General features: G+C 37.3%; 107 protein-coding genes, 1 tRNA gene, 4 pseudogenes and 1 other annotated feature (1 of these 113 running past the window's edge). Of the genes and pseudogenes, 90 read left to right on the forward strand and 22 right to left on the reverse strand.

Going from position 1 to position 115,343, the window contains the following annotated elements; genetic code table 11:
• Positions 1 to 272, forward strand: a pseudogene (locus QM857_RS06180) (TIGR00341 family protein); the annotation flags it as partial.
• A 288-nt stretch (positions 273 to 560) separates the two neighbouring features.
• Here QM857_RS06180 and QM857_RS06185 read toward each other — a convergent pair.
• The 6 genes and pseudogenes from QM857_RS06185 to QM857_RS06210 all read right to left on the reverse strand — a co-directional run bounded on the left by QM857_RS06185 (position 561) and on the right by QM857_RS06210 (position 5,271).
• Complete coding sequence (locus tag QM857_RS06185; protein ID WP_414275396.1) at positions 561 to 755, reverse strand: hypothetical protein; 195 nt, start codon at positions 753 to 755, stop codon at positions 561 to 563.
• A 158-nt stretch (positions 756 to 913) separates the two neighbouring features.
• Entirely contained in the window at positions 914 to 1,138 is a 225-nt protein-coding gene (locus QM857_RS06190) for a hypothetical protein (RefSeq protein ID WP_303407028.1), read from the reverse strand.
• Positions 1,139 to 1,486: 348 nt separating this feature from the next.
• The gene (locus tag QM857_RS06195; protein ID WP_414272107.1) at positions 1,487 to 2,032 is read right to left on the reverse strand and encodes a DUF6609 family protein; all 546 of its coding nucleotides are present in this window, start codon (positions 2,030 to 2,032) and stop codon (positions 1,487 to 1,489) included.
• An 88-nt stretch (positions 2,033 to 2,120) separates the two neighbouring features.
• A pseudogene (locus QM857_RS06200) lies at positions 2,121 to 2,630 on the reverse strand (DNA alkylation repair protein); the annotation flags it as partial.
• Between the two features lie 8 nt (positions 2,631 to 2,638).
• On the reverse strand, positions 2,639 to 4,582 hold the full coding sequence (gene thrS, locus QM857_RS06205) for a threonine--tRNA ligase (protein WP_414275397.1): 1,944 nt from the start codon (positions 4,580 to 4,582) through the stop codon (positions 2,639 to 2,641).
• Between the two features lie 317 nt (positions 4,583 to 4,899).
• Positions 4,900 to 5,271, reverse strand: coding sequence for a hypothetical protein (locus QM857_RS06210; RefSeq protein WP_414275398.1), 372 nt, complete (start codon positions 5,269 to 5,271; stop codon positions 4,900 to 4,902).
• Positions 5,272 to 5,476: 205 nt separating this feature from the next.
• On the opposite strand from QM857_RS06210, the gene rpsO reads away from it, so the two are divergent.
• The 13 genes from rpsO (at position 5,477) to QM857_RS06275 (ending at position 16,167) form a co-directional block, all read left to right on the forward strand.
• Positions 5,477 to 5,746 carry a 30S ribosomal protein S15 gene (gene rpsO, locus QM857_RS06215; RefSeq protein WP_001018251.1) on the forward strand — a complete coding sequence of 90 codons (270 nt, stop codon included), beginning with the start codon at positions 5,477 to 5,479 and terminating at the stop codon, positions 5,744 to 5,746.
• Between the two features lie 432 nt (positions 5,747 to 6,178).
• Complete coding sequence (locus QM857_RS06220) at positions 6,179 to 7,225, forward strand: FecCD family ABC transporter permease (RefSeq protein ID WP_414275399.1); 1,047 nt, start codon at positions 6,179 to 6,181, stop codon at positions 7,223 to 7,225.
• Between the two features lies 1 nt (position 7,226).
• On the forward strand, positions 7,227 to 7,982 hold the full coding sequence (locus tag QM857_RS06225; protein ID WP_414275400.1) for an ABC transporter ATP-binding protein: 756 nt from the start codon (positions 7,227 to 7,229) through the stop codon (positions 7,980 to 7,982).
• Positions 7,983 to 8,000: 18 nt separating this feature from the next.
• A complete protein-coding gene (locus QM857_RS06230; RefSeq protein ID WP_414275401.1) occupies positions 8,001 to 9,011 on the forward strand; it encodes an ABC transporter substrate-binding protein in 1,011 nt (336 codons plus the stop codon).
• Positions 8,992 to 9,687: an alpha/beta hydrolase-fold protein gene (locus QM857_RS06235; RefSeq protein WP_414275402.1), complete on the forward strand. Its 696-nt coding sequence runs from the start codon at positions 8,992 to 8,994 to the stop codon at positions 9,685 to 9,687. Before QM857_RS06230 ends, QM857_RS06235 begins: the two co-directional genes overlap by 20 nt.
• Before the next feature lie 152 nt (positions 9,688 to 9,839).
• Positions 9,840 to 11,183, forward strand: coding sequence for a DEAD/DEAH box helicase (locus QM857_RS06240; protein WP_414275403.1), 1,344 nt, complete (start codon positions 9,840 to 9,842; stop codon positions 11,181 to 11,183).
• 236 nt (positions 11,184 to 11,419) lie between these two features.
• Entirely contained in the window at positions 11,420 to 12,799 is a 1,380-nt protein-coding gene (locus QM857_RS06245) for a VWA domain-containing protein (protein WP_414275404.1), read from the forward strand.
• A 279-nt stretch (positions 12,800 to 13,078) separates the two neighbouring features.
• Positions 13,079 to 13,555, forward strand: a complete 477-nt coding sequence (gene pezA, locus QM857_RS06250) for a type II toxin-antitoxin system antitoxin PezA (RefSeq protein ID WP_414275405.1) — start codon at positions 13,079 to 13,081, stop codon at positions 13,553 to 13,555.
• A complete protein-coding gene (pezT, locus tag QM857_RS06255; protein ID WP_414275406.1) occupies positions 13,555 to 14,322 on the forward strand; it encodes a type II toxin-antitoxin system toxin PezT in 768 nt (255 codons plus the stop codon). The genes pezA and pezT overlap by 1 nt, the downstream gene beginning before the upstream one ends.
• A gap of 54 nt (positions 14,323 to 14,376) precedes the next feature.
• Entirely contained in the window at positions 14,377 to 14,583 is a 207-nt protein-coding gene (locus QM857_RS06260) for a hypothetical protein (RefSeq protein ID WP_049538195.1), read from the forward strand.
• A gap of 156 nt (positions 14,584 to 14,739) precedes the next feature.
• Entirely contained in the window at positions 14,740 to 15,153 is a 414-nt protein-coding gene (locus tag QM857_RS06265) for a hypothetical protein (RefSeq protein WP_314945907.1), read from the forward strand.
• A gap of 11 nt (positions 15,154 to 15,164) precedes the next feature.
• Positions 15,165 to 15,596: a hypothetical protein gene (locus tag QM857_RS06270; RefSeq protein ID WP_314945909.1), complete on the forward strand. Its 432-nt coding sequence runs from the start codon at positions 15,165 to 15,167 to the stop codon at positions 15,594 to 15,596.
• 250 nt (positions 15,597 to 15,846) lie between these two features.
• Positions 15,847 to 16,167 (forward strand): hypothetical protein, encoded by a 321-nt coding sequence (locus QM857_RS06275; protein ID WP_314945912.1) that lies wholly within the window; start codon positions 15,847 to 15,849, stop codon positions 16,165 to 16,167.
• 185 nt (positions 16,168 to 16,352) lie between these two features.
• Here the strand turns inward: QM857_RS06275 and QM857_RS06280 are convergent, their stop codons facing one another.
• The 4 genes from QM857_RS06280 to rpsT form a co-directional block, all read right to left on the reverse strand.
• The gene (locus tag QM857_RS06280) at positions 16,353 to 17,570 is read right to left on the reverse strand and encodes a tyrosine-type recombinase/integrase (protein ID WP_414275407.1); all 1,218 of its coding nucleotides are present in this window, start codon (positions 17,568 to 17,570) and stop codon (positions 16,353 to 16,355) included.
• 68 nt (positions 17,571 to 17,638) lie between these two features.
• Positions 17,639 to 17,899 carry a helix-turn-helix domain-containing protein gene (locus tag QM857_RS06285; RefSeq protein ID WP_045613528.1) on the reverse strand — a complete coding sequence of 87 codons (261 nt, stop codon included), beginning with the start codon at positions 17,897 to 17,899 and terminating at the stop codon, positions 17,639 to 17,641.
• A 392-nt stretch (positions 17,900 to 18,291) separates the two neighbouring features.
• Entirely contained in the window at positions 18,292 to 19,737 is a 1,446-nt protein-coding gene (locus tag QM857_RS06290) for a hypothetical protein (RefSeq protein WP_414275408.1), read from the reverse strand.
• Between the two features lie 444 nt (positions 19,738 to 20,181).
• Positions 20,182 to 20,424 carry a 30S ribosomal protein S20 gene (rpsT, locus tag QM857_RS06295; protein ID WP_414275409.1) on the reverse strand — a complete coding sequence of 81 codons (243 nt, stop codon included), beginning with the start codon at positions 20,422 to 20,424 and terminating at the stop codon, positions 20,182 to 20,184.
• Between the two features lie 265 nt (positions 20,425 to 20,689).
• On the opposite strand from rpsT, the gene QM857_RS06300 reads away from it, so the two are divergent.
• On the forward strand, positions 20,690 to 21,871 hold the full coding sequence (locus tag QM857_RS06300; RefSeq protein WP_414275410.1) for an exonuclease SbcCD subunit D: 1,182 nt from the start codon (positions 20,690 to 20,692) through the stop codon (positions 21,869 to 21,871).
• The gene (locus QM857_RS06305; RefSeq protein ID WP_414275411.1) at positions 21,868 to 25,002 is read left to right on the forward strand and encodes an SbcC/MukB-like Walker B domain-containing protein; all 3,135 of its coding nucleotides are present in this window, start codon (positions 21,868 to 21,870) and stop codon (positions 25,000 to 25,002) included. The genes QM857_RS06300 and QM857_RS06305 overlap by 4 nt, the downstream gene beginning before the upstream one ends.
• A 329-nt stretch (positions 25,003 to 25,331) precedes the next feature.
• Here the strand turns inward: QM857_RS06305 and QM857_RS06310 are convergent, their stop codons facing one another.
• Positions 25,332 to 26,342: a site-specific integrase gene (locus QM857_RS06310; RefSeq protein WP_414275412.1), complete on the reverse strand. Its 1,011-nt coding sequence runs from the start codon at positions 26,340 to 26,342 to the stop codon at positions 25,332 to 25,334.
• A 1,126-nt stretch (positions 26,343 to 27,468) separates the two neighbouring features.
• On the opposite strand from QM857_RS06310, the gene QM857_RS06315 reads away from it, so the two are divergent.
• The 41 genes and pseudogenes from QM857_RS06315 to QM857_RS06515 all read left to right on the forward strand — a co-directional run bounded on the left by QM857_RS06315 (position 27,469) and on the right by QM857_RS06515 (position 63,907).
• Complete coding sequence (locus QM857_RS06315; protein ID WP_303953366.1) at positions 27,469 to 27,693, forward strand: hypothetical protein; 225 nt, start codon at positions 27,469 to 27,471, stop codon at positions 27,691 to 27,693.
• Positions 27,694 to 27,866: 173 nt separating this feature from the next.
• On the forward strand, positions 27,867 to 28,490 hold the full coding sequence (locus QM857_RS06320) for a hypothetical protein (protein WP_414275413.1): 624 nt from the start codon (positions 27,867 to 27,869) through the stop codon (positions 28,488 to 28,490).
• A 265-nt stretch (positions 28,491 to 28,755) separates the two neighbouring features.
• Positions 28,756 to 29,157, forward strand: a complete 402-nt coding sequence (locus QM857_RS06325) for a hypothetical protein (protein ID WP_006149445.1) — start codon at positions 28,756 to 28,758, stop codon at positions 29,155 to 29,157.
• A 5-nt stretch (positions 29,158 to 29,162) separates the two neighbouring features.
• Positions 29,163 to 29,462: a WXG100 family type VII secretion target gene (locus tag QM857_RS06330; protein WP_006155532.1), complete on the forward strand. Its 300-nt coding sequence runs from the start codon at positions 29,163 to 29,165 to the stop codon at positions 29,460 to 29,462.
• 2 nt (positions 29,463 to 29,464) lie between these two features.
• Positions 29,465 to 30,163 (forward strand): DUF5081 family protein, encoded by a 699-nt coding sequence (locus QM857_RS06335; RefSeq protein ID WP_414275414.1) that lies wholly within the window; start codon positions 29,465 to 29,467, stop codon positions 30,161 to 30,163.
• Positions 30,150 to 30,545 carry a hypothetical protein gene (locus QM857_RS06340; protein WP_303407495.1) on the forward strand — a complete coding sequence of 132 codons (396 nt, stop codon included), beginning with the start codon at positions 30,150 to 30,152 and terminating at the stop codon, positions 30,543 to 30,545. The genes QM857_RS06335 and QM857_RS06340 overlap by 14 nt, the downstream gene beginning before the upstream one ends.
• On the forward strand, positions 30,542 to 32,392 hold the full coding sequence (locus QM857_RS06345) for an HNH endonuclease (RefSeq protein ID WP_414275415.1): 1,851 nt from the start codon (positions 30,542 to 30,544) through the stop codon (positions 32,390 to 32,392). The genes QM857_RS06340 and QM857_RS06345 overlap by 4 nt, the downstream gene beginning before the upstream one ends.
• An 8-nt stretch (positions 32,393 to 32,400) precedes the next feature.
• A complete protein-coding gene (locus QM857_RS06350) occupies positions 32,401 to 32,865 on the forward strand; it encodes an SMI1/KNR4 family protein (RefSeq protein ID WP_414275416.1) in 465 nt (154 codons plus the stop codon).
• A gap of 77 nt (positions 32,866 to 32,942) precedes the next feature.
• Positions 32,943 to 33,182 (forward strand): hypothetical protein, encoded by a 240-nt coding sequence (locus QM857_RS06355; RefSeq protein WP_414275417.1) that lies wholly within the window; start codon positions 32,943 to 32,945, stop codon positions 33,180 to 33,182.
• Positions 33,179 to 33,454: a hypothetical protein gene (locus tag QM857_RS06360; RefSeq protein WP_414275418.1), complete on the forward strand. Its 276-nt coding sequence runs from the start codon at positions 33,179 to 33,181 to the stop codon at positions 33,452 to 33,454. The genes QM857_RS06355 and QM857_RS06360 overlap by 4 nt, the downstream gene beginning before the upstream one ends.
• 143 nt (positions 33,455 to 33,597) lie before the next feature.
• Positions 33,598 to 33,894, forward strand: coding sequence for a WXG100 family type VII secretion target (locus QM857_RS06365; RefSeq protein WP_303407502.1), 297 nt, complete (start codon positions 33,598 to 33,600; stop codon positions 33,892 to 33,894).
• 61 nt (positions 33,895 to 33,955) lie between these two features.
• Positions 33,956 to 37,222: a type VII secretion protein EsaA gene (gene esaA / locus QM857_RS06370; RefSeq protein WP_414275419.1), complete on the forward strand. Its 3,267-nt coding sequence runs from the start codon at positions 33,956 to 33,958 to the stop codon at positions 37,220 to 37,222.
• 1 nt (position 37,223) lies between these two features.
• A complete protein-coding gene (gene essA / locus QM857_RS06375; protein WP_414275420.1) occupies positions 37,224 to 37,685 on the forward strand; it encodes a type VII secretion protein EssA in 462 nt (153 codons plus the stop codon).
• A gap of 129 nt (positions 37,686 to 37,814) precedes the next feature.
• Positions 37,815 to 38,057, forward strand: a complete 243-nt coding sequence (locus QM857_RS06380) for a type VII secretion protein (protein WP_303407506.1) — start codon at positions 37,815 to 37,817, stop codon at positions 38,055 to 38,057.
• A 14-nt stretch (positions 38,058 to 38,071) separates the two neighbouring features.
• Complete coding sequence (essB, locus tag QM857_RS06385) at positions 38,072 to 39,220, forward strand: type VII secretion protein EssB (protein WP_414275421.1); 1,149 nt, start codon at positions 38,072 to 38,074, stop codon at positions 39,218 to 39,220.
• A 9-nt stretch (positions 39,221 to 39,229) separates the two neighbouring features.
• Entirely contained in the window at positions 39,230 to 43,606 is a 4,377-nt protein-coding gene (essC, locus tag QM857_RS06390) for a type VII secretion protein EssC (protein ID WP_414275422.1), read from the forward strand.
• 11 nt (positions 43,607 to 43,617) lie between these two features.
• A complete protein-coding gene (locus QM857_RS06395) occupies positions 43,618 to 43,947 on the forward strand; it encodes a DUF4176 domain-containing protein (RefSeq protein WP_371501005.1) in 330 nt (109 codons plus the stop codon).
• 3 nt (positions 43,948 to 43,950) lie between these two features.
• A complete protein-coding gene (locus QM857_RS06400) occupies positions 43,951 to 44,385 on the forward strand; it encodes a DUF5082 family protein (protein WP_414275423.1) in 435 nt (144 codons plus the stop codon).
• Between the two features lie 58 nt (positions 44,386 to 44,443).
• Positions 44,444 to 44,674 (forward strand): TIGR04197 family type VII secretion effector, encoded by a 231-nt coding sequence (locus tag QM857_RS06405; protein ID WP_414275424.1) that lies wholly within the window; start codon positions 44,444 to 44,446, stop codon positions 44,672 to 44,674.
• Positions 44,675 to 44,683: 9 nt separating this feature from the next.
• Positions 44,684 to 46,402: a T7SS effector LXG polymorphic toxin gene (locus QM857_RS06410; protein ID WP_414275425.1), complete on the forward strand. Its 1,719-nt coding sequence runs from the start codon at positions 44,684 to 44,686 to the stop codon at positions 46,400 to 46,402.
• A complete protein-coding gene (locus QM857_RS06415) occupies positions 46,402 to 46,719 on the forward strand; it encodes a hypothetical protein (protein ID WP_414275426.1) in 318 nt (105 codons plus the stop codon). Before QM857_RS06410 ends, QM857_RS06415 begins: the two co-directional genes overlap by 1 nt.
• An 8-nt stretch (positions 46,720 to 46,727) precedes the next feature.
• Positions 46,728 to 47,411, forward strand: coding sequence for an enhanced serine sensitivity protein SseB C-terminal domain-containing protein (locus QM857_RS06420; RefSeq protein WP_414275427.1), 684 nt, complete (start codon positions 46,728 to 46,730; stop codon positions 47,409 to 47,411).
• A 26-nt stretch (positions 47,412 to 47,437) separates the two neighbouring features.
• Positions 47,438 to 47,611, forward strand: coding sequence for a DUF4176 domain-containing protein (locus QM857_RS06425; RefSeq protein ID WP_414275428.1), 174 nt, complete (start codon positions 47,438 to 47,440; stop codon positions 47,609 to 47,611).
• Positions 47,612 to 47,615: 4 nt separating this feature from the next.
• Positions 47,616 to 48,503 (forward strand): NAD glycohydrolase toxin immunity factor, encoded by an 888-nt coding sequence (gene ifs / locus QM857_RS06430; protein WP_414275429.1) that lies wholly within the window; start codon positions 47,616 to 47,618, stop codon positions 48,501 to 48,503.
• A gap of 90 nt (positions 48,504 to 48,593) precedes the next feature.
• The gene (locus tag QM857_RS06435) at positions 48,594 to 48,755 is read left to right on the forward strand and encodes a hypothetical protein (RefSeq protein ID WP_414275430.1); all 162 of its coding nucleotides are present in this window, start codon (positions 48,594 to 48,596) and stop codon (positions 48,753 to 48,755) included.
• 104 nt (positions 48,756 to 48,859) lie between these two features.
• Positions 48,860 to 49,639, forward strand: coding sequence for an NAD glycohydrolase toxin immunity factor (gene ifs, locus QM857_RS06440; RefSeq protein WP_414275512.1), 780 nt, complete (start codon positions 48,860 to 48,862; stop codon positions 49,637 to 49,639).
• 214 nt (positions 49,640 to 49,853) lie between these two features.
• Positions 49,854 to 50,012, forward strand: a complete 159-nt coding sequence (locus QM857_RS06445; RefSeq protein WP_414275431.1) for a hypothetical protein — start codon at positions 49,854 to 49,856, stop codon at positions 50,010 to 50,012.
• 195 nt (positions 50,013 to 50,207) lie between these two features.
• Complete coding sequence (locus tag QM857_RS06450; protein ID WP_414275432.1) at positions 50,208 to 50,486, forward strand: TIGR04197 family type VII secretion effector; 279 nt, start codon at positions 50,208 to 50,210, stop codon at positions 50,484 to 50,486.
• Entirely contained in the window at positions 50,483 to 50,842 is a 360-nt protein-coding gene (locus tag QM857_RS06455; RefSeq protein WP_414275433.1) for a hypothetical protein, read from the forward strand. The genes QM857_RS06450 and QM857_RS06455 overlap by 4 nt, the downstream gene beginning before the upstream one ends.
• Positions 50,832 to 52,484 (forward strand): hypothetical protein, encoded by a 1,653-nt coding sequence (locus QM857_RS06460; protein ID WP_414275434.1) that lies wholly within the window; start codon positions 50,832 to 50,834, stop codon positions 52,482 to 52,484. The genes QM857_RS06455 and QM857_RS06460 overlap by 11 nt, the downstream gene beginning before the upstream one ends.
• 10 nt (positions 52,485 to 52,494) lie before the next feature.
• The gene (locus QM857_RS06465) at positions 52,495 to 53,118 is read left to right on the forward strand and encodes a TipC family immunity protein (RefSeq protein WP_414275435.1); all 624 of its coding nucleotides are present in this window, start codon (positions 52,495 to 52,497) and stop codon (positions 53,116 to 53,118) included.
• Positions 53,119 to 53,488: 370 nt separating this feature from the next.
• Positions 53,489 to 54,709: a hypothetical protein gene (locus tag QM857_RS06470; RefSeq protein ID WP_414275436.1), complete on the forward strand. Its 1,221-nt coding sequence runs from the start codon at positions 53,489 to 53,491 to the stop codon at positions 54,707 to 54,709.
• Positions 54,710 to 54,845: 136 nt separating this feature from the next.
• Positions 54,846 to 54,977, forward strand: a pseudogene (locus tag QM857_RS06475) (TipC family immunity protein); the annotation flags it as partial.
• Positions 54,978 to 55,185: 208 nt separating this feature from the next.
• Positions 55,186 to 55,395: pseudogene (locus QM857_RS06480) on the forward strand (hypothetical protein); the annotation flags it as partial.
• 293 nt (positions 55,396 to 55,688) lie between these two features.
• The gene (locus tag QM857_RS06485) at positions 55,689 to 56,264 is read left to right on the forward strand and encodes a hypothetical protein (RefSeq protein ID WP_414275437.1); all 576 of its coding nucleotides are present in this window, start codon (positions 55,689 to 55,691) and stop codon (positions 56,262 to 56,264) included.
• Positions 56,265 to 56,499: 235 nt separating this feature from the next.
• Positions 56,500 to 58,533: an ATP-dependent nuclease gene (locus QM857_RS06490; protein ID WP_414275438.1), complete on the forward strand. Its 2,034-nt coding sequence runs from the start codon at positions 56,500 to 56,502 to the stop codon at positions 58,531 to 58,533.
• The gene (locus QM857_RS06495; protein WP_414275439.1) at positions 58,515 to 60,437 is read left to right on the forward strand and encodes a UvrD-helicase domain-containing protein; all 1,923 of its coding nucleotides are present in this window, start codon (positions 58,515 to 58,517) and stop codon (positions 60,435 to 60,437) included. The genes QM857_RS06490 and QM857_RS06495 overlap by 19 nt, the downstream gene beginning before the upstream one ends.
• A 43-nt stretch (positions 60,438 to 60,480) precedes the next feature.
• Positions 60,481 to 61,068: a hypothetical protein gene (locus QM857_RS06500; protein WP_414275440.1), complete on the forward strand. Its 588-nt coding sequence runs from the start codon at positions 60,481 to 60,483 to the stop codon at positions 61,066 to 61,068.
• Positions 61,069 to 61,504: 436 nt separating this feature from the next.
• A complete protein-coding gene (locus QM857_RS06505; RefSeq protein WP_314945915.1) occupies positions 61,505 to 62,269 on the forward strand; it encodes a DUF6414 family protein in 765 nt (254 codons plus the stop codon).
• Complete coding sequence (locus QM857_RS06510) at positions 62,269 to 63,393, forward strand: AAA family ATPase (RefSeq protein WP_414275441.1); 1,125 nt, start codon at positions 62,269 to 62,271, stop codon at positions 63,391 to 63,393. Before QM857_RS06505 ends, QM857_RS06510 begins: the two co-directional genes overlap by 1 nt.
• Positions 63,377 to 63,907, forward strand: coding sequence for a hypothetical protein (locus QM857_RS06515; protein WP_314945921.1), 531 nt, complete (start codon positions 63,377 to 63,379; stop codon positions 63,905 to 63,907). Before QM857_RS06510 ends, QM857_RS06515 begins: the two co-directional genes overlap by 17 nt.
• A gap of 692 nt (positions 63,908 to 64,599) precedes the next feature.
• Here QM857_RS06515 and QM857_RS06520 read toward each other — a convergent pair.
• Entirely contained in the window at positions 64,600 to 65,139 is a 540-nt protein-coding gene (locus tag QM857_RS06520) for a helix-turn-helix domain-containing protein (RefSeq protein ID WP_414275442.1), read from the reverse strand.
• Between the two features lie 656 nt (positions 65,140 to 65,795).
• Between QM857_RS06520 and QM857_RS06525 the strand changes: the two genes are divergently transcribed.
• The 5 genes from QM857_RS06525 to QM857_RS06545 are packed head-to-tail and all read left to right on the forward strand — an operon-like array spanning position 65,796 to position 68,893.
• A complete protein-coding gene (locus tag QM857_RS06525) occupies positions 65,796 to 66,218 on the forward strand; it encodes a hypothetical protein (RefSeq protein WP_414275443.1) in 423 nt (140 codons plus the stop codon).
• The gene (locus QM857_RS06530; protein ID WP_414275444.1) at positions 66,205 to 67,266 is read left to right on the forward strand and encodes a replication initiation factor domain-containing protein; all 1,062 of its coding nucleotides are present in this window, start codon (positions 66,205 to 66,207) and stop codon (positions 67,264 to 67,266) included. The genes QM857_RS06525 and QM857_RS06530 overlap by 14 nt, the downstream gene beginning before the upstream one ends.
• A 1-nt stretch (position 67,267) precedes the next feature.
• Positions 67,268 to 67,504: a hypothetical protein gene (locus tag QM857_RS06535; RefSeq protein ID WP_414275445.1), complete on the forward strand. Its 237-nt coding sequence runs from the start codon at positions 67,268 to 67,270 to the stop codon at positions 67,502 to 67,504.
• The gene (locus tag QM857_RS06540; protein ID WP_414275446.1) at positions 67,492 to 67,710 is read left to right on the forward strand and encodes a DUF3173 family protein; all 219 of its coding nucleotides are present in this window, start codon (positions 67,492 to 67,494) and stop codon (positions 67,708 to 67,710) included. Before QM857_RS06535 ends, QM857_RS06540 begins: the two co-directional genes overlap by 13 nt.
• Positions 67,703 to 68,893 carry a tyrosine-type recombinase/integrase gene (locus QM857_RS06545; protein WP_414275447.1) on the forward strand — a complete coding sequence of 397 codons (1,191 nt, stop codon included), beginning with the start codon at positions 67,703 to 67,705 and terminating at the stop codon, positions 68,891 to 68,893. Before QM857_RS06540 ends, QM857_RS06545 begins: the two co-directional genes overlap by 8 nt.
• Before the next feature lie 29 nt (positions 68,894 to 68,922).
• Here QM857_RS06545 and QM857_RS06550 read toward each other — a convergent pair whose 3' ends face one another.
• Positions 68,923 to 69,180, reverse strand: a complete 258-nt coding sequence (locus QM857_RS06550; protein ID WP_247932918.1) for a hypothetical protein — start codon at positions 69,178 to 69,180, stop codon at positions 68,923 to 68,925.
• Between the two features lie 104 nt (positions 69,181 to 69,284).
• Between QM857_RS06550 and QM857_RS06555 the strand changes: the two genes are divergently transcribed.
• Positions 69,285 to 69,491 (forward strand): hypothetical protein, encoded by a 207-nt coding sequence (locus tag QM857_RS06555; RefSeq protein ID WP_414275448.1) that lies wholly within the window; start codon positions 69,285 to 69,287, stop codon positions 69,489 to 69,491.
• Positions 69,492 to 69,583: 92 nt separating this feature from the next.
• Here QM857_RS06555 and guaA read toward each other — a convergent pair whose 3' ends face one another.
• Positions 69,584 to 71,146, reverse strand: a complete 1,563-nt coding sequence (gene guaA / locus QM857_RS06560; protein WP_414275449.1) for a glutamine-hydrolyzing GMP synthase — start codon at positions 71,144 to 71,146, stop codon at positions 69,584 to 69,586.
• Positions 71,147 to 71,286: 140 nt separating this feature from the next.
• Here guaA and QM857_RS06565 point away from each other — a divergent pair, with 140 nt between their 5' ends.
• Complete coding sequence (locus QM857_RS06565) at positions 71,287 to 71,985, forward strand: GntR family transcriptional regulator (RefSeq protein ID WP_024054207.1); 699 nt, start codon at positions 71,287 to 71,289, stop codon at positions 71,983 to 71,985.
• A 236-nt stretch (positions 71,986 to 72,221) separates the two neighbouring features.
• The gene (metK, locus tag QM857_RS06570) at positions 72,222 to 73,412 is read left to right on the forward strand and encodes a methionine adenosyltransferase (RefSeq protein ID WP_414275450.1); all 1,191 of its coding nucleotides are present in this window, start codon (positions 72,222 to 72,224) and stop codon (positions 73,410 to 73,412) included.
• Between the two features lie 46 nt (positions 73,413 to 73,458).
• Here metK and QM857_RS06575 read toward each other — a convergent pair whose 3' ends face one another.
• The 5 genes from QM857_RS06575 to QM857_RS06595 form a co-directional block, all read right to left on the reverse strand.
• Positions 73,459 to 74,091, reverse strand: a complete 633-nt coding sequence (locus QM857_RS06575; protein WP_247922170.1) for a GNAT family N-acetyltransferase — start codon at positions 74,089 to 74,091, stop codon at positions 73,459 to 73,461.
• 172 nt (positions 74,092 to 74,263) lie between these two features.
• Complete coding sequence (locus QM857_RS06580) at positions 74,264 to 74,563, reverse strand: DUF1827 family protein (protein ID WP_414275451.1); 300 nt, start codon at positions 74,561 to 74,563, stop codon at positions 74,264 to 74,266.
• Between the two features lie 63 nt (positions 74,564 to 74,626).
• Positions 74,627 to 75,076, reverse strand: a complete 450-nt coding sequence (locus tag QM857_RS06585; protein ID WP_414275452.1) for an NUDIX hydrolase — start codon at positions 75,074 to 75,076, stop codon at positions 74,627 to 74,629.
• Positions 75,077 to 75,165: 89 nt separating this feature from the next.
• The gene (locus tag QM857_RS06590) at positions 75,166 to 77,415 is read right to left on the reverse strand and encodes an AAA family ATPase (RefSeq protein WP_414275453.1); all 2,250 of its coding nucleotides are present in this window, start codon (positions 77,413 to 77,415) and stop codon (positions 75,166 to 75,168) included.
• A gap of 240 nt (positions 77,416 to 77,655) precedes the next feature.
• Positions 77,656 to 77,886 carry a DUF1797 family protein gene (locus QM857_RS06595; RefSeq protein ID WP_178894753.1) on the reverse strand — a complete coding sequence of 77 codons (231 nt, stop codon included), beginning with the start codon at positions 77,884 to 77,886 and terminating at the stop codon, positions 77,656 to 77,658.
• A 205-nt stretch (positions 77,887 to 78,091) separates the two neighbouring features.
• On the opposite strand from QM857_RS06595, the gene QM857_RS06600 reads away from it, so the two are divergent.
• The 5 genes from QM857_RS06600 (at position 78,092) to QM857_RS06620 (ending at position 89,034) form a co-directional block, all read left to right on the forward strand.
• Positions 78,092 to 78,775, forward strand: coding sequence for an amino acid ABC transporter permease (locus tag QM857_RS06600; protein WP_178894754.1), 684 nt, complete (start codon positions 78,092 to 78,094; stop codon positions 78,773 to 78,775).
• Entirely contained in the window at positions 78,775 to 79,509 is a 735-nt protein-coding gene (locus QM857_RS06605) for an amino acid ABC transporter ATP-binding protein (RefSeq protein WP_178894755.1), read from the forward strand. Before QM857_RS06600 ends, QM857_RS06605 begins: the two co-directional genes overlap by 1 nt.
• Before the next feature lie 132 nt (positions 79,510 to 79,641).
• Positions 79,642 to 80,499, forward strand: a complete 858-nt coding sequence (locus QM857_RS06610) for a bifunctional methylenetetrahydrofolate dehydrogenase/methenyltetrahydrofolate cyclohydrolase (protein WP_414275454.1) — start codon at positions 79,642 to 79,644, stop codon at positions 80,497 to 80,499.
• Positions 80,500 to 80,735: 236 nt separating this feature from the next.
• Positions 80,736 to 88,055: an SIALI-17 repeat-containing surface protein gene (locus QM857_RS06615; RefSeq protein WP_414275455.1), complete on the forward strand. Its 7,320-nt coding sequence runs from the start codon at positions 80,736 to 80,738 to the stop codon at positions 88,053 to 88,055.
• 130 nt (positions 88,056 to 88,185) lie between these two features.
• Positions 88,186 to 89,034: an NAD(P)H-hydrate dehydratase gene (locus QM857_RS06620; protein ID WP_414275456.1), complete on the forward strand. Its 849-nt coding sequence runs from the start codon at positions 88,186 to 88,188 to the stop codon at positions 89,032 to 89,034.
• 23 nt (positions 89,035 to 89,057) lie between these two features.
• On the opposite strand, the gene QM857_RS06625 is transcribed toward QM857_RS06620, so the two are convergent.
• Positions 89,058 to 89,243 (reverse strand): hypothetical protein, encoded by a 186-nt coding sequence (locus QM857_RS06625; RefSeq protein WP_414275457.1) that lies wholly within the window; start codon positions 89,241 to 89,243, stop codon positions 89,058 to 89,060.
• A 120-nt stretch (positions 89,244 to 89,363) separates the two neighbouring features.
• On the opposite strand from QM857_RS06625, the gene QM857_RS06630 reads away from it, so the two are divergent.
• From QM857_RS06630 to pyk, 15 genes are all read left to right on the forward strand, one after another.
• On the forward strand, positions 89,364 to 91,814 hold the full coding sequence (locus tag QM857_RS06630; protein WP_414275458.1) for a bifunctional DnaQ family exonuclease/ATP-dependent helicase: 2,451 nt from the start codon (positions 89,364 to 89,366) through the stop codon (positions 91,812 to 91,814).
• Between the two features lie 33 nt (positions 91,815 to 91,847).
• The gene (locus tag QM857_RS06635; RefSeq protein WP_049494890.1) at positions 91,848 to 93,071 is read left to right on the forward strand and encodes an FtsW/RodA/SpoVE family cell cycle protein; all 1,224 of its coding nucleotides are present in this window, start codon (positions 91,848 to 91,850) and stop codon (positions 93,069 to 93,071) included.
• 10 nt (positions 93,072 to 93,081) lie between these two features.
• On the forward strand, positions 93,082 to 93,630 hold the full coding sequence (locus tag QM857_RS06640) for a DJ-1 family glyoxalase III (protein WP_414275459.1): 549 nt from the start codon (positions 93,082 to 93,084) through the stop codon (positions 93,628 to 93,630).
• A 110-nt stretch (positions 93,631 to 93,740) separates the two neighbouring features.
• Positions 93,741 to 94,304 (forward strand): HAD family hydrolase, encoded by a 564-nt coding sequence (locus tag QM857_RS06645; protein WP_314945731.1) that lies wholly within the window; start codon positions 93,741 to 93,743, stop codon positions 94,302 to 94,304.
• A 14-nt stretch (positions 94,305 to 94,318) separates the two neighbouring features.
• Entirely contained in the window at positions 94,319 to 96,265 is a 1,947-nt protein-coding gene (gyrB, locus tag QM857_RS06650) for a DNA topoisomerase (ATP-hydrolyzing) subunit B (protein ID WP_414275460.1), read from the forward strand.
• 80 nt (positions 96,266 to 96,345) lie between these two features.
• A complete protein-coding gene (ezrA, locus tag QM857_RS06655; RefSeq protein WP_414275461.1) occupies positions 96,346 to 98,073 on the forward strand; it encodes a septation ring formation regulator EzrA in 1,728 nt (575 codons plus the stop codon).
• Positions 98,074 to 98,188: 115 nt separating this feature from the next.
• Complete coding sequence (gene pgdA / locus QM857_RS06660) at positions 98,189 to 99,583, forward strand: peptidoglycan-N-acetylglucosamine deacetylase PgdA (protein ID WP_414275462.1); 1,395 nt, start codon at positions 98,189 to 98,191, stop codon at positions 99,581 to 99,583.
• An 88-nt stretch (positions 99,584 to 99,671) separates the two neighbouring features.
• Positions 99,672 to 99,802, forward strand: a sequence feature (ribosomal protein L20 leader region).
• A 15-nt stretch (positions 99,803 to 99,817) separates the two neighbouring features.
• The gene (gene infC / locus QM857_RS06665) at positions 99,818 to 100,348 is read left to right on the forward strand and encodes a translation initiation factor IF-3 (protein ID WP_004253871.1); all 531 of its coding nucleotides are present in this window, start codon (positions 99,818 to 99,820) and stop codon (positions 100,346 to 100,348) included.
• A gap of 33 nt (positions 100,349 to 100,381) precedes the next feature.
• On the forward strand, positions 100,382 to 100,582 hold the full coding sequence (gene rpmI, locus QM857_RS06670) for a 50S ribosomal protein L35 (protein WP_001125942.1): 201 nt from the start codon (positions 100,382 to 100,384) through the stop codon (positions 100,580 to 100,582).
• A 49-nt stretch (positions 100,583 to 100,631) separates the two neighbouring features.
• A complete protein-coding gene (gene rplT / locus QM857_RS06675) occupies positions 100,632 to 100,991 on the forward strand; it encodes a 50S ribosomal protein L20 (RefSeq protein WP_000124834.1) in 360 nt (119 codons plus the stop codon).
• A 56-nt stretch (positions 100,992 to 101,047) separates the two neighbouring features.
• Positions 101,048 to 101,428 (forward strand): VOC family protein, encoded by a 381-nt coding sequence (locus QM857_RS06680; RefSeq protein WP_004253875.1) that lies wholly within the window; start codon positions 101,048 to 101,050, stop codon positions 101,426 to 101,428.
• A 209-nt stretch (positions 101,429 to 101,637) separates the two neighbouring features.
• A complete protein-coding gene (locus QM857_RS06685; RefSeq protein WP_414262080.1) occupies positions 101,638 to 102,072 on the forward strand; it encodes a hypothetical protein in 435 nt (144 codons plus the stop codon).
• Between the two features lie 158 nt (positions 102,073 to 102,230).
• Complete coding sequence (locus tag QM857_RS06690) at positions 102,231 to 105,332, forward strand: DNA polymerase III subunit alpha (protein ID WP_414275463.1); 3,102 nt, start codon at positions 102,231 to 102,233, stop codon at positions 105,330 to 105,332.
• 81 nt (positions 105,333 to 105,413) lie between these two features.
• Positions 105,414 to 106,421, forward strand: coding sequence for a 6-phosphofructokinase (gene pfkA, locus QM857_RS06695; protein ID WP_414275464.1), 1,008 nt, complete (start codon positions 105,414 to 105,416; stop codon positions 106,419 to 106,421).
• Between the two features lie 64 nt (positions 106,422 to 106,485).
• On the forward strand, positions 106,486 to 107,991 hold the full coding sequence (gene pyk / locus QM857_RS06700) for a pyruvate kinase (protein ID WP_414275465.1): 1,506 nt from the start codon (positions 106,486 to 106,488) through the stop codon (positions 107,989 to 107,991).
• 310 nt (positions 107,992 to 108,301) lie between these two features.
• On the opposite strand, the gene QM857_RS06705 is transcribed toward pyk, so the two are convergent.
• Both QM857_RS06705 and QM857_RS06710 read right to left on the reverse strand, forming a co-directional pair.
• Positions 108,302 to 108,374 (reverse strand) — tRNA-Thr (locus QM857_RS06705).
• Positions 108,375 to 108,479: 105 nt separating this feature from the next.
• Complete coding sequence (locus QM857_RS06710; protein ID WP_006152498.1) at positions 108,480 to 109,229, reverse strand: lysophospholipid acyltransferase family protein; 750 nt, start codon at positions 109,227 to 109,229, stop codon at positions 108,480 to 108,482.
• Between the two features lie 130 nt (positions 109,230 to 109,359).
• On the opposite strand from QM857_RS06710, the gene QM857_RS06715 reads away from it, so the two are divergent.
• From QM857_RS06715 to galE, 5 genes are all read left to right on the forward strand, one after another.
• Positions 109,360 to 111,696 carry a cation-translocating P-type ATPase gene (locus tag QM857_RS06715; protein ID WP_414275466.1) on the forward strand — a complete coding sequence of 779 codons (2,337 nt, stop codon included), beginning with the start codon at positions 109,360 to 109,362 and terminating at the stop codon, positions 111,694 to 111,696.
• 101 nt (positions 111,697 to 111,797) lie between these two features.
• A complete protein-coding gene (locus tag QM857_RS06720) occupies positions 111,798 to 112,475 on the forward strand; it encodes a tRNA (adenine(22)-N(1))-methyltransferase (RefSeq protein ID WP_414275467.1) in 678 nt (225 codons plus the stop codon).
• Positions 112,462 to 113,259: a Nif3-like dinuclear metal center hexameric protein gene (locus QM857_RS06725; protein ID WP_414275468.1), complete on the forward strand. Its 798-nt coding sequence runs from the start codon at positions 112,462 to 112,464 to the stop codon at positions 113,257 to 113,259. Before QM857_RS06720 ends, QM857_RS06725 begins: the two co-directional genes overlap by 14 nt.
• Before the next feature lie 16 nt (positions 113,260 to 113,275).
• Entirely contained in the window at positions 113,276 to 114,370 is a 1,095-nt protein-coding gene (locus QM857_RS06730; RefSeq protein ID WP_414275469.1) for an NAD(P)/FAD-dependent oxidoreductase, read from the forward strand.
• A 106-nt stretch (positions 114,371 to 114,476) separates the two neighbouring features.
• Positions 114,477 to 115,343 carry the 5' portion of a UDP-glucose 4-epimerase GalE gene (gene galE / locus QM857_RS06735; protein WP_303407143.1) on the forward strand. 153 nt of this gene lie beyond the right edge of the window, so the window shows 867 of its 1,020 coding nt (coding positions 1-867); it begins with the start codon at positions 114,477 to 114,479; its stop codon lies beyond the right edge, outside the window.

Here is a 115,343-nt window from a genome sequence, read left to right on the forward strand (position 1 = left end):
AAGTCTACAAGTCAAGTAGCAATGAATTAGTCTTGACAGTTGTTGGAGATCCGATTTCAGAAGAAGAATTAGAAACCATTAGCCAAAAGCAAGCCTCTTACGGTATTCAATCTGTTCAATTGAAAGTCAAGCAATTCAACAATTCGACAAAATTAGATAGTGAGACGATCAAGGAATTTTACGAAAACATTGACAAGTATATCGATCAAAAACTCTCTGAAAAAGATTCACAAGATGACATCGTAAAAGAAATTGAGGCAGACAAGGACTGAGAATATTGACCTTATCTAACTCATGGAAGCAAATCTTGGGAGGATATCCTATATCCAAAAGTTAATGGATAAAAGAATTGTTGATGAAGATTCCATTTGTGGTGGTTTGACCAATTACGATAGCATGTTGAAATATCAAAAAATTGGTGAAATGGATAGCAAATATCCTTTTTTATCTTGTTCTAAATCCGATTTTTGGATGGAATAACAGATGATAAAGCAAATCATTTCGAAAATACAACAAAAAGACAAACGCCAAAAATGACGTTTGTCTACGTTCTGACCACTCTATTCAGAGTGATTTTTGTATTTTAATTTTCTAAAAATAACTATCAAGATAGCTGAAGCCACAGCTACAAAAAAGAATACCGACAGTACATTCGGATAAACCGGATATAAATCAGGTGCAAAGAAATAAACAACAATTGACAAAAATAAACCTAAAATTAAACCTAAGAAAATCCCATAAGTTAATTTTGACATATCCTATTCCACCCCTTAAACAACGCTACAAAACCTACACTACTTACGACGTAATTGCTTCATCAACTTGCTAACGTGGTAAAATCTCATCATTTATTATTTATCTATACACCAATTATACTCCTAGAAATCATCTGTGAATAGTCCTTCTTAGCAATTTACCGGTTGTCCGATTCTTTATTTTTCTTAGCATCCTCTACTAGGTACATGATCGGGAGAAGGATAAAGATAAATTGGCTTGTGAGTACAGGGATTAATGCTTGGCCTGTAAAAACGTTTAAAACCAGGTGCATGACAAGGGCTAATGCATTGACGACGAGCGCTACAATCATTAGGTCTTTTGTAAGTTGGTTTGTGTCTTGTTTTTTGATGTTGATTTTCATGTGAATCGCTCCTTAACTGTATTCCTTGTCTTTATTAAACCACTTTAAGGAGTCGTGCAATAGGCACTTTGGTCATTGATTTGGATTACTAAAGTCATGGCTTGGTTGATTTCGAAGGAACTGCGGATTCTATAATAGCAGTAACGCGTTACGCATTAAATGTGAATTAGTAGGAGTAACCCGCTTTCGGGTGTACTCCTACTTTGAAGCTTTAAAGGTGCAAGACGAAGGCTTGCACCGGTGCAACGTTACAGCTATTATGTAGAAATCCGCAAAGTTCCGTAGAAATCAACCTTATCAAAAAAACAGCAAACCAAATTGATTTGCTGTTTGTAAATGGCAATGAATTTATGCTTTGGATGGTTTAGATAAGAAGAATAAGTAAACTCCAAAGGCTAATTTAATAAAGGCATCAATATAAGCGATGGTCACGAGGGATGTTTGCGGAGAAAGGTATCCGAATGCTGCGTTAATCACACATGCCAACCCTAGGAAGATCATTGATTTCCCATGAACGAAGTAGTACGGTAAGAAATGAATTCCTGTCGCAAGGAGTGCGCCTAGCCAGATAAGTCTCCAGTTCTCTGATTCAAAAAACGGACCTCCTAAAAGTACTAGCAAAATAAATAAGAGAATCACCGAGTATAACGACACTTTTCGTTGGAAAGGCGTTGAAGGGCCTTCTGAAAACTTATGAAGGACTTTTTTATTCAGATTAATGGAAAAGAAGCTCACCATATACCCGATACTGAAAACCTGCATATTAATGATTTGTTCGCCACCTACAACTGTCGCAAGTGCAATTACGAATGCGACTGCGATGAGCCATAAGCCACACGCCTTTTTGTAGTTAAATTCTAATGTTTCTCCTTTGTTATAACCTAAAAATGACATACGTATTCCTCCAGTTAACTTTGAAACTTTTAACGACATCCTCTATTTTACTCCTGTAAAAAACGGATGTCAATCCGTCGCACTTTTGTCATGGATTGCCATTACTAAAGTCATGCTCTTTTGATAAAAACTTGCTCGCCAATTGATACACTTGCTGAATTGCTTTAGAATCGAGAGTCCATGTTTCTAATTCAGCCTTTATGAACGCAGGGTACTTCTTGCTAATATCTCGAAGGGCATTGCCAACAGATTTTCGGACATACTCGCTTTCGTCTTCTTTGAGGGCGGCAATTCTTCGGATGGCTTCATGGGGATGTTCTTTAAAATACGGCCGGCTCGTCCAGATTCGTAAGCCTTCTGTGACCGCTCGTCTTGTATTGGAACGCGGATGGGTTAGCCACTCGTCGATGACGGGAAGTGCTTTTTCATAGCTGACTTTTTTACAGTACTCGTCGAACGCCTTCGCTAACACTTCTTGCACTCTCCAGTTATCGTCCTTGGAAACCTCTTCTCTCAAAAAGGTGAGAACTTCCTCTTTCTGTGATAAATAGCCAAAAAGGAAGACTCCGTACATTCGAACCTGATACACCCCAGACTGTAATCGTTTTATTTCTCAACACGAGATTTGTTAGCGATATCAGCTAGGATAGTTGCTACAAATTCATCTACTGATACAGTGTTCGTTTCTTTTTGTCCATAGCGACGAACGTTGACAGTTCCATCTTCCATTTCCTTGTCACCAACGATCAATTGGTAAGGAATCTTGCTAGTTTGTGAAGCACGGATCTTGAACTGCATTTTCTCATTACGTTCATCCACATCAGCACGGACACCACGGTCACGGAGTTTCTTCGCTACTTCCCAAGCGTAGTCAACGTGTTTTTCGTTAGAAACTGGGATAAGGGTTACTTGATGTGGTGCCAGCCATGTTGGGAAGGCACCCTTGTAGTTTTCAATCAAGATAGCTGTAAAGCGTTCCATCGTTGAGATAACACCACGGTGAATCATAACTGGACGGTGTTCTTCCCCGTCTGCTCCAATGTAATGAAGATCAAAGCGTTCTGGAAGCAAGAAGTCCAATTGGATAGTTGAAAGAGTTTCTTCTTTACCAAGAGCTGTTTTCACTTGGATATCCAATTTTGGTCCGTAGAAGGCTGCTTCCCCTTCAGCTTCATAGTACTCAACACCCATATCATCAACGGCTGCTTTCAACATGCGTTGAGCATTTTCCCACATTTCATCGTTGTCAAAGTATTTGTGTTTGTCTTCAGGATCACGGTAAGACAAGCGGAAACGATAATCTGTCAAGTTAAAGTCTTCATACACATCGATGATCAATTGAAGGATCTTCTTGAATTCTTCCTCGATTTGTTCTGGAGCCACAAAGGTATGGCCATCATTCAGAGACATTTCACGCACACGTTGAAGTCCTGTAAGGGCACCAGATTTTTCATAACGGTGCATCATACCGATTTCAGCGATACGGATTGGCAATTCGCGGTAAGAGTGCACATGGTGTTTGTAAACTTCGATGTGGTGAGGACAGTTCATTGGACGAAGAACAAACTCTTCTCCATCCCCCATATCCATTGGTGGAAACATATCTTCACGGTAGTGATCCCAGTGACCAGAAGTCTTGTAAAGTTCTACTGAGGCAATTGGTGGAGTGTAGACGTGTTGGTAACCAGCAGCGATTTCCTTGTCGACGATGTAGCGTTCCAATTCACGACGGATAGTGGCACCATTTGGCAACCAGAATGGAAGACCTTGACCAACTTCTTGAGAAATCATGAACAAATCAAGCTCTTTCCCAAGTTTACGGTGGTCACGCTCTTTAGCTTCTTTACGCATTTGAAGGTAGTTCTTCAAGTCTTTCTTGTCGAACCAAGCGGTACCGTAAATCCGTTGCATCATCGCATTGTCGCTATTTCCACGCCAGTAAGCACCTGCCACATTCAAAAGGTGGAAGATTTGGATACGACCAGTTGATGGGACGTGTGGGCCACGGCAAAGGTCTACATACTCACCTTGACGGTAGATAGTCAAACCACCTTCATCTTCTGAGTGCTCTTCGATCAATTCCAATTTGTATGGATCATTTTTGAAGATTTCACGCGCTTCATCTTTGGTCACTTCTTCACGAATAGATGGGAAGTTTTCTTTAACGATTTTTTGCATTTCTTCTTCGATACGAGGAAGATCTTCGTTAGAGATTTGACCCGTTTGGTTGTCTGTATCGTAGTAGAAACCATCTTCGATCGCTGGACCGACACCCAAGTGGATATCTGGGAAGAGGCGACGAGCTGCTTGAGCAAACAAGTGGGCGGCGGAGTGACGTAAGATTGGAAGAGCATCTTCGTGATCAGGTGTCACAATTTCGATGCTTCCGTCTTCGGTGATGGCACGAGTTGTGTCGATGAGTTTGCCGTTAAATTTACCAGCAAGAGCTTTTTTAGCTAGAGAATTGCTGATGGATTGGGCAATTTCAAAAGTAGTAACGCCGGATTCGAATTCACGAACAGCGCCATCTGGGAAAGTAATTTGAATCATGATTTTCTCCTTATATTGACTATCCATTATTTCTATAGCAGAAGTGTTTCCCTATTTTGCAGGCTTAAATCAAGAAAAATAAAAAGCGACATCCAAAAAGGACGTCGCAACGTGGTTCCACCTTCATTTATGTTCCTCAAAAAAGAGGGACACCTCTGATTGGCTCTAACGTGGCCACCGTTTTATGTTTGCATAAAAGTCAGTAGAGTAGTATCAGTATAGTCTTCCTATGCGTTCTCAGCAACCACGCACTCTCTTGTAGAAAGGTTCTAAGTGACTTGTCTCTATGCATTATTATAGCATGATTGTGAGATTTTTCAAGGATTTTGTGAAAGTTTTTTGTTTTTCAGTTCTTGCATTAGATACCTGATAACGGCACCAATAACTGTACCTAGTAGAATAAGAATTTCATAGGCTAGGAAATAAACAATGATAAATTCTCTGAAAGGAATGATAGTAAAGCCATAGAGTAAGCAACTACCTAAAAGCCAATGCAGTGAAAAACCAAAACGGTAGCTATAAAGAAGAGAGACTATAAAAACTACAACAGGCGAAATGATGAATATATTTAGAAGATAGAGGCCTGTTAAATCAGGATTCGATGATAGTAGTATAAATAATCCATAAAGTGGACAATAAAAGAAAAATACGACCAGATAGTAGGGGAGATATTTGAAGAATTTACGCATGATCAATCACCTCGTTATAAAACTATCAACTTAGATGTCCTTCCTATGAATATTATAGCACATTTGCGGTAAGATTAGTAAATCAGTTGACAAAGAAGTTAGTTATTGGTAGAATAAGAACTGTCGTAAAGACAAATAACTTCTTCTTGGTTACAGGCATGCCAACCTGTCACTCGGATGAAGCCAAATAAAAAGGAGAAACATCATGGCAATCTCAAAAGAGAAAAAAAATGAAATCATTGCACAATACGCACGTCACGAAGGTGACACTGGTTCAGTAGAGGTTCAAGTTGCTGTCCTTACTTGGGAAATCAACCACCTTAACGAACACATCAAACAACACAAAAAAGACCACGCTACTTACCGTGGTTTGATGAAGAAAATCGGTCGCCGTCGTAACTTGCTTGCATACTTGCGTAAAAACGACGTTAACCGTTACCGTGAGTTGATTAACTCTCTAGGACTTCGTCGTTAATCTGCTTTATTTTCCACTTACATTGCGTTGTCACCTTACCTCGATATACTCAAGTATAATCTTCGGTTACGGTTCCTAGCACTGTAAGGTAAAATAAACCAGAATGATCTCCCTTCGGGGAGATTTTTTGTTTCACTAACATTTTTGTACAATCTTTGGCTTGTCGCCTAGTCTATAAACGTTTTATCCAGCAAGAATCATGATGCTAAGGGCGTTAAAAATCCGTATGAAAATAGGGAAAGGACACAGTGTTCAATGAACACAAGGAGTTTTATCTTTTTCACTAGGATTTTAGCCCGAGCTCAAATAAGCTCTCTGACTTCAGATGGCTTTTTTGTGTGCATTTTTCTAGTCTTGTCCCTGATTTAGAAATGTGGTATACTAATTATGAAAATTGTCTAAATTTTTAATATTTGATTAAGGGAGGGTTTCATGCTTTCCAAATTTTCTGGAAGCCATCAAAACCTGCGATATTTTTTTCTGCTAGCTTTTTTGCTTGTAGCATTGGGAGTTTCTCTATTTTTTGCTGTTTCTATGGGTTCTGTTCAAATTAGTTTAAGTGATACCTATCGGATTATATTGAGTAAGATGGGAGCTCCGTTGGATATAGGAGACATTTCAAAATCTACACTTGCTATTGTTTGGAATATGAGGTTACCCCGGGTTTTTCTTGGTTTGATAGTTGGTGCAGGCCTTTCCATGTGTGGTAGCGTTATGCAGTCAACGGTCAATAATCCAATTGCAGAGCCATATGTGTTAGGTATTTCTGCCGGTGCAACTTTTGGTGCGACTTTGAGTATAATTCTTGGTTTTAAAGTCATGATTGGACTTGGTTCTTTCATTGGTGCGATTTTGGCGACAGTTGCAGTCCTTCTCATTGCATCCATGCAAGGTAGGATGACAACTTCCAGTCTCATTTTATCAGGGACGGTAGTTAATGCTCTCTTTTTGGCTTTTTCAAACTTTATTATCTCAATCGGTGCCAATGCTGATAGCGTTATGACCATCAAGTTTTGGACCATGGGTTCTTTAGCGGGGATCTCATGGGCTCACTTAACCTTGCCAACTATAATCGTGGGAATCGCTTTTTTATTTTTCTCTACACAATATCGTGTTTTCAATGCCATGATGATGGGAGATGAGGCGGCTTTGACTTTGGGAATTCCCTTGCGTTTTTATTGGTATCTCTATGTGACGATTGTAGCTGTAATGACAGCAGTCCTAGTTTCGACTTGTGGGATCATCGGTTTTGTCGGTTTGATTACACCACATTTGGCCCGAAGTTTGGTTGGTACAAATTATAGAAGACTTTTTCCGATAGCAACCTTACTAGGCGCCCTCTTTGTCGTTTGGGCAGATGTCTTTGCTCGCATTTTGTTTCAAAATGCTGAACTACCGATTGGAATTTTCACGGCCCTAGTAGGTGCACCTTTCTTTATTTACATGGTTGCAAGTAGACGAAGGGAGGTGAGAGTCTGATATGGACTTAATGTGCCAGGATATTCACTTTGGAATCGGAGAAAAAAAGATTCTCAAAGGAGTCTCACTTAAACTTGAGGGAAACCAATTTCATACTATTTTGGGACCAAATGGAAGTGGAAAGACCAGCTTGCTGAAACTCTTCTATCGACAGGAAAAGCCGAATCAGGGATTGATTTCTTTAGATGGGAAGCCCCTAGACCAAATGAGCGTCAAAGAAACGGCAAAGCAGATGGCAGTCATCACGCAGTTTAATCAACTTCAGTTTGATTGTACGGTTGAGGAGATTGTCATGCTGGGCAGAACTCCCCATCTCTCTTTCTTGCAAAAGGAAAAAGACAAAGACTTTGCTTTGGTTGAGGATGCTTTGGTCAAGGTAGATATGCTCGAAAAGAGAAATCGACTCTACTCTTCTTTATCAGGAGGAGAGAAGCAGCGGGTTCTGTTAGCACGCGCCTTGGCCCAAGAGCCGACCCTCTTGCTCTTAGATGAGCCGACCAATCATTTGGATATCAAGTATCAGCTAGACTTATTGACCATTGTCAAAAATCTCCAGATCAATGTGCTAGCTGTCTTGCATGATATTCAGCTGGCTTGTCGCTATTCAGACTATCTCTATCTAATGAAAGAAGGGGAGATTGTTTACCAAGGTACTCCAAAAGAGACCATCACACCCGAGTCATTGCAGGCTGTTTATGGCGTTCAAAGTAAGGTAACTTGGACAGAAGATCAGCAAGCCATGATTCACTATTTATAAGATTTAAAGGAAATTAACATGAAAAAATCACTCAGTATTTTGCTCGTAACAGTAGCTACCTTATCTTTGGCAGCTTGTGGCAACACATCTAAAGAAACAGCATCTGCACCAACTACAACAGAAGCCAGTCAAAAAGCTAATACAGAAACCAGCTATCCTGTAACAATCAAGACTTATGATGCTAAAGGAAACGAAGTCGAACAAGTCTTTGAAAAGGCACCTGAAAAGGTCATCACCAACAACCTCTCAACAACTGAAATCCTACTTGAACTCGGTTTGCAGGATAAAATTGCCGGTATGCTCAATCCTGATAATGCGGTAACTGGTAAATACAAGGACGCTATTGAAGCCATCCCTCACATTGGCGATAAAAAATCTGTCTCACAAGAAACAGTTCTTTCTTATGAACCAGATGCCTTGATGGGACGCAACATGATGTTTTCTGAAAAGTCAATGGGAACCATTAGTGCTTGGAATGAAAACAAAATCCCTGTTTATACGCAAAAAGCTTCACTTTCAACTATCCAACAAGATTTAGGAAATATCGTAGAAGATGTGAAGAATCTTGGTACCATTTTCAATGTCCAAGACAAGGCGAATCAATACGCAGAACAATTACAAGCTAAAATCGATGCGGTTAAAAAAGCAAACCCAGAAACACAGGGTGAAAAGAAAAAAGCTCTGATTATGGTGGCCTACAATGATGAAACCTTTGGTGCCTACAAGTCAGCCCTACAAGAAAGTTTGCTTAACCAACTTGGTTATACCAATGTTGCAACAGGAACTTCTGGTTTGACTTTGGAAAATCTAGTATCAATGGATCCAGAGTTGATTATCTATGTAACCAGCGATCGTAATCAAAAGTTAGATGAAAAAGCAGTGGATTTGATGAAGGCAAATGCTGTTTTGGAAAATGTCCCAGCAATCAAAAATCAAAAAATCATGACTATCTCTTACGATGAGCTGATGGATTACGGTCCTGCAGTGATTGATTCCCTTGAGAAAATCAATGACTTTATCAAGAAATAAGGAGTTTAACTGGGAAGGGATTCGAGTTAGGGTCAGTCTTCCTTCAAACTATGATCCTCAACAAGCCTACCCAATGATTCTTTTAAATGATGGACAATTGGACTATTTGTCAGACCTATCCCAATCTGTGATTTTGGTGGGTTTGATTCCAGAAAATCGTCTGGATGACTTTACACCCTGGCAGTCTAATGCATTGAAAGAGGGGGTTCCAGATTTTGGTGGGAAGGTAGACCAATACCATCAAAAGCTATTTCAAGGAATTTTAAAAATTCTAAAGAAAGACTACTTGATTGATGAAAGTCGAATTGCTTATGGCGGCTATTCACTGGGTGGTCTTGCTGCCGTCTATAGTCTCTATAGTAGTTATCTTCCTGCGACCTGTATCTTTTCTATCTGTGGTTCCTTCTGGTATCCTGAATTTACAGAATATTGTGGGGAACATGACTTGATACAGAATCAAAGCCTGATTTATTTGCAAAATGGTCAGACAGAAGGTGCCAATCATTCCAATCGTCTGTCTCAGGCTCCTATTTATGCCAGAGATCTACATGATCTGATTTCAGAGAAAGTCCCTTCGACTTATTGCACATTTGATGCTTATGGGCATCATGAAGCTCTTAAGGAACGTTATCACTATTTTTGTGATTGGCTGAGAGACGAATGGAAGCTTAAGTAACCCTATAACACTCCTTGTTCCTTGTAACTAGGAGTGTTTCTTATGTATGCTTGGTTGTTAAAATGTTCATGGTATTATTCTTGACGGAAATCCATCCCCTGTAATAGACTAAATTATGGTATAATGAGTAGATAGATAGAATCGAGGAAATTATGTCATTTACACAATTTAAATTTAAAAAATATATAGAAGAAGCCTTGGAGGAGTTGAAATTTACGACTCCTACCGAGGTTCAGGAAAAGTTAATTCCTATTGTCCTAGCAGGTCGTGACTTGGTTGGTGAATCAAAAACAGGTTCAGGTAAGACTCATACTTTCTTGTTACCGATTTTCCAACAATTGGACGAAGAGAGTGACAGTGTGCAGGCGGTTATTACAGCTCCAAGTCGTGAGTTAGCAACACAGATTTACCAAGCGGCTCGTCAAATTGCAGCTCATTCAGATGTTGAGATTCGTGTTGTGAACTATGTTGGTGGAACAGATAAGGCGCGTCAGATTGACAAATTAGCAAGTAATCAACCACATATCGTTATTGGAACTCCAGGTCGTATTTATGATTTGGTCAAGTCTGGTGACCTTGCTATTCACAAGGCTAAGACCTTTGTAGTCGATGAAGCCGACATGACTTTGGATATGGGATTCTTGGAAACAGTTGATAAGATTGCAGGAAGTCTTCCGAAAGACTTGCAGTTCATGGTCTTTTCAGCTACTATCCCACAAAAACTACAACCATTTTTGAAGAAATACTTGTCCAATCCTGTCATGGAGAAAATCAAGACCAAGACAGTTATCTCTGATACCATTGACAACTGGTTGATTTCGACAAAGGGTAGAGACAAGAACGCTCAGATTTATGAGTTGACTCAAGTCATGCAGCCGTATCTCGCCATGATTTTTGTCAATACAAAAACTCGTGCGGATGAATTGCACAGCTACCTAACAGCTCAAGGCTTAAAGGTGGCTAAGATCCATGGAGATATTGCTCCTCGTGAACGTAAACGTATCATGAATCAGGTGAAAAACCTTGATTTTGAGTATATTGTTGCGACTGACCTGGCTGCGCGTGGGATTGATATTGAGGGTGTCAGCCACGTTATCAATGATGCCATTCCACAAGACTTGTCCTTCTTTGTTCACCGTGTTGGACGAACTGGACGTAATGGTCTACCAGGCACAGCCATCACCCTCTATCAGCCAAGCGATGACTCTGATATTCGTGAGTTAGAGAAATTAGGAATCAAGTTTGTACCTAAGGTGGTTAAAGATGGAGAGTTCCAAGACACTTATGACCGTGATCGTCGTGTCAATCGTGAGAAGAAACAGGAAAAACTGGATATCGAAATGATTGGCTTGGTTAAAAAGAAAAAGAAAAAAGTCAAACCAGGCTATAAGAAGAAAATCCAATGGGCTGTCGATGAAAAACGCCGTAAGACCAAGCGTGCTGAAAGTCGTGCCCGTGGACGTGCAGAACGTAAAGCTAAGCGTCAAACATTTTAAACATCAAACAGTAGAACCAAGTGGTTTTACTGTTTTTTAAAATCTCAATAAAATAAGAATTATAGGATATGATGCTTTGGAACTTGAAACAAAAATTATCTTTAAATGTTGATACTATTTTTTTTAGTTACAAAGTCTCTCCAGTAAACGCTTGTAAATTATAGTGATTTATGTTATCCTGAAAAAAAAAACAGATTTTAAAAAAATATTAAATCTGTTAAAGAAAAGAGGTCATTATGGCAAAAGGAATGTTTAAGCAAGAACGTTTTTCGTTTCGTAAAATGAAAGTTGGATTGGCATCTGTGGCTATCCTCTTTGCTTTTGCACAACTTGGACAAGTTTCGGCTGATGAAACTAGTAAAGTTTCGTCAAGTGAAATTACTAAGGTAACTGAGGCACCAAAAGTAGTTGAAGAAGTCAAATCGCCTATTGAGGAGGCTAAAGCAGAAATTGCAACTGAAAAATCAAGACCTACTGTCAAAGAAACTGAAGCAAAAGCTGGGGATTTGATTGATGTCTCAAAGAAAGAATCTGCTGTCGAAGTAAAAGAAAGTCAAGAAGGCAATCAGAAAGTCCATATTGAAACCTCTGTAGCTGAGGTAACTAAAACTGAAATTGCTCCAGAAAAAGTGGAAAAAATTCCAGAACCTGTAACTACGACAAAAGAGAATACTGTAGCTGCTAAGGATAAAGATGGAAATTCTTATACTCAGTATGAACGAGTAGACAAGACAACAACTGTGGAAATAACTAAAACACCACCAACTGTTAAAAAAGCAGGAGAAGCAGATATTGTTTTTGTTGTTGACCGTTCAGGATCTATGTCTTCAACGATTAATACTGTTCGTAAAAATGTCAATGAGTTTGCAAGAAATCTTGCCAAAGATGGAGTAGCGGCACGTTTTGGATTAGCTACATATAGTGATGAAGTATACGGACGTCGATTAGGAAAAACTGACGAAGATACAATTCTAACGAAATTTGGTGAGACTTATTTTACAACAGATCCAGTTGAACTCGAAAAAGCTTTAGAAAAAATTAAGATTGCACATGGGGGAGATTCTCCTGAAACAGCAACTCCTGCTCTTACAAAGATTGTTTCTGCTTACGACTGGTCTAAGTCACCAAAAAATAAAAAGTTTGTGGTGTTGTTAACAGATGCTAGGATGAAAGAAGATCCGTCAGTTCCATCTATCGCTGAGACATTAACAACTCTGAAAAAAGCTGGTATTGATAGAATCGTAGCGACAACCTTGTATAATCAACGAAACTTTAAAGATTTTGTGTCTGAGGGACGTTTAATGGATATTGATAGTAACTTGGCTGACTCTTTAACTAAGGACGCAGCTTCATGGATTGTGGAAACAGTCGGTGAGGGACGTCAGTACAAGGTAACAAAAGACAGCTACCAATTCTACTTGGAACGTCGTACAACTGTGCCAGTTTTGGAGCAGAAAGAAACTCCTAAACCAGCACCTACTGCTTACAAACCAGAACCAGCTAAACTTCCTGAAACAGGAAGCAATGATACAAGAAATCAAAGCCTCATGGGACTTGGCCTCTTGTTTGCTGGATTTGGATTAGCCCTAGGAAACAGAAAATCAAAAGAACAGTAAGATAAATTAATAAAAACAAAACACCTGAAGTAGAGCTTTATTGGCTTTTATCAGGTGTTTTTTGATGAAGTTATCCTAAAATGAAATAAACACACTGAGACAAGTATTTCAGTGTGTTTTTGTGGTAAATTTGTCTTTAAAATAGATAAGATAGATTATTTGATAAAGCCATTGTATTAGATGATTGGTTTGGCAACAATGCAACAGATAAAAACGCACCATTTTTGGTGCGTTTTTATTTTTTGTGCTATAATAGAAATAAATAAAAGGAGGAGTTACATGATTGGAGAAAATATAAAAACGTTACGTAAAGCACATAAATTAACGCAGCCTGAGTTTGCAAAGATTGTTGGTATCTCTAGAAATAGTCTGAGTCGTTATGAAAATGGGACAAGTTCAGTTTCGACAGAATTAATCGATCGTATCTGCAAAAAATTTAATGTTTCCTATGTCGATATTGTAGGGGAGGAAAAAATGCTCACACCAGTAGAAGATTATCAGTTAACTCTGAAAATTGAAGTGATTAAAGAACGAGGGGCGAATATCTTAGCGCAACTTTATCGTTTTCAAGATGAACAAGGAATTGCATTTGACGATGTTTCTAATCCTTGGGTTCTAATGAGCGATGATCTTTCTGATTTGATTAACACGAAGATTTATCTTGTTGCAACTTTTGAGGATGTGGAGCGATATAATGGCTATTTGGATGGCATTGAACGTATGCTAGAACAAGCTAGTCATCTAGTGGTGGCTTAATGAAACTAGAAGAATTTAGTCAAGATGATTTTGAACGAGCATCCAAACGACTCGTTCGTTCTTTAACTCGTGGAAAAACAACTTCGTCTCAGCCCAAGGCTATCTTGCTAGGTGGACAGAGTGGTGCTGGTAAGACAACGATTCATCGTGTGAAACAAAGGGAATTTCAAGGTAATATCATTATCATTGATGGGGATAGTTATCGATCTTTTCATCCGAACTACCTTGGCCTACAGGTAAAGTATGGCAAAGATAGTGTGGATTATACCAAAGTATTCGCGGGACAAATGGTTGAATATCTTGTAGATGAGTTGAGTAAAAAAGGATATCATTTATTAATCGAGGGCACCTTGAGAACAACAGAAGTTCCTAGAAAAACGGCACAATTATTGATAACTGAAGGATATCAAGTCTCACTTGCACTGATTGCGACCAAGCCAGAATTGTCCTATCTCAGTACTTTGATACGTTATGAGGAGCTCTACGCCATAGATCCTAGTCAAGCTAGAGCGACTCCCAAAGAGCACCATGATAGAATTGTAGAACACATAGTTGATAACATACGAGAGTTAGAAAATGATAAGATTTTTAATCAAATTCAAATTTATCAAAGAGATCAATCGTGTGTTTATGATTCGCAAGTAGACGAAACCTCAGCAGCAGAAGTTCTACAAGAATGCCTCTTTGGAAAATGGAGTAAGGTGGAGGAAGAGATGTTGAAAATGGGGCAGGAACGATTGAGAGAGCTGGGGAAAATTGATAAGTGACGAAGGGCTAATTTATGAGTACATTTAAAAAAGTAGATATTATAGGTGACTAATATGAATTATAATGATGTTAAAGAAAAATTATGTAATATTATTATTAAATACATTGATAATCCTGAAATACGTTTACAAATGTTAGAGCAAGCAGAGTCTGTTAATACTGTGAGAGGTGTACTCTATAGTTTAGATAAAGAAAAAAACGGAGATTTAACTCAAGAGGAGATTGATTTTTGTAAAGATTTATTTTTTTACTTTGGTTAAAAATAAAATTTTCTAGAGTTTTGGATAGATTCCTACGATAATTTCACTATAGCCTAAAAATTTTATAGAAATTGCGACTGTAGATAATGTTGTGGATGAAATCGTCAGATAGATGGGACACCAGCGAGTGATATAGAGAAAGCTATCGCTCCATATGTGCCGTGGATTGCACCGATTCAAGATGTAACGGCTGCGATTGCCGGTAGACAGGTTGCTAAGTACAATTCTAGTGTTCCGACTGGTAATGGTATGAAGTGGGGAGCAGAAAGTGGAAAAAATAATAGGAAGGGAATAGGAAACCCAGTTGATATCTTGGGAAGAGGAAGTACTGGTAGAACAGAACCTAAAAATTTACAAGAACAGTTGGCTATGCATGAAGTGATGTCTAATCCTTTAGAAAATGCAGTTGAACTTAAACTAAAAATGGGTGATACGCGATGGCATTCTTCAGAGGGTTGGGTAAAGATGGAAAAGAAAGTCTCAACATCAAGTGGGAAAAATATCAATATTCATTATGTTTATAATAAAACAACGGGAGAATTCGATGACTTCAAATTCAAAAGTGAATAGGAGGAACTGGAATGGATAATATAGTACTACAAACTGAGTGGTTCGATGAAACAGAAAAATTTTGTGAAGTCAGACTTAGCTGTGAAACAAAGTTTTTAACAATTTATCAATTATGCTATCTATTTGAAGATGATATGAGCAATACATATATTGCCATAGATGAATATATAAAAAATCCTCATACACCAAGGAAAATTCTCTTTGGGGATGATAGAGAAGGAGGAAGTGGCTATTTTATTTTCTTGTTAACTCCTATTAATTTTAAAGAAGAGTTAAAAATTGAGGTAGACATGGAAGTAGCTGATAATGATGAGGGCATACACCGATGTCAATTCTATATAAATACTCAGTTGGAAAATTTTAAGTATTTCAGAAATAATTTACCTAAATTATTTTCGAAAAATTTAAAGAGAGAAATTAAATTACATGATTATTTTAACTAGAATCGTACTAATTATTTAAGTTAACCTCTTCTTTTGTAATACAAACATGCAAAAACTCTCGAGGATGGATTTCTTCGAGAGTTTTATTTTACACCTATGATCTACAGGTAGAGGCAAGTCAGGCCGTAAGTCACCATACACAGCCCCAAGTGGGGAAGAAAACTCCCTCTTCTGGTATCAGAATGTCCTCCAAGCTCTATCCACATTACCGCAAACGATAGGAAGCATCTGGCACAGCATCTTTGACGATGTGTCGACAGCCTACCACCAGAAAGTGGCTAAGGACCGAGCGACCAAGGAGGGAATCGTCGTCAACCCACCAGAACTTGGGAATCTACCGGGTCAGGGAGAAGTGACCTATGCCAGTCAGGTTCAAGACGTCCTCATCCCTTATACTACACGAGAGGATACCTACAACTACTACGAGGAACGCAACTATGTCAATGATGTCAATCGTGAACATACAGAAGTCCTTGAAACCTATGATCATGATGGCAAGGCTCGTGAGACCTATAGCTATGGTCGAGGTCGAGCTAGCTACCTCAACAACCAAACAGATGACAGTTACTGAAACTTATTCAAATAAAAGTGTTTCCAACCAGGTCTTAAGAAAGCTCGTAAAGCATCACAATTTAGTAAACGTTAATCAATACGATTATATCAACGTTTCAAAGCACTTCATGGTTCACATCATGAAGTGTTTTTTTGATGATTTTTAGCAAAATTCACACCACTTTTCACACCAAATTCACACCATTATTTGTTTAGGGAACGATAAGCAATCTCTCCAACAGCCATTGGGATTACGTTTGAAGTGTTGACATAAGTCTTAGTTGTAATCATATCACTATGAGTGAGGGCCTCAGAAATAGCTTCCATAGAGGTTCCAGCTTGTTTAGCGAGTGTAGCTCCTGTATGTCGTAATTTATGAGGAGTTGCATGTGCAAGTTCTGGATGACGACGCTTAACAGATTTCATCTTGTTGTTAAGGTAATCAGCATGGAGACAACTGTTTACATTCCCCTTTGTATCAATATACGTAAATACATACTGATCAGGAGTTTGGATAATATTGAATTTAGCCAGTTCAATTTTTTGTTGTTTTTTCCATTCCTGAAGCAAGTCAGTTAACTCGTTAGGAATTCGAAAAGTTGTCTTCTTGTTTCCTTTGGTAGACTTTGGATTCTTGTATCTATCTAAAGCTTGTACTAACTGAATTTCCTGTTCTCTTGTATTGATATGCTTCCATTGCAAAGCGTAGCTTTCTGATTTTCTATCTCCTAAGAAGAAGGTAGTATAGAACAAAACATAGTCTTTGAATAGAATTTTTTCAGCCTCCAGATCTTTTTCAAAAGCTGTAAACCATGCTTGAAGTTCTTCTTGAGATAGATATAAATCTTCATCTTTTTTAGATTCCTGTAGCTCGATTTTCTTAGTGGCTTTGATACGGCTTATAGTTTTTGATAGGCGATTAGTTTCGATGTACTCTAATTCTTCAGCCCAGTCAAAGATAGAGTTAACGTAGCTCCTGATAACTTTAAAATTTGCATATTCTTCAGCCTTTTGAGTTAATAGGTTTAGCACAACTTGCTTATTTTGATTAAGAAAGTCTATTGAATAATTACCAAGTAACGGTAGGATGTGTTTTCTAAAAGCAATTTCTGTTCCAACTATAGTTGCTTGAGATGGTGGTTTAGCAGCAGAAGTAGTCTGACCTGCTTTGTAGGATTCCCACCAAACGTTTTGATAGAAATCTGAAAAGAGAATAGAACCGCTATTCTCTAATAAAGCAGATCCTCCACTATGAATTTTATCAATCTTGTTTTGAAGCTCTAGTTCGTATTTTTTTGCTTCACTCCTTGTCTTGAACCGTTTTTCAATCACTTTCTTATCAACACCTAGTGAAGACTTGACTTCCTCAGGAATGTAGATACGTAAGCGATAAGTTCCATTTTTAGTTTTTGAAATTGACATAGTATTCTCCTTTGTAATTGAGCTAGAAAAATACCGTGATTTCATTATAACAAACCACGGTAGAAATACTACTGATTTTGTAACCAGAGATTGATTTCAGATTTGCTAAAGCGAATAGTTTTACCAACCTTAATGCAAGGCAATCCTTGCTTAATCCACTTGTCTAAAGTATTGTTTGTTATATTCAAGTACTCACAAGTCTGCTTTTTATTTAAAAGTTGATTGGTATTTTCATTAATATCTAAAAAATTATCTAGTTCTTTCTTAACAGTATCTGATATTAGTAATTGAAATTGCCTAATCATTTCGTCTGGAATAAATAAATTCATAAAAAGTCCCGTTTATTTCTTTCTGTTAATTTTTATAGGAGCATTAGTAAGTAACTATTATCAAGTACTTTCTCTGTTTTCCATTTATAGAATGTATAGATTGCTTCCCTACCAGAAAATCTGGTATATAATCCTCTTGAAATTTCTCTATTTTATTGCGATAATAGAAGTAGGTAATAGATATTATTACTAGTATATTTTGAGTTTGTTTCTGACACCGACCAAAGTTTGGAAACAAGCTCTTTTTTATTTTTACTTAAAGTAACTTTCATATCCTTATCCTTTTGAAAATATTCGAATAGTAGTTGCGGTACAAATTTATATATGTTCCTTGGTATATCAACGTTTTTTGACACTGAAAAATATATTTGCTATTAAAATAACTGCTTTATTTATATTCCGTCTCTAAATCTTTTTAAGATCCGTTTTGACATTTTATCTTCAAGTTTTTCTTTTGTATTTTCTGTAATTGTTTTATTGAAGATTTCATTTCTTTCTTTTAAAGAGTATGTTTTTAGTGGAAAAGTTTTATAAGAAGTTGTGGAAGGGTTTATACGAGTGCCTAAACCATATTTTTTTGCTTCTTCTAGTGAATGGAACATTACCCTTATTATTTCTAGAACTTGCCAACTTGTCATTTTTCCTAATTCATGTTTTGTTCCAGTTTTTACTTCTTGGCATTGGAATCTTTCTAGGATTCTTCTTTTAGTTGTACCTCTATTTGTTTTTAAAAATCTTAATGGAAGAAATGTAATGATATCTTCATCAATTAAATCTGATACTGTGGTAGTTGATAACTGATCATTAATAGAGAATAAAAATTCCGTTGTATAAACTTGTGGTTGAATTTTCTTATAAATTCTCTTTAACATCTTTTCGCAATTTTCAGTTGCAGTTATGATTATCTCTATATATCGAAAGACACCATCAGATATTAGAATCTCTAAATATTGAATAATCTTTTCATCAGTTAATTGTGCTAAGTAATGGGAGTCTAATTGCTCAGCTATCTTACTGCCAGTTAATTCGACTTCATATCTAAAGATCTCTAAATTCTTTAACGATGAATTTGTTTTACGGATTTGTTTGTTCTTTTTTGCTTTCTCAATTTTGTTATATAAGACGTGCTTCTCTTTCTTATTAATCTCAATCGATACCATCGAAAAATTATCTGCATTTTTACTTGTTCTATGGTTTTTTAAATCTCTTTTCTTATCTTTTGCAAGTGACCTTATTAATAATTGACGAGTTTGTAAAGATGGCAATTTATCGAAAGCAATTGTGAATGCTAATTCAATTTTCTTAAACATAACAGAATTCGGATTATATTTGATTTTAATCTTATAATCTGTTTCTAACTTATGTAATACCTCTAGTAATCTTAATTTAATCCCCTCAATGCCTGTAGTTTGAAAATTGGGAGAAGGACCGTTAAGTTGGATTGCAGCAAATTTCTTTTTGTAATCTTCTTCTTTAAGACTAATTGTTACTTTTCCTAAATCTTCTGATTGAATAGTGATCTTATCTAATTCTCCTTCTGAATTATAATTTAGAGAAACTGTTTCTTTAGAGATTTGTTCATCAAAAACGTTAGGATCATAAGTTACTTCTGGGCTAAGAATTGAGACTGTACAGTTATCAATACCCCAATAAGCTGGGGTAACTGAGAAACAAGATTTTATATTATTTTCGTTTTTTTGCTGTAGTTCTAGTAATTTTTTCTGTCTGAGTTCTCTATTTTTCTTATGCTTTTCCTTTTTTCTCCTTTCCGCAGGGGATAAATGACGTTTCTTGGCTGCTTCTCTTTCTCGTTTACTTTTCTTATATCTTCTTACCATGTATATTCCTCCTTATTGTTAAATCTGTAATGAAGATGTACTTCTAAAATGTAACTTTCTTTAAAATTAACCCTCCTTATTTTTTTCATTAAACAGTATGCCACAAATGTTATCGAAAATGCCCATTTTTAGGAAAAACAAATTAAAAAATGAAAAAAATTTTTAAAAATAAAAAAACACTCAATTTTGAGTGCTTTGAAAAACGCGTCCTAACAGAGTTTTGAAGAAAAAAAGTAGGCTCTTATCTACTTTAATTTTTTTAGTTTAGAACAAGAATGTTAAGAAAGAAATCAATACTTTCAGTACGATCTTTTATTGATGTGACAAGGTTTTGAAGGAAAAAGTAAGTTTTTATCTACTTTATTTATTTTTTAAAAAAATTTTTTTTATTTTTCATTTAGACTTAAAATGCTGAGAAAAAGTTCAATACTTTCAGTACGGTTTTTATTTAGTTGCAAGACGTGATTTGTCACGGCCAGCTTTGTTTTTGTGAATCAAACCTTTAGTTTCTGCTTTGTCGATCGCAGCGCTTGTAGCGCGGAACAATTCTTCAGATGGGTTTGCTTCAAAAGCCTTGATAGCAGTACGCATAGCTGATTTTTGTGCTGAGTTTTTTTCGTTTTGTTTAACGTTCAATTCAGCGCGTTTGATAACTGATTTAATGTTTGCAAAAGTTCTCATCTCCATTTAATTCTAAATATCTCATTACGCTTGAAAATAACTCATTTGACAAGGGGAAAAACATCTTTTTGTGAAATAACTGCCTATCTGGGCTTTCTTGCCTTAGAAATCAGGCCTACAATTATTATTACAATCGTAATAGCAATCGTAATCGCCAAGGGAGAGGGTTGCAAGGGATTTTTGAAAAAATTTTTTTAGAAGGTTAGGGGGTGGACTTGACGTGACTAGGTCATCTGGTATGATAGAAACAGAAAGAGAGGAGAGGTCAAAAATGAAATTATTATTTACATCGGATTGGCATATTGGCCGGACCTTGAATGGCTATAGTCTGCTGGAAGAGCAGAAGTACGCTTTTGAGCAGATACTGTCGCTTGCTTTGGCAGAAAAGGTTGATGGGGTTATTATTGCGGGGGATCTCTATGATAGCTCGGTGCCCAAAGCGGACTTTGTGACCACCTTTGAGCAGATGCTGAGGGAGATGAATCTGGAGCACCAGCTACCTATCTATGCTATCTCGGGTAACCATGATAGTGCCAAGCGGCTTAATTTTAGCCGGGAATGGATGCAGCACCAACAGCTTTATCTCAATACCTTTATTGAAGAGGCCATGAGTCCAGTCGAGACGGAGGACTGTCAGCTTTTTCTCCTGCCTTATTTTGATCCCATGGATGCTCGGATCTACCTACAAGAAGAGCAGGGCTGGTCAGATGAGGAGGTCAAGAATGTTCGGACTCTGGCGGATGCCATGCAGGCCTTGCTGCCCCTCTTGGTGGCCCGGTTTGCTCCTGGTAAAAAGCGTATCCTTGTCACCCACTTTGCGGTCACTGCCTCAGGCCAGGATCCTCAAGACTTGACAAGTGAGACCAGCTCGACTGTAGGCGGTCTTGCGACTCTGAATGCAGCGATTTTTTCAGACTTTGACTATGTGGCCCTGGGGCATATCCATACCCATCATGCCTCCCCTAGTGAGACGGTGCAGTATTCGGGTAGTCCGGTCAAATTTAACGTCAAGGAGGCTGGAACTGATAAGGGAGTCTATATCCTTGAGTTTGATGAAAAGGGGGTAGAGAGTCGCTTTATCAAGCTGGAGCAGGAAACTGACCTGGTCGCTCTCAAGGAGGATTGGGAGACCCTGACAGATCCTGGCTTTTATCAGACCCAGCCTTGTCATCAGGCTTGGTTTGCCATCCAGGTGCAGGACTTTGATCGCAATGAACATGTGGGCAAGAACCTGCGGGCCCAGCTGGAGCAGATCTATGGGACAGTTGTAGAGCTAGACTATAGCTACAAGCAGGAGACCATTCGTAGGACTAGGGGGCGTAATGTAGAGGAGCTGGATGAGTCGACCATTATCGGGAATTTCTATCAGGAAAGCACTGGTCAGTCTCTGAGTTCGGCCCAGTTGGAGTTAGTAGAGGATATTTTGACGAAGATGAGTAAGGAGAAATCATGAGATCGATTGCTTTAAAACTATCTTATTTTGGCCCTTTTGAGTCAGCAGATATTGACTTTCGAAACTTTATAGAATCACCGATTTTTCTGATTTCTGGTGATACGGGAGCTGGGAAGTCAACGATTTTGGATGCCATGTCCTATGCTCTTTTTGGGGCAACAACAGGGAGTCGTGGTCCCAAAGAGGTTCGGAGTCAGTTTGCGACTGTTGAGGAAAAGACCCAGGTGACCTTTTACTTTGAGCAAGGGAGTCATATGTATAGAGTCGTGCGTTCGCCAGAGCAGAGGCTTATGAGCGCGCGTAAGGTGACAGATAAAGGGCATGAGGCCTCTCTGGCCATTGTTGATGGGGTTAATGGCAAGGAACTTCAGAGCCTGGCTAGCAAGCCCACGGATGTAGGGCATGAAATTGCAGGCATCCTTCGCCTGGACCATGAGCAGTTCAAGAAAATCATTCTCCTGCCGCAAAATGATTTTTCTCGTTTTCTCAAGGACTCGTCAGAGGAGAAAAAGAAGATCCTCAAAAAGATTTTTGGAACAGAGATTTTTGAGCACTTCCAAAATCGGCTTAAGGATCGTTTTAGTGTGGCCGAGTCAGCAAACAAGGAGGCGACAAGAGCGCTCCAGGCTCACTACCAGTCAGATACATGGACTCCAGAAGAGCAGGCTAAGATTAAGGCTGCTTTAGAGGCAGACCGGTTGGAGACAGTTCGTGGGCTCCTCCAGGTGCGTAAGGAAAGTCATGAGCTAGCTAAAAAAGCCCATCAGGAGGCAACAGCAGAGCGAGAACGGCTGGATGCGCTCTATCAGGAAGGTCAGAAACTGGCGCTGGACTTTAAGAGTTTAGAGGATTGGCAAGCGGACTACCAGGAGCAAATTCTGGATAAAGCTGATGAGCAGGCTGAAAAAGAAGATCGTCTGAAGCAACTGCGTTGGGCAAAGTCACTAGCTAGTGATGTTGATGAAATCGACCAGGCCAGGAATAATGAGCAGGCTAACCAAGACAAATTAAAGGAAGTCAAAGCGGCAAGCCAGGATAAGAAAAATGCCAGAAAAGACCTGGTTGAGCGGAAGAGCGAGCTTTTTGAAAAGGAAAAGGAAATCAATCGCTTACGAGAAGAACTCAAAAAGCTACCTACTCAGATCTTTAAAGCTAAGCAGGCCGAAGACAAGCAGGCCAAGATTGATCAAGCCCAGCTGGAACTAAACAAGATTAAGGCTCAACTTGAAAAAAATCAAGCTCAAAAAGAAGAGCAGAGTGAGAGTCTGGCTCAGCTAGAGGAAAATGTCCTAGATCCAGCTTTACTGGAGGAAGAAAAAGCTCAGCTTGATGCCATGTCTAGATTTATCGATGGGGAGCTGAAGCCCCAGGAAGCGAACTCCGACAGTGCTCAGAAAAAGGCCGATCAACTGAAGACAAAATGGCAGGACTCTATAAATAAACTGCCTCAGCTAGAAGAAGAATTTGAACAGGCTCAACTGGAAGTTCAGGCAAAGGAGCGAGATCGGCGCCAGCTGATGATTGCCCAGCTCCAGGAGGATCTAGTCGATGGGCAGGCCTGCCCAGTTTGTGGAGCGAAGGACCATCCCTTGGCTGAAAATGGTCATATGGTATCCAATAAAGAGTTGATCAATCTGATCCAAAGTGTCGACCGATCCCAAGCCCAGCGTGACCAGAAACGGTCAGAACTGGACGTTCTGCAGGAAGCGATTGCTAGACAAGAAGAGGCTTTTCAAATGCAGATGAAGGAATACCAAGAATACCAAGATCAGTTGAATGCTAGCTATAAGGAATTCCAAGCCAGATTTGGTGGGGAATTTCCAGACTACTTTAACCTAGCAGCTATTCAGAAGGTCCGGGACGAGCAGCTGGATAGCTTTAAGGATAAGTCCCAGCAAAACCAAGAACTGCAGGCTGAGGCTGGTCGGCTTAAGGCCAGTCTCCAAGAGCTAGACCAGGCTCTTAACTTAGGACAAAAGGACCTGGATGCGAAAAGTAAGACGATTGAGAACCTGCAAGCAGAAATCGCAGAGCTGGATGTCAAGGTTGGCAGTCAGGAACTAGAGGACCTGCAGAGCGATTTCCAAAAGCAGGTTCAAGGCTATGAGGAGCAAAAAGAGCAACTGGAAAGCCAGCTTAATAAAAATCAGGAGGAGCTTAGTGATTACCAAGGCCAGATCAAGGCTCTGGAGTCAGCTCTGGCAGATCTTGGTCAGGTCCTTAAGGAGACAGGCAGGAAATTAGCCGAAAAATTAGCAGCAGAGGATGCTCTGACCCATGAGGAAGCGGTCGCTAGAACCTGGCTAGTAGCCGACCAAGAGCTGGATGAGCTGAACAGGCAGATCACCCAGTACCAGACACATAAGGAGCGACTGGAAAAGGATATCAAGCAGCTCGAAGAGAGCTTGTCAGACCATGAGCGTCCTGATCTAGTCAGCCTTGAGGAAAGCAGACAGGCTGCGATTAAGGCGGCTGAAATTCAGGCAAGCCAGGTGACCAGGGCTGAGACAGATAAAGCCCTGGCATCAAAAGAGCTCAAGGCGATTGAGAAGATTTTGAGCCAGCAGGCTGACTCCCAAGCTGCCTTTCAGTCTCTCTCCCAGCTCTACGAAGCCATGGATGGAAAGACAGGGGGAGACAAGCTGGATCTAGAGACCTATGTCCTCCAAAGCTATCTGGAGCAGATCCTGAGCTATGCCAATGCCCACTTTATCAATCACTTGTCCAATAATCGCTATCAGTTTGAGCTGCCAGAAGAGGCGCGTGACCGCAGGAGTAATCGGGGTCTCGATATCAATGTCTATGACAATGAGACTGGCGAATCTCGCTCAACGGACACCCTTTCAGGCGGTGAGACCTTTATTGCAGCTCTGTCCATAGCCCTTTCCCTCAGTGAAGTCGTGCAAAACTCTTCGCGTGGGGTGCCAATCGATGCCCTCTTTATCGACGAGGGCTTTGGCTCGCTGGACCAGGAGACCCTGCAGAAGGCCATGCAGGTCCTGGAGGAAATCGGTGAGAATCGCCTGGTCGGAGTCATCAGCCACATCGAGGAGATGAAGGCCACTATCCGCCAGCAGCTGGTCATCAAGAAAACAGGCAATGGACGCAGTCAGGTCAAAGTGAGTATGTAGGAAATTAGATTAGACAATAGAGGTTCAGGAAATTTCTGAGCCTCTTTGTTCTGTCATAGGTGCTGGAAAAATAAGTCTAAAAATTGTTGGGGTTTTGATAAGGGATGTCGCTTTTTGACCTGGTTGACTCGAGTAGATTTCCAAGCTGTTTCAAGAGAAGTACGGAAAAATTCATCAATATCTTGCTTTTGGGTTAGGAAGTTAAGTAGTTCTGTGGTGAACTGAGTCATAGGAATAAATCTCTTTCTAGTAATGTTTCGCAACTCTACTAAAACGGATTTATTCCTTTTTGTGTTTACACAACGTATTTTACACTACCAAAAAATTGCTTAGTTCGCTTGTGAGATTAACTTATATGCATAGGATTTTTGAAATTCTTCTGGTCGATTGTGTCCGAGAGCACGTGATACAATTAAACAAGCCTTCCTATCAAGGACAACACCTTTTAATTCGCCTCGTAGATAAATCTTTTCTTTTTTATCTTTGATATCTTTGGGATCTCGCGCGACAAGAAGATAAAGACGTTTTGAGTATTCTGCACGATATTTATGAGGTTTTAAAGCAGTTGGAACTTGAAACACACGCTTTTTACCAGCTAGTTTAAATTCTTCAACAAGCCTCTCTAATTCTTCTTTGTCTCGCGTAATAATCGGAACCCAACGGTCTCGGGCTCCTTTTGTTTTATGTTTTTTACCAATAATTTTAAGATAATATTGGCCATCCTCACGTTGGTAGAGGGAGTCTCCAGTAATTGCTTTTAATTCATTTTTACGTAGACCTGTTGCTGATACGATTGAAAACCAACGATTATTTGTTTCTTCAGACATTCTGTCGTCATTAGACTTCAAGCGATTATTCTTCTTGTCGGCTCGATATCGAATATCTGTTGCAACAAAAGCAGTAGAAGATACACCCAAGACTTTGGCCAATGCTGCTTTATAGGTTGACTGAGTCGGAGCAGAAAGCCCTAATTTCTTACAATGTTCTAAGTATTGATTTACTAAGTTAATCCATCCATCTATAGAGTTAGATATCTCAAGAGCTTGTAACTCTTCGGCAGTAGTTGTTGCGGCAACAAAGGAAGCGAATCTGCTCCAAGATCCAGCGTAGTTATGAAGTGTTCGGTCTGTATGGATAAAATGAATGTCTTCTCCTGTTTTTTTGGATTCATTTCGTTTGATACCTTTTCCTTTTTTAAAGCGCGTGACTAGATTAGTTAGTCCTTTTGATTGGACGAATTGTTTACGACCTTCGAAAGTGGTTAGAGAATCCATCTGTTGCTTCTTAGCTTTCTCTTTAGCTTTTCGTCGTTCAGCACGACTACGTTTCTTCCTTGCCATAGTTCTTTCCTTTCTGATAATGTATTTTTAAAGAAGATCTTAAGAAAATTCTTAAGGTCTTTTTAATCCAAGTTGAAGTAGTGCAGTGACTTAAGCTTATATTCACTGATATAGTATCTTCCCTTTGCTTAGGGCGCTTCTTAATTGATGGCTAAGAAGATAACCAAGTCATTGTACAACATGACAAGTTGACTCAATTCAAATAAGATGTAGAGTTCCATCTTACAGATAAAAATCTGTTGTTCTTTCTTGTTAGTCTTTTTCAGGTTTAAATGCTCTGAATTTAGCGACTGAGTTAAGCTAGTTTTTGTATTTGATTTTTAGACTTTTGTTATTTACTTTCGTTTTTATACTTTTATTTTTTACTTTGTTATGATTAAAAATATTTTTTAAACTGCCATTGACATTTCTTTTATTATCTATACATTTATTTTTTAGTTAATGAAATACAAAAATTGGTTCCTGTTATTTACTTTCGTTTTTTACTTTTATTATTTACTTTGTTACGATCAAAAATTTTTTTAAAATGCTATTGACATCTCTTTTATTATCTATACATTTATTTTTTTTTAGTAAATGAAATACAAAACTGGTTCTTTCCTAACCCAGTTTAAACCTACTGTTTCCACGATAGCTACCTCCTTTCAAACATAAAAAAACGTAGCTATATTAGTTACGTCTCTATTCAATCAATTATTTATATACTATTAGTATGCCATAAATCATAAAATAAAAAAATCAGGATAAGATTTTTTTACGTTATTCACTTTTACCTAGTACTGTGTGTTTAGCGTGACTTACACATGCGTTTCTGTCAACGCTAAACACACAGAAAAATCAGAATCGCAAAAAAAATGAAAGATGAGAGAAAGAGGAAAAACTACAAAAAAATTTAGAAGTAAACAATACATTTATCAGTTTTTTTAATTTTTTATTTTTATAATTTGAAATTTGTGGCAGACTATATATAGAGAGAAAAACAAAGGAGGGAACAACTATGTTTCTAAAATATTATGCACTCATTAACTATATTCTCTATAAAAATCGCAGAGAATTCGAAAACTCATTTGATTGCTATCCCAAAAAGACAGTGTATGAGTTTTATATTAGGGAGTCTACAGGAGGAATGAAAATTAGACAAAAAGAACATAATGCAATTCATGTTAGCCTAGTTTCTAATAGAGGAAGTTATGTTACACTTTACTTAAGGAATTTTACGCCAGAAGATTTGGTGAAAGTGATGATTTCTTTAATCAAGCAAAAGAAAGAACTTGGATATGAAAGGTTGATTTGCTTGTTATCGGAGCTCAAAAATGATGAATCCATCAGTTTACTAATGAAGTTATCCTAAAATAAACACACTGGGACCAGTATCTCAGTGTGTTTTTGTGGTAAATTAAGAGATTATGAATAAAATTGAAATGTCTAGTTATTGAAAAAACGATAACTAGACGTTACAATAAAACATGTGAATTATTTTTTAAAGTATATGATAGTAAGAGAAAGTTCGAAAGAGATAATGAAATGAAAACTCCAAAGCTGTATAATGATTTGATCAATGAGAAAAAAATTACCAATGAAATTATTGCAGAATGTGTATATTCTGTGAATAAGCGAGCTAAAAATTATCGTGATAAAATTAAAGAATACAAAAATGGAAGGTTCCATCAGCATTTGGAGAGTAATATTGAAAAAGCGGAAGAGGAAATGGGGAAATACTATCAACTAAAAGAAGAATTTTTGAAAGTATTTACCCCGAATCTGATCCATAAACAATTCATTGGCGAAGAGAAAAAAAGAGTATATAGTTATGAAAAAAACTATGAGAAATTGTTGAAAGAAAAAACTAATGATATTTTTTGGGAAAATAGTTACTATGATTACGACAAAGATATGGAAATCGAGTTTTTTGATTATCATCTAGGAACAAAAAAATATCTATATTTCTTATATTACGAAATTGGGGAATATAGTTTTCATTCACCTATTACAGAGAAAATTGCTGAAAGGAAAACTAATCTAGAAATTCAAGAAATCGACGAAAATTTCAAAACTCATGGCTCTAAGATTGAAGGATTGCTGTCAATGCAATTTGTAAAAAAAGTATTAGAATTACTGCAAAGCGAAGATTATACAATCGTGGATTAAGAGTAAAACAATGAAATGTGCATTCTGTAAACAAATGGTCGAAGAATAAGATGATTAAACCAAAGGATTTAGTTGAATATTTTATAAGACTAAATCCTTTTTTGTTTGATTTTAATTAGCTAAGAATTATGATACAATAAAGTAAGTATATTTTTATAGTTATAATTCTGTTTTTGGGATTAATATTATCCCCTTGGATTCAATAGAATAGTAGTATTCTTTTATATATTTTAATTAATAAACTTTTATGAGGAGGCTATTTGTCATGTCTTTTTGGGATGCATGGTTTGGTACACCGACAGAAAAGAAAAGGGAACAATATAGAACCCTATATAATGATTTGAACAGTCAATTAAAAACTTTTAAGGCTAAATTAAAAACGATGGAAGGGAAAGTCGATAGCTATAATAATTCTCGGCCTTCAATGAGTACCAGTTATATTCCAGAGGATGTCTTTAGTGATAGCGAAGGTCGTGTAAAAGGGAAAGTTGATACTGTACGAACTAATCAATCTAGTGATGCAAAGAATTTATCGAGTGCAGTTGATGCAGCCTATGAACGATATAAATACTATGATCGCTTAGCAGAACAAGAGCGTAAAGAGAGAGAAGCTGAAGCGAGACGCCAGGCTGAAGAACGTAAAAATAGAAATAAGAGTTGGAGATGAGTTCTATGGCAGATTTAAAAATAAAATATAAAGATTTAGAAACAGCTATCCAATTATCAAAAGAAATTAATCAAGAATTGACAAGTTCATACCAGACAGTCACTCAATTAAAAACATATCTTCAGTCTGCTAAATGGTCTGGCAAAACTAAGGTTGCTTTTGAATCTTATTTAGACATTGTCCATAAATACCATAAAGATTTGAGATCTATTATGGAGGAACACGAAAAAGCAGTAACAAGTTTGAAAAAATCAATTGATAACTATAACAGTTCATCGGAAGTTGCGTCCATAAAGGGGTTGTAAGTATGGCTAACAAAGAAACGTTTTCTATTCACGAACTCCATTATCTAATTGGTGCCTTTGACGGAGAATTGATGCCTGGCTTACCCACTCTAGATGAGATTGTAACAGTTTCTGAGATGGTGTGGACGATGGCCAAAGAAGCTCTTGAAAAAAAGGGATTAGTTAAGGAGGATGGTTCTTTAACAGAATCAGGTTTTGTCATAGTTGAAACTCTACGAGAATATTGTATCGGAACAACATTGGTCATTGTGAATAATTTTTATTTTATGCAATGCCGTGACAGTAATTTCTCTATACTTATAGTAGATACTGGACAAGGATATCAACTTGCCAAGATAAGTCCCATGAGTCGTTTAATTTTACTTCAGGAAAAACTTGCCCTAGTAACAAGGAATCCTATGGAAGACGAAAAGTCTTTTCTAACTGAGGAAAAGAATATGAATTCCGCTATAGAGGCTGCTTTAGCATCCGAACAAGCACTAATGGTACAATATTTTCCTTTAGAGCAGATGAGTCAAACGAAACACGCAGAATTACTATTAGCTTCTTTTCTCTTTGTAGAGTGTAATGGAGAATTACTCGGATTTGATGTGAAGAAAGAAGAGCTATATAGATTCAGTCAGTATTATTTTCTTGAAAGACTGTATACTTGGTTGAAAATTCCATTTAGGGAGGAGGATTTTGAAAATGGTCTTGATTGATGTGGCTACGATGGATGGTGGAGGTTCTAAGGAAATCGTCATGAATCCTGATGAAATGCAAGCAATTATGCGTTATATCACAACAGTAGAAGTTTCCTTTCAGAATAACTTAGCTCCAAAATTAAAGAGCTTGTCTGAAACGAAATATTATGAAGGTGGGGAAGCCTCTAAAGCCATGGACCATTATGCGGATATGCTCAACAAAGTGAATGAAGTTGGTGATCTATATCGGCGTGCAAATGGTGAAATCTTAAACATGATGGGGCAATGGATTGCACAAGATGCTCAGCTACGAGATGATTTCCTCAATGGTCTTTCATCCAATCCTAAATTGGTGGAAAACCTAGATAGTCTCGGCATGTTAGGAGGAGGCGAGGAATGACAAAAGATGTAGAACTTCATTCGTCGACTTGGAAGAGTATGAAACAAGCTATAACGGGACTTACTGAAAACGTCACAGTCTCTAGTAGTGGGTATGGGAATTACACCAATGCCCAAGCAGGTCCCTATAGCACTGGAACATCTTCAACCGGATTTGCTAAACGAGTGGAAGACTTGGTCAAGATTTCAGAGAAAGTCCAGCAAATGATCAAGGAAAGGGACACGGATGGTGTTGTCTCTTATACTTACCATGATGAAACAAGTACCGCCCAAACGCTGCAATCCAAACTCTCTACCCTAGAACGCTATGTTGAGAATGTAAACAACTATATCAAGAATAAAATCGACCAGCCTTTCTATGAAGCTATGGACAAGGTTGGGGCTAAGCTAGAAACTCTCAGCATTCAACAATACAAAACAACAAACAAAGTTGGCTATAAGCGGACGGATGTTCTCAAAGATGAGTATGGTAATCCAATAGGGACCATGCAAGTGACACCAGATGAGATAGGGATTGATGAACTCTACAAGGTTGATAGCCCTTATAAGACAACCTTGCAGAAAAGCTATGAGGAATTTAAGAAAAGCAAGGATTATAAAGATCACAAGCTGACTCAGGATCAATATCTGATGGCTATGCATCATACTCGATCCTTTGAGTATGTCTCGATTGATGATGAGAAAGCCAATATAGAGATGTGGCGAGATATCGCTCTTGGAGTAGGAGTGGTTGTCTTGACAATTTTCTGTCCCCCGGCAGGTGCAGTTGCCGGTGTCGTTGTAGCTAGTGCAGATATGTATTCGGCAGTGTCAGGTAAGGACTGGGGGACAGGTCGTGAGTTGGACAATACCGAACGAGGTATGCGAGGAGCCTTTGCCTTGCTTGACTTGATTCCAGCCGCTAAATATCTAAGTAGTTTGGCCAAAACAGGAAAGACAGCAGGCCTCACCGCTGTCAAGACCAGCCTCAAAACAGCTATAAAAGAAGGAGTGGAGCAAGGAGTTAAGAACCTTGATAATTTCAAAGGTCTCTTGAAAAATGTCAAGGGCTTGGGAGATAATGTCCTTTCTTACATTAAAAACTATGGGAAACAGCTTGACAATCTTCGACCGAGTAAGATTTTATCAAATTCAGCAGAAGCTTTGAGTGACAGCTTACGCCATGCGGATAATGTAATCAGTGAAGCTGCTCAGAATTTCCGTATGAATATTGGTCTAGATCCTAAACTAGCAGATGGTGTCCTATCAAGTGGCGGAGGGCAGCTAACGCATCTAGCAGATAATCTCAGTGCCTTTGCGAAGAATCTAGACGGTAGTGTGGATGAGATCATGGAAGCTGGAGGTAGGACTGTTGATTTAACATTAGAACAACGTTTAAAAGATTTCGCGGAAGGAACTCTAGAGTTTCAAGATGTTCTAGATGATTATAGTGAAGTTTATGCTGAAATAATTAATGGTAACAAAAAATGGTCATGGGACGAAAGTATTATTAATGGTCAAAATCTTAGCTATGCTCAGAAAAAACAGATTAAAAATTTGGCTATTGAAAAAGGATTGATTCCCGATGTCAAAGTTATTCCATCTGAAGGCATGAGGTATGGTTTTGCGGATTTTCGTAGTGCTGGTCTTGTTGAAGAAACAGTCAATCTACCAGAAGAATTGTGGCTTAAAACAGATAAAGAACAATTTGAGTGGCTAAATAACAAAATTGGTGGCTTTAGAGAAGGTATGACTTGGCATCATACTGAAATTCCAGGACAAATGGAATTGGTTCCTTTTGGAATACATAATGTCATTCCACATAATGGAGGAAGAACAATAGGTATGTGGGCTTATGCGCCTAGATAGGAGATGAAATGGAATCTAAAATTATTTTACCTTTACCAACAGATACATTACTGAAAGAAAAAGAAAAAATATGGAGAGTGATTCTGCCTGAAGATTATAAAGATTTTATAAAAAAAGAAAACGGCTTAATTCCAACCAAACGATATTTTAATTTCGGTAGAAATGAGAAAGTGGTTGAGCGTTTCTTAGCAATACTGAATATTTCAGGCGATAGACTGGAAGATACTTATGATATTGGTGTTGTAAGCACTCAATTAGAAGGAAGAATTGTATTTGATGAGGACTATGTGGGTTTACAATTGATACCAATAGTAGCATTGTTTGGAGGCGATTTTATCTGCTTAGATTACACTAAAAGCAAAGAAAATCCTAGTATTTGTATCTGGTATCATGAAGACTCTTATGAATTAGATCCTGCTGTAGAATTTGTAGCTAATAACTTCACAGAGTTTTTAAATATGCTTCATGACTAAATATAAACTATTCTCAAATGAAGAAGCAAAAAAATCAGCAATGATATTTTTGATATTGGCACTTAACTGTACATTAAGTGCCTTTTCATAAATTGGAAGCTTCAAAAGCCATGAACCACTATGCGGATATGCTCAACAAAGTGAATGAAGTTGGTGATTTATATCGGCGTGCAAATGGTGAAATCTTAAACATGATGGGGCAATGGATTGCACAAGATGCTCAGCTACGAGATGATTTCCTCAATGGTCTTTCATCCAATCCTAAATTGGTGGAAAACCTAGATAGTCTCGGCATGTTAGGAGGAGGCGAGGAATGACAAAAGATGTAGAACTTCATTCGTCGACTTGGAAGAGTATGAAACAAGCTATAACGGGACTTACTGAAAACGTCACAGTCTCTAGTAGTGGGTATGGGAATTACACCAATGCCCAAGCAGGTCCCTATAGCACTGGAACATCTTCAACCGGATTTGCTAAACGAGTGGAGGAGCTAGTAAAGATTCCTGAAAAAGTTCAACGCTTGATAGCAGAAAAGTATGATAGAAGGCTTATTTATATCGTAGAATTTTTTCACTTAAATATGCGTTAAGTAGGTTTTAATAACTTATCTCGTCAAAACAATCATTGTTAAAAATACTTGTATCTATTATTTAATATAATACTTGCGTAAGTATTGGAATAATGTTAAAATAATAATGTAAAAAATAAAATAAAAACATAGGAGTAAACAATATGTCAGGACAAATCAGAGTATCCCCAGAAACGCTTCAATCACGTGCACGTGATTATGGAAAAGCAGCCAATGATATTAGAGTTATTTTGAGCAATCTTCAACGTTTACAAGATACTTTGCGTACAGAGTGGGAAGGTGCCGCATTCCAAGGATTTGATCAACAATTCCTCGAATTGAAACCAAAAGTTGAGAACTTTGCTGATTTGATGCAACAAATCAATACACAACTTGATAAGACTGCTCAAGCAATGCAACAAAATGACCAAGATTTATCTAAAAACTTTGGTCTTCAATAATTTAAGGCCGAGGTTGAGGAGTAATCCTCAACCTTTCTTACATTTTAGTTAAGGAGAAAATGTGAATAAAAAAGTTTTATTTAGTCTAGGGGCATTATTGTTATTTATTACAATAATAGTATCCTTCTTTGCCATTGTAAAACCAACACCTATCAGCCAGGCAAACTCAGAATCTTCGGTGCAACAAGCTCCTATTAAAGTTGCTGTTGTTAATGAAGATGCAGGAAAAGTATACAATGGACAACAGATTAACATTGCTAATACTTTAGTAAATTCATTTATTTCAAAAAATAATTACAAAGTGGAAGTGGTTTCCCGTTCAATTGCTGAAAGTGGTTTGAAGAATGATACTTATCAGTTGATGATAGTCTTGCCAAGTAAATTTTCAGAAGAAGCTTTAGCTATTGAGTCAACTTCACCTGTTCAGGCAACGTTTCAATATCAAATTCAATCAAGTGATCAACTAACTGTCAAACAGGCAGAACAAGCAGTAGTAGCTTTTAAAGAACTTTTTAATAAGGACTTAATTAATATTTATTTCACTAGTATTATTGGAAATTTGAAGACAGCGCAAGGACAGGTTGCTGATGTCGTTACAAATGAACAAGAATCACTATCAACTTTTAACAATAAGTTAGTAGGTCCACTTGCTCAATACAGTCAACAATTTAATGGATTAAGCTCATCACCGAATAATTTATTGTCAGCTTATTCATCTTTTAATAAAGATTTATTAAATACGAATGATGCTTTTAAATCAATTGTTTCTGTTGATAAAACATATGAGGGAACAATAGAACAAATCAAAGCGCAACAGGAAAAATGGCAACAGTCTTTGGATACTAGAGAGCAAACTTTGTCAAACTATGATAAAGACTTTTCTAAATTATCTGTTAAGGAACAATTATCTAAACTGGGCAGTATAAATACTCATATCAATGATAATTTATCTGAGCCTGCTATTTGGAAAGAAACTTCAGATACAGTTGCCTCCTATAATAAAGATATCGCTTCTCTTCTTGAGATTCTAAAGAATAATAATAAAGATATTGATGATACTTTGTCAAATTATGATACAAAAATTAAGGACGCTGTAGAATCTTCTTTGACCAAAAATTCTTCAACAGTAGATGAGGCTAGTAAAACACTCGGCAGTTATATCAAAACATTGAACACTAGTATGCAGGATCAAATCACAAGCAAATGGCCTAGTGTATATTATGATGACGCAGCTATTGATAATCTTTCTTTGTCTAGTTCTGATAAACAACATTTGAAAAATATTAGTGCTTTTATGCAGTGGTATAGTAAGAAGACGGGGAAAGAGTTGCCTACTTTGAAAGCTACAACTCTTGAAAATGAAGAATTTTCTCGCCTAAAGGATGACATTAAATCCAAGAGTACAACAAAACGAGAGATATCTTTACCATCATTTGAAGGAAAAATTTCAAAATTAACATTAACAGTACCAAGTGGTTACTACCTAAAAGAATCAAACTATGGATTTTCCGACCTTGGAGGTGGTAACTATCAGATAAATATAACCAGTGAAGCTTCTGCTGGTACAGTTGTTTCTTATACGTTGGCTATCAAGAATGAAAATGACATCAGTGTACTATCTCCTGTGTTTGTTAAGTATCAGTTAGATACGACAGAAGATGTAAAAGTCATAAAGGAAGATGCCCCTGATCTAGAAAAAGAGAGAACAGAGAAAACAGAGAAGGATACAGTTCCTTCTGCACCAGCTACTTCAGATACTCCTGTTACATCTACTACCGATACAGGTTCAAGTGCTGCTACACCTGAAGAGAAGAAGCCAAAAGATGTTCTCACTATAACGAAGACCATCACGATTACTAAGACGAATCAGACAGAAAAGAAGGTTTTGAATCGTCACTATGAAATGCAAGATGTTATTTCGAACTGGGAGTATAGTCCTACAAAATTAACTCAAGCTGTTTATAAAGATGTAGATGGTTATTTACAGTTGTCAGGTCTTGTTACTGCATATTATGGTTTAGATCTATCTAAAAATACGTATTCAGAACATATGTTTATCCCAGCAGAAGGTTCTCTTGCAGCGTTAGTAAATAATGATGATCTTAAAACAATTGTGACAAGCTTAATAAAAACTGCTACTGTGGAAGCATTGAAATCTGATTTAAAAGTTTCTGATGAAAAAATGAATGAGATTCAGTCTCGATTAGCAAATGCTGAGAAGTTGACATCAAATATTGAACAATTGAGAACAACAACAAGTGATTTAACGTCTCAGTTGAGTCAGTTAATTGGACAGGCTTCAGAGGTAGATAAAACTATTGAATCCAAACCAAACTTTGTTGAAACAGAAAAAGTAGACAATACAAATATGGTTACAGTTAGTATGGATATGAACAGTGACCTGGTTAAGTTAATGTCAGCTAGTCAAACTTTGATGACTAATACACAAGCAAATCAAGCTGTTTCTCAGACAATTGATTCGACAATTTCTCAATTGGTAAAAGATATCAATAATTTGGAAAAAGATGGAGAATCATTAAGTACTCGCGTTTCTGAGTTGAAAAATATTATGTCTAGTGAGTATGGATCAAATGAAGAATTCCTTAAAAACTTTTCTACTGTTTTGAGCAATACAAAAACAGGTAATACTAAAAATGATGCAGTATATGAATACTTATCTAATCCTGTAGATGCTTCAAAAATTGGCAATGTAGTATCAGCCGCAACTAAATCACAGTCACAGTCTAGTCGTCAAGATGAGAGATCAGGTCTTCTGATTATTTTGATTAGCTATCTGGTTAGTTTGGTTATTGCTTATCTTTTCCAACATGCAGACAAAGTGGAATTGCAAAGAATCATGAATTTGAAAGATCGTTTATCGTGGAGAAATTCTTCTGGACCGATGCTTTTCCTAAGCCTTATTTCTGTGATTGCTGGCTTTATAATTGCAATTATTGCTGGAGTTAAACTTGGTTTTTCTATTCCGCAATTGAGTGCATTTGTAGTACTTCTTTCCATAATAAGTCTGATGATGACATATGGTCTTAATATTCTTATTGATAGGCTTAGAAGTTTAGGATTTTTAATAAGCGTTAGTCTGATATTAATTTATATCATTACTGCAACCCAACTCTTTGATGAATATTATGTGAATTCAACTCCTATTTTGGGAACTCTTTCTCCTTTGACTTATCTTGAAGGTGTTGTGAAACTGTTTGTTAATCAGCAAAGTGGAATTGTTCCGTCAATGATTGTAATCGTTGTTTTAACGATTGCTTTGGGACTTTGGAATAGTTTCTTGTATCGACAAGTTAAGGACAATAACTAACATGAAAAAAACTATCGTCTTTATCTTTCTATTGTTTTCATTTTTTACGAGTGGAAGTGTAGCTTTTGCAAATGATGGTTCTTTGCAAATAGATACGTCTTTAGATAAAAATCCTAAGAAAACAGAAATACAATATTTTGAGCAGGAGAGTAATTTAACAAAGTTATTTCAACCTGACACATACAAAGCTATTGATGCTGCAAAGAAAAATGATAGAGAAAAGTATCAATCATTTCAAACAACTTTATTTATCACTAAAGTAGAAGTCAGAAATATTGTTGATGAGTATCAATCTGCCTTATTTTCTGGTCAAATCCAAATGAACCCTAGTGATAAGAAGAATGTGTCACTTAATAACGTAAAAGCTCCTATTTCTTGGACTACAATTTTATTGTTTATACTAGGAATGATTATCACAATTTATTCTCTTTTATATAAAAAATTACATAAACCTAAACAATAAAAATAGTAGAAAAATATTTTAAGGAGATACAATCGTATCTCCTTTTTTATAGGCGAAAAGTTCTTTTATAATCATGTTTCACATGATATAATAATTATAATGGCATAGGTTTAAGTTTAGGAGGTTTTTATGGAAGAGTACATTAATATTAGTCTTGATTGTAGTCCTTTTTTATCTAAAATTTTAGATTTAAGAGTTCCTGTCGAATTAACCGTAAAAGAATTAATACAAATTGTTTTAGAAACTTATGGCGCAGAGGTTAAGGTATTCAATCCAAGTGTAAGAAATCAGCAGTCTGGGGATATACTTGCTAGTACTAGTAGCTTAGCTTTAGTGAAAGACGGCGTATTATTAAAATTAGAGAGAATATAATTAGGGGAGTTAGTATGGAAGTGCAAAAACTTGAATTGGTAGTTGGCGATATCAAAGGTAATCGTGAAATAGCGTATGCTTTATTAGTAGCAGAACAACCTTATTTTGTTAATCAAAATGTAATCGAAGAAGAAGGTAAATTAACAATTGAAAGTCTATTGACAGATGAATATTATTCCTGGGATAAGCTGATTACCATGATTGACGAAGAAAAGTTACGTCATTTAATAAATATTGGTCAATTGTTTCATGCATTGCAAGATTCTATTTACACGTATAATTTATCTCCTAATAATTTAGTGTTTTCTCGAAATGGGAATCCTTTATTTGTTTTCCACGGTGTTAAAGGACAAGTGCCACCATATGATGTTGTAAGTTTAGATGAGTTTACTGTTAACTTCAAGGCTATGATCGTGTCTTTGCTTGATAAAAAAACAAGTTATGAGAAATTGATAGAGGGACAGTCACCATTTTATAAGGGAAAACTATTCTGTGAAACTATTATGAAAGCAGAAACCTTAGATGAAATTATATCTTTGTTAGAAGAAAAATACCTAGAAGAAAGGGAACAAAATAAGGAAAAATTTTCACGAGTTCCTAATAAACTAGTATCTAGATTAAAGTTAACTACCTTAATCACATCTCTTATTGGTTTTTTCTCATTGGTTGGAGTACTTTATTTTCTATTGTTTGCTATGCCTAGCCAACAAATGATATCAGATTTGCGTCTTGCTTTTGTTCACCAAGATTATTCAACGGTTGTATCGACCGTAAAAAATACAGATTCTAAATCGCTTAGCCAAGATGACTCCTATATGGTAGCTTATTCAGTGATTAAGACTGAACCTTTAACGGAGGCGCAAAAGACAGAGTTATCAAAAATATCAACTCAATCAAATACAGACTATCTGCGTTATTGGGTGTTAATCGGCCAGTCAAAAATTGATGAAGCAATGGATATTGCAAGTTACTTAGATGATCCTCAATTATTGATGTATGGTCTTACTAAAAAGATTGATGAAGTCCAGAGAAACCCTAATCTAACATCAGAACAACGTACTGAGCAGTTAAATAATTATAAGGGTAAATTAGAAGAATTGAAGAAGAATTACCTAACACCAGAAGTTAGCAAGTCGAATGTGGCTTCAAAAGAATCAAGATAGGAGTGGTGTATGAATTATTTAATTTTTGAAGACAATGTCTATCCACTCTATGCAGGAAATACCTATCAAATGGGTTCCTCAGTTGATTCTAATATTTATCTTCCTTGTCTTGAAAATATAATGTTGGATGTAAAGGAAACGGGAGTTGAATTATTAGGGAAAACTTATACTTATGGAAGTCATCAAATTTCTATAGATGAGAAGATAACTATTTCTTTACTTGTAGTTGGGGATACAGAGTACTATCTTCTTCCTGAGAGAATTCTTTATTTATCAGATAAGAAAGAAGCAACCATTCGCTTAGTTGATTTTCCTACAGAAATCATTTTGACTTTTGATGGGATAAATAAGACAATTTATAGTGTTAGTCCATATTATATTAACGGTGAAAGAAAAACAGGAAAACATAACATTCAAGATTTGGATCAAATTGTGTTTGAACAAGGTGTCGGTTTATCTATTCAAAAACAAATTTTATCTATCCATTCATTGTTTTCTGTTGAGACATCTTTATTGCCCTTTTCTGAAGTATCGACAGAAGATCGCTCAAAGGAATTTCATCGTTCTCCACGGATTATTCTGAGAGAACCAGATGATAAAGTAACAATTGCTTCGGCGCCAACAGATGATGAAGGGAAAAAACAATCATTACTAAGATTGATTATTACTCCTTTAGCAATGATCATTTTTACATTACTAACGGTTTACTTTACACGTAGTGGTGGAATGATGTTTATGATGATGGGGATGTCTGTCATTACTATCGGGACTTCTATTCATACTTATTTTTCTGATAAAAAATCACATAAAGAGCTTCAGGAACAGAAGATTACAGAGTATATGAAATATTTGGAAACCAAATATTCACAATTAGCTGATTTACGAGATGAACAAGTTGAAGCTCTTGTTTATCATTTTCCTGATATGCCTCAGATTTTAGAAATGGTAGAGAAAACTGACCGACGTATTTATGAAAAAACACTCTATCACTTTGATTTTTTATCTTATCGTTTAGGTTTGGGAGAAATTGATTCTAGTTTTTCTATTGAGTATTCAAATTCTGAGTTAACTAAGTATAATGCAGCTGCTAATCAGAAAATTCAAGAACTTCTTTCATACTATCGTGTGACCAAGCAGGTACCTATTACTCATACATTAACAAATCCTACGGGGTATATAGGAACACGACAAATAGTAATTGAGCAAGTTCAACAAATGATGATGCAATTGGCGACTTTCCAAAGTTACCATGATTTACAGTTTATCCCAATTTTTCGAGAGGAAGAGTTGGAGCTATGGAATTGGAGTCGATGGTTACCTCATACCAAAATAAAAGCACTAAATAGCCGAGGTTTTGTATACAATCAACGAACTCGTGACCAATTATTAACATCCCTCTATCAAATTATTAAAGATAGAAAGTTGGATAGTGAGCAGGACAAAGGAAAAGAAAAGCAATATAGTCCTCATTATATTCTCTTTATTACAGATTTAAGTCTGATGTTAGATCACAATATTATGGAATATATAAATGAAGACTTATCTTATCTAGGTATTCATTATGTTTTCGTAGAAGAAGTACTTGAAAGTCTGCCAGAACATGTTAAGACGGTTGTTGACTATCGAGGAGATAAAAAAGCTACATTATTGCTTCAGGATGGGAATTATACAAATAAAGAAATTATACCTCTTCCACCCGTAAGCTTATCTGAGAAGGAAAATTTTGCTAGAAACCTCGCTGGTATTCATCATATTCAGACGTTACGTAATTCTATTCCAAATAGCATTACCTTCCTTGAAATGTATGGGGTCAATAAAGTTGAGGAACTAGATCTTTTAAAACGATGGCAAGAAAATGAAACTTTCCAAACAATGGCAGTTCCTCTAGGAGTTCGAGGTAGGGATGATATTCTTTATCTAAATATTCATGAGAAAGCGCATGGACCTCACGGCTTGATTGCTGGTACTACAGGATCAGGTAAGTCTGAACTTATTCAGTCCTATATTCTTTCTTTAGCTGTGAACTATCACCCATATGAAGTTGCCTTCCTATTGATTGACTATAAGGGTGGGGGGATGGCCAATCTCTTTGCAGACCTCCCTCACGTTGTTGGTACTATTACGAACTTGGATGGAAACCAAGCTAATCGAGCTTTGGTATCTATCAAAGCTGAACTTAAGAAACGTCAGCGTATTTTTGCAGAGAATGATGTGAATCATATCAATCAGTATATGAAACTCTTCAAAGAAGGGAAGGTTAAAGAACCATTACCTCACTTATTAATCATTAGTGATGAGTTTGCTGAATTGAAGGCAAATCAACCTGATTTCATGGATGAATTGGTATCTACTGCTCGTATTGGTCGTTCATTGGGAGTTAAATTAATTTTGGCAACCCAGAAACCTAGTGGAGTTGTCAATGATCAAATTTGGTCGAACTCTAAGTTTAAGATAGCTCTTAAGGTACAAGATGCTGCAGACTCTAGAGAAGTAATCAAAACACCTGATGCCGCAGAAATCACACAGACAGGTAGAGCCTATCTTCAAGTTGGGAACAATGAAATTTATGAGCTGTTCCAGAGTGCATGGTCAGGTGCGGATTATAATCCAGAGGGTCGAAACCATGTTCAAAAAAATACAACTGTATATGAGATTACAAGTAATGGTCAGTATAATGCTATTAATAAAGACTTGAGTGGTTTAGTCAATAAAAAAGAAGCAAAGGCTATTCCAACAGAATTAGACGCTATTGTAGAAAATGCTCGCGAAGTATTTGATAGTCTTGATATAAATCAAGTAGCAAGTCCTTGGTTGCCACCACTTGAAGAAAAAATATATACTAAAGATATACAATCAACTAACTTCAAAGATTATTGGGGGCATTCAGAAGATCTACAACCGATTTTAGTTGGATATCAAGATATTCCTGAAAGACAGGAACAATCGCCACTTTATTTCAATATGGAACAAAGAGGACATATTTTATTAGTTTCTAGTCCAGGATTCGGGAAGTCAACTTTTCTTCAGAACTTTGCGATGGATGTCATTCGTAAGCATACACCTGAACAAGTTCATTTCTATCTCTATGACTTTGGTACCAGTGGTTTAATCTCTATTTCTGATTTTCCTCATATTGCAGATTATTTTACACTTGATGAAACTGAGAAAATCATGAAATCTCTACGATTCTTGAATAGAGAGATAAAAACTCGAAAACGTGCTCTTTCTCAAGCAAAAGCTACAAACCTTACGCAGTACAATCAGTTGTCTGATGAGTCTTTCCCAACGATTTTCATTGAGATAGATGGATTTGATAGCGTTATGGATGCAGTTTTCGTAGATGCCTTTTATGATACTTTAAATGTCATTGCTCGCGATGGTGCCTCTCTAGGAATCTATCTAGTTGTGACACTTTCTCGTCTCAATGCCATGCGTCTACAGTTACAATCTAACTTTAAGACCAAGATTTCTCTATTCTTGTTTGACAATAGTGATTTGTCAGGAGTAGTAGGACGATCTAATATTCCGCTCGATGAAATCAAAGGTCGTGCCATAGCTAAATTTGACGACATCGTCCAATTCCAAGTGCTGTTGCCATACAGTAGTGAATACTATACGGACTACATAAAAGAAGTTCGTACAGAACAAGAAGCAATGGTTGCAGCATACGATGGACCACTTCCTGCAGGTATCCCAATGTTGCCAGAGAAGGTAACCAAAGAGGTAATGTCAGATCTCTTAGAAAACAGTCAAGACTTTATCTTGGGACTTGAAAGAGAAGCTGTTGTTCCAGCATCATTTAGCTTTGACCAACCTATTCTTATTGCTTCAGACAGTCCTGCCTTTGTAACAAATTACTACAAATTATTAGAGTACCATCTGAAACGTTTGTCAGACAAGTATAATACGGTTATTCTAGATTCTAGTCAACGTATTAGTAGTCAATTCTTTGCTGGTATTCAGCGTTTTGATAGTTCTTTGGAGGTTGCTGATGTGATGAAGACGATACTGGAAGACTTTAGGAAACGCGTCGCATCTCCAGATCAGGATTATCCAAAATGGTTGATTTTGATACCAGACATTGCTGCGACAGCTATGGTAGCAGGGATGAATGAAGTAGACTTCAAAGAACTCCTCACAGAAGGCCCTCGCTATGGAGTAACCTTGGTGTTTGCTGGGTCTTATCAGGATCTAGTAACAAATCGATACGATAATTTTGTCAAACTAGCTAATCAGTTAGTAGAACAGGTCTTTCTTGGTGTACGTATTAGCGATCAAGATCATACTCGCTATCCTTATATCATGAATGAGCCTGCGCTTAAACCTAACCAAGGACATATTCTTTATCCAGATCGTTATGAATTTGTTCAATTATTAGAAATTTAGAAAGGGATACAATGAAAGAAACGACTATGTTGCCACTCGGCAGTATCGTTATTTTAAAAGGGAATACAAAGAAAATGATGATTATCTCTCGAGTGATTGCTGTTCCTGTTAAGGGAAATATCTATCGCTTTGACTACGGTGCTTGCCTATATCCTGAAGGAGTCGTAGGCGAAAATTTGATTTACTTCAATCATGAAGATATTTTTAAGATTGTTCAAGAGGGATATACTAATGATGAAAATGAACTCATGTTAGAAAATATTGCGGCTGTGATAGCTGAAACGGATATTCCTAAAGGAAATGTGGCTGAATTGAACGAAGTAAATGAATTAGGAGGCTAAGAGATGGGAGAAGTTGATTACAATCAAATTTATTCTCTTCAAAACCAGGTGAATGCCCACTACTCTAGTATCTCATCCGCTCAATCCCGAATCACCTCCATCGATGAACAATTGGAACGTCTTCGTACTGCCAAGAAGTCTGTAAGCAAAATTCAAAGAAATGTTCACGATATCAGGTATCCTATCAATCATCGCAATATCCAACCGGATTGGCATGGAAAACAAAAAGATACCTTCACCAAGCAGTGGGAGACCTTCTCCACCGAGTATACAAATTTCCAAACAGAGATGAATACCTTCTATGATGCCATCTGTGATGAAATCACTAGATTAGAGAACAAAAAGAACGAAGAAAATGGCATTATTGGTTGGTGCCAAAGTCAGATTAATAATTTGGGAAATTTCATCGATAAGCTATTACATACGAAGGAGGGCTAGAAATATGTTTGGAACCATTCAATTATCCGATGTTCTATTTGGTTCGCATGTCAGTAGTATGTCCAAAGCTAAGGAGAGTCTGGCAGGAGTTGGAAAACCAACTTTCAACACGACAGGAGAGTCGAAAGCACTGGATTTGTACCAGGAACAATTCAACGAACTCTACCAGCTGGTGAAGTCCTACACGGCTCTATTGGGAGCGGATCTCGCTTTGATGACGGCTACAGGAAAAGAGATGTACCGAACTGATAGTGTCTTGGGTCAAAACATGTTTCCTGGTTTGCAGTAGGGAGGTATCATGAGTTACAATATAAAATTTGATGATATCACCTCTGTTCAAGTGGAAACTCAAAAGACAATGAATGCTTGGGGAGAGTCCATGTCTAGTCTAAACAAGGCTATGAACGACTTCATAAAGAATCAAAACCTCCAAGGTCAGGCTATCTCGAGTATGCGCACTTACCTAGTAGAGGTGCATGGGACTCTGCTTCAGACACTGGTCAATTTGATGAATGACTACTCAACCAACCTCCTACTGTACAAGGACGGCTACTACCAGATTGATGGAGATCTTCATACAAAGTTACCTGGTAAGGAGTTTACACGTCTTCATAGTGACTTAAAGGGTTCGAGGGATAAGTTAAAGCCCGAGATTGAACTCTTGAAGACGACTAAGAGTGATATTTCTGACTTGGTGAGTTATGAGGGGACTAGTCATACCAGTACGATCATGAACTACAACTTCCTCATGAATCAGCTTAAGAACTTGGATACATCGATTACTCAATATGAGAGTAGTCATTCGGGGCAGGATTTGGTGGCCTTTAAGGAACTCCTAGCAGCAACCAAGGCCTTGATCGCAGAACATGCAGGAAAATCTCGTAATGTCGGGACCTATCAGTCGGGAGACTTTGGCAAGCTCAAATCTGTCCAACGCTTTGCGCTGGCTTATGACCAAGCCGCCAAGCAGATGGAGAGTCGCGTTGAACGCGTGAAAGCAGCCCAGGAGAGGGATAAGGCACGTTTTGAGGCCTTGGCTGCCGAGGATCGCGCCAAGAAGGGTTGGATAGACTTGGGTGTTGGCGTATTCACGGCAGTGATTGGTATTGTAGCGATTGTATCAACTATGGGTGCTGCGACTCCATTGGTTGCTGCAGGCGGAGCTGTCGTGGGATTTGGGACGAGTGTCTATGGGTTATCTAATGCAGAAGAAGGGATTCATGATATTCAACTTGGAAATGCAGGGGATATCCAAACCAAGGCAAAGAATCCTATCAGAGATACAGTTTTTATGGGAAATGACAAGTTGTATCATGAGGTTGGTGGGGCCTTTGTGACAGCGAGTGCTATCATGATTCCTATAGGGCAGACCCAGAGTGTTGTGCAAGGCTTGACCCAGTTTGCGATAGGGGAAGCAGGCGCTTATACAACGGGTCAGGCTGCTTACCATGGGACCAAGATTCTAGGTGGAAGCGAAGAGGACGCCCAAACCGCAAACTTTATTGGGAATATCTTAGGAGGATATGCAGCCTCCTCAGCAGCTAACAAGTTTAGTCTCAATAAGGTGTCCACCAATCCAAGAGAATATAGTTACAATATGATTGAAAATCCTGGACCACTACCAGAAATTAATGAGACTGCAGCTAAAAGTTTCGCTAGCGGTAAATATAATGTGAAAATATTAGAAGAGGATACGGTCTTTTTTAGAGCTGGAAATTCTGACAGTCCTTTAGGACAATATTATACAAGGGATATTCCTGAGTCAGTAATAAAAGTTAGGATAGAGTCCGCAGTTAAACCTCAGTGGATTGATAGAGACACAGGGGTCTTAACAGGTACATCAGAATTGACTGATATCTATGCTACTAAGTTCCCAAAAGGTACCGTCTATTATGAAGGTCCTACAGGCTCTCAAGGAGGAGTATATACTGGTGGTAAAGAACAGATATTTATTAATAAACCATGGACTATTGATGGAATTCATAATAATACAACACGTCTAGGAGGAATAAGGTGATGGTAAATTTCAAAGAAGACCTAATGGAATCGTTAATTGATTTATTAGGGGTTCTATCAGAACATAAGCAGCGTCATAATGTTAATTATTTTATAGGGACGCTTAAAAATATGATAGCAATCATACAAAATATAGAAAATCCTGAACTCCCAAATGAATGTATAGAAAAACTTCGAAAAATGTACAAAAGTATGTTTTTCCCAAGAGACGGTTTATCGGATTTTTATATTTTTGATTCTGATGCTACATATATGACAAAATGTAACACTCAATTTTCGTCATTATTAAATAGAATTGATGCTTTATTAGAAGAATGAGGAAGTTAATGTTAGATTTGAATCTTTTATATAATATATATAAAGAAAGTAACGGGGAGTCAGACTGGAAGAAATTTGCTATTGCTCTTTCAAAATCACATTTGTTGGTACCTTTTACTACAATTAATAGTTCTGATATTCTAATCACATTAAATGGTAGCGATGGTAGACAGTATTTGCCTATATTTACTGATTTTGAATCTATCAATTTATCTAGTTCATTATTTAATAAAGGTGTTAAGTTCGCCAAAGTGGATATAGTATATATTTATAAATTTCTAGAACGTAATTCACCTGTAAAATATGTTGTATTGAATCCTTGTGGAATCAGTGTTTTTATGGACAAAGATTATATAGAGACGATATTATCTTTAATCAATTCACGTAAAATACTTTTTGGAAAACCAATTGAGGATACAACATCGATTGAAAACAAGCTCTCAAATATTTTTAAGGAAATCCCTTCAGTTAATAATGTCTTTTTCGTAAAGATACTAGTGAAAGAAGAAAGTAGTTACTTACTAGTTATAGATTATGATGAATCTCAAAATGAGCTACTTCTTTTTGAGAAGATTTCTAAAAAAATTGCGAGTCATAAAATAGACTCTGATTTTCCTTTTGATTTGATATCAAGCAATACAGAGTTAGGAGAAGAAATAATGAAGGATAATCCTCCCATTTACACTCGCTAATATTTTTCAAAGGAAGTATCAAAAAGATGCTCATCATTGCTCGTATGATTGCAGCACCAGTTAAAGGAGATCTTTATCGTTTTGACTATGCTGATTGCCTATATCCTGAAGGGGTCGTAGGTGAGAATTTGATCTACTTCAATCATGAAGATATTTTTAAGATTGTTCAAGAGGGATATACTAATGATGAGATGGAGTAAATAAATGAAAAAATTTGAAATACCAGAGCCTAAAGATTATCAGAATTTCGTCAAACATTACCTAGAAGTGATGAGGGAAGGAAAAGAAGCTCAGGCTTTTCTAGGAACAGAAGCTAAGTATCGTTTTCGACAACGAGATTCTTATGAACTTGATAGTACAGATATTGGAGTATTAATGGAATATTGCTTATATCCTTTGTATATGGAAGGTGATAGGGATATAGCGCGCAGAACCTTTGATATCTTGAAAGATTTTAGTTTATCGGTTGACCTAGTCAAATTAGATAAGGTAACTGATTATATTTCTATGCAAGGCAGTCGTTTAAGAAGATATACAAGCCTTCCCTTTGTTATTGAAACAGATGAATTGGTAAGAAATATTATAGAAAGCATTTCAAAATTATCAGATGAACAGAAGCGTACTTATACCTATGAAAGACTATGTAATGTATTAGACCGTAGTCCATTATACAGACAGTGTGATGAAGAAAAGGTAGAGAAGATTCTTAAGGAATTCAAGGAAAAATACTACAATCCCCCTAAGGTAGTAGAAACCATTAAAACAGTTGAGGAAATTGAACTAGACGTTACAAGCATCGATGCGATGGGCGTCTCTGATGACCATCTTGAGTTGTTGTTGATTGATGAAAACAAATGGATAGAGTCATTAGAAGAGGAACATCTCTTGAAACTTCAAGAAAAACTCAACAACTACATCTACTTCCTCGAAAGCAAGCAGTATGTGGAGAGATACGGTGACAAATTTGATAAAAAAGTCATCCAGATCACATTCCAGTATTCTCCATCAGACAACGGTCTAGCATTCCTCGCAGCTGTTCAGAAAGTGTTACAACCGACAGATATGAGCTTGAAGGTAGAATTGCCAGAGTAAAAAAGGGAGCGGAAACGCTCTCTTTTTTGTGGTATAATTGTACCATGTTATGACGACTTTTGTGAAATGGGTAAAAATAGCGAACTGCTTATGCCGACAATTGACATGAAGGGGCATTCTTACGATGATTTTCTATCTGCGATTGAACGTCAAGGCTATTATGAAATCAAAAATCCACGTGTCTATAGGCCTGGCACTAATGAAATTGAGCAAGTTGAAGGGATTTTTAGAATAAATCAATGGAGTAAATAAATGCAGACATATAAATTAAAAAATAAAGAGAATTATAAATATTTTGTCAAACATTATCTAGAGGTGATGAAGGAAGAGAAGCAGAAGCATTTCTTGGAGAGGATATTAGGTATCGTTTTCAACAACGCAACTCAATGATAACAGAATACACTGATATTCAGGTGTTGATGGAATATTGTTTATTCCCTCTATATGTAGAAGGTGATAAAGACATAGAGAGAAGGACATTTGAGATATTAAAAGAGTTCTCTTTAAGTATTGATGAAAAGAAAATATGGCAAGTTACAGAATATTTATTGCTTCAAGATTTTATTCTGGCGGAATATAAGCCCCTTCCTTTTGAAATTGATACAAGAAAATTAGTTCCTCTTATACTTGATACAATAGAAAAACTTCCTAACGAGTTAAAAACTAGTGGATATTATGGTCGATTAATTGGAAATATTAAATCAATTCCTTCTTTCAAGTATTATGAGGTGGAAAAGGTAGAGAAGATTCTTAAGGAATTCAAGGAAAAATATGACAATCCACCTAAAGTAGTAGAGTCTATTAAAGAAGTTGAGGAAATTGAACTAGACGTTACAAGCATCGATGCGATGGGCGTCTCTGATGACCATCTTGAGTTGTTGTTGATTGATGAAAACAAATGGATTGAGTCATTAGAAGAGGAACATCTCTTGAAACTTCAAGAAAAACTCAATAACTATATCTACTTCCTCGAAAGCAAGCAGTATGTGGCACGATATGGCGATAAGTTTGACAAAAAAGTCATCCATATCACATTCCAGTATTCTCCATCTGATAACGGATTGGCCTTTCTCGCGGCGGTCCAGAAAGTATTACAACCCACTGATATGAGTTTGAAGGTAGAATTGCCAGAGTAAAAAAGGGAGCGGAAACGCTCTCTTTTTGTAGTATAATGTAGAAGAATTAGATTTATACTAGGAACAATTCAACGAACTCCACCAGCTAGTGAAGTCCTACACGGCTCTATTGGGAGCGGATCTCGCTTTGATAACGGCTACAGGGAAAGAGATGTACAGAACTGATAGTGTCTTGGGTCAAAACATGTTTCCTGGTTTGCAGTAGGGAGGTATCATGAGTTACAATATAAAATTTGATGATATCACCTCTGTTCAAGTGGAAAGTCAAAAGACGATGAATGCTTGGGGAGAGTCCATGTCTAGTCTAAACAAGGCTATGAACGACTTCATAAAGAATCAAAACCTCCAAGGTCAGTCCATGTCGAGTGTGTAAGCTTGTTGGTAAAAGCGTAAAAACTTTGTAACAAAAGTAAATCTGTGTGTAACTGTAACTTACTAGTTGCAGTTTTTTCTTTATACAAAAACTACATTAAAATGGTAACCCCTCTATAAAACATGGTATAATAGGCCTATATAGCTCAATGAAGTAAACCTATCACAAGGGATTGAGAAAAAGGATAAAACAGTCATGTCAACAGTAAAAAGTGATATAAACCTTGCGCAAACCTATGCGACTCAGCTGAAAAATGCTTGTCAATCGTTAACAGATATTGCTGCGACTAGTCAAGATGACTTAACAACCCTTCAAGGGAATAACAAGGCCCATCAATGTCTGACAAAGGATCAAAATCTAGCTAGTCAAATTACAACTGCTGTCACGCTAACTTCAGAACGACTGCACTCTGTAGCGAGTGATTTTGAGGCGCTAGATGAAGCAGCTGCCAATGGTTTTGGGAGTCATACATGAGCAAGTTGGATGAGTTGAAGAAAAAAGAGCGAGACCTCTTGTACCAGCTAGAAGACAACGGAAAAGAGAATTACCGCACCAAAGAACTGATAGAAACCTTTGAAGGGTACGATAGAGCTAGCCACCGTTATCAAAGTGATTTGTGGGAGGTTGCCTATCAGAGCCGATACGCAGGACAGTTGGAAGAAACGCTCCTGCAAAGAAACCAACTCAAAAACCAAATCCTTGAGGACCTTACCTACCACATGGATGATTTGAAGAAAGAAAAGTTCCGGTTAGAGGGAGACTTGGATGCGGTTTACTATGAAAGACGCAAGGAACTAGAAAGAGAGGAGGAGACACGTCATGGGCATTGATATGTATTTGGAACAATCACAACTACAAAGTTCGAGTGTAGCGACCATGTGTCAATCTCAGGTGGAGGCTTATCAAGACTTGCAATCAGCCATCCAAAAGTTTTCAGAGGATACAGAAAGTCTAAAGGGCGATGCTTATAATTCGGCTAGAAGTTTTTTTGCAAGTGTCTTATTGCCCTTGAGCAAAGGGGGACAGCTCTACGCAGAAACCTTCTCTCAAGCTATCAAGAAATTGCCAGAAGACTATCAAACGATGGTCGACAGCAAGAGTTGGCGCGAGGATGATCTGCTTGATAAGATCCGTCAGGAAGAGCAGTTGATTGCCTATCTAGATGAAGTCAACCAATCCCTTTCTAGCTTGACCATGGATAGTGAAGAAAAAGGGAGATTGAGACGCAGTAATGTGGAACTCATGCGAGGACACCATGCGAATAAACGTGTCTATGAAACGATTTTGGGAGACCTACGTGCCTATGATAGCTACTCAGGAGGATTGTTCGATGATTTAGACAGTATCGACGTGCAGTTGAGTCGAGGATTGGCCCAGATTGAATCGAGTTGGGATGCAAAGCAAGGCGTCTTTAAAGTCCCATCTGACCTGACTTGGGCCAACTACCTGACTGCCTATTCTGATACAAAGGACTTGAAGCTCAGTCGTCAAGAGAAGGCCTTTGTCCAAACCATGATGGCAGAGTACGGCTTTGACGCAGAGACAGCCCAACAGCTCTTGACCATCAAGCAGGGGATAGACAAGAAGTTTCCAAACTCAAGTCAAGAGTTTCGTGACTATATCTTTTTGCGAGTCGTCGGTGCAGCGTCTTACAACGAATCAAAGTGGGATGAGACTGCAGGCTATTTAAAAAATTATTTTTATGATGAGGTTGTTAGTAGTCCATCTACAGTTGAAAAAATGAGAGTAGAAAAACCACTTTTTGAAATTTTTAAAGAACTTGGAATCAAAGATGAAACAGATGCCAAAAAATTGATTTATAATCTTAGATTGCAGCATGTGTTAGCTAGCGGCGGAAGTAGTGTTAAAGAAATGAAGGAAAATGATAATAAAACAGGAACTACATTTTATAGTGATGCTCGGTATAAGTATGAAAAAGTTTATGGCAAAAATAACAAATTTGACCAATTTTGGGACAGTAAATTAAAGTCATACTCTAACAACGGAGTGGGTCATGCAGACTTTACCCACCAGTCCATCACTATGGCTACTCATCTAAATCCTAGCAGTTTCCAGTTATCCGATGTCTATGGCGGTAGAGAGCATGTCAAGGACCTTTCAGGCTGGGAGGGAGACACGACCTTTAATGCAAACGATATGAAGCCGAGCATCGGCGAGGATGATTACAAGGCGGATTTAGACTCGGTCAACCTTATCGGCCGCATGCAAGAGGGGCAATCCTATGATCAAGCTATCTCTTCTTACTATGCTGACCTTCAAAAGGATCCCACTCAGAGAGAAAGAGAATTCTTGAAAAATAAAGATTGGAAGAAGGTAAGAGGCACAATCTATTCCAGTCTAGTGCCGGCAGATATTCTGAAAAAGGGTGAGGTATCTATTAAAGAGTACATTGATAAAAACCATTCAGATGTATCAACATTTTTAAATCGCTTAGAAGCTATGGGAAATTAGGAGGATGATGATGAAAAAAATATTAGGTCTAGTAGCCTTATTTGTGATAATAGTATCATCCTGTTTCTACTTTTTTCCTAGACAACCTAAAAACATTTTTGATGAGATTTATCAGGAGACGGAGAGGACTTATCTTGGAAACAATGTTTTTAACCAGTTGAAAGATGTTGAAGTACATAAGTATGAAATATATGATAAAGATATGCAGGGAACAGGAAAGTATACTCCCAAGGTAATTTACATTGATAATTATCTTCCTGCAAATTATTCCGAGACTAAAATAGAGTTTAATTTCGATAGTATAAACAAAGGAATGTCTATTCGGTTTGAGCGGAAAGTAAATTCAAAGTTTTCTTTGTGGTATTTAAGTTATTACAATATTGAGAGTAAGACTCTAGAGAAAGAACTTGCAATTTTAGAGGAGCCAAGAAAGGCTGGAGAGTACCTCAAAGATGAAGAAAAAATAAGAGACTATTTAAAAAAATACAACATAACCAAAGAAGATTTAGACAAACATTACGACGAAATCGTCAATCAGAAAGTCTTGAAAGACTGGTGTACCATTTATGACAGTAAGTATTCTCCAAGCAACTATGGCGAGGTGAAAGTCGAAACCCAGTGGGAGAATTGGTGATAGTTTATGCAGACTTTACCCATAGGCAAATTTCACTGTTAATAAGGATTTTATTGAAGAAACTATAGCAGATTGAAGCTAGAATAGTACACCATGACTAATAAAACATTTCTAGAAATTAATTTGACTTTCCTAATCGATGTGTTCACATCTTGTTTCAATCTACTATAATTTTGAGATATAAAAATAGTATGAATGTTATTATGATAATGAAATTGATGATTGGATGGTTGTATGTGAAATAAAATCACGTTGATATTAAAATAGAATGGAGAAATCTAAAACTGTAGCTATTATGAAGATTAGTAAAATATTTAAATATATCTCGTTACTTATAGCGGTAATATTGCTGCTATTCTTTTGGAAATTTATGATTAATGAAGTTATTTCTACTAATTTGAAAGTTTCTCAAGGAAATTTATTTGTATTAACTTTTATATTTTGGTTAGAAATAATTTTTTTATTGGTTATATATGACCTAGTAATTTTTAACTTATATAGTGTTATACGTTATTATTTGAGAGAACTGGGGGAATGGGCAGTAAGAACAAAAAAAGTAAGCTGTGCACTTTACATAATTAGATTGAACTATTATTTTCTAAGACTAAGCAGATTATTGCGATTAGGTTGGGTAACTTATGATAGTGACGAAAAAAGTTTGGTATGGATAGGAATATCTAAACTCACAGTGACTAAACTCATATTTAACATATTTAAGATTATAATAAGTATACCTATGCTTTTGGCATTTTTATCCGCTTGCTTCTCATTGAGAATATTGAGGGTAGATATTACCCATTATTTATCTAAGTTTCAAGAAATCTTGATAAGTATATTACAAATAAAAGTAAATATTAGTGATGTCTTTTTGAGATTACCAGCTATCGTGGCTTTAGTGACAATACTACCGACCGTTTTCTTCTTCTATTTCTATAGTCAAAAACGTGAAGTTAGAAAAGTGATCGATAAGGAAAATGGTCAATATTTTGAAGAAGTCATCTTACTGTTTGAAAAATTGTTGATTTGGGTCAATCATCATATTTACCAGATTTCTGAAAATTTTGATTATGTTATTAATTGTCAAGATTTGATTATTGAAGTGTTTTTAGAAAAAGAAATTCCTAATTATGTGTCTTTAACTGAGAAAAAATATTATAGAACAGAAGGAATTGAAGAATTTAACTTTTTAGAAATATCTGATTTAAGTGAATTACGAGAAATTGTTACTCGATTGATGAGTGATAGATTAATTAAATTTACACGTATATTTTCAATTAATCGATTTGATATCTGGCAATTTTATTTGAGGGATTTTGATTCATTAAGCGAAGAAGAGGAAATCGAAAAATTATTCTACACCCAAAAAGGGATGGCTTCTAAATTAGCAAAGCGTTACACGTACTCATATGATGTCACCAAAGATAAACTTGAACAGGAGAGAAAAAAAGAGCAGTCGTGTTTATCATGGTCTATTTATAATAATTTGGAGTCATTATATAGGCTAATGAGAATGAGAAACTCATTAAGATCCTATCTTTATTCTTCAAGGATGGAGCGATTAATACTAAAAGTATTGAATAAAGATAGGTAGTTACATTTCACAGTTTAATTACAGAGTTAATCTTTTGATTTTGTATATTAGTATAGAAGAAACACGCCAAGTGTGTAGCTTTACTAGTGAAATCTTGGTTAAGTAATTAAGCCTTGGAGGGGATGACTATAAGTCAGACTTGGATTCTTACTTCGACGAAATCGTCAACCAGAAAGTCTTGAAGGACTGGTGTTCGATTTATGACAGCAAGTACTCGCCAAGCGACTATGGCGAGGTTAAAGTCGAAACCCAGTGGGAGAATTGGTAGTAAGTTGTATAAGAAATTGTGAAATAACTTTCAAACAGTTCTCTCCTTTTTATTAGGTTGTTTGGAATAAGGCAGTATATTCTTTCGTTCTTTAATATAGAAGTTTGCTATCACGACATCTCGAATATGCGCACTTACCTAGTAGAGGTGCATGGAACTCTGCTTCAGACACTGGTCAATTTGATGAATGACTACTCAACTAACCTCCTATCCAAATTTTGAAGAACGTTTAAAACATATCCTAGAAAATCAAGTTTATGGATTTGTGCCTTCACCATTTATCTATAATGTTTCCACTAATTTTATCTTTGGAAATCTCTCCTAAAATATCAGTAGAAAGAACTTTGTTCTAGAAGATACCATTCCTGCTGCTAAAGAAGGACGTATCCAAGAATTAGTAGATAAATATTTTGAGTAGTAGTTGATTGAAATTAAAACTTACGAAATTGTACAAAGAACTTTTGTATCTAAAAATATAAAAAGAGGTCAAGTTAAATCTTGACCTTTTTTGATTAAAGAGTATATTATCGTTGTTTAGGTAGAATAAAACAGAATCAGAAAATATAAATATGTATCATATCGAATTCTATCATCTCGGTTGATCAATAAATATTTATTTTATATTTATTAAATTAAAATATTATTTTAGTGTTAAATATCTATTGTTGGTGATATAATTTAAGAGAAGTTTTTTATAAGGAAGTTTTTATTATGGTTATTAACAAAATTAATTTAGTTATACCAAATGATATTCAAAAGGGCATAGAGTCAGGGATATACAAACAGTTTGGTTCTATTATCAGAAATAATAAGGGACAAATTATTAAACATCTCAAAGCTGTGGATCTTTCAAAAGATACTGCAAATAGATTAGTTGGGAACAAAGCTGTAAAAATGAGTCTAGTTGGTGCAGGGGTTGTAGCCGTAGGAGGTGTCGCTTATTTTGGTTATCATACTATTAGAATGAACAATCTAACAAAATCTTTAATAAAAAGATTGACCCAGTATTTAATCATAGCTCAAAAAGGTGAGTTGACTGAAAAAGATGTTGACAAGTTTCTAAACTTCTTAAACAAAAATGAATCTATGCTAAAGAAATTAGAATTAGATACCTCTCTTGATGAATTATTCTTATTGGTTAAGACTTATACAGAACAGTTTGCTGAAGCCAATAACTATGTGTATAATAAAAAATTTAAAACAAAGACTAATCATAAAGATAAAATTATTAACTTAAAAGAGTATCTTGAAGTGCAAAAGGACATTTATGATTCAGAAGTAGTTTAGTTTTTTATTATAAAATATTAGATGCTAAAACAAAATAGTCTCAATTCTAATTTCTGAAATTATTTTTTTAACAAGTATTTTCATTCAAATCATATTTTTTCAATTATAAATGATTTATCAGAATACGAAGGGCGATATAAAATGTTTCAAGTATACTGACAATAGGTTTAAAAAATATAGAAATTAGGACGCTACGATTGAGGGGATTTTTTGGAAATGAAAAAAGGTAGAATTTATGAAAATTAATAAAATTAATATTCGAAATTATCGTCTATTGAAGGATTTTTCTTTAGAATTGAAGAGTGAATTGTCGTTAATTGTTGGGAAAAATAATTGCGGAAAAACCTCAGTTTTATCTGTATTGGAAAAGGTAATTAATAAAAGATCTAGTTTAACCTGGGAAGATATAAATTTAAATCATAGAAAAGTAATTTTTGAAAATATAAAAAAGGTCTCGGATATTCCTGACTCGGAATTAGAACCTACTTTAGGAATCAACCTTCAAATATGGATTCAGTACTCAGAAGAAGATTCTTATCAAAACATCCAGCCATTTATGATGGATCTAAATCCTGATAATAATTTTATTATACTTGAATTTACGTATACAATCCCTATTCAAAAACTTCGTGACTTAAATGATCAAGTTAGTGATTTTATAGATGATTTTTCAAAGTTTGAGTTGTTCATGAAGAAAAATATGAGTAAATTTTTTGAAATGCAGGTTTACTCGCTGGGATACAATCCTTCTACTCAAGAATTAACAGAAGAAAAATCTAATTTACTTGAAATGAAAGATGTTCATAAAATTATTAAAGTAAGAGGGATCAGTGCTAGTCGAGAAGTCTCTAATAAAGAAAATAATCATTCATTGTCTAAGACGTCAAATCGATTTTATAAATTAAATAATGGTGAAGATATTGACACCAATGCAAATAATTTACTTCAATCTGCAATTTTAAAGGCAGATGAGACTTTAACGAAAGCCTATAGTGGTGATGATAGCAACGAAGGTATATTTACTCAAGTCTTTGAACGAGTAAAAAAATTTGGTGGAAATGATAGTGAAGCAGAGTTGGCAATTCATTCATCACTGTCTGAGAAAGATATTTTAAGTAACAATACGACGCTATACTATAAGCATGATGATAGTCTATTGCCGGAAACATATAATGGCTTGGGGTATTTAAATCTATATGGAATTATTTTTGAAATTGAGACTGTAATGGCAGATATAGAAAAAGATCCTGCAGATATTAACCTAGTTTATATTGAAGAGCCAGAATCGCATACACATCCACAATTACAGTATATTTTTATCAAGAATATCAAAGATTTGTTAAAAGTACACGATGATGAACTAAAAACACGCGGAGCTACTAGTGGTATTCAAACTTTAATTACAACTCATTCCTCTCACATAGTTTCTGATTGTAACTTTGATGATCTAATTTATTTTAAACGTGATAACGGCACAGCAGTATCAAAGGCTTTTAATTCATTGAAAGAAGAATATGGTGATGAACAATTAGGATATAAATTTGTAAAGCAGTACCTTACTCTCAATAGTAGTGAATTATTTTTTGCTGATAAAGTCATTTGTGTTGAGGGTGATACAGAAAGAATTTTAATTCCTACGATGATGCAAAAGGTGGATATATCCAATCCAATAAATCGAACTTCTAACACAATGCCATTGCTTTCTCAAAATATTTCAATCATTGAAACAGGTGCTCATTCACAAGTGTTTAGGAAGTTATTTGATTTTTTAGGAATAAAAGTATTGATAATTACAGATATTGACCCAGCGAATAAAAATGGAAATAATCGCTTGACTTCTTGTTCAGCAGTAGAGGCTACTTCTACGACAAATGCTTCAATTAAAAGCTTTTTTGATATTTCTGGAGATGAAGTTTTTTCAATAGTAGCTCAAAAGAGTTTTGAAGAAAAAATAACATCAGATAATAGAATTCGTATTGCCTACCAAATTCCAGAAGATGAAAATACTTATCAGCCTGCTAGTTTTGAGGATGCCTTTATCAGTTTAAATAAACAATTCATTATTAATCAAAAAGATGGTCTTATTAAATTTGAAGCTTTAAAAAACTTCGATGATAGTGAAATAGAAGATTTCTATAAATTTGCTAGGGATAAAGTGAATAAAAAATCTGCATTAGCGTCAAGTTTATTATACTTTGAAGATGATGGAAATACTTGGAAAGTGCCTAAATACATTTCGGAGGGGTTGTTATGGTTGAGAAGACAATAGAACCGGAAGTAGAAATGGTATTTGAAGCAATTAAAGAAGATAAAAACTTCATTCTTGAAGGTGGTGCTGGAAGTGGAAAAACTTTTTCATTAATTTCCATAATTGAAAAAATCTCAAGAGATGAACCAGACAAATCCATTGTATGTATTACTTATACTAATAATGCTGTTGCCGAAATTAGAGAGCGGATAACTAATGATAAATTAAAAGTATCAACGATTCATGAATTTATCTGGAGTATCATTGGACAATTTCAAAATGAAATAAAATACTGTTTAATTGATCTGATAAATGATGATGAGCAGAAAGAATTTATTAGACCTCTTGATTATCCAAGTGAAAGTCAACTTACAGATACTTATTTTGAAAACATTCGTGTAGATTATGATGAGCGTTATTCAATGAGTATAATTGATAATCGCGTTCAAATTAGTCATGACCATATTCTATTAGTTGCTGAAAAAATGTTTTCTACTCATCCTAAGTTATGCGACATTTTGATCGATATAGCTGATTATATTTTTGTAGATGAATATCAAGATACTAGTCCGTTAGTTGTAAAAATTTTATTGGAATATATACAGAATAGAACAAAGAAAAATATTGTGGGATTTTTTGGAGATTCTATGCAAGCCATCTATGACTCAGGAGTAGGAGACTTAAGTTCGTATAATCTAATAAAGATAGCAAAAGCTCAAAATCGTCGCAATCCTAAAAAAGTTATTGATTTAGCTAATAAATTTAGAGATGATGGATTGGTTCAAACTCCATCCAACGATGATACAGCACCTAATATGGATAATGGGAGTATCATTCCAGGAATAGTGAAATTTATCTATGGGAATGATATTAATCAACTTGAAATTCTTAGAGGTAGTCAACTTTATAGAAAGTTAGAATTTAATGCACCCTCAAAAACAAAAGAATTGCGCCTGACACATAAACTTAATGCAGAAATGGCAGGTTTTTCTAAGTTATTTGAGTTATATAATACTGATTTATTTGTAAAATTAATTACAGGTATAAAGAAAAAAATCAATGAGAACAAGATAGTTGATAATGGAAAATCATTTAAAGATTTAGTAGAAGAAGCTCAAATAGTTGTTAGAAGGGGAGGGCCCTTAATAGTCGATGAGATTAAATCCAATTCAGAACTATCAGCTTTTTATGATGAAATTAAAACGTGCTCGTTTGAAGAAGTTAGTAGTAAGAGTAAAATTAATAAAGAATCGCTATTATCTTATAAATTTAATGGATTAAGTAGTAGATATGAAGCGGGCACAGATAGGGATAGAATTCTTAAAAGGTTGGATTTAGTCTATGAGCTAGTAAAACTATATAAAACAGGTAAGCATAATGAATTTTTACGTATTACTAAGTTTAAAATAACTTCGTCCAAAGATAAAATTAGTCTATCAAATGTTATGACAGAAATCTCTGCTGATGATATCACAATTGGAAGAGTAATAGAGCTTGCAGAGGAATGTGAACTAATTTCAAAGGATGACTTATTTACTAATTTTATTAAAAATAGAGGACATTATTTATGGTCGCGACTTAAGATAATGCCGTTTCAAGAATATGTAAATAGTATTGATTATCTCAGAGAATATGTATCTGTTATAACGCAACATAAGGTCAAAGGCAGTGAATATGAGAATGTCTTAGTTTTATTAGATAATGGGAAATGGAATCAATATAATTTTGATACCTTGTTTGGAAAAGGTTCTTCTAATGAGAACGTTCAAAATAGAACTAAGAGGTTATTCTATGTTGCAATTACTAGAGCGATGAAAAATTTAATTGTTTACATGCCGAGTAATGATCGTCAGATTATTGAAAAAGCAAAAGATTATTTTGAAGAGAGTGATATTGTTGATGTTCTGTCATTAGTTGATGAGTAAATAAACTTTAACAATTGTTGAACTGAAAGTTGAAGGAGCAATTATGATTACATTGGAAAATGATTTACTTGAATTTGATATTACAGGTGTTCTAGGTTATGAAATTAATCAGCACATTGATTTTTATAATACCGGAGTAGAGGAAGCTTATGTGGCAATAAAAAATAAAGATGACAGTACAGCACTGTCCATTTTAAGAATATTAAAATCACAACTAGATATGGAGTATGAGTATTTTGATTCTAAAAGGTTTTGGGATTTTGGTAAATTAAATGATGCTTACAGTTATGTTGATGGTATAAATAGAGCTAGTCGAGCATTGGTGGGAGCACCCAATTATCGAAATATGAAATCTATGCTCTATGACATTCAAGATTATATGACTAGAACAAGATTTGACGATGATAGGTATTATGGAAATGTATTCGCTTTAGCTGTTGACAAATATTTAGATGAGATGACAGCCTCGGAACGTCATTCGCGTTTTGGAATATTCCTTCAAGGGATTAGAAAGTTTTACCATCAACCAGGAAAAGGTACAGCAAAACAATGCATTACTCTATCTAAAGGTCTCGCTCTTAAAGATATAGAACCTTTTATCTTCGTAGAGCATATTGAGAGATATTTGTGATAATTTATAATGCACTTCGTATATCAAATGTACAAAACAATAACAATTCAAATGGTGTGAACTTTTTGGTAAAATCTAGCTCAATTTGTGTATTTTTAGGGTAAAATTCACACCATTCAACTGAAATATATTCAAATTTGATGAAATTGTTCTTTCTGAAAGCGTTGGAAAACATTGATTTTAAGCCCATGTTGAAACTTATTCAAATAAAAGTGTTTCCAACCAGGTCTTAAGAAAGCTCGTAAAGCATCACAATTTAGTAAACGTTAATTCGATAGAATTACTATACATACAAAGAGCACCTTTCGGGGTGTTCTTTTTTCGATTTTCTTACTAAATTGAGGGATATATAGTAGTATTTTTTTAGTAATACTTGATATTTTGGTATAATATGATTATTCAAATAGTCTGAATATATAGTAACAAGGAGGAAGTAATGGCTGATTTTTTTGATGGGAAAATTGTTTATCTTGATGAGCAAGCTGTTTTTGATTTTTTAGAATTACATCAAAATGGGATACAATCTGATATCATAAAACGTGTGTCTGAAAATATGGTTGAGGTAGATGCCGAGGGAAAGGTTGGTATGAATTTATTTACTCGATTTAAGATAGGGCTCTCTGGCAATGCTTCATATCAACGTAGCGGTGTTGTAGAGTCACAGATTACCTCTACATTATTAAGTAACTTTAAGAGGGTTATAACTGAAACAAAGAAAGGAAAATCTCTAAAGATTGAATGTTTAAATAATATTAAACTGTCTATAGAAAAAGATTCTCCCGCATTTTATCGTAACATTACTCCAGTTCTTGATACGATAAAAGATATTGAACAAGTAAAGAGTCTAACAGAAAATGATAAAAATAATTTTAAAGGATTTGAAATCAGAAATTTTGAAAAAGCTCTAGATAAGTTATCTGGTTATTATGAAATTAAAGGTACTGATTCAAATGGTAAGGAAATGATTATTAGATTTAATATATCAGGTCTTCGCAATAATTATACTTTGAGTGATTTAACTAAAATGGATATAATTCTTTTTGGGATTAAGGTTGGAGAAGTGGACTCAATTGATTTAAGTTTTAATACTATGATAGATAGATTGTCAAACCGAAGTCAACGACAAATAGGCATTGATTTTGATGAAGAGCAAGAAAATAATCAAATTCCGATATATGATATTCTTGCGGCAGGTGTGTAATGATAAAATTCAATATTTTTTTTGAGCCTATACAAAAATTTAATGAACGAGTCAAAAAGTTAAACACCTATGTTGCATTTAATGAGTCAATTATAAATTGGACTAAAGATTCAACTATTATTGATTTGATAGAACCTCTCTCAGGGAGAGAGATTTGTATTTTTAGAATGGATACATACTCACTTTCTGGGAGTCTAATTTTTGAAAATATTGATTTACTAATTAAAATATTTGATGAAGCAGAAATTGAGGAAGTATATCTTCACAATCCTCCTAAAAAATTTTTTAATTTACTAAAGCAACGGATTTCATCAGAATATTTAATTATCGAACGAAGTTCTTTTGCAAAAATTAGTGAGGAGCAAATCCAAAGTGTCTCTAAAGATTTAAATGAGAAAATAATTGGGCAAGAAAAAGCTAAGAAAAATTTATTAAGGAAACTTGTTGCTCAGCTTGTGCGACCGACTGCAAAACCGTTGGTTTTAATGTTTTATGGTGAACCAGGGATTGGAAAAACGGAAACTGCGAGACAACTATCAGCTACATTGTATGGTAATGAAAATATTATCAGAGAACAAATGTCAATGGTTGGTGGTGAATCAAGTGTAAAATATTTTAAATCTACAAACCATAGTGAGGACTCGTTTTCTAAAACACTATTAAATAGAGAGTCGAATGTAATTTTGCTTGATGAATTTGCTTTAGCTCCTACTTTCTTTCACAGTACGTTCTTTCAAATGTTTGATGAAGGTATTTATGAAGACCAAAATTATAAAGTAGATTTAAGTAACTCAATTATTATTTGTACCTCTAATTTCAAGAGTATAACAGAGATGGAAAATAAAATTGATATTGCATTATTAAGTAGATTTGATGGCTTTATCAAATTCTCCCCCTTATCTATTAGTGAAAAAAAGCAGATTTTAAAAAATACATACTTAAGAATTATTGATGCTGAATCTATGGCTCGTGAGTATCAACAATACTTAGATGAGATTGAAATATTAAATAGGGTTGAACTTAAATTAAACAATCTTCCCAATGTTAGAGCCATAAGAAAGTATGTTGAAGATGTTGTTGCGGATGAATTATTGGAGGTTATAATAAATGGTAAATCAAACTGATTATGTTAATCACCTGAGAGAGCGTATGAATATTGCAATTGAAGAAGGATTTTATATTGAATCAATTTCATGTTCTTATGCTATTATTGAGAATAGAACAAAGAGAATTGTTGAACATTTAGGAAAGTCAGCAAAAGAAATGTCTCTAGATAAGAAAATAGGATATATTTATGAAAAAATTATGATAAAGGATAGCATAATTGATAAAAAATTGAAGAAGCTTGTTAGTTATCTAAATTATCGACTAATAGATTCGCAGATAATGCTTGTGGATTCATCAAAAACTTATGATGATTGGAAATTGAGTAAAGATAAATCAACCAGTGAAAATAAAATATATCAATTTAAGCAACTTAGGAATGAGATTGTTCATGATTTAGCAACTTATGATAGCAGTCATCCTAAATTGATAGATTTTGATTCTTATATTGATTTAGCGATGTTAGGGAAAGAGGTTGCAGTGGAATTATCTAGAATTGCAACAGGAATGAAGAGAAAAAATCAAAATTTATAATTGACTTTTATTTTTGGATGTAATAAAATAAATACGTAAGACACCGTTATTTAGGTAGCGCCACGGATTGGCGTTGGGACGTAAAACTCCTGTCTTACTTTTATTATCTAAAAAGTGTAGAGAAAAATGTAGAGATTCGATTGCTTTGTACCACGAAGTAGTGAAATTTTTCAATTTCAAAAATCAAATAAAATGAAGGCTTCTCCTGTCGATTGCCGTGTAGTAAATCCCTAGTTAATATCTGTAAAAACCAAATAAGGTAAACTTTTGATATTCTGGTTCGATTTTAGCTTGTTTTGATTGAAAGTTTACCTTATTTTGATGAAATTGATTAAAATTAGTTGAAATTTTATCTTTTTGAAATTCGTGAAAAAGTTGATTTTAAAGCATTTTGAAATTAGATAAAATAAGTGATGACCCACCCAGGTCTTAAGAAAGCTCGTAAAGCATCAAATAATAGAAGAATAAAATTTAATATAAAAAAATCCCATCAGAATATTTCTGGTGGGATTTTTGGTGGGGAACCAATCAATTTTGATTTATTTTTAACCTTTTATAATAACTGAAAATGCTGTTAAATCAACCATTTCACTTCAAATCATGTTTATTAATCATTCCCACTCACTAAAAGTCAGATATTGACTATTTAGGATAGTTGATTTAATAGTGATTGATAATACAATCAATGAGTACTATTTAATATTATTTGAGTCTTTTGTTGTTAAATTGTTGTCAGATTTCTGCCAAGGCCATTTGAATTTTTTATTAGACTTTTTGAATTTGTAAAATTCGTTAACATCATCAGCAAATTCTTTAGCTTCAGCTAGTATACTATCTAAAATTAACTCTTCATCTTTATCAAGTTTATTTTTTTCCACTAGTATTTTTTTAAGTAAATCTGTATTTACAGATTCATCTAATAGTTCAAATGCAAATGTCATTTTTAAATCATAAAGTTTTTGTGTATCGGACTCTTTAAGCACACTTAAATCATACTTATTATTTTTATTTAAAATTTTATCTCCAAAATTTACCTGTCTTCCTAATAGTTCATCAGTGGAAGTATCAAGTATTCTTGATAGCTTTACTATATTTTCTAGATTAGGTTCATTTTTCCCAGTTTCCCAATCACTATAAGAATTTTGTTTTATACCAATTTGTTCTGCTATTTCTTTTTGAGTTAGCTTTTTTTCTTTTCTAAGTTCTTTAAGTTTATCAGTAAAATAAGTCATATAAAACCTCCAATCGTAAATAACGATATTTTTGTTGACAATAATCGTAAAACACGATATAATGATATTATCGTATAAGACGATAATCAAATTATATCAAACTATACAACGTTTGGCAAGAAGTGGAGGTAACTGCCTATGATTGTATAAAAAAGTCTTTGAAGAAAATTTCTCAAAGACTAAAATAGTAGTAAATTCAGTTTCTTGTTGCTAGTAGCTAGTAGCTAGTAGCAGGAGCGGAAGCGGAACGCCAGCGACTGCGCTCACTAGCGCTCACTAGCGGACGCTAGCAACTAAGGATAGGTTACTAGTAGCTGGTAGCTAGTAGCAGGAGCGAAAGCGTGAGCCAGCGACTGCGTGTACTAGCGTGTACCAGCGTGTACTAGTAACCTATCAGTAACACAGTATATTTCACAAACTTTTAGTTGAAAATAGACCTACAATCTCTAATAGGTAGGTCTAAAAGACATTGAAGAGCCTTCAAACCCTTGGGAGAGTAGGCGTGGAGTGCATTTTATTGAACGAAATCGTGTTGGTACTTAGAGCCACAAGGGAATAGAGCTTGTTTGATGTCTTTTGCCGAAAGACAAGGATATTTTAGCAAGTAAAAAAAGATTGTGAAATTATATCAAACATATAGATAAGGAAATATAAAAATGGAAAAATTTAAAATAACAGCAACAAAATTTATTAAAGGTGAATTTGAATTCGACAAGGAGCAATTTGAAATGCCAAAAACACTAAGAGTTGATTTTACAAAAGCTAGAGAAAAATTTGAGTATGTTGAAATTAACGGAGAAAACACAAGAACTGATAGAATTGAAGGTTACACGATTTATTCTAAAGATGGGGAACTGGCTCAATTCTTAGAAGAAAAAGGCATGATTTCTGAGTTAGATGAATTAAAAGACTTTGTATTTGAAATTTTCGGTGATTTAGAAAAAGTTAAAATGTTTAAAGAAAAAGGTTTAACTCGTTATATCATTTTGACAGACTATGCTATTAAACCAAAATGGAATAACTCAAGACAATGTTTTGATAGTATTAAATTAGAGGTGAGAGAATTTGAAGAGGAGTAATACGGTCACTATTGACTGGTTTGCTAACACAGTAAAGCCAGTTGATGATGTTGACTATATTAGGTCTTGTAAATATGTTATTGAAAAACTGTTAAAGTTAAATTTTAATGATTTTGTTCTTGAGTTGTATGGTACAAACCGATATAATCATCATTTTGCCTATGCAGATATTAAGGTTTATTTTTCTCTAAATGATGATAATTCAATGAATTATGGAATGGGAATATTTACCGAGATGAGAGGGCAAGGGTGTAGACAATATGAACAATTTATGGACGGTTCAATTAATAACTGGATTGCTTTAGTAAGTAGGTATCTTAATGATTGTGCCCATTTCACAAGGTTAGATGTGGCAAATGATATTTATGATGGAAGTTTATCAGTTCAGAAAATTTACGAATATTGCAAACAAGGCTTATGTATTAGCTATTCAAAAAAATATGAATATCATGAAACTGGCAGACTTGAAGATGGTGAAATCGTTGGAGAAACAATAAATATTGGAAAAAAAGGAAGTAACTCGCAACAGTGGGGAGTGTATAATAAGCTTATGGAACAAGGAGAGAAGGCAAGCGACATAGGAATTGATTCATGGGTTCGTTCGGAGCTTAGATTATTTGGAGATAAGGCTGTGTTATTTGCTCAAAATATGGCTATGAAGAAACCATTGAAAGATTTGTTTTTCTCTGTATTGGCTAGCCATTATCGATTTGTTTTATCGGATAAATACTCGATAGATACAAAAAAATCAAGAAGGGATACTGTTTCATGGTGGAATGAATATATTCAAACAAAGGAGCGTACAAAATTGAAAACAGTTAGAGAAGAAACTACTTTGCTTAAGTCAAAAGAATTTCTAGAAACTCAAGTTGCTCGGACACTTTCCAAAGTATATAAGGCTTATGAGAGTTCTCAAGGGGTAGAATCTGCAAATGCATATATAAATTATCTGTTAGCTCTTGGCCTTGAAAAAATGAATGATAAAGATTATACAGAAGTCAAAGAATTTTCAGTTGAGCAAAATAACAGTTTTTCATGGGGGAAATAAAATGGCTAAAAAAATTGTTATTTTCTTTGACAAAAGATTAGAGTTGGATTTTTGTATAATACGAATCGGAAAAAGTTTGTTGGTAAGTCAGGAACTGAATAATATATATATGTTCATGAATGATAAAGATTTATGGACTAGATGCAAAAAAAAGATGCGTGAAAATTCATCACACATCAAAATAAAAAACCAAATTAATTATATCATAAAGAAAGGGGAAAAAGTATGTTTGTTGTAAAAAAAGATTTAATGAAATTAGGTTTTTCAAGTTGGCAAGCTATGATGTTAGTAAAACAGGCTAAAGCAAAATTAGCTAGTCAAGGACTAACATGGTATGAAAGTAAAGGTCTAGGACGTGTACCACTTGAAACAGTAGAAGAAATCTTGGGTGTGAAAATAGATGAATCCAGTCTAGTAGATATGGAAGTAAAAGAAAATGCCTAAAATATCTAGTATTTATCCTATGGGAAATGGCACGTATAGAGCGACTGTTTCTCTAGGTTTTGATGTTCAGACTGGTAAAAGGATACAAAAGTTTAAGAATGGTTTTAAAACGCAAAAGGAGGCTCAAGAGTGGCGTTTACGCATGCTTGCTGACTTTGGTAAAGGTTCTATAACCGTCAATAGCACAATGACTTTTAAAAAGTTTCTTGATGATTATTTTATACCAGATTATAAAAGTCAAGTCAGAAAACGTACTTTTGATATGACACAATCTAAATTTAAAAGACTGTCATTTTTTGAAAATATGAAGTTATCTGATATTCAAGCACCTCATGTAAAGCAGTGGCAAAATTCAATGTTTATTGAGGGATTGTCTAATAATTATATACGTTCTGTTCATCAAATTTTACAACAGATTTTTGATTTAGCAGTTAAACTAGGTATGTTATCAAGTAATGTTGCTAAAACAGTAGGAAACGTAAAGAAAGACCGTCCTAAAGTTGATTTTTGGACAGTGGAAGAATTTCAGTTATTTATTAGTACATTTGATAAATCTAATATTTATGAATTATTGTATTTTACTACATTTTGGTTTTTCTTTATGACTGGAGTTAGGACAAGTGAGTTACAAGCTATTGAATGGTCGAAAATTGACTTTGAAAAAGGTACAGTTTTAATAGACTGTTCAATGTATTATAAAAGCCAAAAAGAGTGGTATCTTACTGATACAAAATCTATATCAGGTGTTAGACTGTTGTATCTTGATGATGATACATTAGAACATTTGAAATTTTGGAAGAACGCACAATCTCAAATAGGGGAATGTAAATTTGTATTTTCCATAGCAGATTGTCCATTGGTAAAATCAACTCTTAAACGTGTTCTAAAATCTCATAGTGATTACGCAAAAATAAAATCAATTAGGATCCACGATTTAAGACACTCTCATGCCAGCTTTATGCTCTCACTGGGAATGAATGATTTAGAAATGCAAAATCGTCTAGGACATGCTGATATTAAGACCACACTTGGAACATACTCTCATTTAAGACCAAATGCAATGAAAGAAGTAGCTACTAGAATGACTGGGAAAGTAGTGGTGAGTGACAATAATATCAGAAAGAGCAAATTTAATGGCAATCAGCATACTAAAAAAATTCAATCTAAAGTTTTGTCTGACTAGCGAAGTCTGTCTGATTAAACTTTTGATTCCTACGGTAAACGATTAGTGTTTACCGTATTTTTTATCCATGTTTCAAGATAATTATCTCGATTTAATTCAATTTGTTTTTGTACAAAACGAATATCATAATCTGCTAAATCTATATTTTCTATAACTTCATTTGTAAGAATATTAAAAGTTCCGATTAATTCTTTATCATCATACATTTTTAGAACTGGGATATTCTGTTCTATATCTGATTCAGATTCTGATATTTCTAAAATAGTTTTACCAAATTCTTTAAGCATTTTATTTCCTTTTCTATTTTTTTTTATTATATCACATTTAAAATTTATCAAATTAGTTGATATGGTTATTTTTTGTTATAATCTATATAAAAGGGGGTTCTAAAATGAAAAATGTTCAAGTAAGAAAAGTTATTGATAAGTGTTCAAAGTCCGTTGGTGGATTAGAAGAAATGTTTGATGATGGAGAGTACACAACTGAAGAAGAATTCCTTAAAAGTTATGAGTATGTCGAAACAAATGACGAGGGTCATGAAATATGGCATTTAAAACCACATATTCAAAAACAGATTAAAGATAAGTATGGGTTATAGGAAAAATTATATTTTTGTTGTTAAATTGTTGTTAAAGCAAAATAAAAAGCCTTAGAAATATTGATTTCTAGGCTTTTTTTAGCTCATTAACTCTATTCCCACTCAACGGTTGCAGGTGGTTTACTTGTAATATCGTAGACGATGCGGTTGACGTGGTCGACTTCGTTTACGATACGAACTGAGATTTTTTGGAGAACTTCCCAAGGAATCTTAGCGAAGTCAGCTGTCATTCCGTCGATAGAAGTGATGGCACGGATAGCGATGGTATAGTCATAAGTACGTCCATCTCCCATAACACCTACGGAACGAACGCCAGTGTTAACAGTGAAGTATTGCCAGATATCGCGGTCAAGACCTGCTTTGGCAATTTCTTCACGAAGGATAGCGTCTGATTCACGAACTGTTTCCAATTTTTCTTCAGTGATTTCACCCATGACACGGATAGCAAGTCCTGGTCCTGGGAATGGTTGGCGCCATACGATGTGGTCTGGCATTCCAAGTTCAGTACCAAGTGCACGAACTTCGTCCTTGTAAAGAGTGTTGAGTGGCTCGATCAGTTCAAACTGCATGTCTTCTGGAAGTCCACCAACGTTGTGGTGAGACTTGATAGTTTGAGCAGTATCCGTACCAGACTCAATCACGTCTGTATAAAGAGTTCCTTGAGCAAGGAATTTCACGTCTGTTAGTTTGCTTGCCTCATCGTCAAAGACATAGACAAATTCGTTACCGATAATCTTACGTTTTTGTTCAGGATCAGATACACCAGCCAATTTATCAAGGAAACGTTTGGCAGCATCTGCCTTAACGATGTTCAATCCAAACTTACCACCAAGCATATCCATAACTTGATCAGCTTCCCCTTTACGGAGAAGACCGTGGTCTACAAAGATACAGATCAATTGATCCCCGATGGCTTTTTGGAGAAGAACCCCAACAACAGAAGAGTCAACACCACCAGAAAGTCCGAGAAGAACACGTTTATCTCCAACTTTTTCACGGATTTGTTTGATTTGCATCTCGATGAAGTTATCCATAGTCCAGTCACCTTTGGCACCACAGATATTTAAAGCAAAGTTTCGCAAAATATCATAACCGTGAACTGAGTGGCGAACTTCTGGGTGGAATTGGATACCGTAGATTTTCTTATCAGGGTTTTCAATAGATGCATAAGGACAGTCAGCTGATGTACCAGTACGAATGAAATCAGCAGGAATTTCTGTAACAGCATCTCCGTGGCTCATCAAGACAAGTTGTTCTTCTGGAGTTCCAGCAAAAAGAGCAGATTCTGTATGAGTCAATGTTGATTGACCGTATTCACGGTTACCAGCATCGCCTGCAGGAACAACCTTACCTCCAAGCTTGTGAGTCAATAGCTGCATACCGTAGCAAATTCCCAAAATCGGAATACCGAGTTCGAAAATTTCTGGGTCAATATCAAATGATCCTTCTTCGTAAACAGAGTTTGGACCACCTGAAAGTACAATCCCGATAGGATTGATAGCACGGACTTCGTCAGCCGAAATCTTGTGACTTTTTAGTTCTGAAAAGACACCAATCTCACGGATACGACGTGAGATGAGTTGGTTGTACTGGCTACCATAGTCCAGTACGATGATCTTTTCGACATCTTGCAAATCAGTTGAAATGTTGCTCATCTTTTCCCTTTCTTCAAAGAAATATCTTCTTGAATATTCTATCATAAAAGGGTTAGAATTACCAACCAAACAAGTGCGGTTTGACTTTTCCCTATGAGTTACGGTACAATGGAAAAAATAAAGAAAAGAAGTGATCAAGCATGTTACCAGCTTATATGAAAATCCACGACCAAATCAAGAAAGACATTGATGAGGGAAGTTGGAAAATTGGGGAAAGACTTCCAAGTGAGCGAGATCTGGCAGAAGAATTTGCCGTTAGCCGCATGACCTTACGTCAAGCAATCTCTCTTTTGGTTGAAGAAGGGGTTTTGGAACGACGTGTAGGTAGTGGGACCTTTGTTTCAAGCACACGTGTTCAGGAAAGAATGCGTGGAACAACTAGTTTTACGGAGATTGTTAAAGCTCAAGGGAAAACTCCGTCTAGTCACTTGATTTCTTATCGTCGAACCATTCCAAATGAGCAAGAAGTGGCTAAACTAGGTTTACTGCCAACTGATAACATCATTCGTATGGAGCGTGTTCGCTATGCTGACAAAGTCCCTGTTGTCTATGAAGTGGCGTCGATTCCCGAGAAATTTATCAAAAATTTCAAAAAAGAAGAAGTAACCAAGCACTTCTTTCAAACCTTGCAAGAGCATGGTTATCGAATTGGTAAATCTCACCAGACCATATACGCACGTTTAGCCAAAGAAAAGATAGCTCATTACTTAGAAGTTGAAAAAGGGCATGCTATTTTAGGTTTGACTCAGGTTTCATACTTTGATGATGGTACAGCTTTTGAGTATGTAAAGAGTCAATACGTCGGAGAACGGTTTGAATTTTATCTAGAAAATAATTAGTTTATAACATCACTCTTAAAGTAGAAACTCATCTACTTTAAGAGTTTTTATTTGGTTAAGATTAGAAAACATTTTCCTAGTAAGAAAAATAGCAATCATACGAGTATTTTTCAAAGATTCGTGTTATAATAGTTAGGTTATATGGTCCCGATAAGGTGGTGGGATTGATTGTAAATACTCTTCCTACCAGTTCTTTGTAACTCTATAACGAATATTTTTTAAGGGGGGACATTTTTATGTCAGAACGTAAATTATTCACGTCTGAATCTGTATCTGAGGGGCATCCAGATAAGATTGCAGACCAAATTTCAGATGCTATCTTGGATGCTATTTTAGAGCAAGATCCAGAGGCACACGTTGCCGCTGAAACAGCTGTTTATACTGGTTCAGTACATGTTTTCGGTGAAATTTCAACGACAGCTTATGTCGATATTAACCGCGTGGTACGTGATACGATTGCAGAGATTGGCTATACCAATACGGAGTATGGTTTTTCAGCGGAGACGGTGGGAGTTCACCCATCATTGGTAGAACAATCTCCTGATATCGCCCAAGGTGTTAATGAAGCCTTAGAAGTTCGTGGAAATGCTGATCAAGATCCACTTGATTTGATTGGTGCTGGAGACCAAGGTCTCATGTTTGGTTTTGCAGTGAATGAGACAGAAGAACTCATGCCATTGCCAATTTCTTTGAGCCACAAGTTGGTTCGTCGTTTGGCAGAGCTTCGTAAGTCTGGTGAAATTAGCTACCTTCGTCCAGACGCCAAATCTCAAGTTACTGTTGAATATGATGAAAATGACCAGCCAGTGCGCGTGGACACTGTCGTTATTTCAACTCAACACGATCCAGAAGTCAGCAATGAACAAATCCATGAGGATGTGATTAACAAGGTTATCAAGGAAGTGATTCCAGCTTCTTACCTGGATGATGAGACTAAATTCTTTATCAATCCAACTGGTCGTTTCGTTATCGGAGGACCTCAAGGAGACTCAGGTTTGACGGGTCGTAAGATCATCGTAGATACTTATGGTGGTTACTCACGTCACGGTGGTGGTGCCTTCTCTGGTAAGGATGCCACTAAGGTTGACCGTTCAGCTTCTTATGCAGCTCGTTACATTGCAAAAAACATTGTTGCTGCAGGTCTTGCTAAGAAAGCAGAAGTGCAATTAGCTTATGCCATTGGTGTAGCTCAACCTGTATCTGTCCGTATTGATACTTTTGGTACAGGAACAGTAGCTGAAAGTAAACTTGAAAAAGCAGCGCGTCAAATCTTTGACCTTCGTCCTGCAGGAATCATCCAAATGCTGGACCTCAAACGTCCGATCTACCGTCAAACAGCGGCTTATGGACATATGGGACGTACAGATATTGATCTTCCATGGGAACGCTTGGATAAAGTAGAAGCCTTGAAAGAAGCCGTTAAGTAAACTAAAAAAAGATTGGTCCTTAGACCAATCTTTTTTATGTTTAAAATTAGTTATCCAGGATTTTTACAAAAGCCCAGTTTCCAATAGATTTTGTTCCGTATTCTAACATCATCGAATCTAGTAATTCATACTTGTTTTTTTCATAGAAGCAAACATTTTTTTCAGTACTAGTAATCAAGCCCAAGCGTTTGCAGCCTTTGGATTTAAGATAAGGTTCAACACCTTCTTGTAGAAAAGCACTCCCGATTCCTTGGTTTTGGATTGAAGAGTTGACTCCTAGCATCATCAAGTACCAATCAAAGTTCCCAGATTTTTTCAAATGTTGTTCAGAGCGATCAACTAAATCTAGATACTTCAAGAGATTGCGGGGGGTAATAAAGCGGAAAAGCTTGATAATACCATTCAACAGATAAGATAGGATGGAAAAATCCTTTTGTTGTAAAAGTGCGATAGCCAGGATTTCCCCATCTCGTTCAGCAACTAGACAAGTCTCTCCTTTGATGTAAAGTCTGGTCAAAAGGCTATACAACAATTCTAAGAATGCTGGGTAATATTCTGGTTTTTTTAAATCATCTTTGATAAGAGTCATGAAAGGGTAGTCCATAAAGGCACCAGCCAACACTTTTCCAATTTTTTGATATTCATCTAGCCTGGCTTCTCTGTATACTATTTCTTTCATATCAAACTCCTTCATTAAAATCTCTCTATCTATTATAACGAAATTTCTCACATTTTTCGATTGAAATGTGAAATTTTCACAAAAAAGCTTTATTCACAATAATTTATTTAAAGATATAAACAAGAAAAGGTATTAAAAAACCCCGCAGTTTTAACTGTAGGGTAGATTAATTCTATTTTGTAGGGATTGAAATCTCAATCAATTTATCAGAATAGAGGGTTTTAATATTTGCCTTATCAATAGCCTGTTGATCAATTTTACGACTGAGGAAAAATTCTTTGATTATTTCCATTTCTTTTTCACGGATTGCCCGATGTTTATTGGAAATGAGGATTTCGTAATGAAGTGGAGCCTGAGTAAAAATAACATCTGTATTTCCCGCAGAATAAACCTCTACAAGCGTTGCGTCGGTGCTTTCTAGCTGACTTTTAACAAGTTGCGAGTGTGAATTTGTAGTATTGATAAGCTTCATAGGGGTTCCTCCTGTATTTCTATGTCTATTATAGCACTTTTTGGGAAATTTGGTAAAGATAGTTTAAATTTGATGTTGTTTTTTCCAAGCTTCAATCGCCCATTTGTGACTTCCGCGTTTTAAGTTAGCAATAGCTTCCTCGATTGGGAACCAAGCTAAGTGATTGAAGTCCTCGAGAGGTTTTTGGATTTCTTGATAAGAAGTAGCTTCATAGAGATAAGCTGGATTGTAGTAATAGGTATCACGATGTCTAGAATAAAAATATTCATCAGCTTGCCCGTAGTAGGTACCGATTTCAGCTGTAAATCCTAATTCTTCAATCAACTCTCGTTTGAGAGCTTCGAGATGGTTTTCACCTTCTTCAATTTCGCCCCCTGGTAAGAACCATGCACCATTTGGAGCTTGTACGAGGATAATCTTTTCATGGTTTGCATCAGGTATGACCGCATAAACGCCATATCTATTTTTGTAGGTTACTCCCTCTTTTTTTTCTCCAAATGTTGGATTTGCCATAAAGTTCTCCTTCGTGGGTGCGCTTTCTTTCTATAATAGTAAAGAATGCTCTCACTGTCAAGTAAGAACATTCTTTTGTATGTGAGGAACTAGTCGTTTGACTCGACTGTTTCCGTTTTATTTTTGGACTTAATCACGATTTTACCTTTACTTGTCATGACTGCCTTGAGGTCTTTTTCACTTGGATTTTCAAGGTAGTAGTCCGTAATCGCATCTTCGATATAGTCTTGAATCGTACGACGGAGTGGACGAGCTCCCATTTTTGGATCGTAACCAAGGTCTACAAGTTTTTCTTTAACCTTATCTGTTACATCTAAATGGATGTTATTGCTTGAGAGTCGTTTATTCACATCATCCAACATGAGGTCAACGATTTGAAGGAGATTTTCCTTGCTGAGAGCCTTAAATTCAATAATACCATCAAAGCGGTTCATGAATTCTGGACTAAAGAAGTTGCCTAATTCTCCAAGGACAGAGTTGGTACGACCTTCTCTAGCTGCACCAAATCCAACGCTTGCTTCAGCTTTTCCTGTACCTGCATTTGAGGTCATGATAATGATGGCATCCTTAAAGCTAACAGTTCGACCTTGACCATCCGTTAAACGGCCATCATCCAATACTTGAAGGAACATATGCATGACATCTGGATGGGCCTTTTCAACTTCGTCTAGTAAAATAAGTGAATAAGGATTACGACGAACTTTTTCAGTCAATTGTCCTGCTTCATCATAACCGACGTATCCTGGAGGGGCACCGACGAGTTTGGCAACGCTATGTTTTTCCATGTATTCACTCATATCAAAGCGAATCATGCTATCAGCAGAACCAAAAAGCTCGATAGCTAGTTGTTTAGAAAGTTCTGTCTTACCGACACCAGTAGGACCAACAAAGAGGAAGCTACCGATTGGACGGTTTGGTGTTCCGAGCCCAACACGGTTACGGCGAATAGCCTTAGCAATCTTATCAACTGCATCATCTTGGCCAATAACATGAGCCTTGAGGTCGTCTGCTAGGTTGATCAGTTGAGACTGTTCTTTTTCTTTAAGGTCGCCAACTGGAATATTGGTCTTTTGTTCAATGATGTGTTCAATCGTCTTTTCACTGATGATTGGAGTATCCTGATCCGTTACCTTTGTCTTTTGCATTTCCTTATATTTGGCAATCTGATCACGGAAGTAGGCGGCTTTTTCAAAATCTTCGTCACGAGTTGCTTGAGCCTTGAGATTTTCCGCTTCGATTAAGCGTTGGTCGATAACCTTTGGATCCACAAAATTCAAGGTTAAGTTCATTTTTGAACCAGCTTCATCTAAAAGGTCAATAGCCTTATCTGGCAAGAAACGATCTTGGATGTAGCGATTAGAAAGAGTAGCAGCGGCTTCGATAGCTCCGTCAGTATAATGAACGTGGTGGTAATCTTCGTATTTCTTTTGAATACCTTTAAGAATAATAATGGTCTCTTCCACAGTTGGTTCATCAACTTTGACAGGTTGCATACGGCGCTCAAGGGCAGCATCTTTTTCGATGATGCGGTATTCATTGAGAGTAGTAGCACCCACTAACTGAAGTTCGCCACGAGATAGAGCTGGTTTGAGGATATTGCCTGCATCCATATTCCCGTCACCAGCAGAACCTGCACCGACAATCTCGTGAATTTCATCGATAAAGAGGATGACATCTTTGCGCTCACGAATTTCTTCCATGAGTTTTTGCATGCGTTCTTCGAACTGTCCACGAATTCCTGTGCCTTGAACAAGACTCACGACATCTAGGCGGATGACTTCTTTCCCTTGAAGTTTGTGGGGAACATCACCATCAACAATTTTCTGTGCTAAGCCTTCGACAACTGCTGTCTTACCAACACCAGGCTCCCCAATCAGTACTGGGTTGTTTTTAGTTCTGCGGTTGAGGATTTCAATGACACGGATGATTTCTTCGTCACGGCCGATAACTGGGTCGACATTTCCACGACGGGCAATCTCGGTAATATTGATACCATACTCATCCAAGAGTCCTTTTTCTTGACTAGGAGGAGGTGTTTGAGCTGGTCCACGATTTTGAGAACCATAACCCCCATTACCACCGTAACCGCCACCTGACTGGGTTGGAGGAACATTATTATTAGAAGAAGGTCTAAAGTTGTTCAGGTCGTTGAAGAAGTCTCCAAATGGATCAAAATCACGATTGTTTAAATCTGTAATGCCTTTGAACAAGCTATTGTTAGGATCTGTTTTGATAATTTTGTAGCAATTTTGGCAAAGATCGATTTGCTTTTGTTGCCCATTCAGATTAGTGTAAAGATGGATCGTTGAGTCATTGATTTTACAATTTTGACAGAGCATACCTCTACCTCGTTTCTTTCTTGGCTTTGACTAAAATAGAAAGGTCAAAAATAGTCAAAGTGCTTTAGTCTCATTATATCATGATTAAAGGGGAAAGCAAGCAAAAAGATTGCTTGTTACAATTAAACATTCCAGGCAATTCTTACTAGACTTTAGTGATAAAAATAAAAATCCCATTTGTCATGCAAAAAGGATTTTCATTGGTCAAAGCAGGAGTATTCTCCAGCCCATATTCAACTATTAGTATAAAAGTTCGTAGATTTCCATCGCAATGAGGTCGATGCTGTCAAATGTATAGGTTTCACGAGCTTCAACGTCACGAAGTGTAAAGAGTGGTCCGTTTTCTTCGTCGTAGTTAAAAGCAACCTCTGCGACAACAACTCCTTCGCGTTCAAAGTTACGTTTTAAGTTACCACCATCTTTTGTCATTGCTTCTAAGCGATTGATGATTCTAACCAAATGTGATTCCATTTTGATTCTCCTCCATTTCTTATCTTTACTATTTTACCATAAACAGACTCCACTTGACTAGAAAAAAACTAAGATTTCTCGCTATTTCTATCGTCTTTGAAAATTTATTGAAAATATTAGGAGAAAATGTTGAATTTTTATGCAAAATATGTTATCCTTATACAAGTTTTGAGTTTAAATATTAAAAATAGAAAGTAGAGTATCCATGAATTTTTCTTTTTTACCGAAATATCTACCGTATTTTAACTATGGTGCCGTTGTAACAATTATCATATCTATCTTGGTGGTCTTCTTGGGGACCATTCTAGGAGTGCTGCTGGCCTTTGCACAACGTTCGAAGATTAAACCACTTGCTTGGTTTGCTAATCTATATATCTGGGTCTTCCGTGGGACACCGATGATGGTGCAGATTATGATTGCTTTTGCCCTGATGCATATTAGTGCTCCAACGATTCAAATTGGGATTTTAGATGTTGATCTTACTCGTTTGATCCCAGGGATTATCATTATCTCTATGAATAGTGGTGCCTATGTATCAGAAACAGTTCGTGCTGGGATTAATGCAGTGCCAAAAGGACAACTAGAAGCAGCCTATTCACTAGGGATTCGCCCTAAAAATGCTATGCGCTATGTCATTTTACCACAGGCTATCAAGAATATTTTACCAGCCTTGGGGAATGAGTTTATTACCATTATCAAGGATAGCTCGCTCTTGTCAGCTATCGGGGTTATGGAGTTGTGGAATGGAGCTACTACGGTGTCAACAACCACATACTTACCTTTAACTCCACTTCTATTCGCAGCCTTTTACTACTTGATTATGACCTCTATCTTGACGCTGGCCTTGAAAGCTTTTGAAAATCGTATGGGACAAGGAGATAAAAAATAATGACTGAAACACTTATAAAAATTGAAAACCTTCATAAAAGTTTTGGAAAAAATGAAGTTTTAAAAGGGATTGATCTTGAAATTAAAAAAGGGGAAGTAGTGGTCATTATTGGACCATCTGGTAGCGGTAAGTCAACCCTCCTTCGCTCTATGAATCTCCTCGAAGAAGCGACAAAAGGCAAGGTTATTTTTGAAGGTGTTGACATTACGGATAAGAAAAACGACCTCTTTGCTATGCGTGAAAAGATGGGAATGGTTTTCCAACAATTCAATCTCTTCCCAAATATGACAGTTATGGAAAACATTACACTTTCTCCAATTAAGACTAAGGGAGAAAGTAAGGAAGTGGCTGAAAAGAGAGCGCATGAGCTCTTGGAGAAGGTTGGTTTGCCAGATAAGGCTGATGCCTATCCACAAAGTTTGTCTGGAGGTCAGCAACAACGTATTGCTATCGCGCGTGGTCTTGCCATGGAACCAGATGTCCTACTCTTTGATGAACCGACTTCTGCCCTAGACCCAGAAATGGTAGGGGAAGTACTAGCAGTTATGCAAGAACTTGCCAAGTCAGGTATGACCATGGTCATCGTAACACATGAGATGGGCTTTGCTCGAGAGGTGGCAGATCGTGTCATCTTTATGGCTGACGGTGTAGTTGTCGAGGATGGAACACCTGAGCAAATTTTTGATCAAACACAAGAACAAAGAACCAAGGATTTCTTGAGTAAGGTTTTGTAAGAATATGATGAAAAGCTCCAAGAGGGCTTTTTCTTATAGTTTCAGACTATAGGGTATCTTAGGTAAGAAGTGTTAGAAGGTCGAGCGATATTTTGTTATAATAGAGGATATTTGTTAGAAAAGAGAAAATACATGACACAGATTATTGATGGGAAGGCTTTAGCAGCCAAGCTACAAGGACAACTGGCTGAAAAAACAGCTAAACTAAAAGAAGAGACAGGCTTGGTGCCTGGCTTAGTTGTCATTTTAGTCGGAGAAAATCCAGCCAGCCAAGTTTACGTTCGTAACAAGGAACGTTCAGCTATCGCAGCGGGCTTCCAAAGTGAAGTTGTACGTGTTCCGGAGACCATTACTCAAGAGGAATTGTTGGAGTTGATTGCCAAATACAACCAAGATCCAGCATGGCATGGGATTTTGGTCCAGCTTCCATTACCAAAACACATCGATGAAGAAGCTATTTTACTAGCTATTGATCCAGAAAAGGATGTGGATGGTTTCCATCCTCTCAACATGGGACGCCTCTGGTCTGGTCATCCAGTTATGATTCCTTCAACACCTGCAGGAATTATGGAAATGTTTCATGAATATGGGATTGACTTAGAAGGTAAAAATGCGGTCGTAATTGGTCGTTCCAATATTGTCGGGAAACCCATGGCTCAGTTGCTGTTGGCTAAAAATGCAACTGTAACCTTGACCCACTCTCGCACCCACAATCTAGCCCAAGTAGCTTCTAAAGCCGACATTTTGGTCGTAGCTATCGGTCGTGCTAAGTTCGTGACTGCTGATTTTGTCAAACCTGGGGCAGTTGTTATTGATGTGGGGATGAACCGAGATGAAAATGGCAAACTCTGTGGAGATGTTGACTATGATGCTGTTGCACCAGTCGCTAGCCATATCACACCTGTACCTGGTGGAGTAGGACCTATGACCATTACTATGCTGATGGAGCAGACTTATCAGGCGGCTTTAAGAACGCTGGATAAAGATTAATCATCTCTGTAATTATTAATAGAACTTTAAAAGCAAGTTATTTTTAGAACTTGCTTTTTTCTTGCTCGATTTCTACTAAAATTCCAGTAAAACTTCTACAAATTATTGAAAAAACTCTACTATTTTGATATATTAAAAGTAACAATATGTATATGTAAATGAAGTAAGCGTCTAGAGGGAGGTTTATTTTTTGAAGCAAAATGTAATCGCTTACTATAACTTAGAAAGGAACCATAATGGATAAGAGATTTTTTGAAAAACGGTGTCATTTTAGTATTCGTAAGTTTGCAATTGGTGCGGCTTCAGTTATGATTGGAGCTAGTATTTTTGGTCTTCAGGTAGCGCAAGCAGCTGAAGCAGAAACAGCTAGTCCTAGCGAAGAAACAATTCATCAAGTTCAACCTTTAGATAAACTTCCAGATGATCTTGCTGCAGCCATTGCAAAAGCTGAGCAAAACAGTCCACAAGATTCTTCTACTTATAAAGAAGAAAAGGATAAGGTGGAAACTGAAAAACCAGCAACTGAAGAAAAGGCGACTGAGGCAACAAGTCCTAAGGAAGAAAAGGAAGCAGAAGTAGTCACCCCTAAGGAAGATAAAGCTGAAAAACCAGCAACTGCAGTGGATGAAAAAGCGCCTACAGTTTCAGAAGCTAGTTCTGAAAAGCCAGCAGTTTTGGAAGAACATACTGCTGAAGCAAATCAGAATAAACCAGTAACTAGTCATAAAGTTAAGGAGGAAAATACTTCTGCAACAGACTTACCTCAAGTTACCAAAGAGAAAGAAAAAGAAGACCAACTGTTACAAGAAAGAAAACAAAATTTTAACAAAGATTGGTATTTTAAATTAAATTCTCAGGGTGATTTTTCTAAGAAAGACGTGGATGTTCATGACTGGTCTAAGTTGAACCTTCCTCATGACTGGAGTATCTATTTTGATTTTGATCACAAATCTCCTGCTCGAAACGAAGGTGGTCAATTAAACGGGGGTACTGCATGGTATCGTAAGACCTTTACTGTAGACGAAGCTGCCAAGGGCAAAGACGTTCGTATTAATTTTGATGGAGTTTACATGGACTCTAAGGTCTATGTCAATGGTCAATTTGTAGGTCATTATCCAAGTGGTTACAACCATTTTTCATATGATATTACTGAATTTTTAAATAAAGATGGCAGTGAGAATACCATTGCTGTTCAAGTGACTAATAAGCAACCAAGTAGTCGTTGGTACTCAGGAAGTGGTATTTATCGTGATGTGACGCTTAGCTATCGTGATAAGGTGCAAGTGGCTGAAAATGGAAATCATATTACAACTCCGAAATTAGCTCAACAAAAAGATGGCAATGTTGAAACACAAATCCAAAGCAAGATCAAAAATACTGCCAAGACTCTAGCCAAGGTATTTGTGGAGCAACAGATTTTTACTAAGGAAGGTAAGGTTGTTTCAGATTTAGTTCGTTCTGTAACTAAGACTCTATCAGGAAATGAGACAGCTGACTTTAAGCAAACGATTTTGGTTAACAAGCCAACTCTCTGGACAACAAAAAGCTACCATCCTCAGCTCTATGTTCTAAAAACCAAGGTTTATAATGAAGGTCAGCTAGTTGATGTAACAGAAGATACTTTTGGTTATCGTTATTTCAACTGGACAGCTAAAGAAGGCTTCTCACTGAACGGTGAGAGAATGAAATTCCACGGAGTTAGTATCCACCATGATAATGGTGCCTTGGGGGCAGAAGAAAATTATAAGGCAACCTATCGTAAATTAAAACTCCTGAAAGATATGGGAGTTAACTCTATCCGTACGACTCACAATCCAGCAAGTCCACAGTTACTAGATGCTGCTGCTAGTCTAGGACTCTTGGTCCAAGAAGAAGCCTTTGATACTTGGTATCGTGGCAAGAAAACGTATGACTATGGACGTTTCTTTGACCAAGATGCAACCCACCCAGAAGCCAAGAAGGGTGAGAAGTGGTCTGATTTTGACCTGAGAACCATGGTCGAACGTGATAAAAATAATCCATCCATCGTCATGTGGTCACTCGGTAATGAAGTGGATGAAGCAGATGGTGGGGAACGTTCACTAGAAACAGCTAAGCGCTTGAAAGCTATCATCAAAGCAATCGATACAGAGCGCTATGTGACCATGGGTGAGAACAAATTTAGTAATAGGTCTACTGGAGAATTCTTGAAATTGGCAGCAATTATGGATGCTGTCGGTATGAACTATGGTGAACGGAATTATGATGCTGTTCGTAAAGCGCATCCAGACTGGTTGATTTACGGTTCTGAAACTTCTTCAGCGACTCGAACTCGAGATTCTTATTTTGATCCTGCTCATTTACTCTGGCACGACAATCGTCCAAATCGTCATTATGAACAGTCAGACTATGGTAATGACCGTGTAGCCTGGGGTAGAACAGCTACTGAATCTTGGACCTTTGACCGTGATCGTGCTGGTTATGCAGGTCAGTTCATCTGGACTGGTTTCGACTATATCGGTGAGCCTACACCTTGGCATAACCAAGATAATACACCAGTGAAAAGCTCTTACTTTGGTATTATTGATACGGCAGGCTTGCCTAAGAATGATTTCTATCTTTACCGTAGTGAATGGTATAGTGCCAAAGAAAAACCAACTGTTCGCATCATGCCTCACTGGAATTGGACAGAAGAAACGCTCAAGGAACGTAATATGCTCATCAATGGCAAGGTTCCAGTTCGGACCTTCTCAAATGCTGCTAGCGTAGAATTGTTCTTGAATAACGAGTCCCTTGGTAAGAAAGAATTTGTTAAGAAAACAACTGAAGATGGGCGCTCTTATCACGAGGGAGCTAAACCAAGTGAATTGTATCTTGAGTGGTTAGTTGACTATAAACCAGGTACCTTAACAGCTATTGCTCGTGATGAAAATGGTAAAGAGATTGCGCGTGACAGTGTAACAACAGCAGGGGAGCCAGCTAGAGTTCGTCTCACCAAGGAAGAACATGTTATCACTGCAGACGGTAAAGATTTGTCTTATATCCATTATGAAATTGTTGATGAAGACGGCAATGTTGTACCAACTGCCAATAATCTTGTTCATTTCAATCTTCACGGGCAAGGGCAGATCGTCGGTGTGGATAATGGGGAACAAGCTAGCCGTGAACGTTATAAAGCTCAGAAAGATGGCACATGGCAAAGAAAAGCCTTCAATGGTAAAGGTGTTGTCATTGTTAAATCCACTGAAAAAGAAGGGAAATTCACCCTATATGCGGATTCTGCAGGTTTAGCTTCTGATCAGGCGACGGTTACAACCGTTTCAGGCAAAAAAGAAAATCATCATTTTGTCGCTTTTGCCCCTGTTAAGGCGACTACTGATGTCAGCGAAAATCCTAAATTGCCGGAAACTGTGACAGCTATTTATAGCGATGGTAGTGTCGAAGAAAAAGCTGTGGTTTGGGCAATCCCAGATGATCTCCTTACAAGTGCTGGTGAGAAAAAAGTTCTTGGTAGTGTGGAAGGTCTCGAAGCCAAGGCTGAAGCCCTTGTTAAGGTCATTGCTCTTGATAAGTGGTTGCCTAAAGTTGCAACTGTTCCAGTTGGTACAGCTGTAGAAGATTTGGATAAAACTGTAACGGCAGTTTTATCAGATGGCAACTTGGTTGATGCGGATGTCGTTTCTTGGACCTTGAAAGATCCTGCTGCTTTGTCAAAAGAAGGTGGACGAACTGAAGCAACTGGTAAATTGGTAGGTAATGACTACGAGGTGACAGCAACCTTTATCGCAAGTGACAAGGAAACAGTAAACACTGTTACAGGTCTCACGGTTGGAGATAAGTCTCTTGAAAACTTTGATCCTGGAAAGACCTACTACCGAGTATCCCTTCCTTACAGTGCTGAGATTCCAAGTGTTGGAGCACAAACAAGAGGCTATCAGGTAACAGTTCAACAAGCTTCAGCAGCCAATGATTATCAGGCTTCTGTATTCTTGAGTGACCAGAAGGGCGATTTAGTTCAAACTTACTTGATTCAATTTGTGAAAGAAGCTCCTGCCTTGACACGCTTGGAAGTAAGTGTAGAAGGTAAAGAAAATGCAACAGAAGATCAAGTTCTCCCTTATCATGTCATTGGGCATTACGAAGATGGTTCACAGACTGAATTTTCAGCATCAGATATTCACTTGGATGCTAGCTCTACTGATGGTGGACATCTTGAAGTGAACGGACAGAACTTGCTTCTTTACAAGAAAGGTAATGTAACCCTCACTCCTCGTATTGACAATCAAACAGAGAAGACACAATCTGTAGCCACCGTAGTGGTCATCAAAGAAAACAAAGTAACCAAGAGAATTGTTAAGCTTCATCCTGTTTCAATCTCTACAGATATCAATCAGCAACCGAATTTGCCTGATCAAATCGCAGCAGAATTTGACAAAGGCTTGTCTCGTAAGGTAGCTGTAACTTGGGATAAGGTAGATGAAAAAGAACTCGCTAGCTATCATAGCTTTACCCTAAAAGGTCATGTAGAAGGAACAGATATTGAAGCTATTGCAAATGTGACTGTTGAAGGCTTGCAGGTTGCAGAAGAAATCAGCCTCACTCTTCCTAAGGGTGAAACGGTTCAATTACCAACTAACGTTCGTGCCTACCATTCTAATGGAACAACTGTCTATAATGATGTCGTTTGGGATAAGGTGCCAGCTAACTTTAGTCAAACTGAAGGAATCTTTGAAATCAAAGGTCAATTGGTTGGTAGCTCTCTGACTACCAAGGCTCATGTTCGTGTTTCCAGTAAGGTTGTTGCGGGAAATAATATCTCGAAACAATGGACAGGTTCACAATTGCCAGCAGCTATCGTATCCAATACTGGTGGGGATGATTCGGCCAACACTCTGAACGACTTGACAGTTTCAAGAGCCAATACAGATGTCAAGAATCGTTGGACTACATGGCAAACAGGCACAGATAATGATTGGGCATCTATCTTGTTTGGTAATTCAGGAGATTTGACCAAACGCTTTGTCGACAATCTTTCAGTTGATTTCTATACAGATGGTGCGATTGGACTTCCAAAAGAATATGTCATCGAGTATTATGTTGGTCAAGAAATTCCAGATTTACCAACTGATGTCAATCATGCTCAAGGAGATGCCAAGCATCCATTTAACAATGCTGACAACTGGAAAGAGGTTGAACATCTCAAAGCACCAGGACAATTATCTGCAAGCCAAACTAACCACTTTACATTTGATAAGGTTGAGACCTATGCAGTTCGTATTCGCATGAAGAAAGCAAATGGTACGGCTGGTGTCGGTTTGACCGAAATCACTATCTTAGGAAATAAAGTTCCAAGTGCTTCAAGTTCAGAGATTTCTATCCAAGTAGATGGCAAGAGCCTTGAACATTTCAATCCAGCTAAGACAGACTATCATATTCCTCAAGCTAGCAAAGTGATTACTGCAACAGCAAGCGACAATGGTGTGGTAACGATTGTCCCTGCTACAAGCCCAGAAGGAGCAACACGCCTCATTTTGAAGGCAGAAGACGGAAGCATCTTGAAAGAGTATCGCATTTTCCGTGATGGTAAAAAAGAATCTACGCAACCAGTAGCTGCCGAAAATGCTGCCATGACATTGAGTGTTGGTGATAAGCTTCAACTACCTACAGAAGTGACAGTCTACTACCCATCAGAAACAGATTGGACGACAGATAAACTAGCCGTAGAATGGGATGCAGTCCCTGAACATGCGACAGACCAAGAAGGCACCTTTGAAGTGCTTGGTCATATTCTAGGAACAGACTTGACAACTAAGATTCAAGTAACAGTTCTTGCAAGAGGAAATCAAGTTATCTCAGAGAATGCAAGCAATAATGCGACAGATTCTAAGGCATTTGCGTCTACCACAAACGATACCCAGGCCGCTTCTAATGATAGAATCTTCTATATCAACGATGGTCGATTTAATGAAGATGGACGTTGGACCAACTGGTCTCGTACTCCAAAAGATCAAGAAGTATCTGTAGGAATTCTCTTTAAGAAGAACGGTCAGATTACACCTCAATCGATTGGGAAAGTAGCCATTCAGTTCTTCAAAGACAGTGGAACAGATGCACCAGCTACAATGGTACTTGAAAGATATGTTGGACCAGCTTATTCTGAACCAAGCACTATTTCACGTTATGAGGAAAATGCGGACCATCCGTTTAACAAAGCAGAAAATTGGCAAGAAATTCCTTATAAGGCATCTGGTGCAATCGTGGATGGTAAGCCAATCGAATTTACCTTTGATCCAATCCAGACAACCGCTATTCGCGCACGTATGACTCGCAAATCAACCACGAATGGTCTAGCGATGGTTGAGTTTAGTGCTTATTCTCCAGCTAAAGCAAGTGATTCAGAAACACCTGCAGTGACTATTTCAGTTGCTGGAAAAGCATTGGAAAACTTTGATCCTGCTGTTTCAGAATATCGATTAGCCGCTAATGGAGCGAAACCACAGGTGACTGTCCAAACAAGTGGTCATGGTGTAGCGACTGTCGTTGAGTCAAGTCAAGACAATCTTCCAACACTTGTTCGACTTCTTGCTAAAGATGGTAGTCTTGTGAAAGAATATCGCCTTCACTTTGAAGCTGGTTCAGAAGCTAGTCATGCAGTGGATGATCAAGCTCTTGTTCTAGACCGTCCAAGTCTAGAAGTTGAGAAAGCTGTCATTCCATTCAAGGAAATTATTCGTGAGAATAGTGACTTAGCCAAAGATGAACGTCGCATCGTCTCAGAAGGTCAAAATGGAGAAAAGGTAGACTACGTCGAAGTATTAGGAACAAGTCGTAAGGTTGTTCATACTGAAACAAGAGATGCAAAAGATCAAATTGTTGAAGTAGGAGTGAAAGTAGTTGCTACAAGTAGCAAGGGTGACGATCCTGCTCCAGTTCTTGAAATTCCAGAGTATACGGACCCTATTGGAACTGTAGGTGAGGAGCCAGCCCCAATAGTAGAAGTCCCAGAATATAGCAACTCTATCGGTACTGCAGGAGACCAAGCAACCCCAATTGTTGAAGTACCAGAGTTTAAAGGCGGAGCTAACTGGGTCGAAGCTGCTACAAATGAAGTACCAGAGTTTAAAGGCGGAGCTAATTGGGTTGAAGCCGCTACAAATGAAGTTCCAGAGTTTAAAGGCGGAGCTAACTGGGTTGAAGCCGCTAAAAATGAAGTACCAGAGTTCAAGGGCGGAGCTAATTGGGTTGAAGCTGCTACAAATGAAGTACCTGAATTCAAGGGTGGAGTCAATGCTGTGCAAGCAGATAAGAACGAACTCCCAGAATATACAGGAACTCTAGGAACCGCAGGAGACCAAGCGGCTCCAACAATCGATAAACCAGTTGCAGATATTCGAGGTTTATCTGATAAACCTTCAGAAACTCGGGCTTCACAAGTTCTTGGAAATGCTTCGGAAAAAGCAGACTCAGCAAGACTTCCAGAAACTGGGGAAAGTCAATCAGATACAGCTATTTTCCTAGCAGGTCTAAGTCTAGCCTTATCAGCAGCATTCCTAAATGGGAAACGCAAGGAAGAATAATGATTCATAACTCACTATTCTCAAAAAGCTGATTATTATAAAAAAAGGAGAAGACTATATAGTCTTCTCCTTTATTAATTGGGTAGTGAGGTGTATAATAAAAATAGGAACAAGTATGAAGGAGTAGCTTATGAAAGAGATTAATCAAGCTCTACTGAAAAAAGTAATCATCGAGCGTCCTCGTTCTAGTCATAAGGGAGACTACGGTCGTCTTCTCTTAATTGGAGGGACTTATCCCTATGGGGGAGCGATTATTATGGCTGCTTTAGGGGCTGTTAGAAGTGGTGCAGGCTTGGTGACAGTAGCAACGGATAAAGAGAATATTCCAGCTCTGCATAGCCATCTGCCGGAGGCTATGGCTTTTGCTCTTGACGATAAGCAATTACTTGAGCAACAGTTACAGAAAGCAAGTGTTGTCTTGGTCGGACCTGGACTAGTGGATGATGAGCGTGGAGAAGAGCTTCTCCAAACAGTCTTTCATCATTCAAATCAAGATCAGACCCTCATACTGGATGGTGGCGCCCTATCTATTTTAGCGAAGACGGGAATGAAATTTCCTAAGGCTCAGCTTGTTTTAACTCCACACCAAAGGGAATGGCAAGTCTTGTCAGGATTTGATTTGACTTCCCAAGGAACTGAGGAAACAGGAGAGACTTTGAAGAGATTTCCTTCAGGAACAATTCTAGTTCAAAAAGGCCCTGCGACTCGAATCTGGCAAGCAGCTCAAGCTTATTTTTATCAGCTGGGAGTTGGAGGTCCCTATCAGGCGACTGGGGGAATGGGAGATACCTTAGCTGGGATGATTGCTGGTTTTGCTGGTCAATTCCCACAAGTTAGTGTCTATGAAAGAGTGACGGTAGCGACCTATCTACATTCAGCAATTGCCCAAGAACTAGCTGAGGACAACTTTGTAGTTCTGCCAACCACGATTAGTCAACATATTCCTGCATTCATGAAAAAAATACAAAAAGACACCTGATATTTTCAGGTGTCTTTTGACTATTAGAAGAGGCCTTTGGCCTTATCAACAAGACCGTCAAGTCCTTCTGATCCTGAAACCAAAGCTTGCGCTTGGCTAAGGTAGTCCCCTAGTTGATTCTTGTTTTCTTCGACAAAGCTTTTAGCAGCAGAAATATCTTTTTTCTCCACAAGTTCTTTTACTTGATTGAACAAATCTAATGGGTTCATGAGTTCCCTCCTTTTCTACAATTCTATTCAATCATTTTTTTCAAATCTTGCAAGAAACTTGACTCTTCAAATAAAGTTCAGGGGTGTCAAATGGTGCAAATTTTGATATAATTTTTAGTGATGAATTTTAGAAATAATCGGTACGTGGTTGTAGATTTAGAAGCAACAAGTACCGGAAGCAAGGCAAAAATCATCCAAGTGGGAATTGTAGTCATTGAAGATGGTGAGATTGTTGAACAGTATGCGACTGATGTCAACCCTCATGAACACTTGGATTCTCATATCAAAGAATTAACGGGTTTGACTGATAAACGTTTGGCAAAGGCTCCAGAGTTTTCTCAGGTGGCTGAAAAGATTTTTGAACTGGTCAAAGACGGTATTTTTGTTGCGCACAATGTTCAGTTCGATGCTAATTTATTGGCAGAATTCCTCTTTTTTGAGGGTTATGAATTGCGCACACCTCGTATCGATACAGTGGAGTTGGCTCAAATATTTTACCCTCAGCTTGAGAAGTATAATCTCGGCATTCTTTGCCAAGAGTTGGGGATTCCTCTTGAGCAAGCCCATTCAGCTCTATCTGATGCCCAAGCAACAGCAGAACTCTTTCTTTGTATGAGACAAAAGATGTTTGGACTGCCAAAAGGGTTGTTGGAGCGCTTATTGAGTTTATCAGACAGCTTACTCTATGAATCTTACCTAGTCATCGAGGAAGTTTATCAGAAACAGTCTCTCCTCGTTGAGCATGATTTGGTAGAAGTGCAGGGCTTATTCTTAAGAAAAGAGAAGCCAGTCCTTTCTCCACGCAAACTCTCAAAAGATTTCCAAACTAATATTGCCTTGCTAGGTTTGGAGGAAAGAAGTCAACAAGAAGAATTTGCCCAAAAGGTTCAAGAGTTTTTACAAGGGGAAGCTATTTCCTTTATTCAGGCTCAAACAGGAATCGGGAAAACCTATGGTTACCTGCTACCGGCCTTGTCGCTTGAGAATGAAGGGGGAATCCTACTCAGTGTTCCGACTAAAATCCTTCAAAATCAGGTGATACAAGAGGAGGCTAAAAGACTAGAAGAGATTTTCCATATCTCTATTCATAGTCTTAAAGGTCCTCAGAATTACTTGAAGCTAGATGCCTTTCATACAGCTCTAGAGGAAGAAGAGTCCAATCGTCTGTATACACGATTCAAGATGCAACTTCTAGTTTGGTTGACTGAAACAGAAACAGGAGATTTAGACGAAATTGGTCAGCTTTATCGCTACCAGCAATTCTTACAGAACTTGGTACACGATGGCAACCTTCACAAAGACTCTCTCTTTTGGTTGGAGGATTTTTGGAAACGAGGTCAGAAAAAGGCTCGTTCCTGCAAGTTGCTTGTGACCAATCATGCTTACCTCGTTACTCGACTTGAAGATGATCCGAATCTTTTAGAAGGGCGTCTCTTGATTTTAGATGAAGCCCAGAAAGTCTTGTTGACATTGGAAAATCTTTCTCGTAAAACTTATTTGCTAACAGTTTTGGTGGAGCAACTAAATCAAGCTCTATCGAGGGAAGAAGGTATGCTTCAAAGACGCTTGCTAGAAAGTATTCGTTTTGAAGTTTCTTACCTACTCGATCAGTTTCTATCTGGTAAACGTAGGATGTGTCCAGCTAGTAGCATTGACAAGCTCCGCCAAGATTTTTCTGAGTTGAATTTACCAGAATTTAAAGACTATCAGAGATTTTTTACATCTGAGGGAGAATTTTGGTTATCGACTTCAGATGTGTCTAGTAAGAAGGTTGAAATCACTTCTAGTCGCAATCATCGTTTTCTCTTTTCTCAGATTTTCCCAGAATCCTGTCAGCTATTAGGAATCTCTGCAACCCTTGAAATTAGTAGTAGGGTTTCTTTACCAGAATTGTTAGGTTTTCCTCAAGCGGCCTTTTACTGCATGGACGAACACTTTCAGGAAAATCAGGAAATCTTGTTGGTGAATGATTTTCCGTTGGTGACAGAAATTTCATCCGAGGAATATGCACAAGCAATTGTAGAAGTTTTAGAAGAATTGTTCCAGCTTGAAGAACCCATTCTAGTCTTATTTACTGCAAAAGATTTATTGTTGCAAGTTTCAGATGCTTTGAGGGTTCCCCATCTGGCCCAGTACAAGCACGGAGAACCAGCCCAATTGAAAAAACGCTTTGAAAGAGGCGAGCGTGAGCTCTTGCTTGGGGCGGGAAGTTTTTGGGAAGGTGTCGATTTTTCAAGACATCCTCGAGTGATTGAAGTGGTGACACGTTTGCCTTTCCAAAATCCAGAAGATCCCTTTACTAAAAAGATGAATCAAGAACTGCGTTTGGAAGGAAAAAATCCTTTTTACGATTACCAGCTTCCTATGGCTATTATTCGTCTCAAGCAAGCGATTGGACGAACCATGCGTCGAGTGGGACAACGCTCTGCAGTTCTGATTCTAGATAGTCGCATGGCAAGTAAACGCTATGGTAAGCAAATCAGCAAGTCTTTGGCTCGAAGCAACCGTGTTAGAGTCATTAGCCGAGAGCAAGTATTCTCAAAAGTTCAAGAATTTTTAAATAAACAATGAAATGAATACCTGAAAGAATGAAGGAGGCCTTTTATGAAACGTTCTCTCGACTCTAGGGTCGATTATAGTTTAATATTACCAGTATTTTGTTTGTTGGTGATTGGAGTCGTAGCTATTTATATAGCAGTTAGTCATGACTACCCAAACAATGTTTGGCCCATACTTGGACAACAACTGGCTTGGATATCGCTGGGGATTGTTTTTAGCTTCATAGTCATGTTTTTTAACACAAAATTTCTCTGGCAGTCCACACCTTATTTATATGGACTCGGTCTAACCTTGATGGTCTTGCCTTTAGTCTTCTACAACCCGAGTTTAGTAGCTGCAACTGGTGCGAAAAACTGGGTGTCAATCGGTGGTTATACACTCTTTCAACCCTCCGAATTCATGAAGATATCCTATATTTTGATGCTGGCATACGTTATCGTAACCTTTACCAAGAAACATAAAGACAAAGAACGAACGATTGGTTTAGATTTTTTATTAATTTTGTGGATGATCGTTTTCACGATGCCAGTTATGGTTTTACTAGCCTTGCAAAGTGACCTTGGAACAGCTATGGTTTTTGTTGCAATCTTTGCAGGACTTGTCTTATTGTCTGGTGTTTCTTGGAAGATTATTATTCCAATTTTTGTAGCAGTTGTGTCGGCAATTGCAGGATTCCTAGCAATCTTTATCACAAAAGATGGGCGTGCTTTTATGCATCAGATTGGGATGCCAACTTATCAGATAAATCGTATCCTAGCTTGGCTCAATCCGTTTGATTATGCCCAAACGACTACCTATCAACAGGCGCAGGGTCAAATTGCGATTGGTAGCGGTGGAATTTTTGGCCAAGGCTTTAATGTGTCTAATCTCCTTATTCCAGTCCGCGAGAGTGATATGATTTTCACAGTAATTGCGGAAGATTTTGGATTTATTGGTTCAGTTGCTGTGGTTGCACTCTATCTACTGCTCATCTATCGCATGTTAAAGATTACCCTAAAATCCAATAATCAATTTTATACCTACATCTCAACTGGATTTATCATGATGCTCTTGTTCCATATCTTTGAAAATATTGGTGCGGTTACTGGTCTTCTTCCTCTGACAGGTATTCCTTTGCCCTTTATTTCTCAAGGGGGATCCGCTATTATCAGTAATCTAATTGGTGTCGGTTTGCTGTTATCGATGAGCTACCAAACTCATTTAGCTGATGAAAAGAGTGGTCGAACAAGATTCAAACGTAAAAAAGTTGTGTTGAAAAAAGTGAAATAAGGAGGTCGCTATGCCGAAAGTTGCAGTTATCCTAGCAAATGGTTTTGAAGAAATTGAAGCCTTGACGGTCGTAGACGTCATGCGCCGCGCAAATATCACCTGCCATATGGTAGGATTTGAAGATAAAGTGACAGGTTCACATGCTATTCAAGTTCAAGCTGATCGAGTGTTTGACGGTGATTTATCAGAGTATGACATGATTGTCCTTCCAGGAGGTATGCCTGGTGCTGCCCACTTGCGGGACAATGAACAATTAATCTCTGAACTTCAAAAATATGAGAAAATTGGTAAAAAGGTGGCAGCTATCTGTGCTGCTCCAATTGCTTTGAATCGAGCTGGTCTCCTAGAAGGAAGAAACTTCACCTGCTATGATGGAGTCCAAGAACAAATTGCTGACGGTCACTACCACAAAGAAACAGTCGTAGTGGATGGAAATATCATTACAAGTCGTGGGCCAGCAACAGCTTTAGCCTTTGCTTACTGCTTGGTTGAAACATTGGGCGGAGATGCTGAGTCTCTAAGAAATAGCATGCTCTACACAGACCTATTTGAAAAATAATGAACAAACTGAGGAGAATCTTTCTTGATGGAGAAGATTCTTCTCTTTTTTAATGGCAAAAACCAAGGTAAACATCGCTTTTTTTTATAAAAAATGGTATAATGAAGGGTATGAAATATCACGATTACATCTGGGATTTAGGTGGAACCCTGCTTGATAATTATGAAACTTCTACAGCAGCTTTTGTAGAAACATTAGCAGAGTTTGGGATTGAGCAGGAACACGATAGTGTTTACGAAGCTTTGAAGGTTTCGACTGCCTTTGCTATCGAAAAGTATGCTCCAGGTATTGAAAACTTTCTTGAAAAATATAAGGAAAATGAAGCCCGTGAGCTGGAGCACCCAGTTTTGTTTGATGGGATCCCGGCTCTCTTGGAAGAAATTTCGGACCAAGGTGGCCGTAACTTCTTGGTTTCTCATCGAAACGATCAGGTATTGGAGATTCTAGCGAAAACTGAGATAGCTCCTTACTTTACAGAAGTAGTGACGGCTAGTTCAGGTTTTAAACGCAAGCCTGATCCTGAATCAATGATTTATTTACGTGATAAGTATCATATAAGGTCAGGTCTAGTCATTGGTGACCGTGCCATTGATGTAGAAGCAGGACATGCTGCAGGCTTAGATGCCTATCTCTTTGAGGATGTTGTGTCCTTAAAACAAGCAATAGACATGTAAGAAAAAGGGGAAAAATGACAGAAGATATTAAAAACCAACAGGCACAAGATTATGATGCCAGTCAAATTCAAGTTTTGGAAGGTCTGGAAGCTGTTCGTATGCGTCCGGGGATGTATATTGGTTCAACTTCGAAAGAGGGTCTTCACCACCTAGTCTGGGAAATTGTAGATAATTCTATCGATGAGGCCTTGGCAGGATTTGCTAGTCATATCGAGGTCTTTATTGAACCGGATGATTCAATTACAGTTATCGATGATGGTCGTGGAATTCCAGTTGATATCCAAGAAAAAACAGGACGTCCTGCCGTTGAAACAGTCTTTACTGTTCTTCACGCCGGAGGGAAATTCGGCGGTGGCGGATACAAGGTATCTGGTGGACTCCATGGTGTAGGGTCATCAGTTGTAAATGCTCTTTCAACACAGTTGGATGTTCGCGTTCATAAAAATGGAAAGATTCACTACCAAGAATACCGTCGTGGACATGTTGTTGCAGACCTTGAGGTAATCGGGGATACAGATAAAACAGGGACAATCGTTCACTTTACTCCAGACCCAGAAATTTTTACTGAGACAACGACATTTGATTTTGATAAATTAAACAAACGGATTCAAGAGTTAGCCTTTTTGAATCGCGGTCTTCAAATCTCCATCACGGATAAACGTGAAGGACTTGAACAAACCAAGCATTATCACTACGAAGGTGGGATTGCGAGCTACGTTGAGTACATCAACGAAAACAAGGATGTTATCTTTGATACACCAATCTACACAGATGGTGAAATGGATGATATTACAGTCGAAGTTGCGATGCAGTACACAACGGGTTACCACGAGAATGTCATGAGTTTCGCTAACAATATTCATACCCATGAAGGTGGAACACATGAGCAAGGTTTCCGTACAGCCTTAACTCGTGTTATCAATGACTATGCTCGTAAAAACAAACTTCTAAAAGATAACGAAGATAACCTAACAGGTGAGGATGTCCGTGAAGGATTGACAGCCGTTATCTCTGTGAAGCATCCAAACCCTCAATTTGAAGGACAAACTAAGACCAAACTTGGAAATAGTGAAGTTGTTAAGATTACCAATCGTCTCTTCAGCGATGCATTTTCTGACTTCCTTTTGGAAAATCCACAGATTGCTAAGCGCATCGTTGAAAAAGGGATTTTGGCTGCCAAAGCTCGTGTTGCTGCCAAGCGTGCGCGTGAAGTTACACGTAAGAAATCTGGTTTAGAAATTTCAAATCTTCCAGGGAAATTAGCGGACTGTTCATCAAACAATCCAGCTGAAACTGAACTTTTCATCGTCGAAGGAGACTCTGCAGGAGGTTCTGCAAAATCAGGACGTAATCGTGAGTTCCAAGCCATCTTACCAATTCGTGGTAAAATCCTTAACGTTGAAAAAGCGAGCATGGATAAGATTTTAGCTAATGAGGAGATCCGCAGTCTTTTCACAGCTATGGGAACAGGATTTGGCGCTGAGTTTGATGTCAGCAAAGCTCGCTATCAAAAACTGGTTATCATGACAGATGCCGATGTCGATGGAGCCCATATCCGTACTCTTTTGTTAACTCTGATTTATCGTTATATGAAACCCGTTCTAGAGGCAGGTTATGTTTATATCGCTCAGCCACCAATTTACGGTGTTAAAGTCGGTAGTGAGATTAAAGAATATATTCAACCTGGCGCAGACCAAGAAATCCGCCTACAAGAAGCCCTAGCTCGCTACAGTGAAGGTCGTTCTAAACCAACCATTCAACGTTATAAAGGTCTTGGAGAGATGGATGACCACCAACTTTGGGAAACTACGATGAATCCTGATCATCGTCTCATGGCTCGTGTATCAGTAGATGACGCTGCAGAAGCAGATAAAATTTTTGATATGCTCATGGGTGATCGAGTAGAACCACGTCGAGAATTTATCGAAGAAAACGCTGTTTACAGTACTCTTGACGTATAAAAATATTGGGGAATAGTTCCCAAGGTTTGAAAAATATGATATAATCATTACAATTGTGTCATGTATAAAAGGAGTTTGATATGTCAAATAATCAGTTGATTATTACTTTGATTGTAATTGCAGTCCTGCTTCTTATTGCTTTTGCAGTAGCAATTTTGCTACGTAAACGAAATGAGAGTAGACTTGCAGCTTTAGAAGAAAAAAAAGAAGAACTATATAACCTTCCTGTTAATGATGAGGTAGAGGTTGTAAAAAACATGCATCTGATTGGTCAAAGTCAGGTTGCTTTTAGAGAATGGAACCAAAAATGGGTAGATTTGTCTCTTAACTCTTTTGCAGATATCGAGAATAACCTCTTTGAAGCTGAAGGATACAATAACTCATTCCGTTTCTTGAAAGCTAAGCACCAGATTGATCAAATTGAAAGTCAAATCCAACTTGTTGAAGAAGATATTGCAGCAATTCGTAATGCCTTGTCTGAGTTGGAAAAACAAGAGTCAAAAAATAGTGGACGTGTTCTGCATGCCCTAGATTTATTCGAGAAACTACAAAACACTGTAGCTGAAGATCCTGAAAAATATGGTCAAGCTCTTCCGGAAATTGAAAAACAATTGGAGAACATCCAATCTGAGTTTTCTCAATTTGTAACCTTGAATTCTTCAGGGGATCCGGTTGAAGCAGCAGGGATTTTAGATAACGCTGAAAATCATATTTTAGCTTTGACACATATCGTTGAAAGAATTCCAGCGATTGTCACTAAGCTTACTACTGAATTGCCAGAACAACTTGAAGATTTAGAAGCTGGTTACCGCAAGCTTTTAGATGAAAACTACCATTTTGTAGAAACTGATATCGAATCTCGTCTTCAACTTCTCTATGAAGCATTGAAGAATAATCATGAAAATATCCGTACATTGGAATTGGATAATGCAGAGTATGAAAACACTCAAATCCAGGAAGAAATCAATGCACTTTATGATATTTTCACTCGTGAAATTGCAGCACATAAAGCTTTTGAGAAATTGGTAGCTACCCTTCCTACTTACCTTAACCACTTGAAAGAAAATAACCAGGTCTTGGTTAAAGATATTGAACGTCTTGGGAAAAACTACCTGATTTCTGAAAGTGATGTCAATCGAGTTCGTCGTCTTCAAGGAGATATCTCAGCTTTGAGTGCTACAATCGAAGAGTTAACAAACAACCAAACAGAAGTTTCAGAAGCATATTCTGTATTACAAGAACGTTTGGAAAATGTTCAATCTACATTAAAAGATATCGAAGAAGACCAAATCGGTGTTAGTGAGCGTCTCGTTCAGATTGAAAAAGATGACATTAATGCTCGTCAAAAAGCAAATGTATATGTTAACCGTCTACATACGATTAAACGCTACATGGAGAAGAGAAATCTTCCAGGAATTCCACAAAAATTCTTGAAGCTCTTCTTTGATGCAAGTCACAGTACAGAAGACTTGATGGCTGAGTTGGAACAAGCTAAAGTGAATATCGAATCTGTTAATCGCATCCTTGAGATTGCGACAAATGATATGAATATGTTGGAAGAAGAAACATACAGTATTGTTCAAAATGCAACCTTGACAGAACAATTGCTTCAATATTCGAACCGTTACAGATCATTTGATGATCGTATTCAACAAGCTTTCCAAGAAGCTTTGAATATCTTTGAAACAACATTTGATTACCAAGCGTCTTTCGAAAAAATCTCTCAAGCATTAGAAGTTGCTGAGCCTGGTGTTACCAATCGCTTCGTTACTTCTTATGAAAAAACAAGAGAAAGTATCCGTTTCTAATTTATAAAAGAATCCTAGATTTTCCTAGGATTCTTTTACTTTTCTTTACCTATTTTAAATATTTCCATGCCATGTTTTCATTGAAATTATAGTTCATATTTGATATGATAAGACTATGACAAAAAAGAGATTACCCCAGAATAAAGTAAAGAAGAAAAACAATAAAAAACTTGGCATTCTTGTCTTACTTTTGTTTTTCACAATACTAGCACTCGGTAGTGTGATTGCCTATAAAGTGCTGAATAAACAAGCCTTTGAACAAAAAATTGAGAGTCTCAAGAAGGAAAAAGAAGAAGCTTACTCCCAAGGAAGTCAAAAAGAGCATTTCCGCAAAGAGAAATCAGAAATCATCACATATTATCCACTAATTGGAGACAGCCTTATTTCCCCTGTCAAAGATGTCATCGTAAAAGATATCACTGAAAAAGTAGAGGGTAAAGAACAGTTGATTTTTTATTACTCAGAAAAAGGGGATTCCTCTTTAACTGGGGTTGAAAATCGTTTGATAAAAAAACAAGCCTATGACTTGGCCAATTCTAATGTCGTTGAATTAGAAAATACTACTTTAGACCAGCTGTATCTGAAAGAGGACGGCTCTATCTTTACCCTGGATCAATTCTTTACAGACCCATCTACAGCCAAAGAAAAAATCCTTGAGGGTGTTAAGTCAGCTCTCCAAGATAAAAAAATAGAGCAATCAATTGTTGACCAAGTTTCAGCTGATTTCTCAGCTGCAGAATTGTCAAGCTGGAAGTTTGCTTACAAAGATAGTCAATTGGTTCTATATCCAGTCAAAGCAATGACTAATGTAGAAGAAATAGCAATGCCTATTTCAGATTTCTTTGATTATATTCAAACATCCTATCTAACAGAAAAAGATGCTGAACTTTATAAAAAAGTTCAAGCAGAAAAACATAAAAAAGTGGTAGCTCTTACCTTTGATGATGGTCCTGATGGTAATACAACACCACAAGCCTTGGATATCTTAGCTAAGTACAAAATCAAAGCAACCTTCTTTGTCCAAGGGAAAAATATAGCAGGTAATGAAGCTATCCTCAAACGTATGCAGGCTGAGGGGCATGAGGTCGGAAATCATAGTTGGAACCATCCAGTTTTAACACAACTCTCATTAGAAGATGCTAAGAAACAAATTACGGATACAGAATCAGCAATCACTAGTGTTCTCGGAAAGAGTTCAAAATTGATGCGCCCACCATATGGTGCCATCTCAGATGATATCCGTAATAGTCTCGATTTGAGCTTTATTATGTGGGATGTCGATAGCTTAGACTGGAAGAGTAAAAACGAAGCAGCCATTCTAACAGAAGTCCAACGTCAAACGACAGATGGGTCTATCATCCTCATGCACGATATCCATCAAACATCTGTTAACTCATTGCCAAAAGTTATTGAATATTTGCAGGGACAAGGGTATAGCTTTGTTACAGTCTCTGAGTTACTAGGGAATCATGTAAAACCACATGAGATATACTATTCTCGTAACCAATAGTTGAAATTAAATTCCAATATTAGAAAAAAACTAAAAAAGATTATTTTTATCTTGACAAGTAGGAAAAAACTTGATATCATATACAAGATGAGAAAAGCAGAAGTGAGAACTTCTCGCCTTGCGACTAACGTTGTCTGGCCCCTACAGATCAAGTTTCAGAAATGAACTATAATCATGTAGAGCGGATTTGCGTTAGCAAGTCCGCTCTTGTTTTTCTCTAAAATAAAAAAAGAGGTGAAAACCATAGCAAAGCAAGACTTATTCATCAATGATGAAATTCGTGTACGTGAAGTTCGCTTAATCGGTCTTGAGGGCGAACAATTGGGTATCAAACCACTTGGTGAAGCGCAAGCACTTGCGGACGACGCTAATGTGGACTTGGTTCTCATTCAACCTCAAGCTAAACCTCCTGTTGCGAAAATTATGGACTACGGTAAGTTCAAATTTGAGTATCAGAAGAAACAAAAAGAGCAACGCAAAAAACAAAGCGTTGTGACCGTGAAAGAAGTTCGATTGAGCCCAGTTATTGATAAGGGTGATTTCGATACGAAACTTCGCAGTGCTCGCAAGTTCCTTGAAAAAGGGAACAAAGTGAAGGTTTCCATTCGCTTTAAGGGTCGTATGATTACCCATAAAGAGATTGGAGCAAAAGTTTTAGCCGATTTCGCTGAAGCAACTCAAGATATTGCTATCATCGAACAACGTGCTAAAATGGATGGTCGTCAAATGTTCATGCAGTTGGCCCCAGCAACTGACAAGAAATAATCTGTCAGAAAGTTAAAAAAAGGAGAAAATATCATGCCAAAACAAAAAACACACCGCGCATCAGCTAAACGTTTCAAACGTACAGGTTCTGGTGGACTTAAACGTTTCCGTGCTTACACTTCTCACCGTTTCCACGGAAAAACTAAGAAACAACGTCGTCATCTTCGTAAAGCATCTATGGTGCATTCAGGAGATTTCAAACGTATCAAAGCAATGCTTACTCGCTTGAAATAATCGCGTATTTGTAAGTTAACAATTCTAGGAAATATTGGAGGAAATATAAATGGCACGTGTTAAAGGTGGCGTTGTATCACGCAAACGTCGTAAACGTATTTTAAAATTAGCAAAAGGTTACTATGGAGCTAAACACATCTTGTTCCGTACTGCAAAAGAACAAGTAATGAACTCTTACTACTATGCATACCGTGACCGTCGTCAAAAGAAACGTGACTTCCGCAAATTGTGGATCACACGTATCAATGCGGCAGCTCGTATGAACGGACTTTCATACTCACAATTGATGCATGGTTTGAAATTGGCTGAGATCGAAGTTAACCGTAAAATGCTTGCTGACTTGGCTGTTAACGATGCAGCAGCTTTCACAGCTCTTGCAGATGCAGCAAAAGCAAAACTTGGTAAATAATTATTCATAAGACTGGTGCAAGTTTGTTCCAGTCTTTTTTAAACAAAGGAGAAAAGATGGCTTCAAAAATGTTACACACTTGCTTGCGAGTAGAAAATCTTGAAAAATCAATTGCTTTTTATCAAGATGCTTTTGGATTTAAGGAATTGCGTCGTCTGGACTTCCCAGAACACGCTTTTACCATTGTTTATCTAGGTCTTGATGGCGATGATTATGAATTGGAGTTGACTTATAACTACGATCATGGACCTTATGTTGTAGGTGACGGTTTTGCTCACATCGCTCTAAGCACACCGGACCTTGAGGCTCTTCATAAAGAACATAGCGACAAGGGTTACGAAGTGACAAATCCAAATGGACTTCCAGGGACACAACCAAACTATTACTTTGTCAAAGATCCAGATGGATACAAGGTAGAGGTGATTCGTGAAAAATAATAAAAACTCCTCATTTGTCAAATTGAGTTAGACCATTTCACCTGATTCAGAAAAACTTGATAGGAAGGAGTGTAGGTCATTTATGTTAGTTTCTTTCAGACAAATGTGAGAGTTTATCTGAGACTAACATAGATGGCTTTTTCTATCTAGCTTAATGTGACAAATTGGGATATAATAAAAATAACTTAACAAATTAGTGGGAGAAAAAAATGTCAGACCAAAATCCAAATGTAGAGCTAAACAAAGAAGAAGATAAACTAATTGTAGAAAATAATTCGGTAGAAGATATGAAGAATGGTCCAAAAGCAGTTAAGAAACCTTCGGCTCTTCTATCTTTCTCATTTTATTTGGCACTTACCTATATTCTTCTATTTATAACTCTTGCTTTATTTACTGCTCCATGGGGAATTGTATTCTTGATTTTTCTAGGTCCTAATTTAATTACTTACGTTATAGCAACTTTTTTAACTAGGATAGGAATCAAGAAAGTAAATAGAAATTTCTTGTATGCGAGTGCAGGATTTTATTTGCTTTCCGGACTTTTAGCATTCGACCCAGATTGGCAGATGTTTAGGGTTTTTCCTTATCTCTCACTAGTCCTAGTTCTAATCGGGATATTTTTAACGAAAGATACAAGTAACTAAGTTAAAAAAAGCTAAGCGCAACTCTTCTTCGAATTTATTTCATCTCATAAAACCATAGCCTTTAAGGCTGTGGTTTTTTAGTTTCATGATTAGAAAGAAATTGTGCTTCTATTTTTTAAAATGGTATAATAGAAAAAGAAAAAGGGAGGTGAGAAAGAATGATTGCCCAACTGGATACGAAAACTGTCTATAGTTTCATGGAGAGTATGGTTTCAATCAAGAGATATGTCAGCCTTGGGAAAGAATATGGCTATTCATCACTTGGAATCATGGATGAAGATAATCTCTATGGAGCCTATTATTTCATCAAAGAATGCCAAAAACAGGGGATCCAGCCTTTATTAGGCCTTGAGATGACTGTTCATCATAAAGATGAATGGATCAATCTACGTTTTCTAGCCCTGTCAAACCGAGGTTATCAAAACCTGATGAAGCTGTCGTCTCTAAAGATGACAGGTAAAAGAGAATGGGCTGATTTCTCTTCCTACCTTGAAGATATTTGTGTCATTGTTTCTTACTATCCTGAAATTGATTCCTTGGACTTAGGGCATGACTACTATATCGGAGTGTATCCAGATACAGCTCAATCGAATTTTTCTCACCCCATTCTCCCTCTTTATCGTGTTAACTCTTTCGAGTCTGAGGATTTAGAAGATCTACAGATGCTTAAAGCGATTAAAGAGAACGTGACCTTGAGAGAGGTTGATGTTCAATCTCAACAGGGCTTGTTTTTACCTGCTGAACGTCTAGAACAGACTTTTTTAGAGAAGTTCCCAATTACACTGGATAATCTTGCAAGATTGGTCAAGGATACTTCCTACGAGATTGATAGTAGTCTCAAGCTTCCACGTTTCAATCCAGAGAGACCTGCTGTTGAAGAACTTCGGGTAAGAGCTATCAATGGCTTGGAGCAGAAAGGGTTATGGAATCAGGTTTATCAGGTTCGTTTAGAAGAAGAGTTATCAGTGATTCATGATATGGGATTCGATGACTATTTCTTGGTTGTCTGGGACCTCTTACGTTTTGGTCGTTCTCAAGGTTATTATATGGGAATGGGACGCGGATCCGCAGTTGGAAGTTTAGTGGCCTACGCTTTAGATATTACTGGAATTGATCCTGTAGCTAAAAATCTTATCTTTGAGCGTTTCTTGAATCGTGAACGTTACACCATGCCAGATATTGATATTGATATCCCAGATATCTATCGCCCTGAGTTTATTCGTTATGTTCGTGACCGTTATGGTAGTATCCATGCTGCGCAGATTGTCACTTACTCGACCTTTGGAGCCAAGCAAGCCATCCGAGATATTTTTAAACGATATGGTGTACCTGAGTATGAGTTGACAGCTATTACAAAAAAAATTGGTTCTAAAGATACTCTAACGACAGCCTATGAAGGCAATCTAGGTTTTAGACAACTCATTCAGAGTAAGATTGAGTACCAAAAGGCTTTCTCTATTGCCAAAAAGATTGAAGGTTATCCACGACAGACTTCTATCCATGCAGCTGGTGTCGTTATCAGTGATAAAAATCTAACAGACTACATCCCGCTCAAGTATGGAGAGGATATGCTCATTACCCAATATGATGCGCATGGAGTTGAAGGAAATGGCCTGCTCAAGATGGATTTCTTGGGTCTACGAAACTTAACCTTTGCTCAAAAAATGCAGGAGCTCTTATATGAAACTCAAGGTATTTCACTAAGAATTGAGGATATTGATCTTGAAGATAAGGCAACCTTAGCCCTCTTTGCTGCAGGTAAGACCAAGGGAATCTTTCAGTTTGAACAACCTGGAGCTATTCGCTTATTAAAGCGCGTGAAACCAGAAAGCTTTGAAGAAGTAGTGGCAACGACCTCCCTGAACCGACCAGGTGCGAGCGACTATATAGATAACTTTGTTGCCAGAAAACATGGTAAAGAAAAGGTTACGGTTCTGGACCCTGTTTTAGAAGATATTCTAACTCCGACTTATGGTATTATGCTTTACCAAGAACAGGTGATGCAAGTAGCTCAGCGCTATGCTGGTTTTAGCCTCGGGAAAGCCGATATCTTGCGTCGTGCTATGGGGAAAAAGAACGTAGCTGAGATGCACCGAATGGAAGAAAGTTTTATCCAAGGTGCACTTGAAAAAGGCCATAGCAAAGAACAGGCTCAAGAAGTTTTTGCTGTCATGGAAAAATTTGCTGGTTACGGTTTTAACCGTTCGCATGCTTATGCTTATTCTGCCTTAGCCTTTCAACTTGCCTATTTCAAAACACATTTTCCAGCAATCTTCTATCAGGTCATGCTCAATTATGCTAGCGGGGATTATATTCTCGATGCTCTTGAAATGGGCTTTGAACTAGCTCCGCTTTCTATCAATACGGTTCCATATCAAGATAAACTAGCAGATAAGACAATCCATCTAGGACTTAAGACTATCAAGGGAATGCCCCGTGATTTTGCCTATTGGATTATAGAGAATCGTCCTTTTAGCAGTGTCGAAGATTTTATCACACGACTCCCCAAAAATTATCAAAAAATAAGTCTCCTAACTCCATTAGTAGAAGTTGGACTCTTTGATGGATTTGATAAAAATCGTCAGAAGATTTTAGCGAATCTACCAACTTTGTTTATCTTTGTGGAAGAGTTAGGTAGCCTCTTTGCAGATTCTAGCTATAGTTGGACAGATACAGAGGACTTTTCAAATATTGAAAAATTCCAAAAAGAGCAGGATTGGTTAGGTGTTGGAATTAGCCAACACCCATTGCTGGTTTTAGCGAAGAATCCTTTGTATCCAATTGTGAGTTTATCTGAGCTTTCCGAGGGACAGACAGCTACAGTGCTCGTTGAAATTCAGTCTATCCGAGTGATTCGAACTAAAAAAGGTGAAAACATGGCCTTTTTGAAAGTTACTGATAGTAAAACAAGTCTGGAAGTCACTGTTTTTTCTGAACAGTACCGCCAATTTAAAAATCTCTTGCACGAAGGAAGTTTTTATTACCTAAATGGGAAAGTGCAAGCCAGAGATGGTCGTCTTCAATTAGTTTTAAATAATTTAAAAGAGGCAGTGAGTGAGCGTTTTTGGATTCAAGTTCCCAATCATGACCACGATTCTGAAATTTATCATATTTTAGATCAGTACAAGGGACAAATTCCTGTTGTCATTCGTTATGAAAATGAACAAAAAAATATTCTTTTGCCTGGTTATTTAGTTGCAAAAGACGCTGGCTTACAAGAATCTTTAAAACAGATTGTCATGAAAACGATTTATCGTTAAAAATCAATGAAAATAAAAGAATTTTAACTTTAAATATGGTATAATCAGTTAGAATGTTAAAAGAAAAAGGAGCAAAACCAAATGAAACGTATTGCTGTTTTGACTAGTGGTGGGGACGCCCCTGGTATGAATGCTGCCATTCGTGCAGTTGTTCGTCAAGCAATCTCAGAAGGAATGGAAGTTTTTGGTATCTATGATGGATACGCTGGTATGGTTGCTGGTGAAATTTATCCACTTGATGCTGCTTCAGTAGGAGACATCATTTCACGTGGTGGTACTTTCCTTCACTCAGCTCGTTACCCTGAGTTTGCAAAACTCGAAGGTCAACTTAAAGGGATTGAGCAATTGAAAAAACACGGTATCGAAGGTGTCGTGGTTATCGGTGGTGACGGTTCTTATCATGGAGCTATGCGCCTGACTGAGCATGGATTCCCTGCTATTGGACTTCCTGGAACAATCGATAACGATATCGTAGGAACTGACTTTACAATCGGATTTGACACTGCAGTAACAACTGCAATGGATGCAATCGATAAGATTCGTGACACATCATCAAGTCACCGTCGTACTTTCGTTGTTGAAGTAATGGGACGTAACGCAGGTGATATCGCTCTTTGGGCAGGTATTGCAACAGGTGCTGACGAAATCATCATCCCTGAAGAAGGCTTCAAATTTGAAGATATTGTAGCAAGCATCAAAGCTGGATATGAACACGGTAAAAAACACAACATTATCGTTTTAGCAGAAGGTGTCATGTCAGCAGCTGAATTTGGTCAAAAATTAAAAGAAGCTGGCGATACAAGTGACCTTCGTGTTACAGAACTTGGTCACATCCAACGTGGTGGTTCACCAACTGCTCGTGACCGTGTATTGGCATCTCGTATGGGCGCACACGCTGTTAAACTCCTTAAACAAGGAATCGGTGGTGTTGCTGTCGGTATTCGTAACGAGAAAATGGTTGAAAATCCAATTCTTGGTACAGCAGAAGAGGGAGCTTTGTTTAGCCTAACAGCTGACGGTAAGATTGTTGTCAACAATCCTCACAAGGCTGACTTAGAACTAGCCAAATTGAATAAGAGCTTGTCCTAATTTACTTTCATTAACTTAGTTAATCAGACCTAAAAGGTCTAAAAAATAAAGGAGTTTCATAATCATGAATAAACGTGTAAAAATCGTTGCAACTTTAGGTCCTGCGGTAGAAATCCGTGGTGGTAAAAAATTTGGTGATGACGGATATTGGGGTGAAAAGCTTGATGTTGAAGCATCAGCAAAAAACATTGCTCAATTGATTGAAGCAGGAGCTAACACTTTCCGTTTCAACTTCTCACACGGTGACCACCAAGAACAAGGTGAACGTATGGCAACTGTAAAACTTGCTGAAAAACTTGCAGGTAAAAAAGTTGGTTTCCTTCTTGATACAAAGGGACCAGAAATTCGTACTGAATTGTTTGAAGGTGAAGCTAAAGAATATTCATACAAAACTGGTGAAACAATCCGTGTTGCAACTAAACAAGGTATCAAATCAACTCGTGATGTCATTGCATTGAACGTAGCTGGTGCACTTGATATTTTTGATGATGTTGAGGTTGGTCATCAAGTATTGGTTGATGATGGTAAGCTTGGTCTTCGCGTTGTTGAAAAAGATGCTGCTAACCGTGAATTTGTTGTTAAAGTTGAAAACGATGGTATCATTGCTAAACAAAAAGGTGTTAACATCCCTAACACTAAAATTCCTTTCCCAGCCCTTGCTGAACGCGATAACGATGATATTCGTTTTGGTCTTGAACAAGGTATCAACTTCATCGCGATCTCATTCGTACGTACTGCTAAAGACGTGAACGAAGTTCGTGCAATCTGTGAAGAAACTGGTAACGGTCACGTTCAATTGTTCGCTAAAATCGAAAACCAACAAGGTATCGATAACTTGGACGAAATCATTGAAGCTGCTGACGGTATCATGATTGCTCGTGGTGACATGGGTATCGAAGTACCATTCGAAATGGTTCCAGTTTACCAAAAAATGATCATCACAAAAGTGAATGCTGCTGGTAAAGTTGTTATCACTGCAACAAACATGCTTGAAACAATGACTGAAAAACCACGTGCAACTCGTTCAGAAGTATCAGACGTATTTAACGCTGTTATCGACGGAACTGACGCGACTATGCTTTCAGGTGAGTCTGCAAACGGTAAATACCCACTTGAGTCAGTAACAACAATGGCTACAATTGACAAGAACGCACAAACTCTTCTTAACGAATACGGACGTTTGAACTCAGATACTTTCGAACGTAACTCTAAGACAGAAGTTATGGCTTCAGCTGTTAAAGACGCTACTAACTCAATGAATATCAAATTGGTTGTTACCCTTACTAAGACTGGTCACACAGCTCGTTTGATCTCTAAATACCGTCCAAATGCTGATATCTTGGCATTGACATTCGACGAATTGACAGAGCGTGGATTGATGTTGAACTGGGGTGTTATCCCAATGTTGACTGAAGCTCCATCATCAACAGATGATATGTTCGAAATCGCTGAACGTAAAGCAGTTGAAGCAGGTCTTGTAGAATCTGGTGACGATATCGTTATCGTTGCAGGTGTGCCACTTGGAGAAGCTGTTCGTACAAACACAATGCGTATCCGTACAGTACGTTAATCTAACATTAAAAACCTATCATATCAGGCTTTACAGCTTGTATGATAGGTCTTTTTTTGTTTCATAGGGTCCAGAACCCGATTTGTTTAAGAAAAGAAAAAAACTCTCTGGAAAAACCAGAGAGTGTGAGAGGCATCTCCATGTGAGAAACTGGTTCACACAATTTCTCAAGGTCCGCTCCTGCGTTATGACCTCCTTTGCGCAATTGTAGCTTTCGCTACATATCGACTCATCGCAGACTTTATTTTACTATAGAGCCAATACTTTGTCAAGAAAAAAACAGCTCCCCAGATAGGAACTGCTGAATTGATGCTAATTGCCGGGATCGAACCGGCGACCTCATCCTTACCATGGATGCGCTCTGCCTACTGAGCTAAATCAGCTTACTTTGAAAGTATACTATAGATTTAAGCTTTTGTCAATATGCTAATTAGCATGGTAACTCATTGGAAAAGCCCAAGTAATAAACTTGGGCTGTGAAAATTAGACTATTGTAATTGCTCTCTCTTTTTATCTGGGTTCCAAACAAAACTTGCAACAAAGGTAAAGAGGATTGTCAGAATTCCGATTATAATTGCTAGAATCAAGGCAGGGATACGGATGAGCCACCACAGTGGATTTGGTTTTTTATTGTTGTGCCACTGTTTTGTTTCCTCATCCAGGCGTTGAAATTCAGATTGGATGCGGTCTGCAACCATCTCAATTCCCTCATCATTCATCTTTTTAATATCTGATATATCAATCGGATTTCCGAAGTTCATATCAATACGTTCACGGCTGACAAGCCCTTTTAGAGTCATAGGACCAGTATAGGTAACAGGCATGATACGAACCTTAGCCATCTTTGCGATGAGGGCTACACCACCCTTAACATCATTGGAATGACGACTACCACTTGGAAACATAATCAGTGAGCGATTGCTTTTTTTAAGAACATTAATTGGATATTTGATAGCAGAAGAACCTGGGTTATCACGGTCGATAGGGAAAGCACCACACATGCGAATCCACCAACCAAAGATGCGATTTGAAAAGAGTTCTTTTTTTGCCATAAAGACAAATTGCTTTGGTTTTGTTGCAAAAGCCATATAGACTGGATCCCACCAGGTACGGTGTGGCGCAACAAGGATATAGTTTTCATCTAAACTTGGAATTTTTTCAGTATTGTGAAAGTGAGCATTTCCATTGATTGACCATAGAATCAACATAACCAGCCCACGCAGATAAGTATAAAACATGATGTCTCCTTCAGTTTTCTTTCTTTTATTATACCTTATCATACTAGGACAGGCAAATGTTTTTGTTTAGGCTGAATAGCTTTTCATATGAAATTAGAAATATTCAAAAAAAAATGATATGATAGAATTCATGGATAAAAATAAAATTATGGGATTAAGCCAATCAGAAGTCAAAGATCGTCAGAAACAGGGACAGGTCAATGATTTCCAAGCTTCAGCTAGTACTAGTACATGGCAGATTGTGAAGAGAAATGTCTTTACTTTATTCAATGCTTTAAACTTTGCCATTGCCCTAGCGCTCGCCTTTGTTCAAGCTTGGAGCAACCTAGTTTTCTTTGCGGTTATCTGTTTTAATGCATTTTCTGGGATTGTAACTGAGCTACGAGCTAAACATATGGTTGATAAACTCAATCTCTTGAATAAAGAAAAAATTACGACAATTCGTGATGGACAAGAGATCGCTTTGGACCCCGAAGAACTTGTTTTAGATGATGTTATTCGCTTGTCAGCAGGAGATCAGATTCCAAGTGATGCCATTGTATTAGAAGGTTTTGCAGAAGTCAACGAAGCCATGTTAACGGGTGAGAGCGACTTGGTGCAAAAAGAAGTAGAAGACTTAATGTTGTCGGGTAGCTTTCTTGCAAGTGGTTCTGTCTTTGCTCAGGTACATCATGTTGGGGCGGATAACTATGCTGCTAAACTCATGCTTGAAGCTAAGACAGTGAAGCCAATTAACTCTCGTATCATGAAATCGCTAGACCAGTTAGCCGGCTTTACTGGGAAAATCATCATTCCTTTTGGTATTGCTCTCTTGCTTGAAGCCTTGGTCTTAAAAGGTCTGCCACTCAAGTCTTCTGTAGTCAATTCATCTACAGCTCTTTTAGGAATGTTGCCTAAGGGAATCGCCCTTTTGACCATCACCTCTCTCTTAACTGCTGTTATCAAGCTTGGGTTGAAAAAGGTTTTGGTGCAGGAGATGTATTCTGTTGAGACCTTGGCGCGTGTGGATATGCTCTGCTTGGATAAGACAGGGACAATCACCCAAGGGAAGATGCAAGTTGAGACGGTCCTTCCTCTTACTCAAGCTTACGACAAAGATGCCATTGCCAAAATACTAACCAGCTATATGGCACACAGTGAGGATAAAAATCCAACAGCTCAAGCTATTCGAAAGCGTTTTGCGGGAGAGGTAGCTTATCCGATGATTTCTAGCCTTCCATTTTCAAGTGATCGAAAATGGGGAGCAATGGAGTTGGAAGGTCTAGGAACTGTTTTCCTAGGCGCACCGGAGATGTTGTTGGATGCTGAAGTTCCTGAAGCTAGAGAAGCTCTTGAACGAGGATCTCGTGTCTTGGTGTTAGCGCTCAGTCAAGAAAAACTTGACCATCACAAGCCACAAAAGCCATCTGATATTCAGGCTTTGGCTTTGCTTGAGATTCTAGATCCGATTCGAGAAGGTGCTGCTGAGACGCTAGACTATCTTCGTTCTCAGGAAGTGGGATTGAAAATTATCTCTGGTGATAATCCAGTCACTGTTTCAAGTATTGCCCAAAAAGCAGGTTTTGCAGACTATCAGAGCTATGTAGATTGTTCGAAAATTAATGATGAAGAATTGATAGCCATGGCTGAAGAAACAGCCATTTTCGGACGTGTCTCGCCTCATCAAAAGAAACTCATCATCCAAACTCTGAAAAAAGCAGGACATACTACAGCAATGACAGGGGACGGTGTCAATGATATCCTTGCTCTTCGTGAGGCAGACTGTTCTATCGTGATGGCAGAGGGAGATCCAGCGACTCGTCAGATTGCAAATCTGGTCCTCTTGAATTCAGATTTCAATGATGTTCCTGAGATTCTCTTCGAAGGTCGTCGTGTGGTCAATAACATTGCCCACATTGCTCCGATTTTCTTGATTAAGACAATCTATTCCTTCTTGCTAGCAGTTATCTGTATTGCCAGTGCTTTGTTGGGACGTACTGAATGGATTTTGATTTTCCCATTCATTCCGATTCAGATAACTATGATTGACCAGTTCGTGGAAGGATTCCCACCGTTTGTATTAACTTTTGAACGAAATATCAAACCTGTGGAACAAAACTTCCTCAGAAAATCCATGCTTCGAGCTTTACCAAGTGCCTTGATGGTAGTCTTTAGTGTTCTCTTTGTTAAAATTTTTGGAACCAGTCAAGGCTGGACAGCCATTGAAATTTCGACACTTCTGTATTATCTATTGGCATCGATTGGTTTCATGTCTGTAGTTAGAGCTTGCTTGCCATTTAGTCTGTGGCGTGTGCTATTGATTATTTGGTCAGTTGGAGGTTTCCTTGGGACAGCTCTATTCCCAAGAATCCAAAAATTGCTTGAAATTTCAACACTTACAGGTCAAACATTGCCTATCTATGGCATTATGATGCTCGTCTTTATTGTGATTTTCATACTTACAAGTCGTTATCAAGTTAAAAGATAAAGAAAGACTGCAATCCATGATTGCGGTCTTTTTTAGGTGCAGGATTGCCAGATAAAATATGGTATAATAAAGGGAAATAGAGTTTTTGAAAGTGAGAGAAGATGATTTCAAAGAGATTAGAAACAGTAGCTTCTTTTGTTCCCAAAGGAGCTGTTTTACTGGATGTCGGTAGCGACCATGCTTATTTACCTATTGAATTAGTTGAAAAAGGTCATATTGAAGCTGCCATCGCGGGTGAAGTTGTAGAGGGACCCTATCAATCTGCAGTTAAAAATGTTGAAAGTCATAGCTTGACTGAGAAAATTCAGGTTCGTTTAGCCAATGGTTTAGCAGCTTTCGAAGTAAGTGATCAGGTCTCTGTTATCACTATTGCAGGAATGGGTGGTCGTTTGATTGCTACGATATTAGAAGAGGGTTTGGACAAACTAGCCAATGTTGAGCGATTGATTCTTCAACCTAATAATCGTGAAGATGAGTTACGTAGTTGGTTACAAGAGCATGGATTTCAGATTGTAGCTGAAAGTATTTTAGAGGAAGCTGGAAAATTTTACGAGATTCTAGTAGTGGAAGCTGGGAAAATGAATTTATCAGCTAGCGATATCCGTTTTGGTCCTTTTCTATCTAAAGAACTTAGCTCCGTATTTGTCCAAAAGTGGCAAAGAGAAGCAAGTAAGCTCGAATTTGCGCTTAGTCAAATCCCAGAAAAAAATCATGAAGAACGTCAAGTTTTAGTATATAAAATTCAAGCCATCAAGGAGGTGCTCCATGAAAGCAAGTGAAGTGATTAAGCGTTATGAAACCTATTGTCCCCAAGGATTTTCTATGGAAGGCGATAGTCGTGGTCTGCAGATTGGTACTTTAGACAAGGACATCCAGAAAGTAATGGTTGCCCTTGATATACGTGAAGATACAGTGGCAGAAGCTATTGAAAAGGGTGTAGATTTGATTATCGTTAAGCACGCGCCTATCTTTCGTCCTATCAAGGACTTGGTAGCTAGTCGCCCTCAAAATCAGATTTATATTGATCTTATCAAGCGTGATATTGCAGTCTACGTTAGCCATACTAATATTGATATTGTTGAAAACGGCCTTAATGACTGGTTCTGCCAACTATTGGATATTAAGGATACAACTTTTCTACAGGAAACAGGTCCTGAACGTGGCATCGGGCGTATTGGCAATATTAAACCTCAAACATTTGAAGAATTTGCTAGTCATGTTAAGGAAGTATTTGGTCTAGATAGCCTTCGTATGGTGTGTTATAAAGAGACTGATTTGCAAAAAATAATCTCAAGAGTAGCTATTTGTGGTGGTAGTGGGCAGTCCTTCTATTCTGATGCAATAGCCAAAGGAGCTCATGTTTACATTACTGGTGACATCTATTACCACACTGCCCAAGATATGTTGTCAGACGGCTTGTTGGCTCTGGATCCAGGCCACTATATTGAAGTTCTCTTTGTTGAAAAAATTGCAGCGTTCCTGAATGAATGGAAGGAAGAGAATGCTTGGTCTCTAGAGGTTATCGCGAGTCAAGCGTCCACCAATCCATTCCATCATATCTAGTTAGAAGGTAAAGACAATGAAAAAAGTTGCCATTGTAGGTGCAGGAATTGTAGGGGCCACAGCTGCCTACTATCTTTCTAAGGAAGCTGATATCGAAGTAACTGTTTTTGATTTTGGACACGGCCAAGCAACCAAGGCCGCGGCAGGAATTATTAGTCCCTGGTTTTCTAAACGACGCAATAAGGCTTGGTATAAGATGGCGCGCCTAGGAGCTGATTTCTATGTAGATTTATTAGCTGACCTAGAAAAATCGGGTCAAAAAGTTGATTTTTACCAAGGTTCTGGTGTCTTTCTTCTTAAAAACGATGACTCTAAGCTAGAGGAGCTCTATCAACTGGCTCTGCAACGTAGAGATGAATCTCCCTTGATTGGAGAATTAGCCATTTTGGACCAAGCGACTGCTAGTAACTTATTTCCCGGTCTTGAGGGATTTGAACGTTTACTCTATGCTTCTGGTGGAGCTCGAGTAGATGGGCAACTCCTAGTGAGTCGCTTACTGGGAGCCAGTCAAGTGAAGGTCATAAATAAAGAGGTCAGTCTAACCCCTCTATCATCGGGCTATCAGATAGACAATCAAATGTTTGACCAAGTCATCTTATCCACAGGAGCTTGGCTTGGCCACATCTTAGATCCCTTAGGATATGAGGTAGACGTTCGTCCTCAAAAGGGGCAACTCCGAGATTATCAAGTGCCACAAGACATGGGAGCTTATCCTGTAGTTATGCCGGAAGGTGAGTGGGATTTGATACCATTTCCCGGCGGTAAATTATCTCTAGGAGCTACCCATGAAAATGACATGGGATTTGACCTAGCAGTTGATGAGAATTTGCTCCACCAAATGGCTGAAGCAGCAAGTTCGTTTTATCCTAGCTTAAAAGATGCAATGATAAGTGGTGAACGTGTGGGGATTCGTGCTTATACGAGTGATTTTTCGCCGTTTTTCGGAAAAGTGCCAAACTTGTCAGGAGTATTTGTTGCGAGTGGATTAGGATCGTCAGGATTGACAACTGGACCCATTATAGGCTATCACCTAGCCCAAATGCTTCAAGGGGAAAGTGGAGTCTTGGATCCAGCGGATTATCCGACTGAAAGATATATTAAAGAGAAATAATCGTAAACTTTTTACCTAGTTTTTACGATAGGATTAGGATAGCAAATGACTTTCCTTATCAAAAATGGTAAAATGAAAAAAATAATTCAAGAATAGAGGAAAAATGATGCAAGAAAAGATTTTGGTAACAGGTGGAGCAGGTTTTATCGGAACTCACACTGTCATCGAACTGGTCCAAGCTGGACATCAGGTTGTTGTGGTGGATAACTTGGTCAACAGTAGCCGTAAAAGTTTAGAAGTAGTGGAAAGAATTACAGGAGTTGAGATTCCTTTTTATGAAGCTGATATCCGAGATACGGATACACTTCGCGATATTTTCAAACATGAAGAGCCAACAGGTGTGATTCATTTTGCTGGTTTGAAGGCAGTTGGTGAGTCAACTCGTATCCCTCTTGCCTACTATGATAACAATATTGCTGGTACAGTTAGCCTTTTGAAGGCAATGGAAGAAAACAACTGTAAGAACATTATCTTCAGTTCTTCAGCAACAGTTTATGGAGATCCACATACTGTTCCAATCCTAGAAGATTTCCCACTTTCAGCTACCAACCCTTATGGCCGTACCAAGCTTATGCTGGAAGAAATCTTGACAGATATCCATAAAGCAGATTCAGAGTGGAACGTTGTCTTACTTCGTTACTTCAACCCAATTGGTGCGCATGAGAGTGGTGATTTAGGTGAAAATCCAAACGGTATTCCAAACAACCTTTTGCCATATGTGACACAAGTCGCAGTTGGCAAGTTAGAACAAGTTCAAGTCTTCGGAGATGACTACGATACTGAAGATGGAACAGGTGTTCGTGACTATATCCACGTCGTTGACCTGGCCAAAGGGCACGTTGCCGCCCTTAAGAAGCTTCAAAAAGGCTCAGGACTCAATGTGTATAACCTTGGGACTGGAAAAGGCTACTCAGTTCTTGAAATTATCCAAAATATGGAAAAAGCTGTTGGACGCCCAATTCCATACCGTATT

It is taken from the genome of Streptococcus infantis (genome assembly GCF_047463315.1).
GTDB lineage: Bacteria > Bacillota > Bacilli > Lactobacillales > Streptococcaceae > Streptococcus > Streptococcus infantis_AB.

Excerpts from the sequence above, each read along its gene's own strand:
- QM857_RS06185 (WP_414275396.1), bottom strand. The coding sequence starts at position 755 with ATGTCAAAATTAACTTATGGGATTTTCTTAGGTTTAATTTTAGGTTTA.
- QM857_RS06190 (WP_303407028.1), bottom strand. The coding sequence starts at position 1,138 with ATGAAAATCAACATCAAAAAACAAGACACAAACCAACTTACAAAAGAC.
- QM857_RS06195 (WP_414272107.1), bottom strand. The coding sequence starts at position 2,032 with ATGTCATTTTTAGGTTATAACAAAGGAGAAACATTAGAATTTAACTAC.
- thrS (WP_414275397.1), bottom strand. The coding sequence starts at position 4,582 with ATGATTCAAATTACTTTCCCAGATGGCGCTGTTCGTGAATTCGAATCC.
- QM857_RS06210 (WP_414275398.1), bottom strand. The coding sequence starts at position 5,271 with ATGCGTAAATTCTTCAAATATCTCCCCTACTATCTGGTCGTATTTTTC.
- rpsO (WP_001018251.1), top strand. The coding sequence starts at position 5,477 with ATGGCAATCTCAAAAGAGAAAAAAAATGAAATCATTGCACAATACGCA.
- QM857_RS06220 (WP_414275399.1), top strand. The coding sequence starts at position 6,179 with ATGCTTTCCAAATTTTCTGGAAGCCATCAAAACCTGCGATATTTTTTT.
- QM857_RS06225 (WP_414275400.1), top strand. The coding sequence starts at position 7,227 with ATGGACTTAATGTGCCAGGATATTCACTTTGGAATCGGAGAAAAAAAG.
- QM857_RS06230 (WP_414275401.1), top strand. The coding sequence starts at position 8,001 with ATGAAAAAATCACTCAGTATTTTGCTCGTAACAGTAGCTACCTTATCT.
- QM857_RS06235 (WP_414275402.1), top strand. The coding sequence starts at position 8,992 with ATGACTTTATCAAGAAATAAGGAGTTTAACTGGGAAGGGATTCGAGTT.
- QM857_RS06240 (WP_414275403.1), top strand. The coding sequence starts at position 9,840 with ATGTCATTTACACAATTTAAATTTAAAAAATATATAGAAGAAGCCTTG.
- QM857_RS06245 (WP_414275404.1), top strand. The coding sequence starts at position 11,420 with ATGGCAAAAGGAATGTTTAAGCAAGAACGTTTTTCGTTTCGTAAAATG.
- pezA (WP_414275405.1), top strand. The coding sequence starts at position 13,079 with ATGATTGGAGAAAATATAAAAACGTTACGTAAAGCACATAAATTAACG.
- pezT (WP_414275406.1), top strand. The coding sequence starts at position 13,555 with ATGAAACTAGAAGAATTTAGTCAAGATGATTTTGAACGAGCATCCAAA.
- QM857_RS06260 (WP_049538195.1), top strand. The coding sequence starts at position 14,377 with ATGAATTATAATGATGTTAAAGAAAAATTATGTAATATTATTATTAAA.
- QM857_RS06270 (WP_314945909.1), top strand. The coding sequence starts at position 15,165 with ATGGATAATATAGTACTACAAACTGAGTGGTTCGATGAAACAGAAAAA.
- QM857_RS06280 (WP_414275407.1), bottom strand. The coding sequence starts at position 17,570 with ATGTCAATTTCAAAAACTAAAAATGGAACTTATCGCTTACGTATCTAC.
- QM857_RS06285 (WP_045613528.1), bottom strand. The coding sequence starts at position 17,899 with ATGAATTTATTTATTCCAGACGAAATGATTAGGCAATTTCAATTACTA.
- QM857_RS06290 (WP_414275408.1), bottom strand. The coding sequence starts at position 19,737 with ATGGTAAGAAGATATAAGAAAAGTAAACGAGAAAGAGAAGCAGCCAAG.
- rpsT (WP_414275409.1), bottom strand. The coding sequence starts at position 20,424 with ATGGAGATGAGAACTTTTGCAAACATTAAATCAGTTATCAAACGCGCT.
- QM857_RS06300 (WP_414275410.1), top strand. The coding sequence starts at position 20,690 with ATGAAATTATTATTTACATCGGATTGGCATATTGGCCGGACCTTGAAT.
- QM857_RS06305 (WP_414275411.1), top strand. The coding sequence starts at position 21,868 with ATGAGATCGATTGCTTTAAAACTATCTTATTTTGGCCCTTTTGAGTCA.
- QM857_RS06310 (WP_414275412.1), bottom strand. The coding sequence starts at position 26,342 with ATGGCAAGGAAGAAACGTAGTCGTGCTGAACGACGAAAAGCTAAAGAG.
- QM857_RS06315 (WP_303953366.1), top strand. The coding sequence starts at position 27,469 with ATGAAAATTAGACAAAAAGAACATAATGCAATTCATGTTAGCCTAGTT.
- QM857_RS06320 (WP_414275413.1), top strand. The coding sequence starts at position 27,867 with ATGAAAACTCCAAAGCTGTATAATGATTTGATCAATGAGAAAAAAATT.
- QM857_RS06325 (WP_006149445.1), top strand. The coding sequence starts at position 28,756 with ATGTCTTTTTGGGATGCATGGTTTGGTACACCGACAGAAAAGAAAAGG.
- QM857_RS06330 (WP_006155532.1), top strand. The coding sequence starts at position 29,163 with ATGGCAGATTTAAAAATAAAATATAAAGATTTAGAAACAGCTATCCAA.
- QM857_RS06335 (WP_414275414.1), top strand. The coding sequence starts at position 29,465 with ATGGCTAACAAAGAAACGTTTTCTATTCACGAACTCCATTATCTAATT.
- QM857_RS06340 (WP_303407495.1), top strand. The coding sequence starts at position 30,150 with ATGGTCTTGATTGATGTGGCTACGATGGATGGTGGAGGTTCTAAGGAA.
- QM857_RS06345 (WP_414275415.1), top strand. The coding sequence starts at position 30,542 with ATGACAAAAGATGTAGAACTTCATTCGTCGACTTGGAAGAGTATGAAA.
- QM857_RS06350 (WP_414275416.1), top strand. The coding sequence starts at position 32,401 with ATGGAATCTAAAATTATTTTACCTTTACCAACAGATACATTACTGAAA.
- QM857_RS06360 (WP_414275418.1), top strand. The coding sequence starts at position 33,179 with ATGACAAAAGATGTAGAACTTCATTCGTCGACTTGGAAGAGTATGAAA.
- QM857_RS06365 (WP_303407502.1), top strand. The coding sequence starts at position 33,598 with ATGTCAGGACAAATCAGAGTATCCCCAGAAACGCTTCAATCACGTGCA.
- essA (WP_414275420.1), top strand. The coding sequence starts at position 37,224 with ATGAAAAAAACTATCGTCTTTATCTTTCTATTGTTTTCATTTTTTACG.
- QM857_RS06380 (WP_303407506.1), top strand. The coding sequence starts at position 37,815 with ATGGAAGAGTACATTAATATTAGTCTTGATTGTAGTCCTTTTTTATCT.
- essB (WP_414275421.1), top strand. The coding sequence starts at position 38,072 with ATGGAAGTGCAAAAACTTGAATTGGTAGTTGGCGATATCAAAGGTAAT.
- essC (WP_414275422.1), top strand. The coding sequence starts at position 39,230 with ATGAATTATTTAATTTTTGAAGACAATGTCTATCCACTCTATGCAGGA.
- QM857_RS06395 (WP_371501005.1), top strand. The coding sequence starts at position 43,618 with ATGAAAGAAACGACTATGTTGCCACTCGGCAGTATCGTTATTTTAAAA.
- QM857_RS06400 (WP_414275423.1), top strand. The coding sequence starts at position 43,951 with ATGGGAGAAGTTGATTACAATCAAATTTATTCTCTTCAAAACCAGGTG.
- QM857_RS06405 (WP_414275424.1), top strand. The coding sequence starts at position 44,444 with ATGTCCAAAGCTAAGGAGAGTCTGGCAGGAGTTGGAAAACCAACTTTC.
- QM857_RS06410 (WP_414275425.1), top strand. The coding sequence starts at position 44,684 with ATGAGTTACAATATAAAATTTGATGATATCACCTCTGTTCAAGTGGAA.
- QM857_RS06415 (WP_414275426.1), top strand. The coding sequence starts at position 46,402 with ATGGTAAATTTCAAAGAAGACCTAATGGAATCGTTAATTGATTTATTA.
- QM857_RS06420 (WP_414275427.1), top strand. The coding sequence starts at position 46,728 with ATGTTAGATTTGAATCTTTTATATAATATATATAAAGAAAGTAACGGG.
- QM857_RS06425 (WP_414275428.1), top strand. The coding sequence starts at position 47,438 with ATGCTCATCATTGCTCGTATGATTGCAGCACCAGTTAAAGGAGATCTT.
- ifs (WP_414275429.1), top strand. The coding sequence starts at position 47,616 with ATGAAAAAATTTGAAATACCAGAGCCTAAAGATTATCAGAATTTCGTC.
- QM857_RS06435 (WP_414275430.1), top strand. The coding sequence starts at position 48,594 with ATGCCGACAATTGACATGAAGGGGCATTCTTACGATGATTTTCTATCT.
- QM857_RS06445 (WP_414275431.1), top strand. The coding sequence starts at position 49,854 with ATGAGTTACAATATAAAATTTGATGATATCACCTCTGTTCAAGTGGAA.
- QM857_RS06450 (WP_414275432.1), top strand. The coding sequence starts at position 50,208 with ATGTCAACAGTAAAAAGTGATATAAACCTTGCGCAAACCTATGCGACT.
- QM857_RS06455 (WP_414275433.1), top strand. The coding sequence starts at position 50,483 with ATGAGCAAGTTGGATGAGTTGAAGAAAAAAGAGCGAGACCTCTTGTAC.
- QM857_RS06460 (WP_414275434.1), top strand. The coding sequence starts at position 50,832 with ATGGGCATTGATATGTATTTGGAACAATCACAACTACAAAGTTCGAGT.
- QM857_RS06465 (WP_414275435.1), top strand. The coding sequence starts at position 52,495 with ATGAAAAAAATATTAGGTCTAGTAGCCTTATTTGTGATAATAGTATCA.
- QM857_RS06470 (WP_414275436.1), top strand. The coding sequence starts at position 53,489 with ATGATTAATGAAGTTATTTCTACTAATTTGAAAGTTTCTCAAGGAAAT.
- QM857_RS06485 (WP_414275437.1), top strand. The coding sequence starts at position 55,689 with ATGGTTATTAACAAAATTAATTTAGTTATACCAAATGATATTCAAAAG.
- QM857_RS06490 (WP_414275438.1), top strand. The coding sequence starts at position 56,500 with ATGAAAATTAATAAAATTAATATTCGAAATTATCGTCTATTGAAGGAT.
- QM857_RS06495 (WP_414275439.1), top strand. The coding sequence starts at position 58,515 with ATGGTTGAGAAGACAATAGAACCGGAAGTAGAAATGGTATTTGAAGCA.
- QM857_RS06500 (WP_414275440.1), top strand. The coding sequence starts at position 60,481 with ATGATTACATTGGAAAATGATTTACTTGAATTTGATATTACAGGTGTT.
- QM857_RS06505 (WP_314945915.1), top strand. The coding sequence starts at position 61,505 with ATGGCTGATTTTTTTGATGGGAAAATTGTTTATCTTGATGAGCAAGCT.
- QM857_RS06510 (WP_414275441.1), top strand. The coding sequence starts at position 62,269 with ATGATAAAATTCAATATTTTTTTTGAGCCTATACAAAAATTTAATGAA.
- QM857_RS06515 (WP_314945921.1), top strand. The coding sequence starts at position 63,377 with ATGGTAAATCAAACTGATTATGTTAATCACCTGAGAGAGCGTATGAAT.
- QM857_RS06520 (WP_414275442.1), bottom strand. The coding sequence starts at position 65,139 with ATGACTTATTTTACTGATAAACTTAAAGAACTTAGAAAAGAAAAAAAG.
- QM857_RS06525 (WP_414275443.1), top strand. The coding sequence starts at position 65,796 with ATGGAAAAATTTAAAATAACAGCAACAAAATTTATTAAAGGTGAATTT.
- QM857_RS06535 (WP_414275445.1), top strand. The coding sequence starts at position 67,268 with ATGGCTAAAAAAATTGTTATTTTCTTTGACAAAAGATTAGAGTTGGAT.
- QM857_RS06540 (WP_414275446.1), top strand. The coding sequence starts at position 67,492 with ATGTTTGTTGTAAAAAAAGATTTAATGAAATTAGGTTTTTCAAGTTGG.
- QM857_RS06545 (WP_414275447.1), top strand. The coding sequence starts at position 67,703 with ATGCCTAAAATATCTAGTATTTATCCTATGGGAAATGGCACGTATAGA.
- QM857_RS06550 (WP_247932918.1), bottom strand. The coding sequence starts at position 69,180 with ATGCTTAAAGAATTTGGTAAAACTATTTTAGAAATATCAGAATCTGAA.
- QM857_RS06555 (WP_414275448.1), top strand. The coding sequence starts at position 69,285 with ATGAAAAATGTTCAAGTAAGAAAAGTTATTGATAAGTGTTCAAAGTCC.
- guaA (WP_414275449.1), bottom strand. The coding sequence starts at position 71,146 with ATGAGCAACATTTCAACTGATTTGCAAGATGTCGAAAAGATCATCGTA.
- QM857_RS06565 (WP_024054207.1), top strand. The coding sequence starts at position 71,287 with ATGTTACCAGCTTATATGAAAATCCACGACCAAATCAAGAAAGACATT.
- metK (WP_414275450.1), top strand. The coding sequence starts at position 72,222 with ATGTCAGAACGTAAATTATTCACGTCTGAATCTGTATCTGAGGGGCAT.
- QM857_RS06575 (WP_247922170.1), bottom strand. The coding sequence starts at position 74,091 with ATGAAAGAAATAGTATACAGAGAAGCCAGGCTAGATGAATATCAAAAA.
- QM857_RS06580 (WP_414275451.1), bottom strand. The coding sequence starts at position 74,563 with ATGAAGCTTATCAATACTACAAATTCACACTCGCAACTTGTTAAAAGT.
- QM857_RS06585 (WP_414275452.1), bottom strand. The coding sequence starts at position 75,076 with ATGGCAAATCCAACATTTGGAGAAAAAAAAGAGGGAGTAACCTACAAA.
- QM857_RS06590 (WP_414275453.1), bottom strand. The coding sequence starts at position 77,415 with ATGCTCTGTCAAAATTGTAAAATCAATGACTCAACGATCCATCTTTAC.
- QM857_RS06595 (WP_178894753.1), bottom strand. The coding sequence starts at position 77,886 with ATGGAATCACATTTGGTTAGAATCATCAATCGCTTAGAAGCAATGACA.
- QM857_RS06600 (WP_178894754.1), top strand. The coding sequence starts at position 78,092 with ATGAATTTTTCTTTTTTACCGAAATATCTACCGTATTTTAACTATGGT.
- QM857_RS06605 (WP_178894755.1), top strand. The coding sequence starts at position 78,775 with ATGACTGAAACACTTATAAAAATTGAAAACCTTCATAAAAGTTTTGGA.
- QM857_RS06610 (WP_414275454.1), top strand. The coding sequence starts at position 79,642 with ATGACACAGATTATTGATGGGAAGGCTTTAGCAGCCAAGCTACAAGGA.
- QM857_RS06615 (WP_414275455.1), top strand. The coding sequence starts at position 80,736 with ATGGATAAGAGATTTTTTGAAAAACGGTGTCATTTTAGTATTCGTAAG.
- QM857_RS06620 (WP_414275456.1), top strand. The coding sequence starts at position 88,186 with ATGAAAGAGATTAATCAAGCTCTACTGAAAAAAGTAATCATCGAGCGT.
- QM857_RS06625 (WP_414275457.1), bottom strand. The coding sequence starts at position 89,243 with ATGAACCCATTAGATTTGTTCAATCAAGTAAAAGAACTTGTGGAGAAA.
- QM857_RS06630 (WP_414275458.1), top strand. The coding sequence starts at position 89,364 with ATGAATTTTAGAAATAATCGGTACGTGGTTGTAGATTTAGAAGCAACA.
- QM857_RS06635 (WP_049494890.1), top strand. The coding sequence starts at position 91,848 with ATGAAACGTTCTCTCGACTCTAGGGTCGATTATAGTTTAATATTACCA.
- QM857_RS06640 (WP_414275459.1), top strand. The coding sequence starts at position 93,082 with ATGCCGAAAGTTGCAGTTATCCTAGCAAATGGTTTTGAAGAAATTGAA.
- QM857_RS06645 (WP_314945731.1), top strand. The coding sequence starts at position 93,741 with ATGAAATATCACGATTACATCTGGGATTTAGGTGGAACCCTGCTTGAT.
- gyrB (WP_414275460.1), top strand. The coding sequence starts at position 94,319 with ATGACAGAAGATATTAAAAACCAACAGGCACAAGATTATGATGCCAGT.
- ezrA (WP_414275461.1), top strand. The coding sequence starts at position 96,346 with ATGTCAAATAATCAGTTGATTATTACTTTGATTGTAATTGCAGTCCTG.
- pgdA (WP_414275462.1), top strand. The coding sequence starts at position 98,189 with ATGACAAAAAAGAGATTACCCCAGAATAAAGTAAAGAAGAAAAACAAT.
- rpmI (WP_001125942.1), top strand. The coding sequence starts at position 100,382 with ATGCCAAAACAAAAAACACACCGCGCATCAGCTAAACGTTTCAAACGT.
- rplT (WP_000124834.1), top strand. The coding sequence starts at position 100,632 with ATGGCACGTGTTAAAGGTGGCGTTGTATCACGCAAACGTCGTAAACGT.
- QM857_RS06680 (WP_004253875.1), top strand. The coding sequence starts at position 101,048 with ATGGCTTCAAAAATGTTACACACTTGCTTGCGAGTAGAAAATCTTGAA.
- QM857_RS06685 (WP_414262080.1), top strand. The coding sequence starts at position 101,638 with ATGTCAGACCAAAATCCAAATGTAGAGCTAAACAAAGAAGAAGATAAA.
- QM857_RS06690 (WP_414275463.1), top strand. The coding sequence starts at position 102,231 with ATGATTGCCCAACTGGATACGAAAACTGTCTATAGTTTCATGGAGAGT.
- pfkA (WP_414275464.1), top strand. The coding sequence starts at position 105,414 with ATGAAACGTATTGCTGTTTTGACTAGTGGTGGGGACGCCCCTGGTATG.
- pyk (WP_414275465.1), top strand. The coding sequence starts at position 106,486 with ATGAATAAACGTGTAAAAATCGTTGCAACTTTAGGTCCTGCGGTAGAA.
- QM857_RS06710 (WP_006152498.1), bottom strand. The coding sequence starts at position 109,229 with ATGTTTTATACTTATCTGCGTGGGCTGGTTATGTTGATTCTATGGTCA.
- QM857_RS06715 (WP_414275466.1), top strand. The coding sequence starts at position 109,360 with ATGGATAAAAATAAAATTATGGGATTAAGCCAATCAGAAGTCAAAGAT.
- QM857_RS06720 (WP_414275467.1), top strand. The coding sequence starts at position 111,798 with ATGATTTCAAAGAGATTAGAAACAGTAGCTTCTTTTGTTCCCAAAGGA.
- QM857_RS06725 (WP_414275468.1), top strand. The coding sequence starts at position 112,462 with ATGAAAGCAAGTGAAGTGATTAAGCGTTATGAAACCTATTGTCCCCAA.
- QM857_RS06730 (WP_414275469.1), top strand. The coding sequence starts at position 113,276 with ATGAAAAAAGTTGCCATTGTAGGTGCAGGAATTGTAGGGGCCACAGCT.